Genomic DNA, 109,496 nt, shown 5'->3' on the forward strand with positions numbered 1-109,496 from the left:
ATGGTCAGTTATCAGTTGGCAGCTTGGACGCGATCCAGCACTTCGCCTTCGATCGTTTCCAGACCGGCAGGCACCGGCGGATACCATTTGATGTTGTCGATTGCTTCTTGTGGGAAGCTGGCCTGATACTTGGCTTTCAGGCTGTCTTCGGCAAACTCATCCGCGCCAGCAGAGGCAGTGAAGTTGCCCGCCGCTGCGGTGATCATCGCTGCGACTTCGGGCTGCATGACAAAGTTGATCCATTCATAGGCCACATCGTCGGCCTGGCCTTTTGCGGGCAGTACGAAGGTGTCGATCCAGCCCAACGCACCCGAGGTCGGGGCCACGAAGGTCAGATCAGCGTTGTCGTCGTTCAGCTTCCAACCGCCGGTGTCCCATGCCATCGACGCGGTCACCTCGCCCGAGCGCAGCAGGTTCATCAGCTCATCACCGCCGCCCCAGTAGGTTTTGACGTTCTCTTTGCATTCGATCAGCTTGGCTTCGACCTTGCCCATGATCTCGGCGTATTTGGCTTCGTCGCCATAGGCGGCAAAGGGGTCTTCGCCCATGGCGAAGGCGAAACCGATGAGCGTCGGACGCTTCAGGCGGTAGGAGACCTTACCCGCCACTTCCGGCGCGCAGAGGTCGGTGTAATCCTTGACCGTCTCGCCCGCTTCGGCGGTGTTTATCACCAGACCAGAGGTGCCCCAGACATGCGGCACGCCGTAGACGTCGCCGTTTACGGTGGTGTTCGCCATGGTCGAGTCGAGCATGGAGGTGATGAACAACTCTTTGTTCAGCTTGGAGACATCAATCGGTTTGTAGATGCCGAATTCCATCTGCGGGCCCATGATGCGGTCTTGCGACGGCTGAGCGAGGTCAAAACCACCGCCGCCCGTCGCGCGCAGCTTGGCGATCATTTCTTCGTTGTTGGATTTCGTGACTTCGACGGTATGGCCGGTCTCTTCTTCGAATTTCGCGACCACGTCCTCAGGTGCGTAGCCGCCCCATGTCAAAAGACGCAGCGTGTCGGCTTGAGCCACGGAGGCGAGACCCGCCAGCATGGTGCCGGCCAGCAGAATGGTTCGTGTCATGGGAAATCCTCTTTCTAGTGTACTAATTGTCGGCAGAATGCGCGCGTTAGACCATTTGGTCAATTTATACTTCGTCGCATTGCGGCCCCTTGTGGCCTGACAATGCAAAACATTTGTGACAGAGGCGGACAATGCTGTTTGTTTTGGCAGGGTTGCTGCGGGCCAAAGGGCGCCGTGGGCCCAAAGCTACGGGGGCGTTGCTCACACAAGCGCCACAGCGGTCGGATTGCAAAGCAGCCTTAATGAGGGTCGAAGCCAAGTGCTGCAACTGGGCAAAACCCTTTTCCATACGCGGGCAATCACCGCGGGGATAAGGGCCGCGCCGGGAGGCGAAACCGTCGTAGTCTCAGCAAAACGCATGCAGTCTCGGGCAGGATGACCCACCCGAGAATGCATTAATCTTGCTCAATCAAGGTAGTGCGTCAGCGCGAGGGAGACCTCGGGCACATAGGTCACCAAAAGCAGGACAAACGCTAACACGGCGATGAACGGCAAGTTGGTGCGAGACGTTTCCCAGATGCCCGCGCGGGCGATGGAGCAGGAGGTGATAAGCACCGATGCCACAGGCGGGGTCTGCTGACCGATCGCAAGGTTCAGCGTTACCATGATGCCGAAGTGGATCGGATCAATCCCCACCGCATTGACCAGGGGCATCACCACAGGCACGACCAAGATGATCGCGGCGGCCCCATGCAGGAACATCCCCAAGACCAGCAAGAGCAGGTTCAACAGTGCCAGAACGATCAGCGGGTTCGTGGTGACATCGGTGATCTGGGCCGCCAAAGTTTGCGGCACCTGCGCTTGGGTCAGGAACAACCCCAAGGCGGCGGAGGTGGACACCAGCAGCATCACCACGCCGGTCTGGCTGACGCCTTCGAGCATGGTCTTGCGGAGCCGCGAGACATCCAGATCACGGTAGATGAACAGCCCGATTACCAAGGCCGCCATAACCGCAAGCCCCGCGCCTTCGGTGGCGGTGACCAAACCAGAAAAGATACCGCCAAGGATGATGACCGGCATGGTCAAGGCCCAGAACGCCTCTTTGAAGGTCCGGCCCACATGGCCCAGATCAAAGCTCTCGGCACGCGGCAGGTCATAGCGGACGGCCAGCACATAGGTCACCGTCATCAACAGAAAGGCCCCCAAAAGGCCGGGCACGACCCCCGCGACAAAAAGCTTGATCACCGAGGTTTCGGCAATGGCCCCGTAGAGGATCATCGGGATCGAGGGCGGGATGATGATGGCAAGCGATGCCGAAGAGGATGTGATCGCCGCCGCCAATGTCCGTGAATAGCCGCGCCGCTTCATCTCGGGGATCAGGACGGTGCCGGTTGCGGCCACATCGGCCACAGCCGAGCCAGAGATCTCGGCAAAGACCATCGAGACGCCGATGTTTACCATACCAAGCCCGCCGCGGATAAAGCCGATCAGCGCGGTGACAAAATTGATCAGCCGCAGCGAGATGCCGGAGGTGTTCATCAGATTGCCCGCCAGAATGAACAACGGAATCGCAATCAGCGGAAAAGAGGTCGAGCCGGAATAGAGCTTGATCACCATGTCATAGAAGGCGTCTGGCCCGGAAGTCAGCAGAAAGCCCGCCATAGAGGTCACCCCGATCGCGACGGCGATGGGCACGTTGATCAAGATCAGAGTGATCAGGGCAATGGTGGTGTAAAGGAGGATCATTTGGCGGTGTCCTTTAGGTCGAGCGTGGCGGTTTCGGCCTCGGCCTCGGCGATGGCTTTGTCGATTTCTGCATGTTCGGGATCAATCCCTTGCGCGGCCAAGCGCAGGGCGCGCGGCAGGGTCAACAGGGTGCCGATGATCATCAGGACAGATGCGATCGGGATCACCGATTGCACGATGTCCAAAGTCATCCAGCGCAAGGAAAGCAGGGAATCCCACTTCGCCACCGCCAACACGGCATTGCCGTAATAGGCTGTGACGGAGAAATAGATGATGACGAGCAGCTCGGAAAATAATGTCAGCACGATGGCCGCAGATTTCGGCAAGGCGATGACAATGCCCGAAAATCCCATGTGTTGGCGCATGAACACCGCATAGGCAGCGCCGAAATAGGTGAGCCAAGCCAGCAGGACGCTGGCGATCTCATCGTACCATGCGGGGGATGCACCGAGGTAACGCATGGTGGTGGAATAAACGACCGCTCCCGCCAGTGTCACCAACAGCGCGAGGCAAACCGTTTCGATTGCCCAAAGAAGTAAACGCTCGATCTTAGCGACCATGCCTGTCTCCTGTTCTGAGTGGCCCCGGCCAGCCCATGCCAACCGGGGCGAAGCTGCGTTTACTTGGCCAGTTCTTGCGCGCGCGAGACGAGCGCGTCGCCCCCCGGCACTTGGCTGGAGAAGGCAGCGTAGATCGGCGCGGAGGCTTCGATAAAGGCGGCCTTGTCGGCCTCATTGACCTCTACCCCCGCTGCGCGGACCTTCTCGACCAGTTCACCGTCGGCGGTTTCGCCTTGGTCCAGCGACCAGTCCTGAACGGATGCGGCAACTTCGGTCGCGGCGGTTTTGACCTCATCGGGAAGTTCCGACCAAGTTTCGGCCCCGGTGGTCAGATAGGTAGGTGAATAGACGTGGCCAGTCAGGCTGAGGTAGCCCTGCACCTCTTGGAAATTCGCGCCGACGATATTGGTCAGCGGGTTTTCCTGCCCGTCCATTGTGCCTGTCTGAAGGGCCACGAACACTTCAGAGAAAGACATCGGCGTTGGGTTTGCGCCCCATTCTTTGAACATCGAAACCCGCCATTCAGAAGACGGCGTGCGGATCTTGAGCCCGTCCAAATCGCTGGGGGTGTTGATCGGGCGAGCGTTGTTGGTGATCTGGCGGAAACCGTTTTCCCAAGTGGAGAGCACTTCAAGCCCCGCTTTGCGCGCCAATGGGGCCAAGTCGGGCTGCACGATCTCGGCGTCGATTGCTTTTAGGTGCGCGCGATCCTGTACCAAGAACGGCATGTCAAATAGCGCAAATTCGGGCGCAACGTTGGTCATGATGGAAGAGATCAGCGTGAAATCCACGGTGCCCAGACGCAGCTTTTGCATCAGTTCCTTTTCGTTGCCGAGCTGCGCATCGGCATAGAATTCCACCGTGTGGGCGTCGCCCAGTTGCTCTTGCAGCTGTTCGGCAAAGCGTGCGGCGCTTTTGCCCTGCAGACTGTTCGACGCCGCACCCACGGCCACCACATAGGTGTCCGCGGCCACGGGTGTCACAAGCGCAAAGGTCGCCGCGGCCAGACTGGCGCTCAGGCTCTTTGTAAGGGTTTTCATCGTATCTCCTCCGTTGGTTAAGAAAGTTCTGCCGCATCCATTGCACCTTTGCCTATCGGGAAATGAGCCACGAACGCGCGGCAGCTTGTGCAGTCGTTCATTTTTCATTCCTTCCCCTCCGTAATTTGGCGCTTTAGCATTTTGGCATTCCAAAACTCCAATATGATGCTAAGAGTGATGTCAACATGATTCGTCTTCGGAAGTGTCCGGCAGAACGAGAAACAGCGAAAAATGAGAGGCCCTGATGACTAAGATCAAATCCGTCCGCACCCGTGTCTGGAACTGGAAAGGGCCGACCGTGCCCCCCTCGGGGAATTTCTGCACCAATGCGTCAGATGCCCTTTGGATTAAGGGCGATGCCATGGCGAGTTTTCGTTTTCACCAATGGCTGACCTGCGAGATCGAGACAGAAGACGGTACGATCGGCATCGGCAATGCGGCCTTGGCCCCGACGCTGGTGAAACAGGCGATCGACGAATGGTTCGCCCCGCTGGTCGTTGGCGAAGACCCCTTCGACTACGCCTATCTGTGGGAGAAGATGTACCGCCGCAGCCACGCTTGGGGCCGCAAGGGGGTCGGGATGACCGCGATCTCGGCCGTCGACATCGCGATCTGGGATCTGATGGGCAAACTGGTCGGTAAACCAGTGTTCAAACTCTTGGGCGGGCGCACCAAAGAGAAAATCCCGGTCTACTATTCCAAGCTTTACGCAGGGTCTGTCGAAAGCATGCAGGCCGAAGCGGAAGAGGCGATGCAGCACGGCTACACTGGCTTTAAAACGCGGTTTGGCTTTGGCCCGAAGGACGGCATGGCAGGCATGCGCGAGAACCTCAAACGGGTCGAAGCGCTGCGCGAGGTGATCGGCTACGACAAAGACCTGATGCTCGAATGCTACATGGGTTGGAACCTCGACTACGCCAAGCGGATGCTGCCCAAACTGGCGAAATACGAGCCGCGCTGGCTCGAAGAGCCGGTGATCGCCGACGATGTGGCAGGCTATGCCGAGTTGAACGCCATGGGGATTGTCCCAATCTCGGGCGGCGAACATGAATACAGCGTGATCGGTTGCGCCGAACTGATCAACCGCCGCGCGGTCAGCGTGCTGCAATATGACACCAACCGCGTTGGCGGCATCACGGCGGCGCAAAAGATCAACGCCATCGCCGAGGCGGCGCAGATCCCGGTCATCCCACATGCCGGGCAGATGCATAACTATCACCTGACCATGGCCAATATTAACTGTCCGATGTCCGAATACTTCCCGGTCTTCGATGTCGAGGTCGGCAATGAGCTGTTCTACTACATCTTCGAAGGCGACCCGGAAGCGCAGGACGGTTTCTTGCAGCTTGACGACGATAAACCCGGCCTTGGCATCACCATTTCCGACAAACATCTTTCCAATTTCGAGATCACAGAATGACCAAATACTCCGGCATCTGGCCCGTCGCCCCTACCCCGTTCAACGATGACGGCACGGTCGACTACGAGGGCATGAAACGTGTGATCGACTGTATGGTCGATCAGGGCAGCGATGGCATCTGCATCCTCGCCAATTTCTCTGAACAGTTCCTGATCACCGATGAGGAACGCCGCCTTTTGACCGAGGTCTCGCTCAAACATATGGCGGGGCGGCTGCCCGTCATCGTCACCATCAGCCACTACGCCACCCAAATCGCCGTGGCCCGCGCGCAGCACGCCAAAGACCACGGTGCCGCGATGGTCATGATGATGCCCCCTTACCATGGGGCGCTGCTGAAAGGCTCCGCAGAGCAAAGCTTTGAGCAGTTTGCCCAAGTGGGCGAAGTCGGCATCCCGATCATGGTGCAAGATGCGCCGCTTTCGGGGGTGGACCTACCAGTGCCCCTGCTGGTGCGCATGGCGCGCGAGATCGAAGAGGTGCGTCTGTTCAAGATCGAATGCCCGCAGGCCGCAACTAAGCTGCGTGACTTGATCGCGGCAGGTGGCGACGCCATCGAAGGCCCCTTTGACGGCGAAGAGGCGATCACGCTGCTCGCCGATCTCGAAGCCGGGGCCACTGGCGCCATGACCAGCGCCATGATCCCCGACCAGATCAAGCCGGTGATCGACCATTTCGCTGCTGGCGACCTTCGGGCCGCGACCGATGCCTATGCCCGCGTCTTGCCCGCAGTGAACCATGAAAACCGTCAATGCGGCTTCCGCTCGGCCAAAGCGGCGATGGTCGAAGGCGGCGTGATCCGGTCAGAATTCTGTCGTCACCCGATTGCCCCATTGCATCCTCAGACACGAGAGTCCCTACTCCGCTTGATCCGGCCGCTTGAGCCGGTGGTGCTGAGCTGGGGAAAATGACATGAGCAAGAAGACCGACATCACGGACCTCGACACGGGCGAGCTTGCCCTCGCGCGGCCCCGCGCCACATTGGTAGAGGTCGCCGCCGACAAGCTGCGCGAGTTGATCTTGCTAGAGAAACTGCCCGCCGGGGCGCATATCTCAGAGCGTGATCTGGCCGCTGCCTTGGGCATCAGCCGCACCCCCCTGACCCGTGCGCTGACCATTCTCGAACAGGACGGGTTGATCGAATATTCGGTCACCCGCCGCCCCCAAGTGGCCAACCCCCGGCTGGATGAGATCGAACAGAACCTGATCGTCATGGGGGCACTCGAAGCCTTGGCCGGGGAGTTGGCCTGCGCCTGCATCACAGATGCCGAGATCGCTCAAGTGGCCGAGTATCAGCGCCAGATTGAGGCCGGAGACAGTACCCTTTCCCCGCTGGAATCCTTTCGCCTCGATATGCAGATGCACGAAGCCATTGTGCAGGCAAGCCGCAACGCCCCGCTGATCGATACGCATCTCAAGTTCAATGCGCGGCTGTGGCGGGCGCGGTTTCAATCTTCGCAACGGCGCTCGGGCCGTGGCCAAACCTTGGCCGAGCACCGCGCCATCGTCGACGCCCTGTCGCGGCGCGACCCCAAAGCCACATCCGAGGCGCTGCGCCATCACCTCGCCTCGGCCGTCACCAATACCAAAAACGCTTTGCAAGAAGACGGCAAAGCCAAGGACCACAATACAGAAACGGAGTGAACATGACCCCAAGAATTGGTGTTATCCCCGGTGACCCCAGCGGCATCGGGCCGGAACTTGTCGCCCGGCTGCTGGCCGATGACTGCTGCGATCAGGCGCAGATCCTGCTGATCGGCGACCGTCATGTCTTTGAGATGGGGCAGCGCCAAGCTGGGTGCGACCACACACTGACGGCGGTGGATGCGGCGGCACAGGATTGGACGGCGCATGCGCCAATCGCCCTGCATGAGATGGAAACCATCGGGGCCGAGGATGTCGTCATTGGCCAAAGCACCGAAGCCTCGGGCCGGTCCACGCTACGAGTCCTCGACCAAGCGCTCGCCTTTGTGCAGGAGGGGGTGATCGACGCGATTGTCTTCGCCCCGTTCAACAAGGCTTCGATGCATATGGCTGGGATCGGGCATTCCGATGAGTTGCATTACATCGCCGAAAAACTCGGCGTGACCAACTATATTTCCGAACTCAACACGCTCGACGATATGTGGACCAGCCGGGTCACCAGCCATATCGCCCTGCGGGACGTGGCTGATGCCATCACCCCCGACCGCATCCAAGAAGCCACTCGCCTGATCGACCGCACCCTGCGGCAAGCCGGTCACGCGCGGCCCCGCATCGCCGTTGCAGCGCTCAACCCCCATGCCGGGGACGGCGGCAACTTTGGCCGTGAGGAGATCGACGTGATCGAACCGGCAGTGCGTCACATGGCAGGCGGTCAAATGGCTGTCACCGGCCCCCTGCCCTCAGACACCGTCTTTCTCAAAGTCACGAAAGGCGAGATCGACGCCGTGGTCACGATGTATCACGACCAAGGCCAGATCGCCCTTAAATTGCTGGGGTTTGACCGCGGCGTGACCGTTCAAGGCGGGCTGCCGGTGCCCGTCACCACCCCAGCGCATGGCACGGCATTTGACATCGCAGGCCAAGGCACAGCCGACCTCGGTGCCAGCCGCGCCGCTTTCGAGATTGCCTGCAAAATGGTCAGAAATTCTCAAAAGGAGACAGCAGCATGAGCTTTACCCCGCATGGTAAACATTTGATTGCCGGCACATGGGTCGGCGCTGAGCAGACCTTTGCTTCCGAACCCGCCAGCGGTCCGGCGCATGATTTTAGCGTCGGGACAACGGCGCTCGTCGATCAGGCCTGCGAAGCGGCAGAGGCCGCCTTCTGGTCCTACGGCTATAGCACCCGCGAGGCGCGGGCCGCATTCCTCAACACCATCGCCGACGAAATCGAAGCCCGCGCCGAGGCGATCACCGATATCGGCACGCGCGAAACCGGCCTGCCCGAAACGCGGCTGAACGGTGAACGCGGGCGCACCACAGGGCAGCTGAGGCTTTTCGCCGATCATATTCTCAAGGGCGACTACCTTGATACGCGGATTGATCCAGCCCTGCCCGACCGGCAGCCCCTGCCCCGCCCGGAGCTGCGCATGGTCCAGCGCCCGATTGGCCCTGTTGCCGTCTTCGGCGCGTCGAACTTCCCGCTGGCCTTTTCCACCGCCGGGGGCGACACCGCCGCGGCGCTGGCTGCAGGATGTCCGGTTGTCGTAAAAGGGCACTCCGCCCACCCCGGCACGGGCGAGATCGTGGCCGAGGCCGTGCATGCCGCGATTGAAAAATGCGACATGCCAAAAGGTGTCTTTTCCCTGATCCAAGGCGGCAATCGCACGGTCGGTCAGGCGCTGGTGCAGCATCCGCTTATCAAAGCCGTGGGCTTTACCGGCTCGCTTGGCGGGGGCCGCGCATTGTTCGACCTTTGCGCCGCCCGGCCCGAGCCAATCCCGTTTTTCGGCGAACTCGGCTCGGTCAATCCGATGTTCGTGCTGCCCGAGGCGTGTAAAGCGCGCGGCCAAGCCCTTGGCGAAGGCTGGGCCGGGTCGCTGACAATGGGCGCGGGCCAATTTTGCACCAACCCCGGCATCGCAGTTGTGCCGAAAGGCGCGGAAGGCGACAGTTTTGTCGAAGCCGCGACCGCAGCCCTGCAAGACGCACCTGCGCAGGTGATGCTGACTGACGGGATCGCGCAGGCGTACCGCGACGGCAAGGCCCAGTTTGATCGGCGCAATGCCGTGCAGCCGCGCCTGTCCACCGAAAGCGAAGGCCGCAACGCCCTGCCCAACCTGTATGAGACCGATAGCGCGGCCTATTTGCAGGATCACGAGCTTGGGGAAGAGGTCTTTGGCCCGCTTGGCCTCGTCGTTCGGACCGGGTCAATCGAAGAGATGGAGAGCCTCGCCAAGGGGCTGGAAGGCCAGCTTACGATCACGTTGCAAATGGACGACGCGGACACTGAAACTGCACGGCGTCTGATGCCAATCATCGAACGCAAAGCCGGGCGCCTACTGGTCAACGGCTTCCCCACCGGCGTCGAAGTGGCCGACAGCATGGTTCACGGCGGGCCCTACCCAGCCTCGACCAACTTCGGAGCAACCTCGGTCGGCACCCTGTCGATCCGGCGTTTCCTGCGCCCAGTGTGCTATCAGAACATCCCAGCGGACCTTTTGCCCGAAGGCTTCTAATCAAGAGGCTCGCCCAGATCGGGCGGGCCACATCGCTTATGAACTCTTGAGGCGTGCGGCATTGCCTGCTGGTTCGATGGCATTGGCGCTATCGGCGTTTTCTGAACCAAGCGAACCTCACACCGCTTGGTCGATCTGATCGCTGGGCTGACCGGCACCCCACTTTTTTTTACCTTACAGAAATCTGGGGGACAGCTTGCGGTCGGGCGACCCCACGCAGGGCGTTGTTGGAATGACCGACGCGCGGGAGCACTGCAAAAGGTCGATCGCAAGTAAATTCGGGTCGCCCCAAATGTCGCCCCAAGCCCAAACGACGAAAGCCCCCGGAAGGGGGCTTAGCTCGAAAATCTTTAATAAGTAGAAGATTTGGCTCCGGCGGTAGGGATCGAACCTACGACCAATTGATTAACAGTCAACTGCTCTACCGCTGAGCTACGCCGGAATGCCTATGTCTGTCTTTCGGGCAACGCCTTCGGACAGCGGCTCTTTAACGCGGGCAGTCCGGGGTGCGCAAGGGCAATTGATCCTTTGTGGCGATTTTTTTTCGATTATTTGCCTCTGCTTGAAATTAGCATCTGTCGCCCGCGGTTTCGGGCGCGCCTAAATCACAGGTACGTGACATATCCCCCTCCCCGGCGCTTGAGGCTGGACGGGTCGCGCGGACTGGGATTGATACTGGCCCGGTGAGCACAACCCATAGTCCTGAAAGGGAAAATCATGACCTTCCTCTCCCCATACCGGCCGCAGATACTATCGCTTTTTCGCATCATGTCGGGCCTGTTGATCCTGCAACATGGCACGAGCAAAATTCTCGGCTTCCCGACCAGCCAGATGAGCGGCGTGTCGATCGCCTCCTTAGGTGGCATCGCGGGCGTAATTGAACTGATCTTCGGCGTCTTGCTGGTGATCGGCCTGTTCTCGCGACTGTCGGCCTTTATCCTCAGCGGTCTGATGGCTGCGGCCTATTTCATCGCACATATGCCGCAGGGGTTTTTCCCGATGCTGAATGGCGGTGAACTGGCCGCGCTTTACAGCTTCGGCTTCCTCTACCTTGCGGCTGCCGGTCCGGGGCCATGGTCGGTTGATGCGAAACGCGCTCAGGGCTGAGCGTTCAAAATAAAATGGCATGGCCCGATACCGGGCCATGCCAATCCTACTGAGGGCAGATACCCTGCGGCTTAGAATCCCGCCGCCTGCCCGTCTTTGCGGGGATCGGACCCGGCGGAATAGCCGCCTTCGGGCAAGCGCTGCACCAATTGTGCCCCGCCAAAACCGAAAGCATTGTCAGGCGCTTCGACATGGACGACATGGCCCAGATCGCGCAGCCCTTGCAAAAGATCAGGCGCCATCGCCGGTTCGCAAGCCACCTCCAGCCCCGATAGGATCCGCCAGCGCGGCGCATCGGCGGCGACCTGAACGTCCTGCCCCCAAAGCTGCGTGCGCAGCAGCAGTTGCATATGGCCCTGCGCCTGAATCGGGCCGCCCATCATGCCATAGGCCATCAAGGGCTGGCCGTCCTTCATCGCGAAACCGGGGATGATCGTGTGGAAAGGCCGCTTGCCACCCGCCACGATATTCTGATGCCCCGCCTCGGTGGTGAACCCAAAGCCACGGTTCTGCATCGAGACCCCCGTCCCCGGCACCACCACGCCCGAGCCGAAGCCCGCGTAGTTCGACTGGATAAAGCTAACCATCATGCCCGAGGCATCCGCCGTGCTCATCAAAACCGTGCCGCCCTGTTTCGGCGCACCCGCGCCGAAATCTTGCGCCTTGTCGGCTGAGATCAGCGCGGCGCGAGATTTGAGGTACGCCGGATCAAGCAGCGCCTTTTCGTCGACCTCTGTCATGGCCGTCCGGTCCGCCACATAGGCATGCAGATCGCTATAGGCGAGCTTACAGGCTTCGATCTGCAAATGCACCGCCATCAGGTCGTCGGCCCCATGGGTGCGAATGTCGCTATGCTCCAGAATACCAAGCGCCATGAGCGCGGCGATCCCCTGCCCGTTTGGCGGAATTTCATGCAGGTCCACATCGTCGAAGCTTTGGCTGATCGTGCCGCACCATTCGGGCTTGTTGGCGGCCAGATCGTCCATGGTCATCGCGCCGCCATTGGCCTTGGCATGGGCCACGATCTCTTGCGCGATCTCGCCTTCGTAAAAGGCGCGGCCATTGGTTTCGGCGATCAGACGCAGGGTGCGTGCGGCGCCGGGGTTGCGGAACCGCTCGCCCGCGCGCGGGGGGCGGCCCTCGGGCAGAAATGTCTCGGCAAAGCCCGGCTGCTTGCCCAAAACCTCGGCCCCGCGCGCCCAGAGCGTCGCGATGGTGGGCGAAACGAGGAAGCCCTCTTCGGCATAGCGGATCGCCGGGGCCAGCACGGTCGCCAGATCAAGCGTGCCGAACTTCTCCATCAATTCAACCCAAGCACTGACCGCCCCCGGCACGGTCACACTGTCCCAACCATGTTCGACCATGCCATCCGGAAACCGCTCGGGCGACCATGCCGCTGGCGCCCGGCCCGAGGCGTTGAGCCCGTGCAGTTTCTCGCCGTCCCACAGGATACAGAAGGCGTCAGACCCCAGCCCATTGCCCGTCGGCTCCACCACCGTCAGCGCCGCGGCGGTGGCGATCGCCGCATCCACCGCATTGCCCCCCTGCTGCATCATCAAAAGCCCGGCCTGCGTGGCCAATGGCTGAGAGGTCGCGACGACATTGTCGGCAACCACGGGGGATCGGTGGGACGGGTAGATGGGATCGTGACGAAGCATAGCTGTCCTTTGCTTGGGTAAGGCCAGCGGCGCGGTCAAACCGGCCGCCTGTTGCGTTGCCGGCAAAGTGAACCTGAATGCATCTGCATGCAACTGCTCAGCAGAATAATTCCGAGGTCAGAGAGTGGGCCGATTGCTGTCGCGCCAACCCCGGTTGCCTTGCGACCTGCGCGCCTTGAGGCGCAGTATTTTGCGATGGTGACGGAAACTTCGTTCACAATGAGAAGGGGTGAAAACCACAACCCAAAGGGCCCAAAGACGGCTCGCCTCTCGATATTGCCATGCCCTTGCACAAAGCGACTGGTCGGCATCGGAAAAGATGCAATTGTGTAGGATACGAGACCAGTCTCTAACGTTAACCAACATCTGGAACCTCCCTTTCGCATGGCGACAGGGCATCGCGCCACTGCGACCGCCTAGGATTTGGTCCCCCCGGATGGTGAGAATGCTCGCCTAAAAATCTGCCGAGAATAAGGCGGAGGGCTGCCAAAACCGTGCCGCGCAAATGTAACGAATTCGCAAAGCGGGGGTACGTTGGGTGGAATTGGGGGGAGATAGCCCACGCAGGGCGCAGTGCCACAGGTTTGGTCTGGGTGGCGGAGACGAAGGGATTCGAACCCTCGAGACCCTTCCGGGCCTACTCCCTTAGCAGGGGAGCGCCTTCGACCACTCGGCCACGTCTCCGTCGACCCGTTTAGAGAGGTAGCGCCCGGGTGACAAGGCGAAATTCACGGGAATTTCTGCATTTTTCTAAGTTGGTTTTAGTTCGGCTGGCTGGCCCGCAGGCGACGAGCCGCCGTGAAGCGCGCTTGATCGTGCTGCTTTGCAGAAAGATGGCTGTTGCGCTGCTCTGTATGAGGCCGTTTCCCGAGCATGCGGGGCGGCTGTAGCAACTAACACAGGAGCGTGAATGACTTGTGAAACGCCGCAATGATTAAGATAACCATTTGATATACAACGCATATTACCGCGCAAACCAGCCCCTGCGCCGCTCAAACGCCCCGGATCGCACCCAATCTTGCTGCAGGGGCGAAACTTTCATGATCGGACACCCGTTACTTCACCACAAACGATGACATCGCAATGACGCGATTTAAGATAAACCTGAAGGAACACATTATGAAACTCATTCTGACCACCGCCGCCGCCGCTTTGATTTCCACCGCTGCCGCTGCCGATAACTCCACCCGCTACAACGACATTTTTCTCGACACCTCGGTGACCGCTGAGACAAGCGATGTCTATGGCAACAATGACCGCATGCGGAACCCGAACGCTTCGACCAAAGCGAACGACATCATGCTGAACACCGCCGACGTCGACAAGAACCGCGACACCGTGATGAGCACGCGCAACGCCCTGCGCAGCCCCGGTGAAGGCTATGTCTACGGTGGCTTTGGCCCGGGCAACGACAGCAAATAAGCTGTTATTTCCCACAAAAAAAGCCCGGCAGCGCAAGCTGTCGGGCTTTTTTGCTGGCGGGGTCAAAGACCCCTGCAAAATCGATCAGGTGTTAAACAGGAAGTGCAGCACGTCCCCGTCTTTGACGATATAGCTTTTGCCTTCGGCACGCATCTTGCCCGCCTCTTTCGCGGGGCCTTCCCCGCCGAGGCTCACGAAATCATCATAGGCGATGGTTTCGGCGCGAATGAAACCTTTCTCGAAATCGCCATGAATAACGCCCGCCGCTTTGGGCGCCGAGGTGCCGGTTTTGATTGTCCAAGCGCGCGCTTCCTTGGGTCCGACGGTGAAATAGGTCTCAAGATGCAAAAGCTCATAGCCCGCGCGGATCAGACGGTCGAGGCCAGCTTCTTTCAGGCCCATTTCTTCGAGGAACATCTCAGCCTCTTCGGCCTCAAGCTGGCTGATTTCTTCTTCAATCTGGGCAGAGATCACCACATGCGAATTGCCCTGCGCAGCAGCCATCTCGGCCACTTTGGCGGAATGGGCGTTGCCCTCGGCGGCCTCGGATTCGCCCACGTTACAGACGTAGAGCACCGGCTTTGTGGTCAGCAATTGCAGCATACGCCAGGCTTTGGCGTCATCTTCGTCGACCTCGACCACACGCGCGGGGTTGCCAGCTTCCAATGCCTCAAGCGCCATGCGCATCAGACGTTCCTGCTGCACCGCTTCCTTGTCCCCGCCGCGCACTTTGCGCACGATGTTTTGCAAGCGTTTCTCGATGCTTTCAATGTCGGCCAGCATCAGTTCGGTGTCGATGGTTTCGGCATCTGCCACCGGGTCCACGCGGCCTTCGACGTGGGTGACATCGCCGTCTTCAAAGCAGCGCAACACATGGGCAATGGCGTCGACTTCGCGGATGTTGGCGAGGAACTGGTTGCCCAAGCCTTCGCCTTTCGACGCGCCCTTCACCAGACCAGCAATATCGACAAAGGTCATGCGTGTTGGGATGATGCTTTTTGACTTGGCGATCTCGGCCAGCGTGTCGAGCCGCGCGTCGGGCACGGCCACTTCGCCGACGTTGGGCTCAATCGTGCAGAACGGAAAATTCGCCGCCTGTGCCGCTGCGGTGCGGGTCAGCGCGTTGAAAAGGGTCGATTTGCCGACGTTCGGCAGACCGACGATGCCCATTTTGAAACCCATGACGATACCCCTATAAAAGCTGCGCGTGTGTTAGGGGTAGCGGGCGCAAAGCGCAAGGCTCAGCGCGCGCGGCGGTCCTGATGCGCCTGATAGATCAAGATCCACGCCAGCAGGATGAACATCGGATGCGTCAGCCCGCCTGAAAAGATGATCGCGGGCAGCCAGATCAGGAACACCACGATAGACAGGATCGGCCGGCCGATTAACAGGATCGACAGCGGCGGCAGGAAAAGGGCGAGTACATAGTTCATGCGCCATGAGATAGGCGGCTTTGCGCAAAATGGAAGGGCGCGGCCTGCCGTGCGCCCCTGATAGGGGAATTTTGCCGCCCCCTGCCCTGCGGTGGATTGATTTTCGCCGCGACATTCGGCATTGCCGAGGAAAGCACCAAATGAGGCAAGCCACATGACCCGTATCGACGCCAAATTCGAAGACCTCCGCGCCCGCGGCAAAAAGGCGTTTGTGTCCTATGTGATGGCCGGCGACCCTGATTTCGACCGCTCCCTTGAGATCGTGCGCGGCCTGCCTGCCGCCGGGGTGGATATCATCGAACTTGGCCTGCCTTTCACCGATCCAATGGCCGACGGCCCCACGATCCAGCTTGCCGGTCAACGCGCCCTCGAAGCGGGGATGACGCTGAACCGCACGCTGGAAATGGTCCGCGCCTTCCGCGAGAATGACGACACGACCCCGATCGTGCTGATGGGCTATTACAACCCGATCTATTCCATGGGTGTTGAGAAATTCCTAACCGAAGCCAAAGACGCTGGGATCGACGGGTTGATCGTTGTTGATCTGCCGCCTGAAGAAGACATCGAACTGTGCTTGCCCGCGCAGGATGCCGGTCTGAACTTCATCCGCCTTGCCACGCCGACCACGGATGACAAACGCCTGCCGCGCGTGGTGCAAAACACCTCCGGCTTTGTCTACTACGTCTCAATCACCGGCATCACCGGCTCGGCCGAGGCGAATGCCACGGATGTTTCGCCCGAGGTGGCGCGCATTCAAAAGGCCAGCGGCCTGCCCGTGATCGTGGGCTTTGGCGTGAACACCCCTGAAAAAGCCCGCGCCATCGCCGAAGTGGCAGACGGCGTGGTGATCGGTTCGGCCATCGTGAACCGTATCGCCAATGGCGACAGCCCCGAGGATATTTTAGCCTTCGTCAAAACCCTCGCCGACGGGGCGCATTCGGCGTAAATCCCTCGCCTCAAGCAATGACCCAAAGCCCGCGCTGCCTCATTGGCCGCGCGGGCTTTTTCATTGCTGCGGCCTTCCCAATTGCCAAGCCCCGCGCCAGTTGCTACCAAAAGTTAACCCATTCAGCACAGGTGGCCCATGCCCATCATCACCAGCATCGACGATCTCAAACGCATCTACAAACGCCGGGTCCCGCAGATGTTTTACGACTATGCGGAATCGGGCAGCTGGACAGAACAGACATTTCGCGAAAATTGCAGCGACTTTGACCAAATTCGTCTGCGCCAACGGGTCGCGGTGGATATGTCAGGCCGCAGCACCGCAACCCAGATGATCGGCGAAGATGTGGCCATGCCGGTGGCACTTGCTCCGGTTGGGCTGACCGGCATGCAATGCGCAGACGGGGAGATCAAAGCCGCCCGCGCGGCAGAGGCTTTTGGCGTGCCCTTCACCCTGTCGACCATGTCGATTAACTCAATCGAAGATGTGGCCGAGGCGACGACGAAACCCTTTTGGTTTCAACTCTATACAATGCGCGATCAGGACTATGTCAGCCGCCTGATCCAGCGGGCTAAGGATGCGAAATGCTCGGCCTTGGTCATCACGCTTGATCTGCAAATCCTTGGACAGCGGCATAAAGACCTGAAAAACGGCCTCTCCGCTCCGCCCAAACTGACGGTGAAAACCCTTGCCAACCTTGCCACCAAATGGGGCTGGGGGCGTGAGATGCTGGGCGCCAAGCGGCGGCATTTCGGCAATATCGTCGGCCATGTGCATGGCGTGACCGACAATGCCGACCTTGGCGCATGGACGGCAGAACAGTTCGACCCCTCGCTTGATTGGGACAAGATCGCCAAGATCAAAGAGCAATGGGGCGGCAAGGTGATCCTCAAGGGCATCTTGGATGCCGAGGACGCGCGGATGGCGCTCAAGGTTGGGGCCGATGCGATCATCGTCTCCAACCACGGCGGGCGACAGTTGGATGGGGCGCTGAGTTCGATCCGCATGCTGCCCGAAATCCTCGACGCCGTGGGCGACCAGATCGAAGTCCACCTTGATGGCGGCATCCGGTCGGGTCAGGACGTGCTAAAAGCCATGGCGATGGGCGCCAAAGGCACCTACATCGGGCGCGCATTCATCTATGGCTTGGGCGCGATGGGCCAGCAAGGCGTGACCCGCGCGTTGGAGCTGATCCACCGCGAGCTAGACCTGACCATGGCCCTTTGCGGGGAAACCCAAATCGCCAACCTCGGGCGGCACAATCTGCTGATCCCGCGTAATTTCGGCGGCGACTGGCAGGAATGGCCGCGCGATCCGGCCAAATGCTGATCTTTCTCAACCGCAACCTCACCTTTCTCGCCACGCCGAAGACCGGGACCACCGCCGTAGAAATGGCGCTGAAACCCGAAGCCGAGATCGTCTTTTCGCGCAGTCGCAAGCATCTGACCGCGCTGCGCTATCGGCGCCGCGTGCTGCCCTTTTTGCAAGAGACCTTTTCAGCCTCGCCCGAACCCTTGGCCGTGATGCGCGATCCCATAGAGCAGATCCGAAGCTGGTACCGCTACCGCAGCCAGCCCCGGCTGGATGGCAAGAAGCTCAGCACCAAGGGGCTCACCTTCGAGGCATTCGCGTTGGAAGTGATCTCTGACGCGCCGCCGCCGCGCGCGCAAATCGGCAGCCAGTTTTCCTTTCTGACCTCGGGCCAAGATGACCTTTTGGTGCAACACCTCTTTGCCTATGAACGCCAACCGACCTTTCGCGATTTTCTGGCCGACAGGCTGGGGCGCGAGGTCAAGCTGAAGCCCAAGAACGTTTCGCCTGATCTGCCCGCGCCACTGTCAGGGGCCGTCGAATCCCAACTGCGCGCTGCACGAGCCAAGGAGTTCGCCCTCTATGACCGGCTGATGGCCGCGAATGGCTACCTGCAGACCCCGCAGGAATAGCGCCTTCGCTGCCCTTTTGCCCTTTCCAGCCGGGCAAAACCGGTCTATACGCGCGGCTTCACGCGGGAATACAGCCTTGGAGGATTCCCGCCCTAACAAATTTGGAGACTAAAATGGCCGGAGAGATTCCTGATCTTGAAGCCCAGGTACGCGCGGGGACAGGCAAGGGCGCCGCTCGCCAAGCACGTCGTGACGGCATGGTTCCTGGTATCGTATTTGGTGGCGACAAAGAGCCGCTGCCGATCAATATCCCGTTCAACAAGCTGCTGACCAAGCTGCGCGCAGGCCGCTTCAAAGCGACCCTGTTCAACCTCAAGGTTGAAGGCCACGATGACGTTCGTGTGATCTGCCGCGACGTGCAGCGCCATGTTGTCAAAGACCTGCCCACGCACATCGACCTGATGCGCCTCAAGCGGACCACCAAGATCAACCTGTTCATCAACGTCGAAGTCAAAGGCGAAGAAGAATGCCCCGGCCTGAAAAAGGGTGGCGTGCTCACTCTGGTGCGTCCGGAAGTTGAACTGGTTGTGACTGCTGCGGACATCCCTGAGTACGTGACCGTGGACATCACCGGCCTTGAGATCGGCGACAGCGCGACCATCAGCCGTGTCGACCTGCCCGAAGGTGCCAAGCCCACAATCGACCGCGACTTCGTTGTGGCCACGATTTCGGCTCCTGCTGGCCTTGCCGCGTCGGATGACGACGAAGACGAGACTGCAGCGGACGAAGTACCGACAACCGAAATGGGTCCGCCCGACGGTGAAGAATAAGCATCAGCCGCAAGGCAATGCTGGAACGGGGTCGCATCACGCGGCCCCGTTTTGCGTTTAGGGGGTGATTTCTTCAAAAGAAATCACCACGGAATTTTCAAAAAATCCCGACACACAGCAGCCCATTCCATCCCCCTGCCCCGCTTGTTAAACTGCCGCAAAACCACAGGAGACACCCCATGAAACTGATCGTCGGCCTCGGCAATCCGGGTGCGAAATACGCCCGCAACCGCCATAACATCGGCTTCATGGCGCTGGACCGCATCGCGGATGACCACGGCTTTGCCCCGTGGAAGGGCAAGTTTCAGGGCAGCGTCAGCGAGGGGCGCTTTGGCTCTGACCGGGCGGTGCTGCTTAAGCCTGAAACCTTCATGAACAACTCCGGCCAATCGGTGCAGGCGGCGATGAAGTTTTACAAGATCGACCCCGTGGATGTGATCGTCTTTCATGATGAACTCGACCTCGCCCCGGGCCGCGTGAAATGCAAGACTGGCGGTGGCCATGCGGGCCACAACGGCCTGCGCTCGATCCACGCGCATATCGGGGCGGAATATGACCGCGTGCGCATGGGCATAGGCCACCCCGGCCACAAGGACGCGGTCGCGGGCTATGTGCTGCGCGACTTCCCCAAGGCGGACGAAGGCTGGCTGGACGATGTGCTGCGCGGCGTCTCGGACGGGGCCGCCGATCTGGCGCGGGGCGACACCGGGCGCTTTATGAATGCCGTGGCGCTGCGCGTGGCCCCGCCCCGGTCGGGCACCGGCAGCAAGGGCCCAAAGAAACCCGCCGAAGCCCAGCCAAAGCCTGCCCCCAGCAAGCCCGAGCCGGAAGCAGAGGCCCAATCACCGCTGCAAAAGCTGATGGACCGCTTTCGCTGAGCGGCCCAGCCTGACGCCCAGCCTGACGCAATGTCGGGCTGGCCCCTGCCCCCGCGCCGTGGTTCACTGAAACTGAACAGGGGGGACATCATGCGTACATTCGGAAAATGGCTTGGCCGGGTCCTGCTCGCGCTTTTGGTGGCGGCAGTGGTCATCGGACTTTGGAAGCGCGAAGAGATTGAGCGGCTTCTGGCGGTGAACTCTCTCTTCTCCGAAGAGAAGATCGTACACAACTTCAGCCATATGGACGGCGCGTTTCTTTCTGCCCCGATTTCGCGCGGGGACGGGCTGACCAGCGAGTTTGCCTACGGCCCTGAGACCGAACTGCCCGATGCCGTCGACGACTGGATCGCGGCGCGCGACGTGACCGCGCTGGTGGTGCTGAAAGACGGTGCCATCGTCTATGAGAACTATTTTAAAGGCACCGGCCCCGAAGACCGCCGGATCAGCTGGTCGGTGGCGAAAAGCTATCTCTCGGCTCTGGTGGGCATCCTGCTGGAGGAGGGGCAGATCGCATCCCTTGACGATCCGGTCACAAAATACGCGCCCAATCTCAAAGGCAGCGCCTATGACGGGGCAAGCTTACGCAACGTGCTGCATATGGCCAGCGGCGTCACCTTCGACGAGGACTATCTCGACTACGATTCCGACATCAACCGCATGGGCCGGGTCGTCGCCCTGGGCGGCAGGCTGGATGACTTTACTGCCGAACTGACCGAGACTTTCGCCCAGCCGGGCAGCCAGTGGCAGTATGTCTCGATCGACACCCATGTGATCGGCATGGTGGTGCGCGGGGCCACCGGGCGCAGCGTGCCAGGGTTGCTGAGCGAAAAGGTCATCGCGCCCTTGGGTTTGGAACACGCGCCCTATTACATCGTTGATGGTTCAGGCACCGCCTTCGTGTTGGGGGGCCTGAACATGACCACCCGCGACTACGCCCGCTTCGGCCAAATGTATGCCCAGGGCGGTGAATGGAACGGCAAGCAGGTCGTGCCAGAAGATTGGGTAACGGAATCGACCAGCCCCACCGCCCCGACTGCGGCGGACCAGATCGGATATGGCTACCAATGGTGGATCCCCGTGGGCGCGGCAGAAGGGGAATATATGGCGCGCGGCATCTATGGGCAGTACATCTATGTAGACACGGCGCGTGATGTGGTCATCGCCACCAATGCCGCCGACCGTAAATTCCGCGAAGCCGGGGTTTCGGACCAAAACATCGAGATTTTCCGCCAGATCGCGGCATCGGTCTCAGGCGGGACCTGAGGCAGAAAGGCAAGTTATGACACCCGACAGCAGCATCAACGTCCTAAACCAGCCCCTCGTGATCTGCGGGACCGACCCGGTGACGGGGTTCTTTCGCGACGGGCATTGCAACACCTGCGCGCAGGATCAGGGCAGCCATACGGTCTGCGCGGTGATGACGGCCGAGTTTCTGGCTTATTCGAAATATGTCGGCAATGACCTCAGCACCCCGCGCCCCGAATTCGGCTTTGCCGGGCTCAAGCCGGGCGATCCTTGGTGCCTTTGTGCCGCGCGTTTCTTGCAAGCCGCGGATGAGGGCTGCGCGCCGCGGGTGCACTTGGCCGCCACGCATCTGCGCGCGCTCGATATTGTGCCGCTGGACGTGCTGCGCAACCATGCCATCGACGAAAACGAGGGATAATTATGCGCCTGCACCTCCTGCCCCTTTTGCTGCTGTTGCCTGTCTCAGCATGGGCGGAAACCACGCTCCGCTCCGCCGATAGAGCCCGGCTGGACAATTTCGACGCTGCCTTTGGCGATGCCGTGATGCAGGGCTTGGCGGGGGGCGAAGCGGGAGACGTGGCCGCCCTGACACGCGCACTCTCCGGGCAACCGCAGGTCGCCTTCTCCGCCGATTTGCAGGGGGACTGGTCCTGCCGTACGATCAAGCTTGGCGGGATCAGCCCGCTGGTGGCCTATTCCCCGTTCAAATGCCGTTTCACCGCCAGCGATCGCGGTTTCACCTTTGAAAAGCTTACCGGATCGCAACTGACGCGGGGGGAGATCACCCTGCGCGCGGGCCGTGCGATCTATGCTGGGGTGGGCTATGTCCGGGGCGAAACACCCCCCGATTATGCCGACCTGCCCGAAGATTTCACCTCTGGCGGCAAGGTGAAAAGCGACGTGGCGGTCTTTCAGCGGGTCGGCCCCACACGGGCGCGACTGTTGTTTCCGTCACCGGCCATTGAGAGCGATTTCGATATTCTGGAACTGACGCGCTAAGGCGCCACGCCGCCCTTAGGCCGCGTGGCAAAGCTGCAGTTTCGACTTCGGACGCGGCATCAGCGCATCGTCCATCAGGTCTTCGATAAAGGTACTCAGAAGCTGGGTCCGTCCGGTCACGCCCGCTTTGCGGTAAATCGCGTTAGTCTGCGCTTTCACGGTGCCTTCGGAAGTGCCGCGCATCTCAGAAATATCTCGTGTATTCAAGCCCTTAGTCAGGAAAATAGCCACGTCCCGCTCTGCCGGGGTGAGGTGCCATTCGCGAAAGTGTTCTTCGAGCACATCAGCGAATTCCACCGTACAATGACGCAGCGCCGTCTCTGCCCGTTCGGCGCGCTGGAGGCTCATTCGCAGGGCCATCCAGCCCAGAACGACCCCAAGGATCAGACCCAAAACCTGGATCCCTTTGTTCGGCCCGATGTCAGCCAGAGGGGTGCCAAAAAGCGTTACGCCCCGACCCTCAAGTGCAAAAACGAGCACGAAATAGACAGTGGCGTTAAACTGTAGAGCGGCGATAACCCACAGTGCGATCTTTTTCTTATTATTCATGGTGAAGCCTTGCCTTGGTATCCGCCGTATTTAACCGCGGCACACCGAAGTGCAAGGGATGGCGGCCATGCGCCGTGATCAACCCTTAGTGATTTGGCACCCGCCCCGAAGGGCGAGTGCATTGTCTTGAGGCCAGTTCAAGGGAGGCTTCGCTGGCCGGAAGATCGTTTTAGCGCAATGCCTTAACAGGCATCAGCCCGGATTTAGCGCGGGAAGCTGTTCACTTTCGCGGCGTCTTGCGCGGCGGGGAAAACGGTGACGGTGACGTCGGATGTGTCTTCGGCGCGGAAGGTGCCGCTGTTGAAGATGTCCAGTTTCACATTGTCGACCGCGTCGTTGCGGCTGGAGTAGGAAACGCCTGCATCCGCTTTGTCGTTATAGCCGATTTTCTGGCCTTCCATGCCTTGGGCGAAAGCGGCGGAACCTGCTGTTGCAAGGATCAGGGCGGCTGTTGTGAGTGTCTTTTTCATGTCGTGTCCTTTCGGGGGGAAGTTGGGGTCGCGCCGTGATCAGCGCGGGAAACGGTTGACCGAAGCGTCGCTCTGCGCGGTCGGGAAGACGGTGATGGTCACGTCGGACAGGTCTTCGGCGCGCAGGATACCGTCTTTGAAGTTTTCCAGTTTGGCCTCATCCACAGCTTCGCTGCGGCTGGAGTAGGAAACGCCATTGTCGGTCTTGTCATTGTAGCCGATGCGCTGGCCTTCCATGCCTTGAGCGAAAGCAGCGGTGCTTGCTGTGGCGAGGATCAGGGCGGTTGTTGCGAGTGTCTTTTTCATAGTCTTAGCCTTTCGGGGAGGAAAGTTGGGGGGAGGAGCCGTCGTTCGCGATTAGCGGACGAAGCGGCCGTCTTTTTGTGCGTCTTGGGTTGTGACGAATACGGTTGCGGTCGCTTCGGCAGGTGTCTCGGCGCGCAGATCGTCAAGGTTCAGCGCGTCGGATGTGACGTTACGTGTGGAATAGGCGGCGTCTGCGTTATCTGCGGTATAACCGACCTGCTGGCCTTCCATGCCCTGTGCGAAGGCGGCTGTGCCTGCTGTGGCAAGGATCAGTGCGGCGGTTGCGAATGCGTTTTTCATATCGTGTTCCTTTTCAGTCCCGGGGTGGGTTGCGAGCCGATCATCAGTGACGCGGCGTCGTTGGGATGACAGGGAAAAGGGCATTCGAGGGGGGATTGGCTATCTGCCTCGGGTTTAAATCATCCGATCTAAACCCCTGTAAGAGCACCATAAACTTTGGTTTACGAAGCCGTGACAGAGCGAAAAACGAGGAACAGATGCCTTAGCGTCAAGCCTGCATGGGCGAAACCAAGTTTCGCGAGCAGGCGCGCGGGCTGTAGGCGAAGGCTAGCGGGTCTTTCCTCAATGTGAAAGTTTTTTCGCTCTTTTTCGGCAAAGAACTTCGCCCCCTGCGCAAAGTTTATGCGAAAATTGGGCGATTGGCTTCGGCCCACAAAAAACGGGCCCGCGTTTTCACGCAGGCCCGTCAAATTCCACTCAGATTCGGAAGCGGATTTAGGCGAATTCACCCATGTCGAAGTCCAAGGCACGGGCGACGGTGAAGATGTCTTTGTCGCCACGGCCACACATGTTCATCACCAGCAGGTGGTCTTTCGGCAGTTCCGGCGCGATCTTCATCACATGCGCCAGCGCGTGGCTGGGCTCCAGCGCCGGGATGATGCCTTCGAGCGAACAGCACAGCTGGAACGCCTCCAGCGCCTCCCGGTCGGTGATCGAGACGTATTTGGCGCGGCCAATGTCGTGCAGCCACGAATGCTCTGGCCCGATGCCCGGATAGTCGAGCCCCGCTGAGATTGAGAAGCCTTCGAGAATCTGCCCATCGTCGTCTTGCAACAGATAGGTGCGGTTGCCATGCAGCACGCCGGGGCGGCCCCCGGTGAGGGAGGCGCAATGTTCCATCTTCTCGTTCACGCCTTTGCCGCCCGCCTCAACGCCGATGATGTTCACCGACTTGTCGTCAAGGAAGGGGTAGAAGAGGCCCATGGCGTTAGATCCGCCCCCGATGGCGGCGATCACCGTGTCGGGCAAACGGCCCTCTGCGGCGTCCATCTGCTCGCGGACTTCCTTGCCGATGATGCTTTGGAAATCACGAACCATCGCCGGATAGGGGTGCGGCCCGGCCACGGTGCCGATGCAATAGAAGGTGTCGCGCACATTGGTTACCCAATCGCGCAGCGCGTCGTTCATCGCGTCTTTCAGCGTGCCACGACCCGAAGTCACTGGCACGACCTCGGCCCCCAGCAGGCGCATGCGGAAAACGTTGGGCGCCTGACGCTCAACATCATGCGCGCCCATATAGACCACGCATTTCAGCCCGAACTTGGCACAGACCGTCGCGGTCGCCACGCCGTGCTGGCCCGCCCCGGTTTCCGCGATAATGCGTTTCTTGCCCATGCGCCGCGCCAGAATAATCTGGCCCAGCACGTTGTTAATCTTATGCGCGCCGGTGTGGTTCAGCTCGTCGCGCTTCATATAGACCTTGGCGCCGCCCAGATGCTCGGTCAGCCGTTCGGCGTGATAGAGCGGGCTGGGGCGACCAACGTAGTGGGTCCACAGATCATGCATCTCGGCCCAGAAACTGTCGTCGGTCTTGGCCTTCTCATACTGTTCTTCCAGTTCGAGAATGAGCGGCATCAGCGTTTCTGAGACAAAGCGCCCGCCGAAATCGCCGAAACGGCCCTGTTCGTCGGGGCCGGTCATGAAGCTGTTGAAAAGATCGTTGGCCATTGCGCCTCTCCTAGAATGTTGCGCCAGCCTTACCGCAGCCCGCCCGCCTGCGCCACCATGAGTTTCGCACAAAGGGCGGGCGGGCAAGGCTTCGCGCTAGTCGAAGAGTTTGAACAACTCGCGTTTCAAGGCATTCTCCAGCTCATCCTTCACGATATCCTCGGTTGAGCGGCTGTCATCCGGCGCGATGTTCAACTCTTCTTGGATTTTCTCGCGCACCACATCCTCGGCCCGCTGCTTTTCCTTGGCAAAGTTCAGATCAATCGCAGCGCGCAGATCGGCCTTGATCTCAGGGTCGGCCCAAGGCCCCCTGATCCGCACCGGCACCGCCAGCCCGCCGCGCGACGCATTGACGCGCAGCGCCTTTGGCGTGACGGTATAGTCGAGCGTCCGTGCGCCCAGATTGACCTGCCCTGCCCCGGTCGCGTTGAAGTTCGGCAGCAGCATCAGCAGATCGTCATTGCGCAGGATACCCTGAGCGATATCGAACGTCGCCTCCACGGAATCAAATACCGTACTGCCGCCCTTGGCATCGACCGACCCCAACAGCGCATCCAAATCGATCCCCGCAATCGTGCCGCGCCCCATGGTCAGCACCCCCGCCCCACTGAGCGAGCGCATGATCGCATCCACCGATTGCCCGGAGCCGAGGAACGACACTTCCGCAGTTCCGTCCCCGGTAAAGCGCGTCACCCCGGCGGTATCCTCCAACAGATCGCGCATCTGCACGCCCTGCGCCGTCAGCTTGCCCCCCACCGACAGACCGCTGCGGTTGTTCATCACGAATTCACCGGCAACCTTGCCGCCATAGGCGCTCATATCCTGTAGATCGACCACCATCCGCGCGCGGTCGTTGCGCAGCACGGCGCGTGTGGCCCCAAGCGCGAGTTGCCCCAGATCAATGCTCTCGGCGCTCAGCGCGATGTCCCCGTCAAAAGCCGCAAGCCAATCCGCGTTGATTTCCTGCCGAGACCATCCCTCAAGACCTGCCGCTGTCGGGCTGCCGCTGCTGCCCGTCTCTGTGGCTTCATCCGACAGGGCAGAGAGGTCCAGCGCCCCGGCACGCAGGTTCGCGGTGATCCTCGGCGTGCCGTTCAACGCCAGATCGGCTTGCCCGGTCAGGCTGTTGCCGCCCAAATCCACCGCGATATTGCGCAGCGCCAAACGCCGATCCGCCGTCAATGTCAGCCCACTGCGCAGATCGACCGACTGGCCCAACCCCCGTGGCAGGGTGACACCGCCCGCACCGAAAGACGCCAGAAACCGTGCCGTATCGGGGCTATCAACCCGCAGGTCCCCCGCCAGCGCACCGTTAAGCGATCCGCGCCCGTCAAAAGAGATTTCGCCGCCCCGCGTCGTGACATCGGCGCGCAAGGGCTGCACGCCCCCCTCCAGAAAATCCGCAAAGCCTTCGATCCGCGCGGCAAGCTCAACTGCCTCCCCCGCCGGGGCCAAGCTGGCGGTGATATCCGCAGCCCCGCCCCGCTCGGGCCAATCAAGCGCCAAATCGACACCTTCGTAGCGCAGCACATCTGCCCCTTCGGCGTCATAGATGAGCGTGGCATCGGTCACTGTCAGCTTCTGAATGCTCAGCGGTCGACGGCTGGCGGTCGGTTCACTCTGCGTCTCAATCCGCGCACCGCTGCTGCTGTCGGTGAACTGCCAACTCGCCCGCCCGTCGCGGCGTTGCTCTAACCGGATCACCGGGCTTTGCGCCGCGATATTGGTGATGCGTATCTCACCGCGCAGCAGCGCGCCCGCATCCAACCCAAACGCCGCATTTGCCGCCGTCAGCATCGCACCCTTATCGGTCCAATCGGCATTGCCGACCTCAAGCCCGCCTGCCGTCACCCCCAGCACCGGCCAGAGCGTCACGCCCACATCGCCGGTGATCGACACCTCGCGCCCGGTCATCCGGCTGAGTTGGTCACTGGCGATCCGGGCAATCCGCTCTCCGGGCAGCAAAAACAGCCCCCCCAGCACAATCACACCGATCAGCAACAGCGCGCCGATGCCGCGTATAATCCATCTCATGGCTCTCTCCTCCTGCCCGGCGGCTCTTTCCCCGCTCACTTGCATGCCTTATAGCGCAATGCATGAGCACAAACCCACCCAATCTGCGCCCCGACCTCGCCCCACAAGCGAAGATCAGCAATCCCGCCCGCCCCGGCCAGCCGACAATCGGCATGGTCAGCCTTGGCTGCCCCAAGGCGCTGGTGGATTCTGAACGCATCCTGACGCGGCTGCGCGCCGAGGGCTATGGCGTGTCGCCTGACTATGCCGGAGCCGATGCGGTGATCGTCAACACTTGCGGTTTTTTGGACAGCGCCAAGGCCGAAAGCCTCGACGCCATCGGCGAAGCGCTCAAGGAAAACGGCAAGGTCATCGTCACTGGCTGTCTGGGGGCGGAGCCCGACTACATCCGCGAACACCACCCCAAGATCCTCGCCGTGACTGGCCCGCATCAATATGAACAGGTGCTCGACGCGGTGCATGGCGCAGTGCCGCCCAGCCCGGATCCATTCATCGATTTGCTGCCCGCGCAACAGGTCTCGCTGACCCCGCGCCACTACAGCTATCTCAAGATTTCCGAAGGTTGTAACCACAAGTGCAAGTTCTGCATCATCCCCGACATGCGCGGCCGCCTGCAAAGCCGCCCCGCCCATGCAGTGATGCGCGAAGCCGAGCGGCTGGTCGACAATGGCGTGAAGGAGCTTCTGGTCATCAGCCAAGACACCTCCGCCTACGGGGTCGACATCAAACACGCCGAAGATCGTGGGCACCGTGCACATATCACCGATCTGGCGCGCGACCTCGGCAGCTTGGGCGCTTGGGTGCGGCTGCATTACGTCTACCCCTACCCCCATGTGCGCAAACTGATCCCGCTCATGGCCGAAGGGCTGGTGCTGCCCTACCTCGATATTCCCTTCCAGCACGCCCACCCGGATGTGCTGAAGCGCATGGCCCGGCCCGCGGCGGCCTCCAAGACGCTGGATGAGATCGCCGCATGGCGCGATACCTGCCCCGACATCACCCTGCGCTCGACATTCATCGTCGGCTATCCGGGTGAGACTGAGGCAGAGTTCCAAACCTTGCTCGATTGGCTGGACGAGGCGCAACTCGACCGGGTTGGTTGCTTTCAATATGAAAACGTCGAAGGCGCGCGGTCGAACACCCTGCCAGATCATGTCGCGCCAGAGGTCAAACAAGACCGCTGGGATCGCTTCATGGCAAAGGCGCAGGCCATTTCCGAAGCCAAGCTCGCCGCGAAGGTCGGCAAGCGCATCGACGTGATCGTCGACGAGATCGACGAAGACGCCGCCACCTGCCGCACCAAGGCCGACGCGCCTGAGATCGACGGCAACCTCTTCATCGACGAGGATTTCCAGAACCTCAAAATCGGCGATATCGTCGCTGTCGAAGTCGAAGAAGCCGGCGAATACGACCTTTGGGGACGTCAGATCACCTGACGCCCCCCCGGTGGCCGATCAGGCGTAGGCGCCTGCCGAATAGGTCAGCTCATAGCTGTGGCTGTAAAGCTCGAACACGATGCCAAAGGGGTCTTCGACATAGACCATGCGGTAGGGTTTTTCGCCCGGAAAATACTCCCGCACCGGCATCCGCTGCTTGCCGCCCGCCGCGACGATCCGCTCTAACAAGCCTTCGACATCCGGGTCTTGGATGGCAAAATGGAACGTGCCGTGGCGCTTGTGCTCTAGCTTTTCTTCGGGTGCGTAATTGCCGGGGAATTCAAAGATTTCGATGCCGATGCCATCCGCCGTGGCAAGATGGGCAATGCGCAGCGATCCCCAGCCGGGGCCGAAGACATCGGTGCACATGACGCCGATGGCGGTGTCTTCTTCTACCGCTTCGGTGGGCTGCATCACGACGTAAAAGCCCAACACTTCGGAATAGAATTTCACCGCAGCGTCGAGGTCCGGCACGGATAGGCCGATGTGGGAAAAGGTACGGGGGGTGGTCATGGGGTATCTCCTGTTTGCGTTGAGCTTAAGATAGACAGGCACGCCCCACATGTGAAATTATCAAAACTCATCGAAATCATAACGAAACATATCCCATGCTAAACGCCACGTGGCTTGAGACCTTCACAACCCTTTGCGAAACGGGCCATTTCACCCGCACGGCAGAGCGGCTCAACATGACTCAGCCCGGCGTGTCACAACATCTGCGCAAGCTTGAGGATCAACTGGGTCAGCCGCTGATCGCGCGCGACGGGAAAAGTTTCACCCTGACCCCGGCGGGCGAAGCGCTCTTCGAGACTGGCCTTGCCCGCCGCCGCGAAGAGCAGCGACTGCGCGAACGGATCGCCATCGACCTGCCCGACCGCGGCGTTGTGCATATCGCCTGCTCCGGCAGTTTCGCCATGCTGCTCCAGCCCCTGCTGCTGGAGTGGATGGCCCAAGCGCCGGACCTCACCCTGCATCTCGAAGCCGCCCCCCAAGCCACGATCCGCGCCGGGTTGCTGGATGGGCGGTTCGATCTGGGCGTGCTGGCCGATGATCCCGCCCATGCCAGACTGGAAGCTCAGCATCTGGGGCGCGAGGAACTTTGCCTTGTTCTGCCGGTTAATGCATTGGAACAGATAGAAAGTTTCGCCGATCTTGAAGCGCGCGGCTTCATCGCCCATCCCGATGGCTTCGCCTATGCCGACGATCTGTTGCAGTTAAATTTTCCGGGCAGCTATCCGGGGGCAGACCGGATCCGCCTGCGGGGCTATGTGAACCAAATCGGCCAGATTCCGGCGGCGGTGGCGCGGGGGGTGGGCTACACGCTTTTGCCACGCAGCGGGGTCGAGACTTTTGCCGCGAAGGACCAGCTTCGGCTGCTGCCTCTGCCCAAACAGCGCTGGCATGATCTTTGGCTCGCTTCGCGTCGCGGACGGCCCTTGCCTGCCCGAATGCGCAGAGCGGCAGAGCTTATCGCCGAGGCCGCAGCGACACTCCAATAGGCTTACATTTCGCCGATATTGTGGAACCAAACCACCCCGCTACTAGATATACCATTAAGGAAGGGCAAGAATACGGAGAGACTTGAACATGTTCCCTTTCTGTTCTATATGTAGAACGCAGTAGCAGAGGAATGACCACATGTCTTTTCAACCTCAGTTTCCCGGCATCTTCGACCCTGACCAACAGGGGCGCCCGCCGCGCGGCAGCGACAGTGCGCAGCCCAAACAGGCCGACCGCCGCATGCCCGCGACCGAAAAACAGATGCAATACGCCCGGACCCTTGCCAAGAGAACGGGCAGCACGTTGCCCGAAGGGATCGAGGGTGATCGCACGGCGGTGTCAGAATGGATCGACGCGCATAAACCACAAGCGGTAGAGGGGCCCTTCGCCGCCTACCCGTCAGCCAAACAGGTCGCCTTTGCGGAACGGATCGCGCGCCTGAAGCGCCGCGATGTGCCGCAGGAGTGTTTTCGCGACAAAACCCTGATGTCGCGCTGGATCGACGGCAACAAACCGCGCTGATCCGTCGGGCCACCCGATTGACGCGGCGTCATCTATGGCATGGCAGAACGACGCTGCTACCTTTTCGGCATGGCTTATCCGACCTCCACCTCTGAGACCTTGGCTGATGGCACAGTGCATCTGCTCAGCCTCGGATTCGCTATCCCGGCCAGCATCTTTCTGATGATGCATGCCGCAGGTCAGGAGGGCACGCTGACCGCCACCGTGATCTATGCGGCGTGTATCCTTGCCTCCTTCACCGCCTCCGCCGTCTACCACCTGCTGCCCTTTGACCGCAGCCGCGCTTTTCTGGGCCGCGTTGACCACGCTGCGATCTACTTCAAGATCGCGGGCACTTACACGCCGCTGGTCATGGTGATCGGCTCGGGGTTTGCCTACGGCATTTTGGGCGTGGTCTGGGCGCTCGCGGTGATCGGCGCAGTGGCGAAGCTCTGGTTCTGGCGGACCGATGCGCGGGGGTCACTGGCGCTCTACCTCGGAATGGGCTGGCTCTCGGTCCTGTTGATCTACCCGATGTGGCACAATTTGCCCGGTGCCGCCTTGGCGCTAGTAGCTGCGGGCGGGCTGACCTATTCGGCGGGCACATTGATCTACGCCCACCCCGGCATGCGCTATCAAAACGCCATTTGGCATATCTTTGTGTTGATCGCCACGGCCTGTTTCTTTGCCGCGATTGCGCTGAGCCTTTAGGCCGCCGCCGCGTCGAGATAGGTCCGCACGCAGGTTTGGACATGGCGAAAACGATCTCCGCCCAGATGTTTGCCGCCGTACCAACGGGTGACGACGATGAGGTGATCTTCCAGCCCTTCCCGCTCCAACATGCGCAGGATCACCATCCCGGCACCGGATTCGCCATCGTCCCCTTTCAGCGGGCCGCCGTCTGATAGCAGCACCGCCCATGTGTTATGCGTGGCCTTGGCGTAGGATTTCTCGCGCTTGAGGTCTTTCAGCGCGGCTTCGACCTCGGCACGGTTGCGCGCGGGGCAGCCCGACACCGCATATTTCGACCCGCGGTCGCTTAGTACCTGCCCCAACTTGCGCAAACCGTCACAGCCCCGCCATGGTGCGCCGCACGATATCAATGCGCGAACTGTTGGGCGGATGCGTGCCAAGGAAACGATCACCCGGATCGGGAATGCGGGTAAAGAATTCCGCCCCGCGCAACGGATTATAGCCCGCCCGCGCGGTGATAATCGTGCCAAGGGCGTCAGCCTCAAGCTCAAAGTCCTTGGAGTACCGCCGCGCGCCGACCTCAGCACCCAGTTCCTGCGCCGTGCGCACAGCGGTCGCGTCCCCCCCGCTGAGTGTGGCGATCCCGGCAAAGATCACCGCGCCCGCCATGGCGTTTTGCTGCTGGCGGGCGATATGGCCCGCGATGTGATGCGCGGCCTCATGGCCTAGCACAAAGGCAAGCTCGTCTTCGTTGCGGGCATCGGCGATCAACGCCAAGGTAAAGGCGACAATCGGGCGACCGTTTTTATCTAGCGTTTGAAAGGCGTTGGCAGGCTGGCCGGGACGGTCATCGACCACGATGTTGAAGTCGCAATTCATCCCTGTGGTGCGGTTGCGGCACTCACGCTCGGCCACGGGCTCGAGCGTGCGAACCACCTGCACAAAGCTCCGCGCGGCGGCGTTCGCGCTCAGCCGTGATCCAGATTGCCCCGTGGTCTGTGGCCGGTCGACCTGAATCGGCGCTGTCTGAACCGGTGCCACCTCGCAGGCCGAAAGCAGGGCGATGACGGCAAATGCGCCAAGGGCATTCAACAATTTCACGGCAAGTCCTCGCTCGGTTTTTCCTCGCCCACCTGTCTATCATGACGCCCCGGCGCTGCCACCCCCGTTCACAGAGCTTTGACGTCCCAACGGCGGTCTTGCGCTCGCGAGTACAAAGCCTAATGTGCCCTCATGTTTACCATCGAGCACGAATTCGACGCCACCGTCATCACCCTGATCGACGAATCCGACGCCCCCCTGCGCGAGGACGTGACTGTCTCTGCCTTTGCGGGGCAGATCACGATCGAGCAATGGGACGCGCGCACTGACCGCGTGGTCAAGATCACCCTGTCCCCCGCGCAGCTGAGCGATCTGACGGCGGCATTGAACCTGCCCGAGGGCATCTACCGAAGCAATTCCTAAGGATCGTCACATGGCCACCGGCACAGACATCAAGACCTATTTCAACGGCGCATGGCACGACGGCGATCTGCCCACCATCAAGGCTGCCGATCACGGCGCATGGCTCGGCACCACCGTTTTTGACGGGGCGCGGCTGTTTGACGGGCTGGCCCCCGATCTTGAGGCGCATTGCGCGCGGATCAACCGCTCTGCCCGTGCCCTGATGATCACCCCCACGGTCGAGACTGAGGATATGATCGAAATGTGTCGCGAGGGGCTGAAAAGCTATTCGCGCGATCAGGCGGTCTATATCCGTCCGATGTATTGGGCGCTGGCCGGGGATGAGCTGGGCATCGTGCCCCGCGAAGGCGCCACCGGATTCGCCATCAGCCTTGAAGCAATCCCCATGGCCCCGCCAGAGGCCGCCACGACCCTGACCCGCACCCGTTTCCGCCGCCCGGTTCTCGAAGACAACGTCGTCAACGCCAAAGCGGGCTGCCTCTACCCCAACAACGCCCGCATGATGGTCGAAGCACGCTCCAAAGGGTTCGGCAACGCACTCGTGGCCGATGCCATGGGCAATGTCGCCGAAAGCGCCAGTGCGAACGTGTTCATGGTCAAGGATGGCGAGGTCTTCACCCCCATTCCCAATGGCACGTTCCTTGCCGGGATCACCCGCGCGCGGCATATGTCGAACATGCGCGACGCGGGCATGAAGGTGCATGAGACCGTCCTCAGCTTTGACGATTTCCATGCCGCCGATGAGGTGTTCCTGTCGGGCAATATGATGAAGGTGACCTCCGTCCGCGCCTTTGACGACACGCAATATGGCACCGGGGACAACCAGAACCCGGTGACCCGCCGCGTGCGCGAAATGTATTGGGATTGGGCCGCAAGTCAGCGCGGCTGAAGGTCCGGGCGGCAGCGGCGCGCAAAAGCAATTGCCAGCGCCGCCCGCCCGCGCCATGATCACACCGCACCGGGAGGAGGTGCGGAGAGAGGGTTTGATGCGTAAATTCCTAGTGGTGCTGGACGATAGCACCGAATGTTTGAATGCCATGCGCTTTGCCGCTCTGCGCGCGGCGCGTACCGGGGGCGGCGTGGCCGTCCTGTCGGTGATCCCGCCCGAAGAGTTCAACCATTGGATCGGCGTCGGCGACCTGATGCGCGAAGAGGCCCGTGAGCGGATCGAGGTGCATTTCGAGGTTTTCGCCAAATGGATGCGCGACAAACAGGGCGTCGATCCTGAGTTGATCATCCGCGAGGGTGAGCCCACGGATGAGATCATTCAGCAACTTTCCGACGACCCGGACATCGGTGTTCTGGTGCTCGGCGCCAGCGGCGACCGCAAGAAAGGCCCCGGCCCGCTTGTTACGCAATTGTCGCGCTCTGCCGGGGCTCTGCCTGTGCCGATCACCATCGTGCCCGGCGATCTCAGCAAGGAACGGCTCGAAGCGATCACATGACCGCCGCCTGCGCCTGACCCAGCCTTGAATCCCGCCCCTCCGTGTGGGCCGCAAACAATTTAGAACGGTTCTAAACCTTGACTTGCCGCCCGCGCAGGCGCATATCAGAACCCACGCCGAAAGCGAGGTACACCCCATGTTCATCCAGACCGAATCCACTCCGAACCCCGCAACGCTCAAGTTCCTGCCGGGTCAGACCGTGCTGGAGATGGGCACCGCCGATTTCCCGACCCCCGACGCCGGTGCGACATCGCCGCTGGCCCAACGGCTCTTTGCTGTTGAGGGTGTGACGGGCGTGTTCTTCGGCACCGATTTCGTTACCGTGACCAAGCAAGACGCGGTGGAATGGGACCATGTGAAACCCGCCCTGCTCGGCGCGATCATGGAGCATTTCCAATCCGGTGAGCCGGTCATGGCCTCCGACCACCAGCCCACGTCGGGCCATGCCGCCCATGACGGCGAAGACGGTGAAATCGTCGGTCAGATCAAAGAGTTGCTTGACAGCCGCGTGCGCCCTGCCGTGGCCCAAGATGGCGGCGATATCACCTTCCACGGGTTTGAGCGTGGCGTTGTCTATCTGCACATGCAAGGCGCCTGCGCGGGCTGCCCTTCGTCCACCTTGACGCTGAAAATGGGCATCGAAAACCTGCTGCGCCACTACATCCCCGAGGTGACAGAGGTGCGCCCGGTTGCCTGAGCATCGCGCAAGCGGGCCGCTCATTCTGGCCTTCGACACATCGGCCGCGCATTGCGCGGCCGCTTTGCTGTCGGGCGACCGGGTGTTGGCGGCGCGCGTCGAGCCGATGGCCAAGGGCCAGGCCGAACGGCTGTTGGTCCTTTGCGAGGAACTGCTGAGTGACGCGAGCGTGGCCTACGCCGATCTCGACGCGCTTGGCGTTGGCATCGGTCCGGGCAATTTCACCGGCATCCGCATCGCCGTTTCCGCCGCGCGTGGGTTGGCACTTGGCCTTGGCATTCCGGCGGTCGGGGTCGATGCCTTTGACGCATTGCGCGAGGGTCACGATGGCCCCTGCGCCTGCGCCGTGGATGCACGCCGCGATCAGGTCTTTCTCCAAGGCTATGACAACGCGGGCATTTCCACCCCCGCCCTTTACGACGCAGCGGCTCTTCCGGCCTTCACCGGCCCCCTCATCGGCGCGGGCGGAGAGCCTCACGCCATGCCGGTGGCCGAAGCCATCGCCCGCATCACGGCCCGCCGTTTCGCCGATAGTCCGGCCCGCCCCGCGCCACTTTACCTGCGCCCCGCCGATGCCGCCCCGGCGCGCGACGCGGCCCCGGTGCTGCTGCCGTGACACCGACCGCGCTTGCGACCCTCCACGCCGCCGCCTTTACCCAAGACAGGCCGTGGCAGGAGGCAGAGTTTGCCAGCCTGCTGGACAGCCCTTTCGTGCAGCTTTTCACCCGCCCCGGTGGCTTTGCCCTGACCCGCACCATCGTGGGCGAATCTGAACTGCTCACCCTCGCCGTCGCCCCCGCCCGGCAGCGCCAAGGGCTGGGCCGCGCCCTGCTGCACGACTGGCTGGCGGCCCTGCCCGCCGACTGTGACCGTGCCTTTCTTGAGGTTGCCGCCGACAATCGGCCCGCCCGCGCGCTCTATGCGGATGAAGGCTTTGCCCAAATTGCCACCCGCCGTGCCTATTATGCGCGCAGGGGCGCAGCGGCGGTCGATGCCTGCATTCTGCGGCGCATGTTGACCCGTGGTCACTGTGGCGATCCCGCCGCCCTGCCCGCAAAAAGCGGTTGACCCTACCCCCCGCCTGCGCCCTAAATTACACCTGATCATATGATCCACAAACGCCGTGGCGGCAGCACCTGCCCGACCGCCCGGCACCACAAACCGGGAGACGATAAATGACCCTCATGACGAAATTCCTCGGCGCAGCCGCAGGCTTGGCCCTGACATCGGGCGCCGCGCTGGCCGAACCCGCGCTGATCTTTGACCTTGGCGGCAAGTTCGACAAAAGCTTCAACGAAGCGGCCTTTAACGGCGCGACCCGTTGGGCCGAAGAGACCGGTGGCAAATTCGCCGAGATCGAGATGCAGTCCGAAGCACAGCGTGAGCAGGCTCTGCGCCGCTTTGCCGAATCCGGTGCCAACCCGATCATCACCATGGGTTTCGCCATGGCCGATCCGCTCTCGACGGTGGCCCCTGACTATCCCGATACGAAATTCGCCGTGGTCGACGTGAACTGGCTCGACCTGCCCAACGTGCGTCAGGTCAGCTTTGCCGAGCATGAGGGGTCCTACCTCGTCGGCGTGATGGCCGCGATGGCATCTGAGTCGAACACCGTCGGCTTTGTCGGAGGCATGGACGTGCCGCTGATCCGCCACTTCGGCTGCGGCTATGCCCAAGGCGTCATGGCGACCAACCCCGATGCCAAAGTCATCGCCAACATGACGGGCACCACCCCCGCCGCTTGGAACGACCCGGTGAAGGGGTCTGAGATCACCAAGGCCCAGATCAACCAAGGCGCTGACGTGGTTTACGCCGCAGCAGGCGGCACCGGCGTGGGCGTGCTGCAAACCGCCGCCGACGAAGGCATCCTGTCGATCGGCGTGGACAGCAACCAAAACCACCTGCACCCGGGCAAAGTCCTGACCTCGATGCTGAAACGTGTCGATGTCGCGGTCTATGACGCGATGATGGCGGGCGAAGACCTCAAAGTTGGCGAAGTCGTGACCCTCGGCCTTGCCGAAGAAGGTGTTGGCGTCGCCATGGACGAGCATAACGCCGACCTCGTGACCGAAGAAATGAAGGCCGCCGTCGACGAAGCGCGCCAGAAGATCATCGATGGTGAGATCAAAGTGGTTTCCTACTACGAGAATGACAGCTGCCCGGCGCTGGACTTCTGAGCCTAGATTAATCAAAATGACCACAAGGGCCGCGCCGTTCCACCGGCGCGGCCCTTTCCGAACATGACAGCGTGACACGGACAAAGATGGCTCATTTCCAGATCAAGGGCCGCCACGCCCGCAGGACCTTTTGATATGACCGATACCGCCCCCGCTACCGGCACCGCGCCAGCTCCCGGCACTGCGCCAGCGATCGAACTCAAAGGCATCTCCAAAGCCTTCGGCCCAGTGCAGGCCAACAAAGATATCTCGATCCGCGTGATGCCCGGCACGATCCACGGGATTATCGGCGAAAACGGCGCGGGCAAATCGACGCTGATGTCGATCCTCTATGGGTTCTACAAAGCCGACGCGGGTGAGATTTTCATCAGTGGCAAAAAGACCGAGATTCCCGACAGCCAAGCCGCCATCGCGGCGGGCATCGGCATGGTGTTCCAGCATTTCAAGCTGGTCGAGAATTTCACCGTGCTGGAAAACATCATTCTGGGCGCCGAAGATGGCCGACTGTTGAAGCCCTCGCTCTCCAAAGCCCGCAAAACACTGATCAGCCTGTCTGAGGACTACGGCCTCAACGTCGATCCCGACGCGCTGGTGCAGGACATCGGCGTGGGCATGCAGCAGCGCGTGGAAATCCTCAAGGCGCTCTACCGGCAGGCCGACATTCTGATCTTGGACGAGCCCACTGGCGTGCTGACCCCTGCCGAGGCCGACCAGCTATTCCGCATCCTCGGGCGCCTGCGCTCTGAGGGCAAAACCATCATCCTGATCACCCACAAGCTGCGCGAGATCATGGAGATCACCGACACCGTGTCGGTCATGCGCCGGGGCAAGATGACCGCGACCGTGAAAACCGCCGAGACCTCGCCGCCGGAACTGGCCGAGCTGATGGTCGGGCGTAAGGTCTTGCTGCGTGTCAACAAAAAGCCCGCAACGCCGGGTGACGTGATCCTTGATGTCAAAGGTCTGCGCGTGGTTGACGACAAGGGCGTCGAGCGTCTGCGCGGCATCGACCTGCAGATCCGCGCGGGCGAAGTGCTGGGCCTTGCGGGTGTTGCGGGCAACGGCCAATCCGAACTTCTCGAAGTGCTGGGCGGCTATGCCGATGGCACCGGCAGCGTCACGCTAAACGGCACGCCGCTGGACCTTTCGGGCAAGAAGAGCGACGGCCAATCGCGCCGCGCCCGCGGCGTGGCCCATGTGCCCGAAGACCGCCAGCGCGAAGGTCTGATCATGGATTTTCAGGCGTGGGAAAACAACGTTTTCGGCTACCACCACGACGACCGCTTCAACAGCGGCATGTTGATGGACCACGCGGCCATCCGCGCCGACGCCGAAGACAAGATGGAACGCTTTGACGTGCGCCCGCCCGACCCGACGCTGGCGGCCAAGAATTTCTCGGGCGGGAACCAGCAAAAGATCGTCCTCGCCCGCGAGATCGAGCGCAACCCCGACTTGCTGCTGATCGGCCAGCCCACACGCGGCGTCGACATCGGCGCGATTGAGTTCATCCACGAGCAGATCATCGCCCTGCGCGATCAGGGCAAGGCGATCCTGCTGGTCTCGGTCGAACTCGAAGAAATCCTTGCCCTGTCGGACCGCATCGCGGTGATGTTCGACGGGCAGATCATGGGCGAACGCGCCGCCGACCAGACCGACGAGAAAGAACTGGGGCTTTTGATGGCTGGCATCACCGACACCGAAAACGAACATAGCGTGGCCGAAGTTGAAGCCAATCTCGCCCGCGTTGGCGGCGACGCCAGCAAGGAGGTCTGAGATGGACGTGATGCCAAAATGGGCCGAGGTCATCCTCGTGCCGCTGATCTCTTTGCTGCTGGCGGCCCTGCTCTCGGCACTGGTGATCCTCGCCATTGGGGAAGACCCGATTGCCGCCGTGACGCTAATGGTCAAAGGCGCGCTCGGCTCGACCTATGGCTGGGGCTATACGCTTTACTACGCGACCAATTTCATCTTTACCGGGCTTGCCGTTGCCGTGGCCTTTCACGCGCGGCTGTTCAACATCGGCGGCGAAGGTCAGGCGATGCTGGGCGGTTTGGGCGTCGCCATTGCCGCGCTCTATATCCCTTGGCCGCATTGGACGCTGGCGCTGATCGGCTGCGGTGTGATGGCCGGGCTTTTGGGCGCGGTCTGGGCCGCGATCCCCGGCTGGCTTCAAGCCAAACGCGGCTCACATGTCGTCATCACCACGATCATGTTCAACTTCATCGCCGCGGCCCTGCTGAACTATGTGCTGGTTAACGTCATGCGCCCGCCCGGCAGCATGGACCCGGCCAGCGCGCGCTTCCCCGAAGCGGTGCATCTGCCCACGTTGCATGAATTGCTCGCCCCTCTGGGCATCGCATTCTCAAAATCCGCGCCGGCGAACGTTTCGCTGCTGGTGGCCGTGGCGGCCTGTGTGGTGATCTGGCTGCTGATCTGGCGCACCCGTCTGGGCTATGAAATCCGCGCCTATGGCCACTCGCAACCTGCCGCCAAATACGCTGGCATCTCGCCTGTGCGCATCACCATGGTCACGATGATCATCTCGGGCGCGCTGGCGGGGCTGATGGCGATCAACAACGTCATGGGCGAAAGCGAACGGCTGGTGCTGAACGCCACCGAAGGCGCGGGCTTTATCGGTATTGCCGTGGCCCTGATGGGCCGCAGCCACCCGGTTGGTGTCTTCTTCGCCGCCCTTTTGTTCGGTTTCCTCTACCAAGGCGGTGCCGAACTAGCCCTTTGGACCTCGATCCCCCGCGAATTGATCGTCGTGATCCAAGCGCTGGTGATCCTCTTCACCGGTGCGCTCGACAACATGGTGCGGATGCCGCTGGAGCGTCTTTTCCTGATGTTCCGCCGCCCCGGCCCTCCTGCCAATTCCGCTGACGAAGAGCCCAAACCCGGCCCCCGCAGCGCCCAGTCGGAGAGCGCGGAATGAGCCCCTATACCCCCCTGAGAAAGCGGGTCTGACCTATGGACTATATCACGCTCATCCAATTGCTCGACAGCACCGTGCGGCTGGCCACGCCGCTGCTTCTGGCCTGTCTTGCCGGTCTTTTCTCCGAACGTGCGGGCGTCTTTGACATCGGGCTTGAGGGCAAGATGCTGGCGGCAGCGTTCTTTTCCGCCGCGGTTGCATCGCTCAGCGGGTCGGTCTGGCTTGGCCTTGGGGCGGGCATCGCCTCTTCGCTGGCACTCAGCGCTGTGCACGGGCTGGCCTCGATTACCTTCCGCGGCAACCAGCTGATCTCTGGCGTGGCGATAAACTTTCTCGCCGCGGGCATGACGGTGCTGATTGCTCAAGACTGGTTCGCCCAAGGCGGCCGCACGCCCTCGCTCTTTGGCGGCGCACGGTTCGAGCCGATCACCCTGCCCTTTGCCGAGGCCGTGGCCGACGTGCCTTTCATCGGCCCCTTCTACGAAGAGCTTATCTCGGGCCATTCCATCCTGGTTTATGCCGCCTTCCTCGCCGTGCCGCTGACATGGTGGATCCTGTTCCGCACCCGCTTTGGCCTGCGTCTGCGGGCGGTGGGCGAAAACCCTGCCGCCGTGGACACCGCGGGCGTTTCGGTCGTTGGTCTGCGCTATGCCGCCGTGGCCATTGCCGGGTTGCTCTGTGGCGTGGCTGGGGCCTACCTCAGCACCGCGCTGCAGGCGGGCTTTGTCAAAGACATGTCGGCGGGCCGCGGCTTCATCGCGCTGGCAGCATTGATCTTTGCGAAGTGGCGCCCTTGGTACGCGCTCTGGGCCACGCTGCTCTTTGGCCTTTTCGGCGCGCTAGAGACGCGGCCTGACGTGATCCAGTCGGTCATCGGCATCAAGGTGCAGGGCCAGCTTCTGGGCGCGCTGCCCTATCTGATGACGGTGGTGATCCTCGCGGGCTTCGTGGGCAAGGCGATCCCGCCCCGCGCGGGCGGCGAACCCTATGTAAAAGAACGCTGACATCCCCCTCCGGCCCTTGCACCCGAGGGCCGGATCGGCGCAACCTATCTCAGTGGTCGCTTTATCGCGGCAAGCTATGTTGAAAAGCGCGGCCGTTCGGGGCTAGGAAACGTCATGCAAATCTACCTGCCCATCGCCGAAGTTTCGGTTAACGCCTTTCTCCTTCTGGGATTGGGCGGCATTGTGGGCATCCTGTCGGGCATGTTCGGCGTCGGTGGCGGGTTTCTGATCACGCCGCTTTTGTTCTTTGTCGGCATCCCCCCTGCCGTGGCCGTTGCCACCTCGACCAACCAGATCGTCGCCTCGTCCTTCTCGGCCCTACTGGCGCACCTCAAACGGCGCACGGTGGATTTCCGAATGGGCTGGGTCCTGTTGGCCGGGGGTCTTGTCGGCTCGGGCATCGGCATGTTCATCTTTAACTACCTGAAATCGCTGGGTCAGGTCGATCTGCTGGTGACCCTTTGCTACGTGATTTTTCTGGGCATCATCGGCGGACTGATGTTCTTTGAATCGCTCCGCGCGATCCGCCGCACCCGCAAGGGCGGGCGCGTGCAGCGCAAGAAACACTACTGGGTCCACGGCCTGCCAATGAAAATGCGCTTTCGGGTATCGGGGCTTTATATCTCGGTGATCCCCCCGGTGCTTGTCGGCGCGGCGGTGGGGATGCTCTCGGCCATCATGGGCGTCGGTGGCGGCTTCATTATGGTGCCCGCGATGATCTACCTGCTTGGCATGCCCACCAAAGTGGTTATCGGCACCTCGCTGTTGCAGATCATTTTCGTGACCGGTTTCACCACCATGCTGCACGCCACCACCAACCAGACGGTCGACATCGTGCTGGCGGTGCTTTTGCTGGTCGGCGGGGTGCTGGGTGCACAGGTCGGCACGCGGATCGGCGTGCGGATGCAGGCCGAACAGTTGCGCATCTTGCTGGCAGTGCTGGTCCTCGCGGTCTGCGGCAAGCTGGCGCTCGATCTGCTGCTGGAACCGTCCGAGCTTTATTCCCTCAGCCCGGTGGCGGCAGAATGATCCGCGCAGTTCTCGCATTCGCTGGCCTGATGCTCACGGCCCTCACCGCCGCGGCGGAAGAGGAGATCGTGCTGGGCCTCAGCCAAGCCGAAGTCTCCATCACCACCAATTTCGACGGGTCCGAAATCCTTGTCTACGGCGCTGTCAAACGTGAAACCCCGATCCCCGAAGGTGCGCCGCTTGAGGTGGTCGTGACCGTCTCTGGCCCGTCGACCCCGATCATGGTGCGGCGCAAGGAGCGGCGCTTTGGCATCTGGGTCAACACTGACGCGGTTGAGGTCGACCGCGCGCCGAGTTTCTATGCCGTGGTCACCTCTGGCCCGCTGTCCGACGTGCTTAAACGCATCGAAGACCTGCGCCACCGCATTTCCATCCCCCGCGCCATCCGCTCGGTCGGGGCGCCGATGGAGATCGCAGACCCGACCCAGTTCACCGATGCGCTGATCCGCGTGCGCAAGGATGCCAACCTTTACCAAGTCATCGAAGATGGCGTGAAGGTCGATGAACAGACCCTCTTCCGCGCCGCCATTGCCCTGCCCGCCTCGCTCACCGAGGGCGCCTATGACACGCGGATTTTTTTGACCCGTGGCGGCGATGTGGTGGCGCAATATGAAACGGTGATCGACGTGCGCAAAGTCGGGATGGAGCGATGGCTATTCAACCTCGCCCATGAGCAGGCCTTTATCTACGGGCTGCTGTCGCTCTTTATCGCCATTACCGCGGGCTGGGGCGCCTCTGCCGTCTTTGGGCTGCTGCGCCGCTAAGCCGCGCCGTCCTCGGTCGCCTCAAGTGTCAGCGCGGCTGCCGGGGCGGCACGCAGGTCATCCACGCGCAGCGGGCCGGATGGTTTGCTAAGACGGTTGCGCACCACCCAGATCAACCGCTCCTGCGCGCGGGTGATGGCGACATAGGCCAGCCGTTTCCACAGCGGTTGCCCGGCCTCAGAGCGCCCCATCCGCGCGGCCGCATAAAGATCGGGCGCAAAGACCTGCACGTTCTCCCACTGGCTGCCCTGCGCCTTGTGGATCGTCACAGCAGCGCCGTGCAGAAACGTCGCCCCCATCCGCGCGGCGAAGGGGATAAAGGGCTCTTCCTCGTCCGGTTTTTCGATTTTGACAATCGACGCGGCACTTACCTGCGGGTCTTCGGCACCAATGACGTGCAATCGGCTGAATCCCGGCTTGCGCCCCTCGCCCAGATAGACCACCTGCGCGCCTTTGATCAGGCCGCGCGCTTCTAGGTCGAGGCGTTTCTTGCGGTGCTTCAACGGCAGTTCGATCCCGTCGCAGATCAGCGGCTCGCCGGCCAACAGTGCATCTTCAGGCGCACCATGCACCGCACGGAATGCATTGATCAGCCGAATACGCGTCGCGTTGCGCCAGACCAGCACCGGGCTGCGCGCCATCAGATCAACCTCAACCCGCTGGCCCCAAACCACGCGGTCGTCTTTGCGTGCCGCGTCTTCGATCATCCGCTCGAAGTCATGAAATTCTAGCTGCGGGTCGGCCAGCGCATGGGCGATATCGAGGATCGGGTTATCAGCCTCTTGCCTGTGGATCCGGTTGAGGTTCAACACCCGCTTTTCAGGCAGCTTTTCAAACACCATCGTGCCGGATTGCCCTACCGGGGCCAACTGCGCCGGATCGCCGAACAGCAGCAGCGTCGGGAAAATCTCTTTCAGGTCCTCGAACTGTTTGTCATCCAGCATCGAGCTTTCGTCGACAAAGCCGATATCCAGCGGGTCTTCGCGGCGCTTCCATCCGGTGATGAAATCACTGCCCCGCAGCCCCGCCGCCGCCAGCGCCCCGGGGACGGATTTGTTGTTCGCAAAAAACGCCGCTGCCCGGTCAAGCGCGACTTCGCTCAGCCCTTCGATGTCCGGCTTTTCGCCGTTCCCGGTCAGCCATTCTGCGATGCGCTCGTATTCGGGGTGGTAAACCGGCGTGTAAAGAATGCGGTGGATCGTCGTTGCGGGCACGCCGCGCAGACGCAAAACGCTCGCCGCCTTATTGGTCGGCGCAAGGATCGCCAGCGTGCGTTTCTCACGTTTCTTGCGCGATTCGTAATCGCCCGAAACGATGTCCACACCCGCCGCTTCCAAGGCACGATAAAGCTCGGCCAGCAGCAGCGTTTTGCCCGATCCGGCCTTGCCCGTCACCGCCATCACCTGATCCGGCCCGCCCGCAGGCGGCATCAGCAATGAATCGTCCAGATCAATGCCCGCAGAGCGCAGCATCTCGGCCACCTTGTCATGGGCGGCGGCTTGGTCTTCGGAGTAGGTGAGCGCGGTAGATGTCATTGGGCGACCCTAATTGAGCCCCGCGCCGGGGGCCAGATGGCTTTGCCCTGCCCGCCCGCGATTCACGTGAATTATCCGGCTCAAACGACGATCAGCCCCCGGCTGAGCGCGCGTGCGACGGCATGGGTCGTGTTCGATGCGCCCAGTTTGAACCGCGCGCTTTCCACATAGGCCCGCAGCGTGTGTTCCGAGATCGACAACCGGTCGGCCACCTGCGCGCGGCTATAGCCCACTGCCAACAGCGTCATCGCATCGACCTCACGCGGGGACAGCGCCTGCACTGCGCAGGGCGCACGGTCCGGAGCCAGTGCCAGCGCTTTTTCGTTGAAACAATGCGCCGCCCAGATCAGATCGCGCCGGTGCCGCGCGGTGAAGGCTGCCCAGACCCCATCCGTGCAACTATGGTTCGTGGTGAACAGCGCAAATTGCCCATGCGGCCCCCGGATCGGGACCGAGAAACCCTGATTGCCGACCCCGTGGTCCAAGGCATCCCGGTGGAACTGCCGCGCCGCGCGGGAGGACCAATCGAGGTCTTTCCAGTCCACCGGTTCAAACCGGCGATAGCAGCCAGCGACAACCGGATCGATGCGGAGGTAGTTGTGGGCCTGATAGCGTTCGGACCAGAGCGGCCCGTAGGTGCCGCAGCCATATTGCACGCCCGCCGTGTCGATCCAGTGATAGACCACATGCAAGATGCCGTAGTGATCGCGCAGGTCTTCGCAGGCTTGGCCAAGTTCGGGCTGGCCGTCAGCCTGTGCCAGCCTTTCCCAAATGCGTTCCAGATGCGGCTCTATCCTCATGCGTCCGGCCTATGGCCCTTCCGCGTTGCAAGGACATCTCGGCCAGAGCGATCAGCGCCGCGTCGTCCAACTGTTCCGCCGTGCGCGGCAGTTGGTTCGCCATGGCAAAAGCCCTGAGATCGGCCAATACGTCCAATATCCAATCATCTTGCATGAGGATCGCCCAGCTTTGGTTAATGGCAGATTAATACAACCATAGCATGTGCACGATTTCGCACCATCCGCGCTTTTCGTCCCCCCATAAATGGCGGGGTTGGCTGCGGTAAGGCCTTGTTCTGGTTGCGGGCAAACGCAAACCCCCGCGGCCGGGGCCACGGGGGGGGGGATCTTGTCTCAGTCTATCGGTCTCGCTCAGTCGCGCGCCATCACCGTGTCTTCGAGTGTGCGCAGCCCGGTCGTGGGGGCCTGCACCAGCACCGACATATTGCCCGGCTTATGCTCATTGCGCATCATCTTCATATGCGCCTCGGGCAGATCGGCCCAGCTAAAGACTTCGGACATGCAGGGATCAAGACGGCGTTCCATCATCAGCTTATTCGCCGCGCTCGCCTGTTTCAGATGGGCAAAGTGGCTGCCCTGCAAACGCTTCTGGTGCATCCACATATAGCGCACATCGAAGGTCAGGTTGAACCCGGAGGTGCCCGCGCAGATCACCACCATGCCGCCCTTTTTGACCACGAAGGTTGAAACTGGGAATGTCGCCTCACCCGGATGTTCGAACACCATGTCGACGTTCACACCCTTGCCAGTGATGTCCCAGATCGCCTTGCCGAACTTGCGGGCCTCTTTGAACCATTCGTTATATTCCGGCGTGTTCACCGTGGGCAGCTGGCCCCAGCAGTTGAAATCCTTGCGGTTCAGCACGCCCTTGGCGCCCAGATCCATCACGAACTGCCGCTTGCTCTCGTCCGAGATCACGCCAATTGCATTGGCGCCCGCGGTGTTGATGAGCTGGATCGCATAAGACCCCAGACCACCCGACGCGCCCCAGACCAACACGTTCTGGCCGGGCTTCAGGTCATGCGGCTCGTGACCGAAAAGCATCCGGTAGGCGGTGGCCAGCGTCAGCGTGTAACAGGCGCTTTCTTCCCATGTCAGGTGCTTGGGGCGCGGCATAAGCTGCTGGCTCTGCACGCGGGTGAACTGAGAGAACGACCCATCGGGCGTCTCATAGCCCCAGATGCGCTGGCTGGACGAATACATAGGGTCGCCGCCATTGCATTCCTCATCGTCGCCATCGTCTTGGTTGCAGTGGATCACCACCTCGTCGCCGACTTTCCAGCGGGTCACCTTGTCGCCCACCGCCCAGACGATGCCAGAGGCGTCGGAACCTGCGATGTGATAGGGCTCACCATGGCCATCAAAGGGGCTGATCGGCACCCCGCGCGCGGCCCAGACACCGTTGTAGTTGATGCCCGCCGCCATGACCAAGACCAGCACGTCCTGACTGTCGAGCTGGGGCACATCGACAACTTCCTGCAGCATTGCGCTATCCGGGTCGCCGTGCCGCTCGCGGCGGATGGCCCAAGCATACATCTGTTTCGGGACATGACCCATCGGGGGCATTTCGCCCACTTCATACAGGTCTTTTTGCGGGGCGTCATAGTCGGCGTGTTTCGTATCCAGTGCCATGTGGGCCTCCTGCCGGTGATCGGTGTCTACAAGGTCTGTGCCGCACTGCAGAATCGCGGCGGCTCCCCTTTGGGATATGATCCACCGCGCAACATTGCAACCCCCACAACTCTACTTTTGTAATTTTATGACCCAGCAGTTGCAGCAATTTCCGCCGCAGGTGCAGCATCCTCGCTGGGGAAATGGGCAATGGAATTCGCATAAAAGGCCAAAACAGGTTCCTGCCCCGTCGCGATTTGCAGCCCCTGCGCGTCTTCGGAAATGACGCCACGTTTCTTAAGGCGGGCCGTGGCGCGGGCGACGCGGTCCGGCAGTACGTCGGGCTTGGGCACGCGGTTGCGCAGCGGCATCTGTTCAAGCGTGGCGGCCACTTTCGCCAGCAATTCCGCCTCGCTCAGCGGTCCCTTCGCCTGCAGCATCACCCGCGCGATCAGCGGTACGGTCAACACGGGCATGGCCTGCGCGATCCGGTCCATCAGCATCTCCGACAGATCCGAGACCGGCACATCCGCCCCCGCGCGGCGCAGGGAAAGTGGATCACCAAAGGTCACTGCCGCCGTGCCAAAGCGCGTGTCCCGCCCACGCATCCGCCGCCAAATCTTGCGCAGCACAAAGCCCACCACCACCGTGATCCGCGCGCCAAAGCGCCGGTCGCCGCGCTCTCCGGCGGCGATCAACACGCGATCTTCTAGGATCCGGTCATAGTTAATCGCCACGGGCACAAAGATGATGTCACGCTCCCCTTCGGGGTCGAACCCCTCCACCACATAAGACAGCAAGCCCACCTTTGGCGGCTGCAAAGCCCCGGTGAGGCTTAGCCCCCCCTCGGGGTAGAACGCCTGCGTCACCCCGCCCGTCGTGGCCATCTGCACATAGCGCGCCAAGACCTTGCGATAGAGCGCCCCGCGCGATCGGCGCCGGATAAAGTAGGCGCCCATGGAGCGGATCAGCGTGCTCAGCGGCCAAACCCGCGCCCATTCGCCCACCGCATAGCTCAGCGCAGAAGACCGCGCGGCGAGGTAGGTCACCAGCATGTAATCCATGTTCGACCGGTGGTTCATGATGAAAACCACCGTGGCATCACGCGGCAGCGCGGCGAATGTCGACTCGTTGCTCATGGCCGTCTCGACCCGATAGACCGTATTGGTCAACAACCGCGCCAGCCGGATGCCAAAGCTGAAATAGGCAAAGGCGGAAAACCGCGGCACGATCTCGCGCGCATATTCGCGGGCCTTTTGAAAGGCGACATTCTCGGGCACGCCATTGCTGCGGGCGTAGTTCACGATCTCTTGGCTGACCTCCGGATCATAGATAAGGCGCTGGATCATGTCGTGCCGCCGGGCCAGCTTGAAGGGCTCGATGGGCCGGGTCAGCCGCTTGTTCAGCCGCTCCACTGCCCGCTCCAGCCGTCGGCGAAAGAACCAACGCACCGACGGCAGCAGAAAATGGCTCAGCGCCGTGACGGCCGCGAAAACCACGATGAGGATGAACAGCCAAAGGGGCAATTGCACAGTCTGCGTCATAGCTTAACCCTTACAGCGCGCAGGCGAGAGGACAATAATTATCTGTTTTCCGCCCACCGGCCGGGCACGCGTGATGCCGCAACGCAGCGAATTGACAGAGGCATATTATTTCCCCTATCAACGTCATGACGCAACTTTATTGCCATTCAGATTCAAGAGGCCAAGATGACCCAACCGCAGAAAGACCGCCCCTGGCTCATTCGCACCTATGCGGGCCATTCCACCGCCGCCGCGTCCAACGCGCTCTATCGGTCAAACTTGGAGCGCGGGCAAACCGGGCTTTCGGTGGCTTTCGACCTGCCCACCCAGACCGGCTATGACAGCGACCATTTGCTCAGCCGTGGCGAGGTTGGCAAGGTCGGCGTGCCGGTGAATCACCTCGGTGACATGCGCGCGCTTTTCGATGGCATCCCGCTTGAACAGATGAACACCTCCATGACGATCAACGCGACGGCCCCTTGGCTGCTGTCACTCTATATCGCCGTGGCCGAAGAACAGGGCGCGGATATTTCCGCCCTGCAAGGCACGGTGCAAAACGATTTGATCAAGGAATACCTCAGCCGCGGCACCTATATCTGTCCGCCCGCGCCCTCGCTCAAGATGATCGCAGATGTGGCTGAATACTGCTATACCAACGTGCCGAAATGGAACCCGATGAACGTCTGTTCCTACCACCTGCAAGAAGCAGGTGCGACGCCGGAACAGGAATTGGCCTTTGCACTTGCCACTGCCACGGCGGTGCTCGACGCGCTGAAACCGCGCGTCCCGGCAGAGGATTTCCCGAAATTGGTGGGCCGCATTTCCTTCTTCGTGAACGCGGGCATCCGTTTCGTCACCGAGATGTGCAAAATGCGCGCCTTTGTAGACCTTTGGGACGAGATTTGCCGCGACCGCTATGGGGTCGAAGACCCCAAATTCCGTCGTTTCCGTTATGGGGTTCAGGTCAATTCATTGGGTCTGACCGAACAACAGCCCGAGAATAACGTCTACCGTATCCTCATCGAAATGCTCGCTGTGACCCTGTCGAAAAAGGCCCGCGCCCGTGCTGTGCAATTGCCCGCGTGGAACGAAGCCCTCGGCCTGCCCCGCCCGTGGGACCAGCAATGGTCGATGCGGATGCAGCAGATCATGGCCCATGAAACCGACCTTCTGGAATTCGACGATCTTTTCGACGGCAATCCGGCGGTCGATGCCAAAGTCGAATTGCTCAAAGAAGGCGCGCGCGCTGAATTGGCAAATCTCGACGGTATGGGCGGCGCGATTTCCGCGATCGATTACATGAAGGGCCGCTTGGTAGAAAGCAACGCCGACCGGCTGCGCCGCATCGAAAGCGGCGAAACAGTCGTCGTCGGTGTGAACAAATGGCAACAAGGCGCGCCCTCGCCGTTGATGACCGGGGCGGGCGATATCATGCAATCAGACCCCGGTGCCGAAGCCGACCAACTCTCCCGGCTCGACGCATGGCGCAGCGCGCGCGACGAGGGCGCCGTTAAACAAGCATTGGCCGACCTACGTGCCGCCGCCAGCGCGGGCGACAACATCATGCCCGCTTCCATCGCCGCCGCCAAGGCGGGCGTCACCACCGGCGAATGGGCCGCGCAGATGCGTGCCGTTCACGGGGAATATCGCGGCCCAACAGGGGTTTCCGCGGGCCAGTCCAACAAGACCGAAGGCTTGGACGATCTGCGCGACGCGGTGGATGCGGTCAGCGACAAACTGGGCCGCAGGCTGAAATTCCTCGTCGGCAAACCGGGGCTCGACGGCCACTCGAACGGGGCAGAGCAGATCGCCGTCCGCGCCCGCGATTGCGGCATGGACATCAGCTATGAAGGCATCCGCCTGACACCCGCGGAAATCGTCGAAGCCGCGCAAACGGAAGCCGCCCATGTGGTCGGCTTGTCGATCCTCTCCGGCTCGCATGTGCCATTGGTCGAAGACCTGATGCAGCGCATGGCCGAGGCAGGGTTGAACCATATCCCGGTCATCGTCGGCGGCATCATTCCCGAGGCTGACGCGACCCGCTTGCGCGCTGCCGGAGTGGCCCAAGTCTATACCCCGAAAGATTTCAAATTGAACGTGATCATGGAAGATATCATTGCGCTTGCCGACCCCAAAGCGGTGGCCGCAGAATAGGCTGACACAAAATACAACGTGCAATTAACCAATTGGCTCTATAATTCCCCGTACCAGCACAATCTGGAAAGGAAATATCAGATATGGAAAAAGACCTGAAATCCATGAGCCGCAAGGAATTGGAGAAACTTCTGTCGGATGTCAAAAAGGCATTGCAGGCCGCGCAGGCCCGCGAACGCCGGGCGGCACGTAAGGCGGCCGAGAAGGCAGCGGCGGAATATGGCTTTTCCCTGAATGAGTTAGCTGATGAACAACCCGCGCCTAAGAAGGCCGAGAAACCGCGCAAAGCGGCTGCGGGCCCGAAATCGAAACCTCAGTTTTCCAACCCCGAAGACCCGTCCCAGACTTGGACCGGAAAAGGCCGCCAACCGAATTGGTTTCGCGCCCAAGTAGAGAATGGTGCCGATCCGGAAACGATGCGGATTTAACCGTTTCCCGAATTACGGGAATTTGGCGCCGCGTGTATGGAAATTCACCGGCGCTTTTTTTATTTTTGACGGGAATGTGAATTGGGCAACCGTCCCAATTGCCGCGCCCCTGTCCGCATTACGTCACACCCCCTCCCCCATCGCGGCCCTTGTGAAGCCCGCCTCGGGCAGGCAAAATGCGCCAAACATCAGGAGACAGAAATGACCGTCCATATTGGCGCGAAACCCGGCGATATCGCCGAAACCGTATTGATGCCCGGCGACCCCTACCGCGCGAAATGGGCGGCAGAGACCTTTTTGGAAGGGGCCGAGCTGGTCAACGAAGTGCGCGGCATGCTGGGCTTCACCGGCACATGGCGCGGCAATCGCGTGACGATCCAAGGCTCCGGCATGGGCATGCCCTCGCTGTCGATCTATGCCAATGAGCTGATGACGGAATATGGCGCGCAAACTCTGATCCGCATCGGCTCTTGTGGGGGGATGCAGAGCCATGTGGGCATTCGCGATGTTATCATTGCGATGACCGCCAGCACCATCACCTCGCCCTCCTCCGGTATTTTCCGCGAATTGAACTACGCCCCCTGCGCCGATTGGGGCCTGCTGCGTGCCGCCGTGGCAGCGGCCGAGAAGCTGGAGGCGAAAACCCATGTCGGCGGGATCTATTCTTCGGACGTCTTCTATGCCGAACGCCCCGATCTGGACGAGCAGATGGTGCGCCACGGTATTCTGGGTGTCGAGATGGAAGCGGCGGAGCTTTACACGCTTGCCGCGCGGCACAAGCGCCGGGCACTGGCGGTCTTGACCGTGAGCGACCATTTGCAGACCGGTGAGGCGCTGCCGTCGGAAGACCGGGAGAAGAGCTTTGGTGATATGGTTGAGATTGCGCTGGAAGCGGCTTTTGCCTGACTGTCGCGTCCGTTGAGAGTGCGGACGGTATTTGAAAAAGGATGAAGAGGCGCGGCGGGGGTCGCGCCTTTTGCTTTTGTGCGGGCTGGTATCAGGCGTTTTGACCGGCGAGGCGTCCGGAGTAGAGGCAGCCGCCCAGGAAGGTACCTTCGAGGGCGTTGTAGCCGTGGTAGCCGCCGCCGCCAAAGCCGCAGACCTCTCCGGCGGCGAAGAGGCCGGGCAGGACCGTGCCTTCGGGGGTGAGCACGCGGCCTTGGAGGTCACTGTGCAGCCCTCCGAGGGATTTCCGGGTGAGGATGTTGAGGCGCACGGCGATCAGCGGGCCGTTGGCAGGGTCGAGGATAGCGTGAGGTTTGGCGGTCCGGATCAGCCGGTCGCCGCGGTAGGCACGGGCCCCGCGGATTGCGGTGATCTGGGCATCTTTTGCAAAGGCGTTGTCCAGTTGGCCGTCGCGGGCTTCGATCTGGGCGCGGATGTGGTCAGGGCGGACGGGCGCGTCGGGGGTGAGCGCGTTCATTCGGGTGACAAGGGTGTCGAGGTCGTCGGCGACGATAAAGTCTGCGCCCTTGTCCTTGAACGCCTCAACTGCCGCAGTGGCGCCTTTACCGAGGCGCGCTATGAGCACCTCGCGCCAGCTGCCGGAGGTGAGGTCGGGGTTCTGTTCAGAGCCCGAGAGGGCGAATTCCTTTTCGATGATCTTTTGTGTGAGGATGAACCAGCTGTGCTCGCCCGCTTGCAGGATGCGGCGCAGGGTTGAGAGCGTGTCGAAACCGGGCAGGCAGGGGGCCTCCATCCGGTTGCCCGTGGCGTCGAACCACATCGACGATGGGCCCGGCAGGATGCGGATGCCGTGGTTGGGCCAGATCGGATCCCAGTTCTCGACGCCTTCGCAATAGTGCCACATGCGGTCTTCGTTGATCAGCCCTGCCCCGGCTTTTGCGGCGATGGCGTGCATCTTGCCGTCGACGTAGTCGGGCACGCCGCTGACCATCTGGCGCGGGGCGGGACCGAGACGGTCAGTTGGCCAGTGCTTTCGCACCAGATCATGGTTCGCGCCGATGCCGCCGGTGGTGAGGATCACCGCTTCGGCGCTGTGTTCGAAATCGGCCCTGATGGAGCGCGAGGTGCTGTGGCCGCGTGGGGCGCTGCTGTCGTCGAGGACATCCCCCGCGACGCCCGTCACGGCGCCGTCGGTGGTGATCAGACGGGTCACCCGGTGGCGGAAGCCGAGACGTAGTTGGCCTTTGGCCGCATGTTCCTGCATGAGCCGCGCAAAGGGGGCGACGACGCCGGTACCGGTGCCCCATGTGACGTGGAAGCGCGGGACGGAGTTGCCGTGGCCCTCTGCCCCTGCCCCGCCGCGTTCGGCCCAGCCGACGACCGGGAACCAGCGCATGCCGAAACCTTGGAGCCAGTCGCGCATGTCGCCCGCGGCCCAATCGAGGAAACCCGCTGCCAGCGCGCGGGGATTGGCGTCTTCGGGTCGGTCAAATTGCGCGGACCCCATCCAGTCGCGATAGGCCAGTTCCGGGCTGTCGCGGATGCCCATGCGGCGCTGCTCAGGCGTGTCGACCATGAAGAGCCCGCCAAGCGACCAGAACGCCTGTCCGCCAAGGCTTTGTGGCCCCTCCTGATCCAGCAGCAGAACCCGGCGCCCGCGCAGTACCGCTTCGTGAGCGGCCACCAAGCCAGCCAAGCCCGCGCCGACCACGATCACATCTGCTTTGAAAGTCTCACTGCCCATCGCGCCTCTCCCCTTTTGAAAAGAGTGTGCGGCGCGTTCACGGCAAAGGCAATATCACAGGCGCGGCGTGTCGAGCCCTTTGAGGCAGCGATCCGGCGGGCCTTCGCTGCGGTAGGCTTCGGCCCCGCAGGCGACGCAGTGGTATTTGCGCAAAGCGCCCTTGTCGCCCGTCCGGTCTTCGCGCCAGCGGCAATCGCGCGTCGGCGCGTTGCGGCGGGCAAAAATCAGCACGATCACAAAGACGATAACGATGATGAAGGGCAGGATCATAAGATAACCAAAGGCCCGGCGCTTGGCCGGGCCCTGTTGTCTTTAGACGGTCCGTTCGACCATCAGTTTCTTGATATTGGCAATCGCCGCGGCCGGGTTCAGCCCCTTGGGGCAGGTCTTGGCGCAGTTCATGATCGTGTGGCAACGGTAGAGCTTGAACGGGTCTTCGAGGTCATCCAGACGCTCGCCCGTGGCCTCATCCCGGCTGTCGATGATCCAGCGGTAGGCGTGCAACAGGGCGGCTGGCCCGAGGTAGCGGTCGCCGTTCCACCAGTAGCTGGGGCAGGATGTCGAGCAGCAGGCGCACATGATGCACTCGTACAAACCGTCGAGCTTGGCCCGGTCGTCGATCGACTGTTTCCACTCTTTGCGCGGCTCGGGTGTCTCGGTTTCGAGCCAAGGCTGGATCGAGGCGTGCTGGGCGTAGAAATGCGTGAGATCGGGGATCAGGTCTTTGACCACCGGCATGTGCGGCAGCGGGTAGATTTTGACCACGCCGTTGATCTCTTCCATGCCGTAGGTGCAGGCCAGCGTGTTGATGCCGTCGATGTTCATAGCACAAGAGCCGCAGATGCCTTCGCGGCAGGAGCGGCGGAAGGTCAGTGTCGGGTCAATCTCGTTTTTGATCTTGATCAGCGCATCAAGGATCATCGGCCCGCAATCGTCCATGTCGACGAAATAGGTGTCGAGCGCCGGGTTTTTGCCGTCATCGGGGTTCCAGCGGTAGATGTGGAACTCACGCAGGTTGGTAGCGCCTTGCGGCTTGGGCCATGTCTTGCCGCTGGTCATGCGGGAGTTTTTCGGAAGCGTCAGTTGAACCATTGTGCGTCTCCTAAAGCGTCAGACCGGCTGCGGGCGCGGCGGCCAGCAGGCAGGTACGGGTCTCGGGGCGCGACAGGATCGTGCGCACGGTGCCCGCTGTTGTGTCTTCCACGCCGACCACGGCGGCGCGGGCCAATTCGCGCAGTTCCAGCGCGTCGGCATTGTCGATGATGCAGTCGGTGAAGGGGGTGATGAGCCCTTTGGGCACCTGCGGGAAGCGGGTGGCCAAGATTTCGGTCACCACGCCTTTGGAGCCTTGGCGGGCAGTGTCATCCACGACCTGCTGAACTTCGACACAGGCCGTGAGCGCCGTGAGGCTGGCTGCAATGAGTACGGTGCGCAGCATCAATACACCCGTGCCTTGGGGGCGATCTTTTTCATGTCGATCCCGCCTTCGTCTTCTTTGGTCAGCGGATCGAGGTGCACGGCGCGGTAGGTGAGTTTCGCGTCATTGCCATCGAACCACGCCAGCGAGTGTTTGCGCCACTCGTCGTCGTTCCGATCCGGGTAGTCCTCATGCGCGTGGGCACCACGGCTCTCTTTCCGCGCAGCGGCGGCGGTGATCGTGGCGGTGGCGTTGGGCATGAGGTTGGTCAGCTCCAGCGTCTCCATCAGGTCCGAGTTCCACACGAGGCTGCGGTCGGTGACATGCAGATCGTTCAGCTTGTCGGCGACTTCGATCATCTTCTCGCGGCCCTCTTCCAGCGTCTTATCGGTGCGGAAGACGGCGGCATCGGCCTGCATGGTCTTTTGCATCTCAAGGCGCAGTTCCGAGGTCGGCGTGCCGCCTTTGGCATTGCGCAGACCGTCGAAGCGATCGAATGCCTTTTCAACCGACTTGAGGTTCGGCGCGGGCACCGGGCTGTCGGCGTCGACGATCTTGGCGGCGCGGATCGCGGCAGCGCGGCCAAAGACCACGAGGTCAATGAGCGAGTTGGAGCCCAGACGGTTCGCACCGTGGACCGAAGCACAGCCCGCCTCGCCCACAGCCATCAGGCCGGGTGCGATGGCGTCGGGGTTGTCGGCGGTCGGGTTCAGCACTTCGCCCCAATAGTTCGTGGGGATGCCGCCCATGTTGTAGTGCACCGTCGGCAGCACCGGGATCGGCTCTTTCGTCAGGTCCACACCGGCAAAGATACGCGCGGATTCCGAGATGCCCGGCAGGCGCAGGTCCAGCGTTTCTGGCGGCAGGTGGTTCAGGTGCAGGTGGATGTGGTCTTTGTTTTCGCCCACACCGCGGCCTTCGCGGATTTCCATCGTCATGCAGCGCGAGACCACGTCGCGCGACGCAAGGTCTTTATAGGTCGGCGCGTAGCGTTCCATGAAACGCTCGCCTTCGGAGTTGGTCAGATACCCGCCTTCGCCGCGCGCACCTTCGGTGATCAGGCAGCCCGCGCCGTAAATGCCGGTGGGGTGGAACTGAACGAATTCCATGTCTTGCAGCGGCAGACCCGCGCGGGCTGCCATGCCGCCACCGTCGCCGGTGCAGGTGTGGGCCGAGGTCGCCGAGAAATAGGCACGGCCATAGCCGCCGGTCGCCAGCACGACCATCTTGGCGCTGAACAGGTGCATAGTGCCGTCGTCGAGCTTCCAGCACAGCACGCCTTGGCAAACGCCGTCGTCCGACATGATCAGATCGATGGCGAAATATTCGATGAAGAATTCCGCGTTTTGCTTCAGCGACTGGCCGTAAAGCGTGTGCAGGATCGCGTGGCCGGTCCGGTCGGCGGCGGCACAGGTGCGCTGCACGGGCGGGCCTTCGCCGAATTCGGTGGTGTGGCCGCCGAAGGGACGCTGATAGATCTTGCCCTCTTCGGTGCGCGAAAACGGCACGCCGTAATGCTCAAGCTCATAAACCGCCTTGGGCGCTTCGCGGGCGAGGTATTCCATCGCATCAGTGTCGCCCAGCCAGTCAGAGCCTTTGACCGTGTCATACATATGCCACTGCCAGTTGTCCGGCCCCATGTTGCTCAGGGAGGCCGCAATGCCGCCCTGCGCCGCTACGGTGTGCGAGCGGGTTGGGAAAACCTTGGAGATACAAGCCGTGCGCAGCCCCTGCTCCGCCATGCCCAATGTCGCGCGCAGGCCAGCACCGCCTGCCCCCACCACGACAACGTCATATTCGTGGGTTTCATATTCATATGCTGCCATTTAATCGGTCTCCCGTTTGGGCGTATTTATTACAGGGCGAGCTTGGCAATGGCGAAGACGCCGACTGCTGCTGCGCCGTAGCTGATGATGGTCATCACGATGAGGGCGACTTTGTTGGCCAGCCCGTGGACATAGTCCTCGATCAAAACCTGCACGCCGTCATTGAAGTGTTTAAAGCCCACGATCAGCGTCAGGGCCGCCACGATGGCCGGGAAAGGCCGCGCGTAATAGGCGAGGATTTCTTCATAGCTGCCGCCAAGCGCGCTGCCGAAGGTAAAGACGAACAGCGGGATCAGCACCAAAAGTGCCAGCGAAGACACTTTCATCGCCCAGAAATGCGCGGTGCCGGTTTTCGCCGAGCCAAGGCCACGGGCGCGTTTGCGATCTGTCATGTATGCCATGGTGTCGCTCCTCAAACGATGATGATGGTCAGGATGGTCAGCACGACCGACCCGATCAGCGCGGTCCAGCCCAGCTTCTCAGCGGTCGGCACGTCGAGCATACGGCCCGTGTCCCAGATCAGGTGCCGGATACCGGCCAGCGTATGATACCACAGCCCCAAGAGCGACAGGGTGAACACCAGATCACCGAACCAGCTGGTCATGATCCCGTTCACGGTATCGAAATACTCAACCGAGGTCGCTGCGGCGAGGAACCACCACACGATCAACAGCGCGGTGATCAACATCGCGTTGCCGGTGATCCGGGTGAGAATCGACGTCATAGAGGTCAACTGGGGGCGGTAGATCGTCAAATGCGGGGAAAGCGGGCGGTTACCCCGGTTCACATCGGCCATGGCGCGGTCCTTTGTCCTGTGCTTTGTCCTGTGCTTTGCATCTTGATAGCGGATTTTACAGGACTGTCACGGGGAACTGCGGTGAATCTGCGGGGTTTGGCCAGTGTTTCGGTGGAAAAATGACAGACTGATGTGGTCATGCCCGCTTTTGTGATCACAGCAGATTATCGTGTGATCACAAATCTAGCACCCCTCCCCCGAACGAAAAAGCGCGCCCCGTGAGGGACGCGCTTTCCAAAAGGTATGCTCTGGCGCTTATGCGAGGCTCTCGTCGATGCCTTTGCAAGCTTCGACCAGACCTTTGACGGCGTTGACGGAGTTGTCGAACATCGCCTGCTCGTCTTTGTTCATCGAAATCTCGACGACGCGCTCGACACCGCCAGCACCGATCACGGTGGGCACGCCGACGTAAAAGCCGTTGAGGCCATAGGCACCATCGACATGCGCCGCTGCGGGCAGCACGCGCTTTTGGTCTTTCAGATAAGCTTCGGCCATCTCAATGGCGGAAGTGGCAGGCGCATAGAAGGCCGAACCGGTCTTCAGCAGGCCAACGATCTCGGCACCGCCATCGCGGGTACGCTGTACGATCGCGTCAAGTTTGTCCTGCGTGGTCCAGCCCATCTTCACCAGATCGGGCAGCGGGATGCCTGCAACGGTGGAGTAGCGCACCAGCGGCACCATTGTGTCGCCGTGGCCGCCCAAAACGAAGGCAGTGACGTCTTTCATCGACACGTTGAACTCGGTCGCGAGGAAGTGACGGAAACGCGCGCTATCAAGCACGCCCGCCATGCCGCAAACCTTGTTGTGCGGCAGACCGGAGAATTCACGCAGCGCCCAAACCATCGCGTCGAGCGGGTTGGTGATGCAGATCACGAAAGCGTCGGGGGCGTGTTTGGCAATGCCCTCGCCCACGGATTTCATAACCTTGAGGTTGATGCCCAGCAGGTCATCGCGGCTCATGCCCGGCTTGCGCGCAACACCAGCGGTGACGATGCAGACGTCCGCGCCTGCGATGTCGGCGTAATCTTGAGTGCCCGACATGGTGGCGTCGAACTTGCCCGAGGGGCCCGACGACGCGATATCGAGAGCCTTGCCCTCGGGTGTGCCCTCGGCAATGTCAAAAAGGACGACATCGCCCAATTCCTTCAACGCTGCGAGATGGGCGAGAGTGCCGCCGATTTGCCCCGCGCCAATAAGCGCGATCTTGGGTCTGGCCATGGTCATGTCTCCGACAGAGGTTTCATTTGCGCCGGAGATACCGAAATGCACGGTCCCGTGCAAGTTGCAGCATCGAACAGCGGCTAACCCCTGCCCCCGCCACGAAAAAGGCCGCCCCGGAGGGCGGCCAATTGCTAAAACTTAAGGCGAAAGTTTAGTCGCCTTGGTACTCAGGCTGCGATTCCAGACGCTCTTCGGTGCTGTCGATGTAGATACGTACATCATCACCTTCGACGTTTTTCAGAACCTGCAGTTCGTCAAATGTCACGGCCACTGGCTTTTCGCCCAGACCAAGGAAGCCGCCGACATTGATGACAACACGGTCGATCTGGCCGTTGTCGCCGATCAGCAGCGTGTCGATCTCACCCACGGTTTCGTCATTGGCGCCATAGACATAGGAGCCTTCGAGGTCGTCAGCGCTCATCTGTTGGATCATGTCCGCTTCGGCAGCGGCATAGCCTTCACGCTCAACTTCGGGGCGCGGCAGCAGTTCACGCTCAACAGTTTCGTCGCCGGTGATCACGGTGGTGTTGGCGTCCGCTTCGTTGACAGCTTCTTCTGTCTCAGCTTCGGCGTTCTCCATCATGGTTTCGGCTTCTTGCTCCATTTCCTCAGATTCGGCCTCTACTTCGTTGGCCATCTCTTCGGTTTCGGCTTCAAGGTTCTCGGCCGCGTTCTCGGTGTCTTGAACCATTTCCTCGGTCTCGGCCTCTACTTCGTTGGCCATTTCCTCGGTTTCGGCTTCAACGTTGTTGGCCATTTCTTCGGCTTCGGTTTCGCCGTTGGTGACGACGGTGACATTGTCGTCAGTCTCGGTCATCGCCTCGCCTTCCATCGCTTCGCCGTCCATCATGGGGCGCTCGAATTCAGGCGCTTGCTCCAGCATCTCTTTCGAGGTGTTCACAACGAGGAAACGGTCGCCGTCTTCGTCGTTCAGGATGCGAATCTTGTCCATGGAAATGGAAACGTCACGTTCACCCAGCCCAAGGAACCCGCCGATGCCGAGAATGACAGCCGTCACTTCGCCGTCTTTCGACACGATGATGTCGTTGATCTCGCCGATGTCATCCCATTCCTGCTCTGCGCCATTGGCAACAGGGGTGGCGGCGTCGACTTCGGCTTCGGAGTTATAAATGCGCATGCCGATCAGGTCGGATGCAAGGAAGTCTGTTTGTTCAACAGCAACGTTGCCAAAGCCTTCCGAATGCGCTTCCGCAAAAGCTGCGCCGGTCATGGTCAGTACGATGGCCGTTGTGCTCAGAAAACGTTTCATTGTGGTACTCCTTCCAAAATTGAGCGTTAATTGCTCTTCTGGAACCACAACCCGGATGGCCCTATCCAGTTCCACTGCCACGCAAATAAATAGATCGCGCCACCTTGGCCCAGACACAGGAAAGGCGGCCAATGGCCGCCCGCGCGTTCAGTCAATATCGCCCCTTTTCAGGCGTCTTCGCCCTTGGCTGGCAATGCTTCGGCCAAGGCCTCAAACCCCTGCCCCGAGGCGACCAGGCAGGTGATCCCATTGACCCCGGTCACCGTGATCGTCCAGCTGCCCGTTTGATCTGACGCGAAAACCTCCATCACCGCGTTATCGCCGCCCAGCCCCATCGACTGGCGCGTCTCCCCATAACCGTCAGCCAGCCGCAGCACCACATGATCGCGGGGTGCGCAATTGCGCGGGGTCTGCGCTTCTGTCGTTGTGGCCAGCACGATTGCAGAGGCGGCGGTGAGCGCCGCGAGATGGATAAATTTAACAAAACCTGACATAGCATCTGCCTTTGCATCAAACGGCGTGACCCTTGGGGATGGCAATGCGCGTCTTTCGCACCGGCCCTTAGGCAGCCTTGGTTGAAATAACTGCATCCGCTTTGCAAAAGGGTGCAGCAGATGCGATGCGCAAAAGACTGCGCCTCAAGCCTGAAGGACTGGTTAATCTGCCGCCCGCAAAACGGCGCAACGGGTTCGCTGCATTGCGGCATATTTTGCCTTGAAGTTTTCGCACAAAAATGCCCCTCTGTGCGCAACAATGTTAGGCGGCCAATGCGTCGCCCTGCCCGAGGAGCCTTACATGACCGCCACAACCCGCCCGCTGCGTTCCGTTCTCTACATCCCCGGCTCTAAGCCCCGCGCCCTCGACAAAGCGCGGGGGTTGGCCTGCGACGCGGTGATCTTCGACCTCGAAGATGCCGTCTCACCCGAGGAAAAGGTCGCCGCACGTGAAACATTGGCTGAGGCGCTGGCTTCAGGCGGCTATGGTGCACGGATGCGGGTAGTGCGGATCAACGGGCTGGACACCGAATGGGGCGTCGATGACGCCCGTGCCGCCGCCGCGATGAAGCCCGACGCGATTCTCTTGCCCAAGGTCGGATCCCCCGCCGATCTCGAAGCGCTGACCGAGATAATGGGCGACATCCCGCTCTGGGCGATGATGGAAACCCCCGGTGCCATGCTCAACGCCGCCGCCATCGCCGGACACCGCCAGTTGCAGGCCATGGTCATGGGCACCAATGATCTGGCGAAAGATCTGCAAACCCGCTTCCGCCCCGACCGCCTGCCGCTGATCACTGGGCTGGGCCTTTGCCTGCTGGCCGCCAAAGCCCATGGCGTGGCGATCATCGACGGAGTGTATAATGCGTTTAAAGATGAAGACGGGCTGCGCGCCGAATGCGATCAAGGCCGCGACATGGGGTTCGACGGCAAGACGCTGATCCACCCCGCGCAGCTCGACATCGCCAATGCCGCCTTCACCCCATCCGAAGACGAAGCCGCCCTCGCCCGCCGTCAGATCGACGCCTATGAAGAGGCACAGGCGGCGGGCCAAGGTGTGGCGGTCGTCGATGGCAAGATCGTGGAAAATCTGCATGTTGCCACCGCCCGCGAAACACTGGCAAAACTGGCGGCAATTGCAGCCATGAGCCCGGAGCCCTCGTCATGACCATCCTCATCCTCGGCCTGATCCTTTGGATCGGCGCCCATCTTTTCAAACGCCTGATGCCCGCCCAACGGGCGCAGATGGGCACCGCGGGCCGGGGCGCGGTGGCCGCCGCACTGGTCGTGGCGCTGGCCCTCATCATCTGGGGCTATCGCGCGGCGGAGTTCATGCCGGTCTGGAACCCGCCGAGTTTCCTGACGCACCTTAACAACCTTCTGATGCTGCTGGCCTTCTGGGTCTTCGGCTCAAGCGCCGCCAAGGGGGCCAAAGCGTGGCCCGCCTATAAAACCCGCCACCCGCAACTGCTGGCCGTGAAAATCTGGGCCACTGCACACCTACTGGTGAACGGTGATCTCGCCTCGATCCTGCTCTTCGGCACCATGCTTGGCTGGGCGGTGAGCGAAGTAATCCTCATCAACCGGGCCGAGCCGGGCTGGACGCCCCCGCCCCACGCAGGCCGCGCCACCTATATCCGTCTCATCGTGATCTCCACGATCCTCTTTGTCCTCGTCGCCGGCATTCACGCATGGCTCGGCGTTATTCCCTTCCCTCATTGACCCGGAGCCTTCCATGAAAGTTTACCGCTTCCTCTCCGAAGAAGACACATCCGCCTTTTGCCACAAGGTCACCGACGCGCTGAACAAAGGCTGGGAGCTTTACGGCACCCCGACCCAGACATGGGACCACAAGGCCGGTGTCATGCGCTGCGGCCAAGCGGTGGTGAAAGACGCCCCCGGCACCTATTCGCCCGACACCAAACTGGGCGAGCAGTGATGAGCAAAACCAACCGCGGCCGCTTTTTCGAAGACTACCAACTGGGCGAGGTGCTGCATCACGCGGTGCCCCGCACCGTCGGCGCGGGCGAACGCGCGCTCTATCACGCGCTCTACCCCGCGCGGCACGCGCTTTATTCCGCCGATAGTTTCGCACAGTCCTGCGGGCTGAAGGCCAGCCCGCTCGACGATATGATCGCCTTTCACATCGTCTTTGGGAAAACCGTGCCCGATGTCTCGCTCAATGCCGTGGCCAATCTGGGCTATGCCCAAGGCCGCTGGCTGCGGCCCGTCTGGCCCGGTGACACGCTGCGCGCGGAAAGTGAGGTCATCGGCCTCAAGCAAAACTCCAACGGCAAGACTGGCGTCGTCTGGGTCCGCACCACCGGGTTGAACCAGCATGACGAAAAGGTGCTCGACTATGTCCGCTGGGTGATGGTCCGCAAAGGCGATATCGACGCCCCCGCGCCCGAGACCACAGTGCCCGACCTGCCCGATGCGCTGAGCGTGGATCAATTGCACATCCCGCAGGGTCTCGACTTCTCCAACTACGACTTCGCCCAAGCCGGAGAGCCGCACCGCTGGGGCGACTACGCCGTGGGTGAAAAGATCGACCACGTTGACGGCGTCACGATCGAAGAGGCCGAGCACATGATGGCCACCCGCCTGTGGCAGAACACGGCCAAAGTGCATTTCGACACCTCCGCCCGCCCGGATGGGTCGCGGCTGATCTATGGCGGTCACGTGATCTCCATGGCGCGGGCGCTATCCTTCAACGGGCTGGCCAATGCGCAGATGGTCGTAGGCCTCAACGGCGGGGCCCATGCCAACCCCTGCCTTGCCGGTGATACCATTCGCGCCTGGTCCGAAGTGCTCGACAAAGCCGAGACCTCTGCCCCCGGTGTTGGCGCTGTGCGTTTGCGGCTGGTCGCGACCAAAGGCGGCGCGCCGTTTGAATTGCGTGACGCGGCGGGCAAATACCGCCCCGAGGTTCTGCTTGACCTAGATTACTGGGCGCTCATGCCCCGCTAAAACGCTGGTCCGCCCCTTCGGTCGGGCCAGCTATCCCCCGCAATACAAGCAAAAATCAGCCGATTCGGAGCCGTTGAGCGCATTTGTGATCACACGTATTTATCGTGTGATCACAAAACGCATTTTTAGCTGGTCAATCCCGGCTTTCTCCGAAAAAACCCTTACAGGAACGAAAGTCATCCCCATACTACGGGGCAACTGGAACAGAAACGGGACCGTTTTCATGAACATCCACGAATATCAGGCAAAAGCCCTCCTGCGCAGCTATGGCGCCCCTGTCTCCGACGGCCGCGTTGTGCTGAAGGCAGAAGATGCCAAGAACGCAGCCGGCGAAATGGACGGACCGCTTTGGGTTGTCAAAGCGCAGATCCACGCAGGCGGTCGCGGCAAAGGCAGCTTCAAAGAAGCCGCCGCTGGCGAAAAGGGCGGTGTGCGCCTTGCCAAATCCGTGGAAGAAGCCGCTGAAGAAGCCAAAAAGATGCTGGGCAAAACGCTGGTCACGCACCAGACCGGCCCCGCAGGTAAGCAGGTCAACCGCATCTACATCGAAGACGGTTCCGACATTGAGCGTGAATTGTACCTCGCCCTGCTGGTTGACCGCCAGACCAGCCGCATCTCCTTTGTCTGCTCCACCGAAGGCGGCATGGACATCGAAGAGGTCGCCGAAGCGACACCCGAAAAAATCCTCAGCTTCTCTGTCGATCCGGCCACCGGCTACCAGCCCTACCACGGCCGCCGCGTTGCCTTTTCGCTGGGTCTGGAAGGCACGGCAGTCAAGCAGTGCGTCAAACTGATGGGTCAGCTTTACCAAGCCTTCGTTGACAAAGACATGGAGATGCTTGAGATCAACCCGCTGATCGTCATGCCCGGCAACGACCTGAAAGTGCTCGACGCGAAAGTCGGCTTTGACGGCAACGCCATGTATCGCCAGCCCGACATCGCCAACCTGCGCGACGAGACCGAGGAAGACTCCAAGGAACTCGAAGCCTCCAAGTATGACCTGAACTACATCGCGCTCGACGGTGAGATCGGCTGCATGGTGAACGGTGCGGGTCTTGCGATGGCGACGATGGACATCATCAAACTCTACGGTGCCGAGCCTGCCAACTTCCTCGACGTGGGCGGCGGTGCGACCAAAGAGAAAGTCACCGAAGCTTTCAAGATCATCACCTCCGACGAGAACGTCAAAGGCATCCTCGTGAACATCTTCGGCGGCATCATGCGCTGTGACGTCATCGCCGAGGGCGTTGTCGCTGCGGTGAAAGAAGTCGGTCTGAAAGTGCCGCTGGTTGTTCGCCTTGAGGGCACCAACGTCGAAGAAGGCAAAGCGATCATCAACAACTCCGGTCTTGATGTCATCGCCGCCGACGACCTGAAAGATGGCGCACAGAAGATCGTGAAAGCGGTCAAAGGCTAAGCCCTTCCCCGGCCATCCCCGCACGGCTTTCGCGCCGGTCGGGGGTGGCCGATATCACCGTTCTTGCCGCCCCCGTGCGGCAGGGGCAAATGCGACGACGCAGCGCCGCGCCAACCCAATGATGCCCCGATGAGCAATGAGGTCAGTATGGATCAATCTCCCAAATCCTCCCCCGTCTTGACGGGCATTGCGCTATTGGGGGCCGGCATTCTGATCCGGCAATGGCAACCCAACGCCCTGCGTCTGCCTGAGCCTGCCAACCATCACCGCCGCGACCGCGGTCTGCGGCGCGCCGCGCGCAAGTCGCGCAACGGGCTGGCGATGATCCTGCCGTCGAACCTCACCGGCTCCATTGGCCGCAGCCTAATGATCATGGGCGCGGGCCTGCTGACCCTGCGACTGCTGGATCTGCTGGCTGATCAAGATGAGCAGCTTTACTGATGCCTGTCCTGTCGTCCGCTCCCCTTATGCCCCAAGCGGCCAAGCGCGACCGCGCTGCGCAAAAGGCGGGCCTATGACGCGGGCGCTCTCTTCTTCTCGCATCGGCTGGTGGCTGATCCTCGCCCTCATCGTGGCTTTTGCCGTGCAGATGGTGGTCGTGAACGCCCTCCCGGTCGCCACGCAAACCACCCTGCTGGCCGAAGGCGGTTTTTACGAAAACCTTTCGGTCGTGGGCTACCTCCTCTGCATTGTGGCGCTGGTCTGGACACTGCGCGGCGCGGTGCTGCGGGTCTGGTATCTGCCGCTGGTGCTGGCGGTCATGGCGGCGCGTGAGTTGGACCTCGACAAAAGCCTTTTCACCCGCGGCCTGTTCAAAGCGCGGCAATATACCGGTGAGGGCGTCCCGCTGGCCGAACGGCTGATCGCCGCCCTGATCCTTGCGTCGATCGTCACCGCGATTTTCCTCATGCTCTGGCGTCACGCCCGGCCCTATCTTTCGGGCCTCTGGCACGGTCGTGCATGGGCCGGGGCCGTCCTGCTGGGGATCGGTTTCACCGTCGCTTACAAACTGCTCGACGGCATCGCGCGCAAACTCGCCCCCTTGGGGATCGAGATTTCCGCCGATGCCGAACGCACCGCTTTCGTCGTCGAGGAGATCGGGGAGCTTGGCATCCCGGTCATGTTCCTCGCCGCCATCCTGCTGTGGCCCGGCCCCGCGCCGACCACGGCGCATCCCACCAACCGGGCGCATCGCGCCTGACGCCCCCGGGGCCCGCCCCCGGGATTAAACATCACCGACCAAGGAAGAAATCATGGCCGTACTAGTCAACGAAAACACCAAAGTCATCTGTCAGGGTCTGACCGGCTCGCAGGGGACGTTCCACACCGAACAGGCCATTGCCTATGGCACCAAGATGGTTGGCGGCGTCACGCCCGGCAAAGGCGGTCAGACGCACCTCGACCTGCCCGTGTTCAACTCCGTCCACGAAGCCAAGCACGTGACCGAGGCCAATGCCTCCGTGATCTACGTCCCGCCCCCCTTCGCAGCGGATTCGATCCTTGAAGCGATCGACGCCGAGATGGAACTGATCGTCTGCATCACCGAAGGCATCCCGGTTCTGGACATGGCCCGCGTTGCCCGCGCGCTCGAAGGCTCCAAATCCCGCCTGATCGGCCCGAACTGCCCCGGTGTCATCACGCCAGACGCCTGCAAAATCGGCATTATGCCCGGCCACATCCACCGGCGCGGTTCGGTTGGCGTTGTGTCGCGCTCCGGCACGCTGACTTATGAGGCGGTCAAGCAGACCACCGACATGGGCCTTGGCCAGTCCTCTGCCGTGGGCATCGGTGGCGACCCCATCAAAGGGACCGAGCATATCGACGTGCTGGAAATGTTCCTTGCCGACCCCGAGACCCAGTCGATCATCATGATCGGCGAAATCGGCGGCTCCGCCGAAGAGGAAGCGGCACAGTTCCTCGCCGATGAGAAGAAGAAGGGCCGTTGGAAGCCCACCGCTGGCTTCATCGCAGGCCGTACGGCCCCTCCCGGCCGCCGCATGGGCCACGCAGGCGCGATTGTCGCCGGTGGCAAAGGCGACGCGGAGAGCAAGATCGAAGCGATGAAAGAAGCCGGTATCGTTGTGGCCGACAGCCCCGCGACACTGGGCGAAGCGGTCAAAGAAGCGATCGAGAAGGGCTGATGCCCGCCGGGCGGGCCTTGGCCCGCCCATTGACCCACTCTGCAAAGCACTACGTTTTGCGGGGTCTTGAAAAGAACCACCCGGCGCCGCCCGCTTGCGAAGGAGGGTAAGATGCACATTCAGACCGCGCTCACTCCCTCCCGCCCCCGCGTGGCGCTGGCCCTTGGGCAAACGCCCGAACCGGCGGCCTTAGATGGCCCGCGCGACCCCGCCCTCAATACCTATGGCCCCCCGCCCCGGGCCTGACTATAGACCGACCCTGATTCTGACCCTGTCCCGTCTGCCCCGCCGAACAAAGGTGACCCAATGACCGACCAACCCGCCAACGAACAGTTCCACGCCTCTTCCTTCATGGAAGGCGAAAACGCGGAATATCTTGAGGCGATGTACGCCCGCTATGCCAACGACCCCAACACGGTCGACGAGGCATGGCAGACGTTTTTTGCGGCGATGGGCGATGACGCCGAAACCGCACAGGCCGAGGCCGCAGGCCCCTCTTGGGCGCGGCCCGATTGGCCCCCCGCCCCCCAAAGCGAGGTGATGGGCGCGCTGACCGGCGTCTGGCCCGAACCGACCGAGGCGAAAGCCGCTGGCGACAAGATCAAGAAGAAGGCCGAGGAAAAGGGCGTTGCCGTCTCGGATGACCAAATCCGCGCCGCCGTGCTCGACAGCATCCGCGCGCTTATGCTGATCCGCGCCTACCGCATCCGCGGGCACCTTGCCGCGCAACTCGACCCCTTGGGCATGCGCGACATGGGCAACCAGCCCGAGCTTGACCCGAAATCCTACGGTTTCACCGATGCCGACATGGACCGCCCGATATTTATCGACAACGTGCTGGGCCTCGAAGTCGCGACAATGAAGCAGATCGTCGGCATCGTCCGCTCGACCTACTGTGGCACCTTCGCGCTGCAATACATGCATATCTCCGACCCCGAGCAGGCCGGTTGGTTGAAAGAGCGGATCGAAGGCTACGGCAAGGAAATCGCCTTTACCAAGGAAGGCCGCAAGGCGATCCTGAGCAAACTGGTCGAGGCCGAGGGCTTTGAGAAGTTCCTGCATGTGAAATACATGGGCACCAAGCGTTTCGGCCTCGATGGCGGCGAAAGCCTTGTTCCCGCGATGGAGCAGATCATCAAGCGCGGCGGCCAGTTGGGCGTCAAAGACATCGTTATCGGCATGCCCCACCGGGGCCGCCTGTCGGTGCTCGCCAACGTGATGCAAAAACCCTACCGCGCGATCTTTAACGAATTCCAAGGCGGTAGCTTTAAACCTGACGATGTGGATGGGTCGGGCGATGTGAAATACCACCTCGGCGCGTCCTCGGACCGTGAGTTTGACGGCAATTCCGTTCACCTGTCGCTGACCGCCAACCCCTCGCACCTTGAGGCGGTGAACCCCGTCGTGCTGGGCAAGGTCCGCGCCAAGCAGGACCAGCTGAACGACAAAGACCGCACCGCCGTCATGCCAATTCTGCTGCACGGCGATGCGGCCTTTGCTGGCCAAGGCGTCGTGGCGGAATGTTTCGCGCTCTCGGGTCTCAAAGGCCACAAGACCGGCGGCACCATGCATATCGTGGTGAACAACCAGATTGGTTTCACCACCGCGCCGCATTTCTCGCGCTCTTCGCCCTATCCCACCGACAACGCACTGGTGGTCGAGGCGCCGATCTTCCACGTTAACGGCGATGACCCCGAAGCAGTCGTGCACGCCGCCCGCGTGGCGACAGAGTTCCGTCAGAAGTTCCACAAGGACGTGGTCATCGACATCTTCTGCTACCGCCGCTTTGGTCACAACGAAGGCGATGAGCCGATGTTCACCAACCCGGTGATGTACAAGAGCGTCAAAAAACAGAAGACCACGCTGAGCCTTTATACCCAACGTCTGGTGGCCGACGGTCTGATCCCCGAGGGTGAGATCGAAGACATGAAGACCGCCTTCCAGAACCATCTGGGAGATGAGTTCGAGGCCGGTAAGGACTACCGCCCGAACAAGGCCGACTGGCTGGACGGCAAGTGGTCCGGCATGGACAAAAAGAACAAGTCCTACCAGCGCGGTAAAACCGCCATCGCGCCTGAAACACTGCAAGACGTCGGCAAGGCGATCACCACCGCGCCGGACAAATTCCCGCTGCACAAGACCATCGGGCGTCTGCTCGAAGCGAAAAAGCAGATGTTCGAAAGCGGTGAGGGCTTTGACTGGGCCACGGCTGAGGCGATGGCCTTTGGCTCTCTGCTGACCGAGGGCTACAAAGTGCGCCTCTCGGGTCAGGACAGCACGCGCGGCACCTTCAGCCAGCGTCACTCGGCCTTCGTCAACCAAGACAACGAAGACCGTTACTACCCGCTGAACCACATCCGTGAGGGTCAGGCCGAGTATGAGGTCATCGACTCAATGCTCAGCGAATATGCGGTGCTGGGCTTTGAATATGGCTACAGCCTCGCCGAACCCAACGCGCTGACGCTCTGGGAGGCGCAATTCGGTGACTTCGCCAACGGCGCGCAGATCATGTTTGACCAGTTCATCTCGTCAGGTGAAAGCAAATGGCTGCGCATGTCCGGCCTCGTTTGCCTGATGCCGCATGGCTATGAAGGTCAGGGGCCAGAGCACTCCTCTGCCCGTCTGGAGCGTTTCCTGACCATGTGCGGCGGCGACAACTGGATCGTGGCGAACTGCACCACGCCCGCCAACTACTTCCACATCCTGCGCCGCCAGCTGCACCGCAGCTACCGCAAGCCGCTGATGTTGATGACCCCCAAGTCGCTCCTGCGCCACAAGCTCGCGGTCAGCAAGGCCGATGAATTCACCACCGGGTCGAGCTTCCACCGGGTGCTCTGGGATGACGCGCAGAAAGGCAACTCCGACACCAAATTGGTCGCGGATGACAAGATCAAGCGCGTGGTGATGTGCTCGGGCAAGGTTTATTACGACCTGCTGGAAGAGCGCGACGCCCGTGGCATCGACGATGTCTACATCCTGCGGTTCGAACAGTTCTACCCCTTCCCCGCGCAATCCGCGGTCAGAGAGTTGGAGCGTTTCAAAGGAGCCGAAATGATCTGGTGCCAAGAAGAGCCCAAGAACCAAGGTGCATGGTCCTTCATCGAGCCCAACATCGAATGGGTTCTGGGCCGCATCGACGCGAAACACGGCCGCGCCTCCTATGTGGGCCGCGCCACTTCGGCCTCGCCCGCAACGGGTCTGGCCAGCCAGCACAAAGCACAACAAGCCGCCCTCGTCGACGAGGCGCTGACCATCAAAGGAAACTAAGACCATGACAAGCGAAGTACGCGTACCCACGCTGGGCGAATCCGTCACCGAAGCCACCGTTGCCACATGGTTCAAAAAGCCCGGCGATACCGTCGCGGTGGATGAAATGCTCTGCGAGCTGGAAACCGACAAGGTCACCGTCGAAGTGCCCAGCCCCGTCGCAGGCACCCTGAGCGAGATCGTGGCCCAAGAAGGCGACACCGTTGGCGTCGACGCCCTGCTGGCCAACGTCAGCGAAGGCGACATTGGCTCTGCCGCAGCGCCCAAAGCCAAAGAAGCCGCCGAAGACCCCGGTGCCGCCTCCCAGTCCGACCGTGGCGGCGATGCGCCCAAAGCCATCGACGCAGGCGCCACCGAAGTCGCCGCCCGCGAAGGCGAAAGCATCGACGTGCAGGTGCCCACCTTGGGTGAGTCGGTGACCGAAGCGACCGTAAGCACTTGGTTCAAAAAGGTCGGCGACAAGGTCGAAGCCGATGAAATGCTCTGCGAGTTGGAGACCGACAAAGTCAGCGTCGAAGTCCCCGCCCCCGCTGCCGGTGTCTTGGCCGAAATCTTTGCCGAAGAAGGCAGCACGGTTGAAGCCTCAGCCACGCTGGCCGTTCTGACCACCGGCGCGGGCGCTGCCGCCCCCAAGGGCGAAGACGCGAATTCCGGTGCCGGTGCCGCGCCCGAGACCAAATCCGCCGATGGCAAAGACGTCGAAGACGCACCTTCGGCCAAGAAAGCCATGGCCGAAGCTGGCATCAGCCGCGATCAGGTCACAGGCTCTGGCCGCGATGGCCGGGTGATGAAAGAAGACGTGGCCAAGGCGATCGCCGCTGGCACCTCCGCCGCGCCCAAGGCCGATGCCAAGCCCGCAGCACCGCGCGCCGCTTCCTCCCCCGATGACGCGTCGCGCGAAGAGCGGGTCAAAATGACCCGCCTCAAGCAGACCATGGCGCGTCGTCTCAAGGAAGCCCAAAACACCGCCGCGATCCTGACTACCTTCAACGAGGTCGACATGACCGAGGTGATGGAGCTGCGGAACACCTACAAGGCTGATTTTGAAAAGAAACACGGCGTCCGCATGGGCTTCATGTCCTTCTTCACCAAGGCCTGCTGCCACGCCCTGAAGGAAATCCCAGAGGTCAACGCCGAGATTGACGGCACCGACATCATCTACAAGAACTACGTCCACATGGGTGTCGCCGCGGGCACGCCCACGGGCCTTGTGGTGCCGGTGATCAAAGACGCCGACGCGATGTCATTCGCCGAGATCGAAAAGGCCGTGAACGCCATGGGCAAAAAGGCCCGTGACGGCAAGCTGACCATGGCCGACATGACCGGCGGGACCTTCACCATCTCCAACGGTGGCGTCTACGGCTCGCTGATGACCGCGCCGATCCTGAACCCGCCACAGTCCGGTATCCTCGGCATGGCGAAAATTCAGGACCGTCCGATGGCGATCAACGGCGAAGTCGTGATCCGTCCAATGATGTATATCTCGCTCAGCTACGACCACCGGATCATCGACGGCAAGGGCGCTGTGACCTTCCTCGTCCGCGTCAAAGAGATGCTCGAAGATCCGCGCCGTCTGTTGATGGATCTGTGATATCATGGGCGGGGGGAGACCCCCGCCCTATATACCCGCAGACCGGGTAGGGCATCCTACCAACTGAAAGGGCCAGACCATGACCGAAACAACCCTCCTTGCCGCCTATGGCCTTCTGGTCATGCTGACAATCCTGCTGCAAGTGCTGGGCGCGACCCGGCAGTTGTCGATGGGCTACCTGATGTCCTCGCGGGACGAGACGCGGACCACCACCGGCATGACCGCCCGTCTGGGCCGCGCGGTTGATAACTCCGTCGTGGCCATGGCGCTTTTCGCGCCTGCCGTGTTGCTAGTTGAGATGCTTGGCCGCAATAACAGCGCCACGCTGCTGGCCGCGCAGGTCTTCTTGCTCGCACGCATCATCTACGTCATCGTCTACGCCCTTGGCGTGCCGACGATCCGCACGCTGGCATGGCTCGCGGGCTATGCCGCCACCGCCGTTCTCTATTTCCACGCGCTCTGAAAGGCACTCCCATGCAGATGATCTGCCACTTCGACGTTACCGATTACACCGCTTGGAAAGACGCCTTTGACGCCGATGCCGAGGCGCGGCGGAACGCAGGGCTTTCGGTGCTGCAAATCTGGAAACACGCCGACAGCAGCACCAAGGCTTCCGTCCTGCTTGATGTGAACGACCGCAAGAAGGCCGACGACTGGCTCAAGCGCTCCAACGCCCTCAGCAGCGATGACAAGGGCACCGTGACCGGCTCCACCGCCTATTTCGTGAAATCCGCATGAGCGTCGAACTCACCGTCCTGACTCTTGCGGCCCTGCTGCAAGGGATGCAATTCGTGCTCTACGCCGTGCCTGCAAACCGCGAGATTGGCCCCGGCTACACCATGTCGGCGCGGGACCGTGAGCCCAGCCGCGCGCTGTCGGACCGCACCGCCCGTCTGGGCCGCGCGTTGGACAACCATTTCGAGGGGCTGATCCTTTTCGGCATTGCCGTGGGCGTGGTGCAGATGTCGGCGCAGAACACCGCTTTCACTGCCGCCTGCGCTTGGGTCTATCTCATTGCCCGCGTGCTCTATGTTCCCGCCTATGCGCTCGGCCTGCGCCCGCATCGGTCGCTCATCTGGATCATCGGTTTTGCCGCAACCATGTTGATGCTGCTGGCGGCCCTTATTTAACCCTTTCCCCAACACCCGCAGGCAGCGGCGCTTGCACCTGAAAACCGCGCCTCCTACCTTGCCTGTAACACCCGACTGCTAAGGAGACCCCCCATGTCGAGCTATGATGTCATCGTGATCGGCTCCGGCCCCGGCGGCTATGTTGCCGCCATCCGTTGCGCGCAACTGGGCCTGAAAACCGCCTGTGTGGAGGGCCGTGAGACCCTTGGCGGCACCTGCCTCAACGTGGGCTGCATCCCCTCCAAGGCGCTGCTGCACGCCACGCATATGTTGCACGAGGCCGAGCATAACTTCGAAGAGATGGGTCTGAAGGCCAAAGCGCCGACCGTCGATTGGAAGCAGATGCTGACCTACAAAGACAAGACGATCGAGACCAACACAAAGGGCATCGAATTCCTGTTCAAAAAGAACAAGATCGACTGGCTCAAGGGTTGGGGATCGGTGCCGGAAGCGGGCAAGGTCAAGGTCGGTGATGAGGTCCATGAGGCCAAGAACATCATCATCGCCAGCGGTTCCGAGCCTGCGGGCCTGCCCGGCGTCGAAGTCGACGAGAAAACCGTCGTCACCTCCACCGGGGCGTTGGAACTGGGCAAAATCCCCAAGAAGATGGTCGTGATCGGTGCGGGCGTCATCGGGCTGGAACTGGGCAGCGTTTACGCGCGTCTGGGGACCGAGATCACCGTCGTTGAATACCTCGACGCGATCACGCCGGGCATGGACCCTGAGGTGCAAAAAACCTTCCAGCGGATGCTGAAAAAGCAAGGCATCAACTTCGTCATGGGCGCCGCCGTGCAAAAGACCGAAGTCGCCAAGGGCAAGGCCACGGTCAGCTATAAGCTTCGCAAAGACGATAGCGAGCATGAGATCGAGGCCGACACCGTGCTCGTCGCCACTGGCCGCAAGCCCGTTATCAAAGGCATGGGTCTAGATGATTTGGGCGTCAAAATGACCGAGCGCGGTCAGATCGCCGTGAATGAGCATTGGGAAACCTCCGTCAAAGGCGTCTATGCCATCGGCGACGTTATCGAAGGCCCCATGTTGGCGCACAAAGCCGAGGACGAGGGCATGGCCGCCGCAGAGGTGATCGCGGGTAAACATGGCCACGTGAACTACGGCGTGATCCCCGGCGTGATCTACACCCATCCCGAGGTCGCCAGCGTCGGCGAGACCGAGGCGACGCTTAAGGACGCGGGCCGGGCTTATAAGGTCGGCAAGTTCTCCTTCATGGGCAACGCCCGGGCTAAGGCGGTCTTTGCCGGCGACGGTTTTGTGAAGCTGATCGCCGACAAGGAAACCGACCGCATCTTGGGCTGCCACATCATCGGCCCCGGCGCGGGCGACCTGATCCATGAGGTCTGCGTGGCGATGGAATTCGGCGCCTCGGCGCAGGATTTGGCGATGACCTGCCACGCGCACCCGACCTACTCCGAAGCGGTGCGCGAAGCTGCGTTGGCCTGCGGCGATGGGGCGATCCACATGTAAGCGATGCGGGGCGGGCCATGGGTCCGCCCCTTTTCGTTGCGCAGGGCGCGCACGGTGGGACAACTGGCTGTTTATGTCCCTGCCCTACAACTTTTCCCCGTCGCGACAGTTACGGAAGATAAGGCCCCTCGGGGTCATGTTCCTACGTAGAGACATGCAGGGTGACGCCTGTCTTTTCCACCTCCCCACGGCGGCGCCGCCACTTTAACGGCTTCCAGAGACCGAAGATCGAACCCCGTGAAGCCGTCGCTTCAGCGGGCGCTTCGGCGTAGCTTAAAAACACGAAGGGCAGCGCCGACCCGCGGGGTGGCACATTTTGATAGGATTTCGTTTAAAAGCGACCGCCGGCTGATCAGAACTACCCGGCCTCCACAGGCCGCCACCCAGCTTCATGCAGCAAGGCGTTCGAACGGCTCTCGACCTCTTCCTCCAACCGCGCCATAAAGCTTCGCTTTTCCAGCCCCGGCTCAATCGGCTCTAGAAACTCCACGACAGCCAAACCCGGCTTGCGGTAGAGCCCCCGGCGCGGCCAGAAGTGGCCCGCGTTGGTCGCTACCGGCACACAAACCTGCCCCATCTGGTCGTAAAGCACCGCCGTGCCGACCTTGTAGGGCGCGCTGAGGCCCGGTGCGACGCGGGTGCCTTGGGAATAGATCACCAACTGCCCCGGCTCGACCCGACCGGCGTTCACGTCGGCCATCATCTTGGTAATCGCCTGCCCGCGCTTGCCACGGTTGACGGCAATCATGCCCATCCGTTTGGCGTATTGGCCAATCACCGGGGTCCAAAGCACCTCGCGTTTCATAATGAATTTTGCACGCGGCAAGGCGTGAAAGATCATCAAGATATCCAAAAACGATTGGTGTTTTGCGGCCACCAAAACTTCACCATCCGGTACCGTGCCACGCACCTCGCAGCGCAGCCCGATCAGCCAGCGGGCCGACCACATGGCCCAAGCGGCATAGGTCTTGCAGGCCCGATAGGCCCCGCGTTTCGAAAACATCGCCCAAGGCGCAAAGGCCAACCCGAGCACCGGCATCGCCACGGTCACCTGCACGATATAGAGGATCGACCGGACCCATTGCAGCAGCTTCATGTCAGTTCCCTCAACGTACGCCGGGCCGCAGCCCCGGTGGCGGCAAAGGCAACCGCCCCGACCAAGATCGGCACCATAAGCGGCACCACCCAGTGCCAGCCGCGAAAGCCCAAGCCGGTCAGGAAACCGCCCGCCTCGCCGGCATCGGGCAACAGAACGACCGCCACCATGCCAAGCACCGTGCCCGCCGCCGCACCCAAAAGCGCGCGCAGGGTAAAGCGCCGAATGAAAGCTCGGGCGATATAGCCATCGGTCGCCCCCACCAGCCGCAGCACCGCGATCACCTGCGCATTGGCGGCCAATGCCGCCTGCGCGGCCAATGTCACCATGGCCGCCACCGCAGCCCCGATCAGCAGGGTCGAAATCCAGCCCAGCAGCCGCAACCGGCTTGCCGCCGCAACCAGCGGCGCGCGCCAGCGGCTGTGGTCATCCAGCACCGCGCCCGGCACTTCGGCAGAGAGACGCAGGCGCAGGCCCACCGGGTCAAGCCCCTCGCCTTCCTCAACCACTTCGATCAAACGCGGCACCGGCAAGCTCTCCATCGCCAGTTCCGGGCCAAACCATGGGGCAAGCAGTTCTTCCTGTTCGGCATCCGTCAGCGCGCGGGCCGAGGCCACGCCCTTGGTCGTCTGCAACACCTTCAGCGCCGCCTCGGTCTGGGCCGCGCGTTGGTCGAGCGGAGCCACGATGCGCACCGTCGCCGACTGCGCCAATTCCTGCCCCCAGACCTGCGCCAACCGGCCCGAGGCGAGCGACAGCGCCAGCGCAAAGACTGCCAAAAACGCCATGGCGCCTGCAGCAAACAAGGTGAGCTGCGCCGTGAACCCCGAGGGCGGCACCACGCGGTCCGCTTGCCTGTCGCCTTTGAAAATCGCGCGCAGGGCGCCCATGTCGAACCGCCTCACAAATCCGCCCCCGCCAATTGAATGCGCCGATTGGCGATGCGCAGCACGCGGGCCTGCACATGCGCCTTGGTGGCGCGGATCAGGCCCAGATCATGGGTGGCGATCAACACGGTCTTGCCCATGCGGTTCAACTCGATCAACAGACGCAGCAGACGTTGCGACATCTCCCAGTCGATGTTCCCCGTCGGCTCATCGGCGAGGATCACATCGGGGGACATGATCACCGCGCGGGCAAGGGCGGCCCGCTGCCGCTCCCCGCCCGACAGCTCAGGCGGCAGAGCCTCGGCGCGGTTGGTGAGCCCGACCCATGACATCAGTTCTTCTAGATCGGTGCCCCCCGCCTCGGCCTGACGGCCCGAGACGTTCAGCGGCAGGGCGATATTCTCGGTCAACGGCAGGTGGTCGAGGAATTTCACGTCTTGATGCACCACGCCAACTCGGCGGCGCATCAGTGCGATGTCATCTCGGCCCAGCCCGCGCACATCGGTGCCAAAAATCCGCAGATGCCCCGCCGTGGGCAGCAAGGCCCCGTAGCAGAGCTTCATCAAGGTGGTCTTGCCCGCGCCCGAGGGGCCGGTGAGGAAATGAAACGATCCGGGGGCGAGTTTCAGCGTGATGTCGGACAGCAATTCGCCCCCGCCATAGCTGTAGGCCACATTTTCGAGCTCTATCACGCAACCACCTTAAAACACTTCGACCTGTTGTGCCTCAGCACCGGAAAGGATTCAATCACTCAGAACCCCCGCACCCTGCCCAGATATCACTTTTCCTACGTTATTCTAGGACATATGCTGTCCGTTACGATCCGAGAGCACCGAACGAACCCAGGAATGACCATGCGGCTGATCTGCCCCAACTGCGACGCGCAATACGAAGTCCCCGATGAGGTGATGCCGTTGGCAGGGCGGGACGTGCAATGTTCCAACTGCGGGCAGACTTGGTTTCAGTATCATCCCGACAATGCGCCCGAACAGGACGACAGTGAATTCGACGACCCGGATTTCGATGACGACGTGATGCATATGAAGCAACGCGCGTCGGATGACACCGGCGAAGAGCAGTCTGCGGCCAATAGCCTGCCTGATCTCCAGCCCTTCGGGGATGAGGATTATGAGGACGAGGGCTTCGAAGACGACAGATTTGAAAAGGGCGCATTTGAGGAGGACGACTTCGAAGACGGCGCTTCTGAAAAAGACGCCTTGGAAAACGCTACCTTCGCGCCGGAGGAGGAAAACGCGCGCCCGGCCCTCGCCGCCGCGCCCGTCAGACGCTCGCTCGACCCTGCCATCGCGGAAATCCTGCGTCAGGAGGCCGCGGCAGAGCAGGAAGCCCGGCGTCGCCGTCCGTCAGAGCCGTTGGAAAGCCAGCCGGACCTCGGTCTTGACGACGCGCCCCGTCCCGCGCCCAAACAAGCCCCCCGTCCCGACATCGCCGAAGATGACCAAGTGCCCGAGGACGAAGACGCCCGCCGCGCCCATGAAGCCCGTCTGCGCATGGCCAAAATGCGCGGAGAGCCGGTTCCCGAAAGCGAGACTGACGCCTACGGCAGCGCGTCGCGCCGGGATCTGCTGCCCGATATCGAAGAGATCAACTCCACCCTGCGCCACGACCGCACGCAGGGCCAGCAGGCGGGGCCGACGCCCACCGCCGCGCTCGACCGCCCTGAAAAAACGCGCAAATCGGGCGGGTTCATGCGCGGCTTCACCATGATGATTGCCTTGGCGGCCATCTTGGCGGCGGTCTATGTCTATGCGCCGCAGATTGCGCAATCCTTACCTCAGGCCGATCCTTACCTGTCATCCTATGTGGCATGGATGGACGACGCGCGGATTTGGTTGGACGGGCAGTTGCAAGACCTGCTGGTCTGGCTCGACACCGTGGCGACCCAGTCGCAGAGCTGACTCCGGTTAAAACCGATCCAACAGTCTGTTGAGGTAATCGCGTTCAACTTCGGGCCGCTCCGCCTCGCCCGAGCGGCGGCGGATTTCGTCCAGCAGACGCCGCGCGCGGCCCTGATCGTCTGGCCCCTGTGCCAGCGGCGCGTCTGAGCTATTGGCCCCATTGCCCCCCTGCTCGCGTCCCAGCGGATCGCGCGCCTCGGCCCGGCGGCCGCCTTCGGCGGTGCCTTGACCGGGCCGGCCCTCGCCCTGTTCTTGCTCCATCGCATCACCAAGCGACCGCATCCCTTCGCGCAGCGCCTCCATGGCTTGCGCCTGATTGTCGATCGCCTCGGCCAACTCATCGCGGCGCAGGGCGTCGCCGGCGCGGTCCATCGCCTCTCCGGCGCGGTCCAGCGCCTCGCGCGCGGCATCCCCCTCGGGCGTGCCTTGCCCCGGCAGACGGCCTTCCTGACGGCGCAACTCATCGCGCAACGCTTGCTGACGCCCGGCCAGCCCTTCTTCGGCACCCTCTTCGCCGGATTGGCCGCCCTGCCCCTGCTGGCCCTCATGGCTCTGACCGCGCCCCTGACCACCATTACGGCCTTCGTTGCCTTCATTCTCGCCCGCCCCGGTGCCGGGGTTGAACTGCTCTTGCAAGTCGCGGAAGGCCTGATCGCTCAGCCCCTGCTGCTCGCGCAGCGTTTCCGAAAGCCCCTCCATCGCCTGCTCACCCGGTGAATTGCCGCCCTCGCCGGGCTGACCTTGGGTGACGCGCATGTTCTCCATCATTTCCTGCAGCTGACGCAGCGCCTCTGCAGCCTCGGCCATGCGGCCTTGCTCCATCAACTCCTGAATGCGGTCCATCATGCGTTGCAGATCGTCTTGGGTCATCTGCATGGACTCGCCTTCAGGCTGCTGGCCTTCGCCTTCGCCTTCCTGCGCCTGTTGGCGCTGGAGTTGCTCCAGATACTCTTCGGTAGCGCGGCGCAGCTCCTCCATCAGCTCGGCAATTTCAGCCGAGGAGGCACCGTTCTTCATCGCCTCATTCAGCCGATCCTGCGCCCGGCGCATCCGCGCCAGCGCATCGGCCAACACGCCCTCCTCCAACTCAATCGCCAGCGCCCAAAGGTCTTCGGCCATCTCGGTCCGGACCTCTTCGTCCAGCCCATAGCGCGCGCGGATTTCCAGACGACGGATCAGTTGCTTGAGCCGCAGAACCGTCACATCCGAACGCAGGTCCTCCCCCGGCGCGTAGGTCACGGCGCGAAGCACCTGCGCGATGCGCGGCGCATTCGCGCGGGACCACAAAAGATCGCGGCGCATCTCAATGACTGCTGCCGCCGCGGGATCGAAAAAGCGCCGCCCCGGCAGGGTCAACTGGCTCACCTCGGTCGCGGCTTGCTGTTCGGCGGCGTCGAGCACGGAAAGCTCTAGAGATACCGGCAGATTGGCCCAAGGGTGCTTCGAGAAATTCTCGATCAAGCTCTCTTCAAAATCGCGCCGGTCACCGGTGATCGGCATGGGCAGCGGCACGACGATCTCGGGCCGTGTGTCAGGGCCGGTCGCCAACCCATAGCGCCGGTCGACGGAGGCCAGATCAAGGCTGATCCGCGCCTCCCCCGCTTCGACGCCGTAATCATCCCGCGCGATAAAAGGCAGGCTCATCTCGCCCAGGGCTGTAACCTCGGGCGCGCCTTGCCGCTCAATTTGCGGGGCGGCGTCGGGCAGCATTGTGATCTGCCATGCCCGCGCGCCCGGCCCTTCGATGGCGATCTCTCCGCTTTGGCGCAGGGTGAAATCCTGCGCCGTTTCCGCGCCCGGCTCGGCATCACGGCCCGAAACACTTTCCTCTACGGTCAACTCGCCAACCTCGCCGTAAAGCTGTAGGGTGATTAGCGTCCCCGCCGGGAGCGAGAGCGGTCCGGCCTCGAGATCATTCAAATAAAGTGTCGGCTTGCCCGTATGGCGCGGCGGTTCGGCCCAGCCTTCCCAAACCGGACCAGAGGCCAGCGCGCCGTCCGCGCCGCCGGGGGTCAGTTGCGTCACCTCACCCAGCCGCCAGACCGAACCAAAGACCAGCGCCACAGTGAACGCCAGCAGCGCCACGTAGCGCAGCGCATAGGGGTCGGCCAGCGAGACACGCAGATCGCCCTTCACCGGCTTGGCTGCCGCCGCCCGTGCCGCCATCCGTTTCTGATGGGCCTTCCAGACCGCCGCCGACGCCGCATCACCCGCGCCGATTGCCTGATCGTCCAACAGCGCCCGAATGGGCCGTCCCGGCAGGCTAGCATCCAGCCGCGCCAACGCATCGGCGCGTGAAGGCACCCGAAAACGCCGCAGCGCAAACACCAATGTGCCGAGAAACCCAAGGCCCACAGCGGCAAGCCCACCCCAAAGCAGATCACCGACTAGACCGTCCTGCACCCCCATCATCAGCGCCGCGAACACTGCCAGCGCCAACGCCAGCATCGGCCAGAGCGCCTGCACCAGCGCCTCGGCCAGCATCCCCGCCCAAGTCAGCCGCAATGGCCCGCGCAATACGCGCAGCCCGTCTGTCTTGTCAGTGGATGTTTCCATGCGTCACGCTCCGGTGGCCCGGCGGCGGGATGCCGTCAAAGCCATTCAGGGATGGTATCGCGGTTTATCATTTCGTCAAAGCTTGGCCGTGGGCGGATAACCGCGAATTGATCGCCATTAACCAAAACCTCGGGGATCAGGGGGCGCGAATTATACTCGCTGCTCATCACCGCGCCGTAGGCTCCGGCAGAGCGGAAGGCCACCAGATCACCGGACCCCAGCACTGGCATCATCCGCTGCTTAGCAAAGGTATCGCCGGATTCGCAAACCGGGCCGACGATATCGACCGGGCGCGGCTCGGCCCCCGGCGCGGGTTCATTCAGCGGCACGATGTCATGCCATGCGTCATACATCGCCGGGCGGATCAGGTCGTTCATCGCGGCATCAAGGATCAGGAAATCACGGCCCTCGCCGGATTTCAGGTAGATCACTTCGCTGACCAAAACGCCCGCGTTGCCCGCGATCAAACGGCCCGGCTCGATCTCGACCTCGCAGCCCAGATGCCCTAGCGTGCGCTGTACCATCGCGCCGTAATCCGTCGGCAATGGCGGGGCGGAATTGGAACGCTCGTAAGGAATGCCCAAACCGCCGCCAAGGTCCAGCCGTCGGATGTTATGACCATCGGCACGCAGCACTTCAGTCAGTTCCGCGACCTTGCCATAGGCCTGCTCAAAGGGGGCAAGGTCGGTGAGTTGGCTGCCGATATGCACGTCGATGCCGACGATCTCCAAGCCCGGCAGATTGGCCGCCATGGCATAGACCTCGCGGGCGCGGGCGATGGGGATGCCGAACTTGTTTTCGCTTTTGCCGGTGGCAATCTTGGCGTGGGTTTTCGCATCGACATCGGGGTTCACGCGGATGGTGATCGGCGCGACCTTGCCCAATTCACGCGCCACGATATCAAGCAGGATCATCTCCGGCTCGCTCTCGACGTTGAACTGGCGAATGCCGCCCGTCAGCGCCAATTCAATCTCTTCGCGGGTTTTGCCGACGCCGGAAAAGACGATCTTGTCGCCCGGCACGCCAGCCGCCTTGGCGCGGCGGTATTCCCCGCCCGAGACCACATCCATCCCCGCGCCCGCCTGCGCCAGCGTGCGCAACACGGCTTGGTTCGAATTGGCTTTCATCGCGTAGCAGACCAGATGATCCATGCCCGAAAGCGCTTCGTCGAACAGGTGGAAATGGCGCAGCAGCGTCGCGGTGGAATAGACGTAGACCGGCGTGCCGACAGCGGCAGCGATCTCGGCCAAGCTTACGTCTTCGGCGTGCAACACACCGTCTTTGTAGAGAAAATGATCCATTTGCGCGTCGCCTTATGTCGTCTCGGCCCTATTTGATCGGCGCTGTCCGCAGAAACAGATAGAGCGGCAGGCCACAGCTCACCCCAATACAGAACGTGGCGGGAATGGCAATCAGCGCGCTGAAATTCCGGCGCACCGCGACTTCGGCGATGATCCAGATGGTTAATGTGACGGCAGCGATGGTCAAATCCCAGACCAGCCCGCTGGCGGCGGCATTGGCGTGCCAGGCGTTGACCATGGCGCTGAGGCTCCAGCCTTCGGCGTTGAACCAAGTGATGAAGTAATACATCGGATGCAGAGTGCCCCAGACCGCAAGGGCGAGGTAGAGCATGCGCAGGGGCGACATCAGAATGTCTTCGCCACGCCGACGGTGGCATAGCCCGACAGGCTGATCCCCGGCTCGGCTGGCGGCGACGCGTCCCGCCGCGCGGATGGCTGCGGCGGGGTGCAGGCGGCCAAGCTAAGTGTCCCAGCCACCAGCGTGATCTGCAAAAGCGGCCTCACGACCCGACCCCAAGCGCCAGCGAAAACGGCCCGCGGCGCAGCCCGACAGCGGTGCCGACCGACACGCCCGAAGACGACATGGTGATCGTGCTGCTGGCTGTCGGTTTCACAGGTTCGCCATCCGCGCCACAGGCGGCAAGGCTGAGCAAAGCAAGGGTCGCGAGGGCGCGTTTCACTTCAGGATTTCCTTCCAGCGCTCGACTTGGGTACGCACCTGCGCAGGGGCGGTGCCGCCATAGGACATGCGCGAGTTTACCGAGTTATCGACGCCGAGCACATCGAAAACGTCCTTAGTGATCTCGGCATGGACCGATTGCATCTGCTCAAGCGTGAGGTCAGGCAGATCGCAGCCCTGCGCCTCGGCCATGGCGACCAGCGTGCCGGTCACGTGATGCGCATCGCGGAACGGCAGGTTCGGCACCCGCACCAGCCAATCGGCCAGATCGGTGGCGGTGGAGAAGCCCGAGCCCGCGGCGGCGGCGAGGTTCTCACGCTCAGCGGTCATGTCGCCCACCATGCCGGTCATCGCGGCGAGCGCCAGCATCAGGTTGTCGGCGGCGTCAAAGACCTGTTCTTTGTCTTCCTGCATGTCCTTGGAATAGGCCAGCGGCAGCCCCTTCATCACCATCATCAGCGCGGTGTTCGCCCCGAAGATGCGGCCCACCTTTGCGCGGATCAGCTCGGCGGCGTCGGGGTTTTTCTTTTGCGGCATGATCGAGGAGCCGGTCGAGAAGCGGTCCGACAGCGCCACGAAACGGAACTGTGCCGAGGACCAGATCACCAGTTCTTCGGCAAAGCGCGACAGGTGCATCGCGCAGATGCTGGCCGCGCCCATGAATTCCAGCGCGAAGTCGCGGTCGCTGACGGCATCAAGGCTGTTGGCGGCGGGGCGGTCAAAGCCGAGTGCTTCGGCTGTCATCTCGCGGTCGATTGGGAAAGAGGTGCCAGCGAGGGCTGCGGCTCCCAGTGGGCATTCGTTCATCCGTTTGCGCGCATCGCGGAAGCGCGAGAGATCACGGCCAAACATCTCAACATAGGCCATCATGTGATGGCCCCAAGTCACAGGCTGCGCGGTTTGCAGGTGGGTGAAACCGGGCATGACCCAATCGGCCCCGGCCTCTGCCTGAGACAAAAGCGCGCGGATCAGCGCTTGCAGCCCCTCGTCGGCGGCGTCCAACTGGTCGCGCACCCAAAGTTTGAAATCGGTGGCGACTTGGTCGTTCCGGCTGCGGCCCGTGTGCAAGCGGCCTGCGGGCTCACCGATAAGGACTTTCAACCGCGCCTCGACGTTCATGTGGATGTCTTCAAGGGCTGCTGAGAACTCGAACCGGCCCTCTTCGATCTCTGACAAGATCGTGAGAAGCCCTTCCCGTATCGCGTCAGCATCGCTATCAGTCAGGATGCCCTTGGCTGCCAGCATGGCGGCATGGGCACGCGACCCACTGATGTCTTGTGCGGCCATCCGTTTGTCGAACCCGATCGAGGCGTTGATCGCCTCCATGATCGCGTCCGGTCCGGCGGCGAAACGGCCACCCCACATTTTGTTCGAGGTCGTGTCGGTCATGTTGAATACCCTTGGAGGGACGTATGAAAAATCTCGTGCTTGGCTTCGTTTATACGCTGCTTGTCGCAGGTGCAAACCCCGCCCTTGCCGGAACGGCTGACATCGCGGGGCTGCGCGAAGGGGACATGAAGAAACTCGTGATCCACGATGCGCCGCAGGCGGCTTCTGACGTGACCTTTGAGCGTGAGGACGATGGCGAAGCGATGTCGCTGGCGGATTACGAAGGCAAGATCGTGTTGGTGAATTTCTGGGCCACATGGTGCGCGCCCTGTCGCAAGGAAATGCCGCAGCTGAACGCGCTGCAAAAGGAATTCGGCGGCGATGATTTTCAGGTGCTGACCATCGCCACGGGGCGCAATTCAGAGGAAGGGATCAAGCGTTTCTTTGAGGAAGCTGGCGTCGACAGCCTGCCCCGCCACCAAGACCCGAAACAAAAGCTCGCCAGCCAAATGGGCGTTTTCGGCCTGCCGATCAGCGTGATTTTGGACCGCGAAGGGCGCGAGATCGCCCGGTTGCAGGGCGATGCGGAATGGGACTCTGAGAGCGCGCGGGCGATTATCGCAGCGCTGATTAAAGAAGACGCCGAAAGCTAAAGCTCTCACGTAGGTTGGGCGTCCGCGCCCGGCCCTTATGCGACATGCCGCAAGATCGCCGCCTCTGACGTGCTAAGATTGCGCCGCGCGAACCCGCCGTAGCTGTGCGGGTCAGCCTCCAACAGCGGCTGCGCCGCCAGCAGGCGCGCCCGATCCTGCGCGCCAAGACTGGTAAGCGGAGCGGCGGCGGGATGAAAGCTCTCGGTTTCGACCCCATTGGCCCACATCACCTGATGCTCGGCCAGCAGCACATGGATATAGGTCACCTCGCGCAGGGACATATCGCTGGCCACGCTGCGCCCGTTAATCAGGTCTTTGGCCGCGACCAGCACCTCGTCACAATTGAACAGATCACGGGCCTGCGGGCCTTGCAGCACGATCCGGTGGTCGGGCGAGACCAGCAGCGGGGCGTCGGGCTGCGCGATCCCCAAAGCGCCGGAGCGGAACCGCACGGGGCGCAGATGCGGCATGGCGTGCAGACGCGCGCCGCTCATCCGGCGGCTGCCGATCCACTCCAACCGTTGCGGGCCGTTGTCCTTGGTCTGGATCAGATCACCCTCGCGCAGATCTTCGATCAAGGCGCTGCCCATGGGGGTGCGGATGCGGGTGCCGGGGGTAAAGCAGATGACACCGCCGTTGTCGGTTTCTGGGTGCCTATCGCGCTGCGGCTTGAGCGTGCTGTGCATCACCCAAAGTTCACAGTCACGCGGCGGCAATTCATCGACAAACATCAACAACGGCGTGCGACCTTGGCCAGCGTCGATCAACGTAACCGTGTAGGTCCGCGCGCCGTTGGTGACCATAAAACTATTGTCGAGCAGTGGCGCGGTATGGTCTCTACGCAAAGCTTTGAGCGGCATCACGCCCCCCTCTTCCAGCGCCGCGCCGATCAGGCGCTGCACCTTGCGGGCCGCGCGCTTGCGCAGCTGCTCTGCCCCGTCCGCCATATCCAGCCGCAACACATCGTTCGGCCCATCCACACGGAGAGTGTCCCCGCGCCACGCCCAGGCAGAGCCCAGTTCGAGCGACTGCACCGGCGCGGCCTCCAGACCGTCGATTTCTGTTTGCGACCAGCTGATGACAAACGTGCCTCGAAAGCCCGTTTTCATTACTGCTCTGCCTGCCTCGCTTTTATTATTAACGCCAGCCTAGCAAAGCCTCTGCTCTCGCGGAAGATGGCATGAATGTGGCATTTCAATCTGTTGCAAATTGATCTTCATGCGCCCAGACGAACAGAGACACCCCGAACGCTTGTAAATCGCCAGCGTCTTGGTAACGTTATGCAGGTCAAATAGCCGGAGGCAGCCCATGTCGGAAGAAATACCCCCCACCCCGTCCCGCCGCATCGTCTCTTCGCGGCATTTGGCCGAGGGCGACGGCTGGGAAGCCTCCGAACTCGAATACGGGATGATCATCGCCTATAACGCCTTCACCCGTTGGATGTCGCGCTGCATGGCGGCGGCGGGGAACGGCGATCTGACGCCGCTGGAAATTCTCGTGCTGCACAACGCCAATCACCGGGGCCGGGAGAAGCGGCTGACGGATATCTGTTTTCTGCTCAACATCGAAGACACCCATACGGTGAACTACGCCCTGCGCAAGCTGGTGAAAGCGGAACTGCTGAGTGCCGAGAAACGCGGTAAGGAGGTGTTCTATCGCACCTCCCCTGCCGGGGCCGAGCTGTGTGAGGCCTATCGCGCGATCCGTCAGGCGTGTTTTCTGGATGGCTTGCCGCGCACCGATATCTCGGGCGAGGAACTGCGAAAGATTGCGGCTCAGCTTCGGGCGATGTCGGGGCAATATGACCAAGCGAGCCGCGCGGCGGCGTCGCTGTAGAGCATGGGCGCGAGGGCTGCCCCCCGCGCCAGCTATAGCTTAGATCAACGCGGCAATGGCACGCGCGGTGTCGTTCATGCGGTTCGAGAAACCCCATTCATTGTCATACCAGCTGACCACACGGATCATGCCGCCATCGGTCACCCGCGTCTGCTCGGGCGCAAGGGAAGAAGAATGCGGATCGTGGTTGAAATCAGCCGACACCAGCGGCGCGGGCTCATAGGCCAAGACGCCCTTCAGCGCGCCATTGGCCGCCTCTTGCATCGCCGCGTTCACCGCCTCCGCCGTGGCGGGTTTCTTAGGCATGATGCACAGGTCCACGAGCGAGACATTGGCCGTCGGCACCCGCACGGCAGAGCCTTCAAGAACCCCTTTGAGATGCGGAATCACTTCGGAAATTGCAGCTGCAGCACCGGTTGATGTGGGCACCATCGACAGGGCAGCGGCGCGGCCACGATACGGGTCGCGGTGCGGGCTGTCATGGGTCGGCTGGTCGCCGGTATAGGCGTGGATCGTGGTCATATAGCCAGTCTCGATCCCAAATGTGTCGTCGAGCACCTTGGCGACCGGGGCGAGGCAATTGGTGGTGCAGGAGGCGTTGGAGACGATCACGTCTTCGGCAGTCAGCTCCTGATGGTTCACACCGTAGACCACGGTGCGGTCCACACCCTTGCCGGGGGCCGAGATCAGTACCCGCTTACTGCCATTCTCCAGATGCTTCGCCGCCACATCGCGCGTGGTGAAGAACCCGGTGCACTCATAGGCGACATCGACATCGCCCCAAGGCAGTTTCGCCGGGTCACGTTCCGCCGTCATGCGGATGGTCTGGCCTGCAACATGCAGGCTGCCGTCTTTCAATTCCGCGCCCGCGGTCAGGCGGCCATGGACGGAGTCGTATTTCAGCAGGTGCAGCAGGTTTTCGGCATCGGTCAGATCGTTGATGGCAACGACTTCGATCCCGTCAAAGCCGTTCTCGATCAGCGCGCGCAGCACGCAACGTCCGATGCGGCCAAAGCCGTTGATCGCGATTTTTGTGGTCATGGTGAGTCCTCCGGTGGCCCGGTTTCGGGCGGATTGGCGCGGTTAGCGCTAACATAGCATTGGGTGCAGCGGAGTTCAATCGGCCTTAGATGTGAAATCGGCCCCCGGTGAGAGGGGCCGATCAAAAGGCAGCTAGAGCGGGGTGTTAAGAATGTGCGCTGTGGCGGCGGCGCACGCTCTCTGGCCGCCCCGGCAGGCTGAGCCGGGCGTCATTGCGCGACTGGCGTGAGATCACCCGCCCCTTGGCCACCACGCACAGACGGTCAGGCCGCAGGCGCAGCGCCTCAATCGGGTTGCCCGCATCAAGCACCACCAAGGAGGCGGTCGCGCCGACCTGGAGGCCATAATCCTGCAAGCCCATAATCCGCGCGTTCACATTCGTCACCATGTCGAAGCAGCGGTGCATTTCTTCCGGCGAAGTCATCTGCGCCACATGGAGCCCCATGAAGGCCACGTCGAGCATGTCGCCCGTGCCCATGGAATACCACGGGTCCATGACGCAGTCCTGTCCCCAGCCAACGTTGATGCCCATCGCCTGCATCTCTTTCACTCGGGTCAGGCCGCGCCGTTTCGGGTAGGTGTCGTGACGGCCTTGCAGGGTGATGTTGATCAGCGGGTTGGGGATCGCGGCGACCTCAGCTTCGGCCATCAGGGGCAGCAGTTTCGAGACATAGTAGTTGTCCATCGAATGCATCGAGGTGAGGTGCGACCCGGCCACCCTGCCCTGCAGACCGAGGCGCTGCGTTTCATAGGCGAAGGTTTCGATGTGACGCGAATGGGGGTCGTCAGTCTCATCACAATGCAGGTCGACCATGAGGCCGCGTTCGGCGGCGAGTTCGCAGAGTGCTGTGACGGAACGTGCGCCATCGGCCATGGTGCGCTCGAAATGCGGGATGCCGCCGACCACGTCGACGCCCATGTCGAGCGCGCGGATCGTGTTCTCATGCGCCGTGGGGTCGCGGTAGAGACCGTCTTGGGGGAAGGCGACGAGTTGCAGGTCGATGTAGTCTTTCACGGCCTCGCGGACGTCGAGCAGGGCTTCGACGCCCAAGAGGCGGTCGTCGCAGGTGTCGACGTGGCTGCGGATGGCTAGCAGGCCGAGCGAGGCGGCCCAGTCGCAGTATTCCAGCGCGCGGGCTTTGACCTCGTCTTGGGTCATGACCTCTTTGAGTTCGCCCCAGAGGCCGATGCCCTCCAGAAGCGTGCCCGAAGCGTTGATGCGCGGGGTGCCGTAGCTGAGCGTGGCGTCCATGTGGAAATGCGGGTCGACGAAGGGCGGGCTGACGAGGTCGCCGCTGGCATCGATTGTCTCGCGCGCTTCAGCGGTAGAGAGGTCTTCGATGGCGGTGATTTTGTCGGCCTTGATGCCGATGTCGGTGGCGCAGCCATCGGGGAGTGTGCCGCCTTTGATGATGAGGTCGAACATGGGGTTACTCGTGTGATTGATTTGGCCCGGCGAAGGGCGTGATGGGAAGCGCCAACTCAGCGCTCCCCCTTGTTGAACGGCACCATCAGCGCCGCTGGCACCTGCGCCCGGCGTGACATGACGACAAGCGCGAGGATCGACAGGATATAAGGTGCCATGAGGAATATCTGATAGGGAATATCCGCGCCAAGTGGTGTCTGTTGCACCCGGATTTGCAGTGCGTCGAAAGCCGCAAACAGCACCGCGCCCAAGAGCGTCTTGCCCGGTTTCCACGAGCCAAAGACCACCAGCGCGATGCAGATCCAGCCGCGCCCGTTGACCATCTCGAAGAAGAAGGAGTTGAACGCCGACATGGTCAGAAACGCCCCGCCCACGGCCATAAACCCGCTGCCGACCATCACTGCGCCGATGCGGATGGCGGAAACGCTGAGCCCCTGTGCCTCGACCGCTGCCGGATTCTCGCCCGCTGCGCGCAGGGCAAGGCCCATGGGCGTGCGGTAAAGGACCAACGTGACGGCGACGACCAGCACAAACGCGAGATAGGTCAGCGGCGTTTGGTTACACAGCGCGGGGCCGATCACGGGGATGTCGGAGAGGATCGGGATTTCAAGTGGTTGGAAGGCTTCGATCTTCGGCGGCGAGGTGACCTCGGGCAGCGCCAGACGGTAGCAGTAGTAGGTGAGCGAGGTCGCCAGCAGCGTGATGCCAAGGCCGACGACATGCTGGCTGAGGCCGAAGGGCACCGTGAGCACGCCGTGCACCAAGCCAAAGGCCATGCCCGAGAGCATCGCCACCGCGACGCCAAACCACAGGCCGCCGCCGAGATAGACGGTGAGCCAACCGGCGAAAGCGCCGACGACCATGATGCCTTCGATGCCGAGGTTCAGCACCCCTGCCCGCTCGCAGATCAGCTCGCCCAAAGCGGCGAAGATCAACGGCGAGGCGATGCGGATCGCGGCGGTCCAAAAGCTCGCCTGAAGGAGAATGTCGAGAATATCCATCAGTCGCGCCTCACCCGGAATTTGGTCAGCATGATCGCCAGCACCATTGCCAGAAGCGCCAGCGCCAGCATGATATCGGCAAGGTAGGTCGGCACGCCCGCCGCGCGGCTCATGCTGTCGGCGCCGACGAAAATACCCGCGACGAAGAGCGCGGCGACCACCACGCCAAGCGGGTTCAGCAGCGCCAGCATGGCGACGATAATGCCGGTGTAGCCAAAGCCGGGCGAGATATCCAAGGTGAGGTTGCCCTTCAGCCCCGCCACCTCGGAAAAGCCCGCCAACGCAGCAAGGCCGCCCGAGAGCAGCGCCGTCTTGATCAGCGTGGCATTGACCGGAATGCCCGCGAACCGCGCCGCCGCAGGGTTCAGCCCCACAGCGCGCATCTCGTAGCCCAGCGTGCTGCGGCGCTGGATCACCCAGACGACGAAGGCCGAGATCAGCGCGAGGCCGAAGCCCCAGTGCAGCCGCAGCCCCTCGGCGATGCGCGGCAGTCGCGCCTCTCCAATCAGCCGCGCGGATTTGGGCCAGCCGAGGCCCATCGGGTCTTTCAATGACCCTTCGAGCAGCATGGACACCCAGAGCAGGACGACGAAATTTAGAAGCAGCGTGGTGACAACTTCATCGACGCCAAAGCGGGTCTTGAGGAATGTCGGCACCAGCAGCACCACGGCGCCCGCCAACATGGCGGCGAGCGCGATGGTCGGCAGCAAAGCAAAGCTGGGCCAGGCCAGCGCACCGGTGCCCAGCACCACGGTAACCACCGCGCCCATGTAAAGCTGCGCTTCGGCCCCGATGTTCCACAGTTTCGCGCGGAAGGCGACGGCGACAGCCAGACCGGTAAAGATCAGCGGCGTGGCGCGGTTGAGAGTTTCTAGCGTGGCGAATTTAGAGCCAAAGGCACCTTTGACGATCAGGCCCAACACCGAAAAGGGCTGCGCGCCAGCGACCATTGCGAGCAGAGAGGCAACGACCACCGTAGCGACAAGCGCCAGCGCGGGCAGGCCGAGCGAGCGGGTCCATGTGGGGTTGGCTATGGGTTCAAGCCGCATGAGGGGCCTCCTCAAATCCGTCGCCGGCCATCCAGACGCCAAGCTCGGCAGGCGTCAGTGCGCCGCGGGCGAAGGGGGGCGAGAGGCGGCCTTCGGAGATCACGTGGATCACGTCCGACAGTGCTGTCACCTCGTCGAGGTCTTCGGAGATCAGCAGCACCGCCGCCCCCCGGTCGCGGGCGGCGAGCAGTTGTTCATGCACGTAGGTCAGCGCCCCGATGTCGAGGCCGCGCACGGGCTGGTTGGCCAGCACCACCGAAGGTGCGGTCTCCAGCACGCGGCCCAAAATCAGCTTTTGCATATTCCCGCCCGAGAGCAGCCGGATGGGGGTTTCCGGACCGGGGCAGCGCACGTCGTAGCCTTGGATGATCTTAGTGGCGAAATCACGGGCAGCGCGCCAGTTCATCCAGCCGTGGCGGGAGAAACCGGGGCGCGAGTAAAGCTCAAGCACCGCGTTTTCGGTGAGGTCGAAATCGGCGATAGTGCCGGTCTTGTGGCGGTCTTCGGGGATGCGGGCGATGCCTGCGCTGATGGCGGCATGGGGCGACCAACCGCGCGGCGCGTCGCCTTTCACGTGAAACGCACCGGAGGTGGGGCAGATCAGCCCGCCGATTAGGTCGGCCAGCGCGGTTTGGCCGTTGCCGGAGACCCCGGCCAGCCCAGTGATTTGCCCCGCACGCAGATCAAGATCGACGTTTTTCAGCCCCGGAGCAGAGCCGATGTCAGGCGAAGAGACGCCTGCCAGCGTGACCAGCGCGGCTCCCGGATCGGCACGCCGCACGACCGGAGCGGCGACCTCGGAGCCCACCATCATTTGCGCCATCCGCGCGCGGTCAGTCTCGGCTGTTTTGGCCTCGGCCACCAGCTTGCCATGGCGCAGCACCACGACACGGGACGAGATCGCCATGACCTCATGCAGTTTATGCGAGATGAAGATCACCGAGAGGCCAAGCGCCACGGCTTTGCGCATGGTGGCAAAAAGATCGTCGGTCTCTTGCGGGGTGAGAACGGCGGTGGGCTCGTCCAAAATCAGAATGCGCGCTTCGCGGTAAAGGGCTTTGAGGATCTCGACCCGCTGCCGCTCGCCCACGCTCAGGCTGCCGACCTGAGCATCGGGGTCCACCCGCAGCCCGTAGTCCTCCATCAGCGTGACAATCCGCTGCCGCGCCTGCGCACGGCCAAAACCGGGGCGCCAGATCGAGCGGGTGCCGAGCACGATATTTTCCAGCACGCTCATGTTGTCCGCGAGCGTGAAATGCTGGTGCACCATGCCGACGCCGGCGGCCAGCGCTGCGCGGGGGTTACCGGCGGGGAGGCGCTCGCCAAAGACTTCTACAAAGCCCTCATCGGGGGTGTAATGGCCGAACAGGATGTTCATCAGCGTGGTCTTGCCCGCGCCGTTTTCGCCTAGCAGGGCAATGACTTCGCCCTGCCGCAGATCAAAGCTGATCGCGTCATTGGCGGTGAGCTTGCCAAATCGCTTGGTAATGCCTTCGAGGCGCAGGACCACCTGCGCCTCGGGATGTTGATCGGTCATTTAGTTGGACTTCGGCTCTTCGTCGTTGATCTCGACGGTGAAGGACCCGTCGCGGATCGCCTTCTCGCGCTCTTTCACCATGTCCATCGCCTCTTGCGGGACCTTGCCCTCGAAGGTGCCCAGAGGGGCGAGCGAAGAGCCGCCCTCGGACATGAAGGAATAGCGACCGTAGTCGTCGGCTTTGAAGTCGCCCGCTTTGACGGCAGCGATGGCGGCATCCAGTGTCGGCTCGAAATGCCATAGGGCGGAGGCGACGACCGTCTCGGGGTATTCGGCTTGCGTGTCGATCACGTTGCCGATGGCCAGAACGCCCTTCTCCTGCGCCGCGTCCGACACGCCGAACCGCTCGGCATAAAGCACGTCGGCCCCCTGCTCCACCATGGCGAATGCGGTCTCCTTGGCTTTGGGCGGATCGAACCAAGAGCCGATGAAGCTCACTTGGAACTTGATGTCGGGGTTCATTTCCGCGGCACCCGCCATGAAGGCGTGCATCAGGCGGTTGACCTCAGGGATGGGGAAGCCGCCGACCATACCGATGTTGCCACTCTCGGTCATGGCACCGGCGATGATGCCCGACAGATACGCCGCATCTTGGATGTAGTTGTCGAAGACCGCGAAATTGGGCAGCGCCTCGTCTTGCTTGAAGCTGGAGCCCATGAGGAAGGCCACATCGGGGTAATCGGCAGCAACCTCGCGGGCCTCGGCTTCGGCACCAAAGACTTCGCCGACGATCAACTGGTTCCCGGCCTCGGCATATTCGCGCAGCACGCGGGCGTAGTCGGTGTTGGAGACGTTTTCGGTGAAGGTATATTCGATATCGCCGCGCGACTGTGCGGCTTCGGCAGCTTTGTGGATGCGGCTGACCCATTGCTGTTCGACCGGCACGGTATAGACGCCAGCCACTTTAAGCGGCTCGGCAGCCAGCGCGCCCTGTGGCACAAGGCTGGCCCCGGCCAGCATGGCCGCCGTGCTCAATAGGAAGCGGCGTGTGAGATTGCGTTGTGTCATATTGTATCCCCCGTTGGTTAGGTATTTTACCGTTTGATAAAATATTTTACCTGTCAAGCTTCTCCTGACCCTAGGTCAGCCCAAGCTTTTCCGAATACGCGCGGTGTGCTGATTAATGTGGCAGTCAGCAAGCGAAGCGGTAAATTGGGTCGACCCCAAGGATCGGATTCTACGATGAGCCATGTATTGCACCGTAACCTGCGCGCCACGCAACCTGTGATCGTGCGCGGAGAGGGAAATTTTCTTATTGATGACAAGGGGAAGCGCTATCTCGACGCCTGCGGCGGCGCTGCGGTGTCGAGCCTTGGACATGACAACGCGGCTGTGCGCGCCGCTGTCGCCGCGCAGATGGACCAGCTCGCCTTTGCGCATACCGGCCTCTTCACCAACCCGCCCGCCGAGGCGCTGGCCGACCATTTGATCGCCCGCGCGCCTGAGGGCACTGGCGAAGGGCGGGTGATGTATCTGGGCAGCGGGTCCGAGGCGATGGAAGCGGCGCTGAAGCTCGCGCGGCAGTATCATCTGGAGCGGGGCGACAAAGCGCGCGCGAAGATCATCGCACGCAAGCCCAGCTATCACGGCAACACGCTTGGCGCGCTGGCGGTGGGCGGCCATGCCGGACGCCGCGCGCCCTTTGCGCCGATGCTGATGGATGTCGAACATATCGACGCGGCCTATGCCTACCGCCTGCAACGCGAGGGCGAAAGCGAGGCGGATTTCGCGCAGCGTTTGGCAGATCAGTTCGAGACGCGGATCGTTGAACTGGGGCCGGAGACAGTCGCGGCCTTCGTGGCCGAGCCTGTGGTCGGCGCATCGCTCGGCTCCCAACCCGCGCCTGTGGGGTACTTCAAGCGGGTGCGTGAGATTTGTGACCGCCACGGCGTGCTGCTCATCGCCGACGAAGTGATGTGCGGTATGGGCCGGACCGGGAGCCTTTTTGCGTTGGAGCAGGAAGGCATCTGTGCCGATATCACCACCATGGCCAAGGGGCTTGGCGCGGGCTACCAGCCCATCGCGGCGGTGATGGCCCGCCAAAGCGTGATCGACGCGATCATGGCGGGCAGCGGCAATCTGTGGAACGGGCATACCTATATGTCGCACGCGGTGGCCACGGCGGGCGCGCTGGCGGTGCTGCAAGAGGTCGAGAGCCGCGATTTGCTGAGCGCGGTGCGCGCGCGGGGGCAGCAGTTGGAAGCCGCGTTGCGCGAGCGGTTCGGCCAGCATGCGCATGTCGGTGACATCCGCGGGCGCGGGTTGTTTTGGTCCATCGAACTGGTGGCCGAGCGCGACAGCAAGACGCCCTTCGATGTGAGCCGCAACCTTGCGGGCAAGATTCAGCGGGCGGCGATGGAGGCCGGGATGATCTGCTACCCCGCGCAGGGCTGTGCGGATGGCACGGCGGGGGATCACGTTCTGCTGGCCCCGGCCTTTACCTCTCCGCCCGAAGAAATCGAGATGACGGTCGAGATGCTGAGCAAGGCCATCGATGGGGTGATTGCGGAGGGCTGAGCCCTCGGCCCGTTCATCGGCCTTTGATCTGGATCGAAAAATTGCGCTGCGCCCCGGCGGGCGGGCGCGGGAAGGGTGCGGCCTGTCGGATGATGCCAAGCGCCGCTTGGTCCAGCGCCGCCGACCCGGAACTGCGCGCCACCCGGACGCCAGCCAACTGCCCGCCCCCGCCAATGGAAAAGGCGATCACGGCGGTCCCGCGTGAGCGGACACGCGGTTTGCCGACGCGGGCGATGCGGCTCATCACTTGGCCGGGGTAGTTGCTGGCCGCCGCGTTGCCCGCAGGCGCGGCAGCCCGCTGGCGGGTGCCCGATTGCGCGGCGTTGCCCGCCCGGCTGGCGGTCTGCGCGCCCTTGGTGTTGTCGCGCTTCGCATTGCCGCGCGCGGTTTGCTTTGGCTTGGGTTTCGGCTGCGGCTTGGGCTTGGCCTTCTTGGCGGCCTCGGCGGCGCGTTCGGGGTCGCGGCGCTGCGGGCGCTGCGACAGGCGTGGTGCGTCATCCTCGGCCTCGGCGGTGAGGGTTTCGACCGGGGGCACCGGGGCCACGGCTGTGATGGTCGGCGTAGCGCTGGCGGTCTCGGGCGGGGTTTCGACTGGGGTCAGGGCGGGCAAGACGGGTGCCTGCGCCGCAGTGGCGGGAGGTGGGGCCACGGGCATGGGCTCTGCCTTCACCGCTTGCACTGGCTCGGCGGCTGGCGTGGGCGTAACCGTTGGCATGGGGGTCGGCGGCGGCGCCTCTGCGGTCTCCAAGGGTTCGGGCTCGGGGGTCGGCATGATCTCTTCCACCGGTTCGGCATCCAAGGTGCCGACGGCCATATCCTCAAACCGGGTGCCAAGCTGAGCCGCGGCGGGCGCACCGCCGCCCGCGATCTTGGCGCTGTCGTCAATTTGCGCCAGCTGCGACACGCCCACCACAAGGCTGGCTGCGACACCGATAGAGAGTGTTTTGACAAGACTAGACCGGGGGATCATTGCAGCGCCCTTTCGGTGACAAGCATGACGCGCGCGGCCCCGGCCCCGCGCAGCTCGCGGGTCAGTTCGACAAGGCGGCGGGCGGGCAGCGCGCGGTCAGGCAGCAGCCGCACGGTATCGCGTTCTTCTTCGGGCAGCGCGTCGATGAATTCAGCCACGCTGGCGCGGTCTTGGCCTGCGAATGTCATGCGGCCATCGGCATGGACCACCAGCGCATTGGGCGGCGCGCGGCCCTCAAGCTCGCGGGTTTCCACGAGGTTCAGATCGGAATCCAGCGGCTGCGACAGGGTGCCCGCGACCATAAAGAAGACCAGCATCAGAAAGACGATGTTGATCAGCGCGATGGTCGGTTCGCGTTGCGGTTTGGCCTTGGCGATAGGACGCATGGTCAGCCCTCCAGAACCGAGACGCTGAGCCCCGGCAGGGCGCGCAGCGCGATGAGCAGATCGGCCAGCGCCTGCGCCTCGACCTCGGCCCCGAGCGAGACCAGAAGCGGCGTGCCCTTCTTGGCCTCGGCCAAGGGGCTGGCGGTCAGCCCCTCAAGCGCCAGCGCATCGCCATTGAGGCGCAGCCCCTCGTTGGTCAGTTGCAAAAAGAACGGTTTCGCCCCCGTCTCGGCCCCTGCCCCGGATGTCGCTGCGGCCAATTCGATCTCGGCAAACTTGGAGAAGGTCGAGGTCAGCATGAAAAACAACAACAGCAGAAAGATCACATCGATCAGAGAGGTCATGGAGAGGCGGTTGCGCCGCCGACGTGGCCTAGCCATGGGCTGGCCGGGGCGCGGCGGCGGCAAATTGGGTCGCGGCAGGTGTGGCGGCGGGGGCCGCGTTCTGGCCGGGGTGCAGCACGGTAAGGATCGCCTTGTCGGCGATGACGCGCTCGGTCTCCATCCGCTGTTCCAGCCAGCTGAGCACCAGCGCGGTCGGCATGGCAACGACGAGGCCCACGGCGGTGGTCAGAAGCGCCACCCAGATGCCACCCGCGAGGATCGAAGGATCAACCTGCGACCCTGCGTCTTGCAAGGCGCGGAAGGCTTCGATCATGCCCAGAACCGTGCCGAAGAGGCCCAAGAGCGGGGCAAGCTGCGCCACGGAATCGAGCAGACGAAAGCCGCGCTCCAGCTTGGCAAAGCGCAATTCGGCCTCAGCCTGCAACCGCGATGCACCTGCGTCGGGGGCAGACATGGCCAGTTCGATCACCGGGGCGAGGTAGCTTTTTGACCGGCCCAGCGCAGAGCGCGCAGCGGCGGCATCGCCCCGTTCCCATGCATTGACCGCTTCGGACAGCGCCCGGTGGCGGCCCACGGCGGCGGCGCGGAACTGCCATGTTTTATAAAGTGCGACGGCGAGGGTCAGCACCGCCACGGCCAACAGGATTACCACCACCGGGCCACCGGTTTCGGCGAAGCCCCGCAGGGGGGTCAGCAGCGCGTCAAGTTGCTCCATCAGCCCAGCACCTCGATCTCGGTCCGGGTTGCCGGGGCCAGCGCGTTTTCACAGGTGCCCGCCGCGATCCCCGCGCCTTCGCAGCTTTGCGCACCGTTAAACAGGATACGGCCAAGGTTTTCGCAGGTGGTCTGCGGCACCACGAATTGGCGCACGCGCGGGCGGCCTATGGGCAGTTGACCAAAGTCGAAAAGGGTCAGCCGGTTCACGGTGCCTTCGCGGTCGAACAGCACGGTTTCATAGACGGCCTTGTCCAAGGGCGCAGAGAGGTCGTTCGTGATGAGAAAGGTCAGCTTGCAATTGGCCTCAGTCGTGTCGGCGGCGTTCAACTCGATCTTGAGCGAGGGGGCCGCAGTCGCCGCTGCGGCGGCAGGCGTCTCGGCGGCGGCGCCTTGGCCAAAGGTCAGGGACAGGGCCGCGAGGAACGCGGAACGAAAATGCGGCATGGGGTGGCTCCCGATGGGTTTATCTTTGATCACGGCGCGCTGCTGGGGCGCCTGCCACGGGGGGCAGAATCGTCAAAGCAGCTGTCACGCCAAGCGGAATTTCTTTGTGCTGCCTAGCAAAATCGGTCAGCGGTGACAATCCTGACTTTAATACTCGGATAAGGCAATCCCTCGCTGCCCGCCTTCTGCGCAGGGAACAGTTGCGTCGATCTGGTGTTGGGCTGCTGAAACCATCGCGCGCGGCAATATCGCACGCGCAGAGAAGGAGATTAGAATGACCGACAACAGCCAGAAGATCGCGACCATCGATCCCACGCATAACGTGGCCTTGTTCACGCCGGACGCCAAAGCGCTGGAACAGGCGGCCTCGGCCGGAATGAAAACGGTGGTGAACTTCCGTGCTTCGGATGAGAAAGGCGGCCTTTACCCCGATGAAGAGCGGCTGGTGGCCGAGAAGCTGGGGCTGAACTACCTGCACCATCCGGTCACGCCCGATACGCTTGGCCCCGATACGGTGGACGAATTCCGCAAGTCATTGGATGACCTGCCGCAGCCGGTGTTCCTGCACTGCGCCTCGGGCAAACGGGCCGGGGCGATGACGCTGATGGCACTTGCCGCAGACAAGGGATGGGACGGTGACACGGCTCTGCAAGAAGGCAAATCACGCGGCATTGACCTGACCGAAGAGAAGATCGGCCAGTTGGTCAAATCCTACGCGGATAGCAAAGCATGAAAGAGGCGTCCGGTTTTGCCGGGCGTTTATTTTTGCGCGCAGTAGAGGCCGTGCAGCGTTTCCAGAACGGCCACGGCCTCCTGCCCTTTCACCCGGTAAAAGATCGTCTGCCCCGCGCGGCGACTGTCTACAAGCCCCGCTTCTTTCAGCTTTTTGAGCTGCTGTGACATGGTGGATTGCGACAACCCGCAGGCCCGCGCCAAATCCCCAACCGAACGCTCTCCGCCCAGCAGACGGCACAGGATCTGCAGCCGCGCCTCTGATGCAAGCATCGTCATCAGGGCAGCCGCTCCGGCAATGTCACCGTCCAAGAAATCGTCCGAGTTTTTCATATTAGCATCATTGAATATTAGGAGTGAGTAATATATACTGAATAACAGTCTAAGACAAGCCAGCCGCCAAGGCGGGCGCGTAAGGAGTTGAGAGATGGAAACCGAATTCACACCTTGGCTGTCGCTGGGCGGCGGCGCGTTGATCGGGTCCTCGGCGGTGCTGCTGATGGCGACGAACGGGCGCATCGCGGGCATCAGCGGGCTGACCTCACGGCTATTTGCGCGCGGTAGTGACGGCGAAGCGCGCGGCGTTTCGTTCTTCTTCGTGCTGGGGCTTTTGTTGGCAGCACCGCTTTGGCTGATCGTCTCGGGCGGCTGGCCGCAACAATGGGTGCCCTCGAACCCGCTTTTGATGGCTCTGGCCGGGCTACTCGTCGGCTTTGGCGCGACCTATGGCAATGGCTGCACCTCGGGCCATGGGGTCTGCGGGATCAGCCGTGGTTCGGCGCGGTCGATTGTGGCCACTGTGACCTTCATGGCAACGGCATTCGTGACCGTGTTCGTCATGCGGCATGTGTTGGGAGCGTAATATGAAACAGCTTTTCGCCCTACTCTCCGGCCTTGTCTTTGGCATCGGCCTTATCGTCTCTGGCATGGCGGACCCCGCCAAGGTGCTCAACTTTCTTGACGTCTTTGGCACTTGGGATCCCAGCCTCGCCTTTGTCATGGGCGGTGCCATCGCCGTGACCGCACCGGGCTTTGCATTGCTGTTCCGCAGCCGGCAGACCCCCTATTTCGACAGCACATTCCGCGTCCCCACCCGCAATGATCTTGAGCCGAAGCTGCTGACCGGTGCTGCGATCTTTGGCATCGGCTGGGGCTTGGGCGGCTTTTGCCCCGGCCCTGCGTTGACCGCCCTGCCCCTGGCGGCCAGTGGCACGTTGATCTTTGTCCCCTTCATGCTGGGCGGCATGTGGATCGCCCGCCACACCCCTGATTTGACTCCGAAAACTAAGGAAGGAACTGCCTGATGAGCGACCCTCTTAACTCCCCCATTGTGCGTCATTCCCCCTCAACCGGTGCGGGCAGCCCCGATGTCTGGGGCATTTATGAGCCCGACACAGGCTCGATCCAATACATCTGCGCCGATCCGGCGACCAAGAAGGCCGCGCTGATCGACGTGGTCTGGAACTTTGACCCGAAGAACTACAAGTTCACGACCGAGAGCATGGATCAGGTCTTGGGCCTTGTGAAAGAGCACGGTCTGAGTGTGGAATGGGTGCTTGATACGCATCCCCATGCCGACCACGTCATGGCCTCCGCCCATCTGAAAGAACGGACCGGCGCGCCCAATGCCATCGGTGCACTGGTGCCTGAGATCGCCAAGATTTGGGCCGATCTTTATAATCTGCCAGAGGCTTTTGACCCCGACCGCGATTTTGATCATCTGTTTGAAGAAGGCGAGACGTTTAAGATCGGTGAATTGGACGCCAAAGTGATGCTGTCGCCCGGTCACACGCTGGGGTCGATCACTTACGTCTGCGGCGATGCAGCTTTCGTGCATGACACATTGATGCAGCCCGATGCAGGCACCTCGCGGTCGGATTTTCCGGGGGGCAAAACGGCAGAGCTTTGGGACTCGATCCAAGACATCCTCGCCCTGCCCGGCGACACACGGCTTTACATCGGCCATGACTACGGCACCGATGACCGCAAGGAGCCGACGTGGGAAGCCACGGTGGATGAGCACAAGGCCAAGAACATCCACGTCAAGGACGGCACGAAGCGCGAGGACTACATCGAGCGCCGCCAGAAGCGAGATGCAACCCTGTCGCTGCCGAACCGCATCCTTGCCGCCTTGCAGATCAACCTGCGTGGCGGGCGGCTGCCCCCGGCAGAGGATGACGGCAATCACTACCTCAAACTGCCGGCGAACCGCTTCGACTAAACCAGACCGGGCGGCCCTTCGGGGCGGCCCCCCTCCCCCTTGACGGATAGCCCAACATGACCCTGCCGCCGCTTGCGCAATATCTGCCGATCCTCGACTGGGGGCGGCGCTATGACCATGGCCAGTTCACCGGGGATATGGTGGCGGCGGTGATCGTCACCATCATGTTGATCCCGCAATCGCTGGCCTATGCCCTACTTGCGGGCATGCCGCCTGAGGCGGGTATCTACGCCTCCATCGCGCCGATTGTGCTTTATGCGATTTTCGGAACCAGCCGGGCGCTGGCGGTGGGGCCGGTGGCCGTGGTGTCGCTGATGACGGCGGCGGCGGTGGGCAATATCGCCGAGGCGGGCACGGCGGGCTATGTCACAGCGGCGCTGACGCTGGCGTTTCTGTCGGGCGCGATGCTGCTGGCGCTTGGGCTGTTCCGGCTGGGGTTTTTGGCGAATTTCCTGTCTCACCCTGTGATCGCGGGGTTCATCACCGCCTCGGGCATTCTGATCGCCGCCAGCCAGTTGCGCCATATTCTGGGGGTCGAAGGCGAAGGCCATACGCTGGTCGAAATCCTCGCCAGCCTTTGGGCGCATCTGGGGGAGGTGAACCCGATCACCCTTCTGCTGGGCGTGACCGCGACGGCGTTTCTGTTCTGGGTCCGGGGCGGGTTGAAGCCCTTGCTTTTGCGTATCGGGCTGGGGCCGCGCATGGCCGATATCGGAGCGAAGACAGGGCCAGTGTTGGCGATTGTTGGCACCACGCTGGCGGTTTGGGCCTTTGATCTGGGCAGCCGGGGCGTGGCCATCGTGGGCGAGGTGCCGCAAAGTCTGCCGCCGCTCACTCTGCCTTCCTTCTCGCCTGACCTACTGTCCCAGCTTTTCATCCCCGCGCTGCTGATTTCGATCATCGGCTTTGTAGAGAGCATCAGCGTGGCGCAGACCTTGGCCGCCAAGAAACGCCAGCGCATCGATCCGGATCAAGAACTCATCGGTCTGGGCAGTGCGAACCTCGGGGCGGCCTTCACCGGGGGCTTTCCGGTGACGGGGGGCTTCTCTCGCTCTGTCGTGAACTTTGACGCAGGGGCCGAGACGCCCGCCGCGGGCGCCTTCACCGCCGTCGGGCTGGCGCTCGCCGCGCTGTTTCTCACGCCGCTGATTTTCTTCCTGCCCAAGGCGACGCTCGCCGCCACGATCATCGTCGCGGTGCTGAGCCTCGTCGATTTCTCGATCCTCAAACGCGCTTGGGCCTTTAGCCACGCCGATTTTGCGGCCGTGAGCGTGACGATCCTGCTGACGTTGATCTTCGGTGTCGAAGCGGGGGTGAGCGCCGGGGTCATCACCTCGATCCTCGTGCATCTTTATAAGACCTCGCGCCCGCATATGGCCGTGGTGGGCCGCGTGCCGGGCACTGAACATTTCCGCAATGTGCTGCGCCATGAGGTTGAGACCCAACCGCATGTGCTGTCGCTGCGGGTGGATGAGAGCCTCTACTTCCCCAACGCGCGCTACCTAGAGGACCAACTTGCGCGCTATGCTGCCGAGAAGCCCGAACTGACGGATGTGGTCCTGATGTTCCCGGCGGTGAATGAGATCGACCTCTCGGCACTTGAGTCGCTTGAGGCGATCAACACACGGCTACGAGATGCCGATATCCGGCTGCATCTGAGCGAGGTGAAAGGCCCGGTGATGGACCGGCTGAAGCGCAGTCATTTTCTGGATGACCTCACCGGCGAGGTGTTTCTCAGCCAGCATGAAGCCGTTTGCGCCTTGGCAGAGCGGCACTAAAGACAATCGACAATTCGAAGCCCCCAAGGGAACCGCCCGGCCCGTCGCGCGTTTGCCTGCCATGAACAAGATTTTCGCGCGCGCCGCCGCCCTCTCCGCCTGCCTTTTCGCCACTGCTGCCTCTGCCGAACAGGTGGGGAATGTTGATGTGGACTGGCTGGGCAACGACATCATCGTCGAAGCCGTGGCCGACCCCAAGGTCAAGGGCGTAACCTGCCATCTGGCCTATTTCGAGCGCGGTTTGATTGACCGCCTGCAAAAGGGCAACTGGTTCGAAGACCCGTCGAACTCCTCCATCTCTTGCCGTCAGACCGGCCCGATTGAAGTGGGTGATATCGAGATGGATGATGAAGGCGAGAATGTCTTCAGCGAACGCCGCTCGATCATCTTCAAAACTCTGCGGGTGAAGCGTATTTTCGACAAAGAGAACAACACACTGATCTACATCAGCCACAGCCAGCAGGTGCAGGACGGCTCGGCCAAGATGTCGATGTCGACCGTGCCGTTGTTCCAGCCCGGGTAATAAGCCCAAGGGGCCAAGTTTTCCTCGGCGAAGGCTTGCCATCGTGGCGATCCTGCCTTGTCGGGCGACCTGCCTGCGATATGCTGCGCAAAACGCAACAATGCAGCGACAGGCAGGTTTCATGAGACATTCACGCAGAACATTCGCATTCGGCCTCGCCGCACTGGGGCTGACATCGGCCTGCTCGAACGGCGGCGGCGCGCTCGGCCCCGCAGCGGCGGCAGGGGTGCCGGACGATCTGCGGCCCGTGGCCAACGCGGGATATGATGCTTGGGTCGCGGCGTTTAAGGGCCGTGCCTCGGCGCAAGGGATTTCCGCCAACACCTTGGCTCAAGGGTTTCGCGGCGCGGGCTACCTGCCCGGCGTCGTGAAACGGGACCGTAACCAAACGGAATTCAGCCGCAGCTTGGAAGATTACCTCGCCATTGCGGCCTCGGACGAGCGTGTATCAAAAGGGCGCGCGGCTTTTGCACGGCACCGCAGCACGCTGAGCGCGATTGAGAACCGTTACGGCGTGGCGGCCGAGATCGTCGCGGCGGTCTGGGGGCTTGAGAGTTTCTTTGGCGAGCGGCGCGGCAATGTGCCTGTGGTCTCAGCTACTTCCACATTGGCCTATGACGGGCGGCGCGGCGCATTCTTTGAAAAGCAGCTGATCGCGGCGCTGAAAATCTTGCAAAACGGCGACATCAGCGCGGACCGCCTTACCGGGTCTTGGGCAGGGGCGATGGGGCATACACAGTTCATTCCCACGTCCTATCAAGCCTTTGCCGTGGATTTCACCGGCGACGGGCGACGCGACATCTGGTCGGAAGACCCCAGCGATGCGCTGGCGTCGACCGCCGCCTATCTGTCGCGTAATGGCTGGACGCGCGGTGTCAAATGGGGCGGCGAATTGGGAAGTATCCCCGCCAGTGCCGGATCGGTGATCCAGCCGCAGGCAGGTGGGCCGCAGTTTGTGGTAACCAGCAACTTCCGGGCGCTGAAACGCTACAACAACTCCGACAGCTACGCGATTGGCGTGGGCCATCTGGCCGACCGCATCGCCGGGGGCGGGCCGCTGCGCGGCAGCTTCCCCCCCGATGCCAATGGGCTGACCAAAGACGACCGTATGGCGCTGCAACAGCGGCTGACCGCGCGGGGGTTTGATACCGATGGCACCGACGGGGTGATCGGGCCAAACAGCCGCAAAGCGATCAGCGCCTATCAGGCCAGCGTGGGCCTGCCTGCGACGGGCGAGCCTTCGGTCGAGCTGCTGCGCCGCCTGCAATAGGCGGGCCTAACCGGGGCTGATCCCGGCCCGGTCGAGCATCCCTGCCACCTCAGCAAATGAGGATTGCGGCGGGGTGTGCTCGGCCTTGCGCTGGCTAAGGAATGTCTCGCACGGCCCAGCGAACGCAATCGCGCGGTCCAGTTCGGGATTGCTGCCGCTGCGGTAGGCGCCGATGCGGATCAATTCTTCCATATCGGCATGGGCCGCCAGCGCCTTATGGGCTGCGGTGAGCAGCGTATACTCCACATCACTGTGGCAATCCGGCAACGTCCGCGAGACCGATGCGAGCAGGTCAATCGCCGGATAGCGCCCCTTTTCGGCAATTTTGCGATCCAACACGATATGCCCGTCGGTGATGCCGCGCACGGCGTCGGCGATGGGGTCATTCATATCATCACCATCCACCAAAACGGTGAAGATCGCGGTGATATCGCCCTTGCCCACCGGCCCCGGCCCGGCACGCTCCAACATCTGCGGAAGCTCCGAGAAAACCGTCGGCGGATAGCCCTTGGCGGTGGGTGGTTCGCGCGAGGCGAGGCCGATTTCGCGCTGCGCCATGGCAAAACGGGTGACGCTGTCCATCAGCAGCAACACATGCTGGCCTTGGTCGCGGAAATGTTCGGCCACGGCCATGGCGGTCCAAGCGGCTTGGCGGCGGGTGAGCGGCGGCTCATCCCCGGTGGCGACAACCAGAACGGCCTTCTCCATCCCCTCTGGGCCGAGGTCGGTTGAGATAAAATCCTGCACCTCACGGCCCCGTTCACCAACCAGCGCCATAACCACCACGTCACACTCCGTATAGCGTGCCAGCATGGCCATCAGCGTCGATTTACCCACACCAGAGCCCGCAAAAATGCCCAAGCGCTGGCCTTGGCAAAGCGGGGTAAAGACATCGAGCGCGCGCACATGGGTCGCCAGTTTCGGGCCGATGCGTTTGCGGTCGAACGCACCCGGCGGGGCGGCGCGCAGCGGGCGCGGTTGGTTGCCCTCGGGCAGATGCCCTTTTCCGTCGAGCGGTGCGGCAGAGGCACTGATCACCCGCCCCTTCCAGCTTTCATCCGGGCGGATCACATCGCGGCCAACGGCGACCTCGACCCGGTCACCCGCCGCGACCCCGCGCCACGACCCAAAAGGGAGCAACTCGGTGCCATGGGTGCCCAGCCCCACGACCTCTGCATGGACCGGCCCGTCAGAGCCATGCACGATACAGCGCTCGCCGATGCCCAGCACCCGCTCCAGCCCCACGGCGGTCAGCGTAATGCCGGTGATCGCGCGCACTTCGCCGGTGATCTCGGCCTCGCCCGCCTCGCGGGCAAAGCTGGTCAGCTCGGAAAAGAGTGTCTGCATGGATAAATTTCCTCTAGGAGAGCAAGCTAATATTTACTATACAAGGATTAAACAGGCTATAGGCAAAAAAATGAACTTGTCTAATCTTTCTATTCTTGGACTTGCTTCGGACCGGATGCAGTGGCTTTCGGCCCGGCAAAAGGTCGTGTCTGAAAACGTGGCCAATGCGGCGACGCCGAACTTCAAGGCGCGCGATGTGTCGTCCTTCGCCTCAATGCTCAGCGGAGAGCTGTCGCGCGATAATGGGCTGGTGACCACCCATGACAAACACTTCACCGGCGTCGCCCATGGCACGCCCGGCGTGCGTGAGGTCACCGACCGCAGCGCTGCTGGCACCACGCTGGACGGCAATACCGTGAACCTCGAAGAACAGGCCGTGAAGGCCGCCGAGATCGGCGATCATTACCGGTTGGCCGCACAGCTTTATCGCAAGAGCTATGACATGCTCACCATGGCCGTCACCGGAAACAGGTAAGGAAAACGCATGGATCCGCTTCAGTCTATCGCCAAAATCGCCGCCAGCGGGATGACCGCGCAGACCGCGCGTTTGCGGGTGATCTCGGAAAACGTGGCCAACGCAGATTCCACGGGCACCACGCCGGGCGCCGACCCCTTCCGCCGCAAGACCATCAGCTTTTCCGAATTGATTGATCGCAACGGAGGCGGCTCTTTGGTTGAGGTCGACCGCATCGGGCGGGATCAGTCGCCGTTTCGCCGCGATTATGACCCGTCGCATCCAGCCGCGGATGACACCGGCTATGTCAACCGGCCCAATGTCGATCCGATCATTGAGATGGCCAACATGCGCGAGGCATCGCGCAACTACGAGGCCAACATGAACATGTTCGAATCCGGTCGCCGGATGCGCGGCCAGATGCTCGACCTGTTGAAGTGAGGTAACCTGAGATGAGCGATCCCGCCTCCCTGATCTCGACCGCCGCGGTTCGCGGTGCCTATCGCACCTCGCAATCGCTAACGGCGCAAAAAGGCGAAGCCATCGCCGAAGAGGCGGGCGCCAGCGCCAATAGCTTCACCAATATGGTGCAGCAAGTCTCGGAAAACGCGCTGGAAACGGTGCGCGAGGGCGAGGCCGTGGCCCAAGCCGGGCTGCGTGGTGAGGCGGATACCCAGCAGGTTGTCGAAGCGATGCTGGCGATGGAAAGCACAGTGAAAGTGGCCGTGTCGGTGCGCGACCGCTTTGTCGAAGCCTATCAGGAAATTCTGCGGATGCCGATCTAGGCCATGACCGAAACCCAGACCTATGACATCATCTCTGCTACCGTCTGGGCCGTGCTTCTGGCCTCGGGTCCGGTGCTGGGGGTGGCGTTGGCGATTGGTCTGGTGATCGCGTTTTTCCAAGCCCTGACGCAAATTCAGGAAATGACGCTGACCTTCGTGCCCAAGATCGTGATGATCTTTGTCACCCTGCTGGCCGCGACGCCGTTCATGTATGCCACGCTGAAGAACCTGTCGGACACGATCTTTGACCTCGTGCAGAACGGTGGGCTGTGAGAGCGCTTTGGCATATGGCCCGCGCGGCGCTGCTGGGGGCGGTGCTTGCCCCCCCTGCCCTCGCGCAGGGCTGGGGGTCGTTCTATGAGCCGACGCGCAAGGACAAAGTGACCGCGACCGCACAGACACTGGCGGCCAAGGGCGGGCCGGAAGGCGTCTGCATCCGCGAAATTCTGGCAGCACAAACGCGGCATGGCATCCCAGATAACCTACTGCTGGCCATCGGCCTGCAAGAGGCGGGCACCCGGCGGAACGGGCATTTCACCGTTTGGCCCTACGCGGTCAACGCGGCGGGCGAAGGGCGGCTGTTCGACAGCCGCGATGCCGCGCTTGATTGGATCGCAGAGCGGCAAGCGCGCGGTATCCGCTCCATCGACGTGGGCTGCATGCAGATCAACATGCGCTGGCATCCGGATGCTTTCGACAACCCCGCCCAGGGGTTCGATCCGCGCGTGAACGTCGATTACGCCGCGCGGTTCCTCAAGCGGTTGCACCGCCGCACGGGCAGTTGGATGCAGGCCGCGGGGTCGTACCATTCGTTCGAGCCTGAGTACCGCGACACCTACCTTGACCGGCTGCAAAAGAACATCTCTGCCGCCAATGCGCGGCTGCCGGAGTTTCAGGCGCTGGCCAGCGCCAGCCCCGTTCCCGCGCGTCCGCGCAAGACCCCCCGGAGTACGTCGGGCAGTTATGACAGGCTGGCGGCCAAGGCCACATGGGGCGCGCAGATCGGCGGGGCGGCGAATGCGCGCCGTTCGCTTTATTCGGCACATGAGATGCAGCCGGTTCTGCCGCAGTTCACCACCGTCCGCGCGGAGGATGCGGGATGAGTACGAAACCCAACACCATCCTGCCGCAGCTGAGCATGTTCGGCGCAAATAAAGACGTCAGCTTTGCCGTTGGCATGGCGCTGGTGCTGGCGGTTCTGTTCCTGCCGCTTCCGCCGATCTTGCTTGATTTCGGGCTTGCGCTGTCGCTGTCGCTCAGCGTGTTGATCTTCATGGTGGCACTTTGGATCCCCTCTCCGCTGCAGTTCAACTCTTTCCCGACGCTGCTGCTGGTCACGACCATGTTGCGCCTGTCGCTCAACGTGGCCTCAACCCGGCTGATCCTCAGCGAAGGCCATGCCGGTCTGCATGCGGCGGGGGATGTGATCCAAGGGTTCTCCAAGTTCATCGTGGCGGGTAATTTCGTCATCGGTGTGGTGATCTTTGCCATTCTCGTCATCATCAACTTCGTCGTGATTACAAAGGGTTCGACCCGTATCGCCGAGGTTGCCGCGCGGTTCTCGCTGGATGCGATGCCGGGCAAGCAGATGGCGATCGACGCCGATATGGGTGCGGGGCTGATCGACGAGGATGAGGCCCGTCGCCGCCGTAAAGAACTGG

120 protein-coding genes and 2 tRNA genes (1 of these 122 only partly in view) are annotated in these 109,496 nt (G+C 62.1%); 66 read left to right on the forward strand and 56 right to left on the reverse strand.

The genetic code is table 11. From position 1 onward, the window contains the following. Positions 1–11: 11 nt before the first annotated feature. The 4 genes from J3456_RS05325 to J3456_RS05340 form a co-directional block, all read right to left on the reverse strand. Positions 12–1,073 (reverse strand): extracellular solute-binding protein, encoded by a 1,062-nt coding sequence (locus tag J3456_RS05325; protein ID WP_349579234.1) that lies wholly within the window; start codon positions 1,071–1,073, stop codon positions 12–14. Positions 1,074–1,478: 405 nt separating this feature from the next. Next, positions 1,479–2,759, reverse strand: coding sequence for a TRAP transporter large permease (locus J3456_RS05330; RefSeq protein WP_349579235.1), 1,281 nt, complete (start codon positions 2,757–2,759; stop codon positions 1,479–1,481). Then, positions 2,756–3,319 (reverse strand): TRAP transporter small permease, encoded by a 564-nt coding sequence (locus tag J3456_RS05335; RefSeq protein ID WP_120350529.1) that lies wholly within the window; start codon positions 3,317–3,319, stop codon positions 2,756–2,758. Before J3456_RS05335 ends, J3456_RS05330 begins: the two co-directional genes overlap by 4 nt. Before the next feature lie 59 nt (positions 3,320–3,378). Further along, the gene (locus J3456_RS05340; protein WP_349579236.1) at positions 3,379–4,359 is read right to left on the reverse strand and encodes a TRAP transporter substrate-binding protein; all 981 of its coding nucleotides are present in this window, start codon (positions 4,357–4,359) and stop codon (positions 3,379–3,381) included. Positions 4,360–4,603: 244 nt separating this feature from the next. Between J3456_RS05340 and J3456_RS05345 the strand changes: the two genes are divergently transcribed. Genes J3456_RS05345 through J3456_RS05365 form a run of 5 tightly spaced genes read left to right on the forward strand, consistent with a single transcriptional unit; the run spans position 4,604 to position 9,938 of the window. Then, a complete protein-coding gene (locus J3456_RS05345) occupies positions 4,604–5,779 on the forward strand; it encodes an L-rhamnonate dehydratase (protein ID WP_349579237.1) in 1,176 nt (391 codons plus the stop codon). Further along, positions 5,776–6,687 carry a dihydrodipicolinate synthase family protein gene (locus tag J3456_RS05350; RefSeq protein ID WP_349579238.1) on the forward strand — a complete coding sequence of 304 codons (912 nt, stop codon included), beginning with the start codon at positions 5,776–5,778 and terminating at the stop codon, positions 6,685–6,687. Before J3456_RS05345 ends, J3456_RS05350 begins: the two co-directional genes overlap by 4 nt. Position 6,688: 1 nt before the next feature. Continuing rightward, positions 6,689–7,420 carry a GntR family transcriptional regulator gene (locus J3456_RS05355; protein ID WP_349579239.1) on the forward strand — a complete coding sequence of 244 codons (732 nt, stop codon included), beginning with the start codon at positions 6,689–6,691 and terminating at the stop codon, positions 7,418–7,420. 2 nt (positions 7,421–7,422) lie between these two features. Next, positions 7,423–8,430, forward strand: a complete 1,008-nt coding sequence (locus tag J3456_RS05360) for a 4-hydroxythreonine-4-phosphate dehydrogenase PdxA (RefSeq protein ID WP_349579240.1) — start codon at positions 7,423–7,425, stop codon at positions 8,428–8,430. Further along, positions 8,427–9,938: an aldehyde dehydrogenase (NADP(+)) gene (locus tag J3456_RS05365; RefSeq protein WP_349579242.1), complete on the forward strand. Its 1,512-nt coding sequence runs from the start codon at positions 8,427–8,429 to the stop codon at positions 9,936–9,938. The genes J3456_RS05360 and J3456_RS05365 overlap by 4 nt, the downstream gene beginning before the upstream one ends. 367 nt (positions 9,939–10,305) lie before the next feature. On the opposite strand, the gene J3456_RS05370 is transcribed toward J3456_RS05365, so the two are convergent. Next, positions 10,306–10,380: transfer RNA gene (locus J3456_RS05370), tRNA-Asn, on the reverse strand. 275 nt (positions 10,381–10,655) lie between these two features. Between J3456_RS05370 and J3456_RS05375 the strand changes: the two genes are divergently transcribed. Continuing rightward, a complete protein-coding gene (locus J3456_RS05375) occupies positions 10,656–11,045 on the forward strand; it encodes a DoxX family protein (RefSeq protein WP_259948397.1) in 390 nt (129 codons plus the stop codon). A gap of 71 nt (positions 11,046–11,116) precedes the next feature. On the opposite strand, the gene J3456_RS05380 is transcribed toward J3456_RS05375, so the two are convergent. Both J3456_RS05380 and J3456_RS05385 read right to left on the reverse strand, forming a co-directional pair. Continuing rightward, positions 11,117–12,703 (reverse strand): gamma-glutamyltransferase family protein, encoded by a 1,587-nt coding sequence (locus J3456_RS05380; protein ID WP_349579243.1) that lies wholly within the window; start codon positions 12,701–12,703, stop codon positions 11,117–11,119. A gap of 594 nt (positions 12,704–13,297) precedes the next feature. Next, positions 13,298–13,387 (reverse strand) — tRNA-Ser (locus J3456_RS05385). 435 nt (positions 13,388–13,822) lie between these two features. Between J3456_RS05385 and J3456_RS05390 the strand changes: the two genes are divergently transcribed. Further along, on the forward strand, positions 13,823–14,125 hold the full coding sequence (locus tag J3456_RS05390; RefSeq protein WP_349579244.1) for a hypothetical protein: 303 nt from the start codon (positions 13,823–13,825) through the stop codon (positions 14,123–14,125). Positions 14,126–14,209: 84 nt separating this feature from the next. Here J3456_RS05390 and ychF read toward each other — a convergent pair whose 3' ends face one another. Together ychF and J3456_RS05400 are read right to left on the reverse strand one after the other, a co-directional pair. Beyond that, on the reverse strand, positions 14,210–15,307 hold the full coding sequence (gene ychF / locus J3456_RS05395) for a redox-regulated ATPase YchF (RefSeq protein WP_349579245.1): 1,098 nt from the start codon (positions 15,305–15,307) through the stop codon (positions 14,210–14,212). 59 nt (positions 15,308–15,366) lie between these two features. Next, positions 15,367–15,558, reverse strand: coding sequence for a hypothetical protein (locus tag J3456_RS05400; RefSeq protein ID WP_067261693.1), 192 nt, complete (start codon positions 15,556–15,558; stop codon positions 15,367–15,369). Between the two features lie 154 nt (positions 15,559–15,712). Here J3456_RS05400 and trpA point away from each other — a divergent pair, with 154 nt between their 5' ends. The 8 genes from trpA (at position 15,713) to J3456_RS05440 (ending at position 22,342) form a co-directional block, all read left to right on the forward strand. After that, on the forward strand, positions 15,713–16,504 hold the full coding sequence (gene trpA / locus J3456_RS05405; protein WP_349579246.1) for a tryptophan synthase subunit alpha: 792 nt from the start codon (positions 15,713–15,715) through the stop codon (positions 16,502–16,504). 138 nt (positions 16,505–16,642) lie between these two features. Further along, the gene (locus J3456_RS05410; protein ID WP_349579247.1) at positions 16,643–17,833 is read left to right on the forward strand and encodes an alpha-hydroxy acid oxidase; all 1,191 of its coding nucleotides are present in this window, start codon (positions 16,643–16,645) and stop codon (positions 17,831–17,833) included. Further along, entirely contained in the window at positions 17,806–18,447 is a 642-nt protein-coding gene (locus J3456_RS05415) for a hypothetical protein (protein ID WP_349579248.1), read from the forward strand. Before J3456_RS05410 ends, J3456_RS05415 begins: the two co-directional genes overlap by 28 nt. Positions 18,448–18,560: 113 nt before the next feature. Then, positions 18,561–19,217: a 50S ribosomal protein L25/general stress protein Ctc gene (locus J3456_RS05420; protein WP_349579249.1), complete on the forward strand. Its 657-nt coding sequence runs from the start codon at positions 18,561–18,563 to the stop codon at positions 19,215–19,217. Positions 19,218–19,396: 179 nt separating this feature from the next. Continuing rightward, on the forward strand, positions 19,397–20,095 hold the full coding sequence (pth, locus tag J3456_RS05425) for an aminoacyl-tRNA hydrolase (protein ID WP_349579250.1): 699 nt from the start codon (positions 19,397–19,399) through the stop codon (positions 20,093–20,095). A 90-nt stretch (positions 20,096–20,185) separates the two neighbouring features. Then, on the forward strand, positions 20,186–21,361 hold the full coding sequence (locus J3456_RS05430; RefSeq protein WP_349579251.1) for a serine hydrolase domain-containing protein: 1,176 nt from the start codon (positions 20,186–20,188) through the stop codon (positions 21,359–21,361). Positions 21,362–21,377: 16 nt separating this feature from the next. Then, the gene (locus tag J3456_RS05435; RefSeq protein ID WP_349579252.1) at positions 21,378–21,761 is read left to right on the forward strand and encodes a DUF2237 family protein; all 384 of its coding nucleotides are present in this window, start codon (positions 21,378–21,380) and stop codon (positions 21,759–21,761) included. A gap of 2 nt (positions 21,762–21,763) precedes the next feature. Beyond that, positions 21,764–22,342, forward strand: coding sequence for a DUF4893 domain-containing protein (locus J3456_RS05440; protein WP_349579253.1), 579 nt, complete (start codon positions 21,764–21,766; stop codon positions 22,340–22,342). A gap of 15 nt (positions 22,343–22,357) precedes the next feature. On the opposite strand, the gene J3456_RS05445 is transcribed toward J3456_RS05440, so the two are convergent. From J3456_RS05445 to J3456_RS05470, 6 genes are all read right to left on the reverse strand, one after another. After that, positions 22,358–22,891 (reverse strand): helix-turn-helix transcriptional regulator, encoded by a 534-nt coding sequence (locus tag J3456_RS05445; RefSeq protein ID WP_349579254.1) that lies wholly within the window; start codon positions 22,889–22,891, stop codon positions 22,358–22,360. 203 nt (positions 22,892–23,094) lie between these two features. Next, positions 23,095–23,361, reverse strand: a complete 267-nt coding sequence (locus J3456_RS05450) for a tryptophan synthase subunit beta (RefSeq protein ID WP_349579255.1) — start codon at positions 23,359–23,361, stop codon at positions 23,095–23,097. A gap of 39 nt (positions 23,362–23,400) precedes the next feature. Beyond that, the gene (locus J3456_RS05455; RefSeq protein WP_259948136.1) at positions 23,401–23,667 is read right to left on the reverse strand and encodes a tryptophan synthase subunit beta; all 267 of its coding nucleotides are present in this window, start codon (positions 23,665–23,667) and stop codon (positions 23,401–23,403) included. Positions 23,668–23,718: 51 nt separating this feature from the next. Then, positions 23,719–23,967, reverse strand: coding sequence for a tryptophan synthase subunit beta (locus J3456_RS05460; protein ID WP_259948133.1), 249 nt, complete (start codon positions 23,965–23,967; stop codon positions 23,719–23,721). 435 nt (positions 23,968–24,402) lie between these two features. Next, positions 24,403–25,635: a tryptophan synthase subunit beta gene (gene trpB, locus J3456_RS05465; protein ID WP_259948132.1), complete on the reverse strand. Its 1,233-nt coding sequence runs from the start codon at positions 25,633–25,635 to the stop codon at positions 24,403–24,405. Between the two features lie 96 nt (positions 25,636–25,731). Further along, positions 25,732–27,669 carry an AsmA family protein gene (locus tag J3456_RS05470; protein ID WP_349579256.1) on the reverse strand — a complete coding sequence of 646 codons (1,938 nt, stop codon included), beginning with the start codon at positions 27,667–27,669 and terminating at the stop codon, positions 25,732–25,734. Between the two features lie 62 nt (positions 27,670–27,731). Between J3456_RS05470 and rimO the strand changes: the two genes are divergently transcribed. After that, positions 27,732–29,105: a 30S ribosomal protein S12 methylthiotransferase RimO gene (gene rimO / locus J3456_RS05475; RefSeq protein ID WP_349579257.1), complete on the forward strand. Its 1,374-nt coding sequence runs from the start codon at positions 27,732–27,734 to the stop codon at positions 29,103–29,105. 18 nt (positions 29,106–29,123) lie between these two features. Here the strand turns inward: rimO and J3456_RS05480 are convergent, their stop codons facing one another. Further along, positions 29,124–29,618 (reverse strand): lactoylglutathione lyase family protein, encoded by a 495-nt coding sequence (locus J3456_RS05480; RefSeq protein ID WP_067625967.1) that lies wholly within the window; start codon positions 29,616–29,618, stop codon positions 29,124–29,126. A gap of 95 nt (positions 29,619–29,713) precedes the next feature. Here J3456_RS05480 and J3456_RS05485 point away from each other — a divergent pair, with 95 nt between their 5' ends. The 3 genes from J3456_RS05485 to trhA all read left to right on the forward strand — a co-directional run bounded on the left by J3456_RS05485 (position 29,714) and on the right by trhA (position 31,817). Continuing rightward, positions 29,714–30,604, forward strand: coding sequence for a LysR family transcriptional regulator (locus J3456_RS05485; RefSeq protein WP_349579258.1), 891 nt, complete (start codon positions 29,714–29,716; stop codon positions 30,602–30,604). A gap of 139 nt (positions 30,605–30,743) precedes the next feature. Beyond that, positions 30,744–31,127, forward strand: coding sequence for a hypothetical protein (locus J3456_RS05490; RefSeq protein ID WP_349579259.1), 384 nt, complete (start codon positions 30,744–30,746; stop codon positions 31,125–31,127). Between the two features lie 69 nt (positions 31,128–31,196). Then, positions 31,197–31,817 (forward strand): PAQR family membrane homeostasis protein TrhA, encoded by a 621-nt coding sequence (trhA, locus tag J3456_RS05495; RefSeq protein WP_349579438.1) that lies wholly within the window; start codon positions 31,197–31,199, stop codon positions 31,815–31,817. Here the strand turns inward: trhA and J3456_RS05500 are convergent. Together J3456_RS05500 and J3456_RS05505 are read right to left on the reverse strand one after the other, a co-directional pair. Further along, on the reverse strand, positions 31,814–32,170 hold the full coding sequence (locus J3456_RS05500; RefSeq protein WP_349579260.1) for a YigZ family protein: 357 nt from the start codon (positions 32,168–32,170) through the stop codon (positions 31,814–31,816). The genes trhA and J3456_RS05500 overlap by 4 nt on opposite strands. A 4-nt stretch (positions 32,171–32,174) precedes the next feature. Further along, a complete protein-coding gene (locus J3456_RS05505; protein ID WP_349579261.1) occupies positions 32,175–32,900 on the reverse strand; it encodes a M48 family metallopeptidase in 726 nt (241 codons plus the stop codon). Between the two features lie 132 nt (positions 32,901–33,032). Here J3456_RS05505 and J3456_RS05510 point away from each other — a divergent pair, with 132 nt between their 5' ends. The 12 genes from J3456_RS05510 to J3456_RS05565 all read left to right on the forward strand — a co-directional run bounded on the left by J3456_RS05510 (position 33,033) and on the right by J3456_RS05565 (position 43,314). Further along, complete coding sequence (locus J3456_RS05510) at positions 33,033–33,263, forward strand: DUF8831 family protein (protein ID WP_067625976.1); 231 nt, start codon at positions 33,033–33,035, stop codon at positions 33,261–33,263. Positions 33,264–33,273: 10 nt separating this feature from the next. After that, on the forward strand, positions 33,274–34,152 hold the full coding sequence (locus J3456_RS05515) for a branched-chain amino acid aminotransferase (RefSeq protein WP_349579263.1): 879 nt from the start codon (positions 33,274–33,276) through the stop codon (positions 34,150–34,152). A 97-nt stretch (positions 34,153–34,249) separates the two neighbouring features. Continuing rightward, positions 34,250–34,708: a universal stress protein gene (locus J3456_RS05520; RefSeq protein ID WP_040700546.1), complete on the forward strand. Its 459-nt coding sequence runs from the start codon at positions 34,250–34,252 to the stop codon at positions 34,706–34,708. Between the two features lie 136 nt (positions 34,709–34,844). Beyond that, on the forward strand, positions 34,845–35,405 hold the full coding sequence (locus J3456_RS05525; RefSeq protein WP_093928438.1) for a NifU family protein: 561 nt from the start codon (positions 34,845–34,847) through the stop codon (positions 35,403–35,405). Beyond that, entirely contained in the window at positions 35,398–36,021 is a 624-nt protein-coding gene (gene tsaB / locus J3456_RS05530) for a tRNA (adenosine(37)-N6)-threonylcarbamoyltransferase complex dimerization subunit type 1 TsaB (protein ID WP_349579264.1), read from the forward strand. The genes J3456_RS05525 and tsaB overlap by 8 nt, the downstream gene beginning before the upstream one ends. Continuing rightward, positions 36,018–36,473: a GNAT family N-acetyltransferase gene (locus tag J3456_RS05535; RefSeq protein WP_349579265.1), complete on the forward strand. Its 456-nt coding sequence runs from the start codon at positions 36,018–36,020 to the stop codon at positions 36,471–36,473. The genes tsaB and J3456_RS05535 overlap by 4 nt, the downstream gene beginning before the upstream one ends. Positions 36,474–36,580: 107 nt before the next feature. Next, the gene (locus tag J3456_RS05540; RefSeq protein WP_349579266.1) at positions 36,581–37,582 is read left to right on the forward strand and encodes a BMP family lipoprotein; all 1,002 of its coding nucleotides are present in this window, start codon (positions 36,581–36,583) and stop codon (positions 37,580–37,582) included. A 135-nt stretch (positions 37,583–37,717) separates the two neighbouring features. Continuing rightward, positions 37,718–39,355: an ABC transporter ATP-binding protein gene (locus J3456_RS05545; RefSeq protein ID WP_349579268.1), complete on the forward strand. Its 1,638-nt coding sequence runs from the start codon at positions 37,718–37,720 to the stop codon at positions 39,353–39,355. Position 39,356: 1 nt separating this feature from the next. Then, entirely contained in the window at positions 39,357–40,517 is a 1,161-nt protein-coding gene (locus J3456_RS05550) for an ABC transporter permease (RefSeq protein ID WP_349579269.1), read from the forward strand. A gap of 35 nt (positions 40,518–40,552) precedes the next feature. Beyond that, positions 40,553–41,521, forward strand: coding sequence for an ABC transporter permease (locus J3456_RS05555; protein WP_349579270.1), 969 nt, complete (start codon positions 40,553–40,555; stop codon positions 41,519–41,521). A 114-nt stretch (positions 41,522–41,635) separates the two neighbouring features. Next, entirely contained in the window at positions 41,636–42,550 is a 915-nt protein-coding gene (locus tag J3456_RS05560) for a sulfite exporter TauE/SafE family protein (RefSeq protein ID WP_067628108.1), read from the forward strand. Next, complete coding sequence (locus tag J3456_RS05565; RefSeq protein WP_349579271.1) at positions 42,547–43,314, forward strand: TIGR02186 family protein; 768 nt, start codon at positions 42,547–42,549, stop codon at positions 43,312–43,314. Before J3456_RS05560 ends, J3456_RS05565 begins: the two co-directional genes overlap by 4 nt. Here J3456_RS05565 and J3456_RS05570 read toward each other — a convergent pair. The 5 genes from J3456_RS05570 to J3456_RS05590 form a co-directional block, all read right to left on the reverse strand. After that, the gene (locus J3456_RS05570) at positions 43,311–44,849 is read right to left on the reverse strand and encodes an ATP-dependent DNA helicase (RefSeq protein ID WP_349579272.1); all 1,539 of its coding nucleotides are present in this window, start codon (positions 44,847–44,849) and stop codon (positions 43,311–43,313) included. The two genes, J3456_RS05565 and J3456_RS05570, sit on opposite strands and share 4 nt — an antisense overlap. A gap of 80 nt (positions 44,850–44,929) precedes the next feature. After that, positions 44,930–45,649 (reverse strand): helix-turn-helix transcriptional regulator, encoded by a 720-nt coding sequence (locus J3456_RS05575; protein ID WP_349579273.1) that lies wholly within the window; start codon positions 45,647–45,649, stop codon positions 44,930–44,932. Further along, positions 45,597–45,803 (reverse strand): hypothetical protein, encoded by a 207-nt coding sequence (locus J3456_RS05580; RefSeq protein WP_349579274.1) that lies wholly within the window; start codon positions 45,801–45,803, stop codon positions 45,597–45,599. The genes J3456_RS05575 and J3456_RS05580 overlap by 53 nt, the downstream gene beginning before the upstream one ends. A gap of 197 nt (positions 45,804–46,000) precedes the next feature. Continuing rightward, positions 46,001–47,281, reverse strand: a complete 1,281-nt coding sequence (ccrA, locus tag J3456_RS05585) for a crotonyl-CoA carboxylase/reductase (protein WP_067630432.1) — start codon at positions 47,279–47,281, stop codon at positions 46,001–46,003. 125 nt (positions 47,282–47,406) lie between these two features. Beyond that, positions 47,407–48,804 (reverse strand): 1-acyl-sn-glycerol-3-phosphate acyltransferase, encoded by a 1,398-nt coding sequence (locus tag J3456_RS05590; RefSeq protein ID WP_349579275.1) that lies wholly within the window; start codon positions 48,802–48,804, stop codon positions 47,407–47,409. Positions 48,805–48,969: 165 nt separating this feature from the next. Between J3456_RS05590 and J3456_RS05595 the strand changes: the two genes are divergently transcribed. The 3 genes from J3456_RS05595 (at position 48,970) to deoD (ending at position 52,271) form a co-directional block, all read left to right on the forward strand. After that, the gene (locus J3456_RS05595) at positions 48,970–50,937 is read left to right on the forward strand and encodes a methylmalonyl-CoA mutase family protein (protein ID WP_349579276.1); all 1,968 of its coding nucleotides are present in this window, start codon (positions 48,970–48,972) and stop codon (positions 50,935–50,937) included. Between the two features lie 83 nt (positions 50,938–51,020). Next, positions 51,021–51,365, forward strand: a complete 345-nt coding sequence (locus J3456_RS05600) for an H-NS histone family protein (protein WP_349579277.1) — start codon at positions 51,021–51,023, stop codon at positions 51,363–51,365. A gap of 201 nt (positions 51,366–51,566) precedes the next feature. Next, the gene (deoD, locus tag J3456_RS05605; RefSeq protein ID WP_349579278.1) at positions 51,567–52,271 is read left to right on the forward strand and encodes a purine-nucleoside phosphorylase; all 705 of its coding nucleotides are present in this window, start codon (positions 51,567–51,569) and stop codon (positions 52,269–52,271) included. A 91-nt stretch (positions 52,272–52,362) separates the two neighbouring features. Here the strand turns inward: deoD and J3456_RS05610 are convergent, their stop codons facing one another. The 10 genes from J3456_RS05610 to J3456_RS05655 all read right to left on the reverse strand — a co-directional run bounded on the left by J3456_RS05610 (position 52,363) and on the right by J3456_RS05655 (position 61,039). Continuing rightward, positions 52,363–54,015: an FAD-binding dehydrogenase gene (locus J3456_RS05610; protein ID WP_349579279.1), complete on the reverse strand. Its 1,653-nt coding sequence runs from the start codon at positions 54,013–54,015 to the stop codon at positions 52,363–52,365. A gap of 54 nt (positions 54,016–54,069) precedes the next feature. Then, positions 54,070–54,285, reverse strand: a complete 216-nt coding sequence (locus tag J3456_RS05615; protein ID WP_067630449.1) for a hypothetical protein — start codon at positions 54,283–54,285, stop codon at positions 54,070–54,072. Positions 54,286–54,327: 42 nt separating this feature from the next. Then, on the reverse strand, positions 54,328–55,107 hold the full coding sequence (locus J3456_RS05620; RefSeq protein ID WP_132446576.1) for a succinate dehydrogenase iron-sulfur subunit: 780 nt from the start codon (positions 55,105–55,107) through the stop codon (positions 54,328–54,330). Between the two features lie 10 nt (positions 55,108–55,117). After that, complete coding sequence (locus J3456_RS05625; protein WP_349579280.1) at positions 55,118–55,453, reverse strand: hypothetical protein; 336 nt, start codon at positions 55,451–55,453, stop codon at positions 55,118–55,120. Further along, a complete protein-coding gene (gene sdhA / locus J3456_RS05630; RefSeq protein ID WP_349579281.1) occupies positions 55,453–57,258 on the reverse strand; it encodes a succinate dehydrogenase flavoprotein subunit in 1,806 nt (601 codons plus the stop codon). The genes J3456_RS05625 and sdhA overlap by 1 nt, the downstream gene beginning before the upstream one ends. Positions 57,259–57,287: 29 nt before the next feature. Next, positions 57,288–57,659, reverse strand: coding sequence for a succinate dehydrogenase, hydrophobic membrane anchor protein (gene sdhD, locus J3456_RS05635; protein WP_067261896.1), 372 nt, complete (start codon positions 57,657–57,659; stop codon positions 57,288–57,290). An 11-nt stretch (positions 57,660–57,670) separates the two neighbouring features. Then, positions 57,671–58,054 carry a succinate dehydrogenase, cytochrome b556 subunit gene (sdhC, locus tag J3456_RS05640; protein ID WP_243261179.1) on the reverse strand — a complete coding sequence of 128 codons (384 nt, stop codon included), beginning with the start codon at positions 58,052–58,054 and terminating at the stop codon, positions 57,671–57,673. A gap of 255 nt (positions 58,055–58,309) precedes the next feature. Then, complete coding sequence (mdh, locus tag J3456_RS05645) at positions 58,310–59,272, reverse strand: malate dehydrogenase (RefSeq protein WP_067261933.1); 963 nt, start codon at positions 59,270–59,272, stop codon at positions 58,310–58,312. A 154-nt stretch (positions 59,273–59,426) separates the two neighbouring features. Further along, entirely contained in the window at positions 59,427–60,545 is a 1,119-nt protein-coding gene (locus J3456_RS05650; protein WP_349579282.1) for a PRC-barrel domain-containing protein, read from the reverse strand. 167 nt (positions 60,546–60,712) lie between these two features. After that, positions 60,713–61,039, reverse strand: a complete 327-nt coding sequence (locus J3456_RS05655) for a hypothetical protein (RefSeq protein WP_067630467.1) — start codon at positions 61,037–61,039, stop codon at positions 60,713–60,715. 301 nt (positions 61,040–61,340) lie between these two features. On the opposite strand from J3456_RS05655, the gene J3456_RS05660 reads away from it, so the two are divergent. From J3456_RS05660 to lpdA, 15 genes are all read left to right on the forward strand, one after another. Continuing rightward, positions 61,341–62,207 carry an HpcH/HpaI aldolase/citrate lyase family protein gene (locus J3456_RS05660; protein WP_349579283.1) on the forward strand — a complete coding sequence of 289 codons (867 nt, stop codon included), beginning with the start codon at positions 61,341–61,343 and terminating at the stop codon, positions 62,205–62,207. Further along, complete coding sequence (locus J3456_RS05665; protein ID WP_349579284.1) at positions 62,204–62,761, forward strand: NnrU family protein; 558 nt, start codon at positions 62,204–62,206, stop codon at positions 62,759–62,761. Before J3456_RS05660 ends, J3456_RS05665 begins: the two co-directional genes overlap by 4 nt. Before the next feature lie 13 nt (positions 62,762–62,774). After that, entirely contained in the window at positions 62,775–62,978 is a 204-nt protein-coding gene (locus J3456_RS05670; protein WP_067630476.1) for a DUF1737 domain-containing protein, read from the forward strand. After that, positions 62,978–64,009 carry a MaoC family dehydratase gene (locus J3456_RS05675; RefSeq protein WP_349579285.1) on the forward strand — a complete coding sequence of 344 codons (1,032 nt, stop codon included), beginning with the start codon at positions 62,978–62,980 and terminating at the stop codon, positions 64,007–64,009. Before J3456_RS05670 ends, J3456_RS05675 begins: the two co-directional genes overlap by 1 nt. 223 nt (positions 64,010–64,232) lie before the next feature. Further along, the gene (sucC, locus tag J3456_RS05680; RefSeq protein WP_067630482.1) at positions 64,233–65,426 is read left to right on the forward strand and encodes an ADP-forming succinate--CoA ligase subunit beta; all 1,194 of its coding nucleotides are present in this window, start codon (positions 64,233–64,235) and stop codon (positions 65,424–65,426) included. A gap of 147 nt (positions 65,427–65,573) precedes the next feature. Then, the gene (locus J3456_RS05685) at positions 65,574–65,867 is read left to right on the forward strand and encodes a hypothetical protein (protein WP_269343722.1); all 294 of its coding nucleotides are present in this window, start codon (positions 65,574–65,576) and stop codon (positions 65,865–65,867) included. A gap of 73 nt (positions 65,868–65,940) precedes the next feature. Next, positions 65,941–66,627, forward strand: coding sequence for a hypothetical protein (locus J3456_RS05690; protein ID WP_349579286.1), 687 nt, complete (start codon positions 65,941–65,943; stop codon positions 66,625–66,627). 52 nt (positions 66,628–66,679) lie between these two features. Then, entirely contained in the window at positions 66,680–67,567 is an 888-nt protein-coding gene (gene sucD, locus J3456_RS05695) for a succinate--CoA ligase subunit alpha (protein WP_349579287.1), read from the forward strand. 111 nt (positions 67,568–67,678) lie between these two features. Further along, complete coding sequence (locus J3456_RS05700; RefSeq protein WP_317389810.1) at positions 67,679–67,813, forward strand: hypothetical protein; 135 nt, start codon at positions 67,679–67,681, stop codon at positions 67,811–67,813. A gap of 60 nt (positions 67,814–67,873) precedes the next feature. Continuing rightward, positions 67,874–70,834, forward strand: a complete 2,961-nt coding sequence (locus tag J3456_RS05705; RefSeq protein WP_349579288.1) for a 2-oxoglutarate dehydrogenase E1 component — start codon at positions 67,874–67,876, stop codon at positions 70,832–70,834. A 4-nt stretch (positions 70,835–70,838) separates the two neighbouring features. Beyond that, positions 70,839–72,425 carry a 2-oxoglutarate dehydrogenase complex dihydrolipoyllysine-residue succinyltransferase gene (odhB, locus tag J3456_RS05710; RefSeq protein ID WP_349579289.1) on the forward strand — a complete coding sequence of 529 codons (1,587 nt, stop codon included), beginning with the start codon at positions 70,839–70,841 and terminating at the stop codon, positions 72,423–72,425. 79 nt (positions 72,426–72,504) lie between these two features. Further along, positions 72,505–72,888 (forward strand): MAPEG family protein, encoded by a 384-nt coding sequence (locus J3456_RS05715; RefSeq protein WP_243265310.1) that lies wholly within the window; start codon positions 72,505–72,507, stop codon positions 72,886–72,888. Positions 72,889–72,899: 11 nt separating this feature from the next. Beyond that, positions 72,900–73,163, forward strand: coding sequence for a hypothetical protein (locus J3456_RS05720; protein WP_349579290.1), 264 nt, complete (start codon positions 72,900–72,902; stop codon positions 73,161–73,163). Further along, positions 73,160–73,555 (forward strand): MAPEG family protein, encoded by a 396-nt coding sequence (locus J3456_RS05725; RefSeq protein ID WP_349579291.1) that lies wholly within the window; start codon positions 73,160–73,162, stop codon positions 73,553–73,555. Before J3456_RS05720 ends, J3456_RS05725 begins: the two co-directional genes overlap by 4 nt. Before the next feature lie 93 nt (positions 73,556–73,648). Further along, the gene (gene lpdA, locus J3456_RS05730) at positions 73,649–75,037 is read left to right on the forward strand and encodes a dihydrolipoyl dehydrogenase (RefSeq protein WP_349579293.1); all 1,389 of its coding nucleotides are present in this window, start codon (positions 73,649–73,651) and stop codon (positions 75,035–75,037) included. Positions 75,038–75,395: 358 nt separating this feature from the next. Here lpdA and J3456_RS05735 read toward each other — a convergent pair whose 3' ends face one another. From J3456_RS05735 to J3456_RS05745, 3 genes are read right to left on the reverse strand one after another with little or no spacing between them, the layout of a single operon-like run. Then, the gene (locus J3456_RS05735) at positions 75,396–76,133 is read right to left on the reverse strand and encodes a lysophospholipid acyltransferase family protein (RefSeq protein WP_259948017.1); all 738 of its coding nucleotides are present in this window, start codon (positions 76,131–76,133) and stop codon (positions 75,396–75,398) included. After that, the gene (locus J3456_RS05740) at positions 76,130–77,023 is read right to left on the reverse strand and encodes a cell division protein FtsX (RefSeq protein WP_349579294.1); all 894 of its coding nucleotides are present in this window, start codon (positions 77,021–77,023) and stop codon (positions 76,130–76,132) included. Before J3456_RS05740 ends, J3456_RS05735 begins: the two co-directional genes overlap by 4 nt. A gap of 11 nt (positions 77,024–77,034) precedes the next feature. Beyond that, positions 77,035–77,712, reverse strand: a complete 678-nt coding sequence (locus J3456_RS05745; RefSeq protein WP_349579295.1) for a cell division ATP-binding protein FtsE — start codon at positions 77,710–77,712, stop codon at positions 77,035–77,037. Positions 77,713–77,874: 162 nt separating this feature from the next. On the opposite strand from J3456_RS05745, the gene J3456_RS05750 reads away from it, so the two are divergent. Further along, positions 77,875–78,939 carry a zinc-ribbon domain-containing protein gene (locus tag J3456_RS05750; protein WP_349579296.1) on the forward strand — a complete coding sequence of 355 codons (1,065 nt, stop codon included), beginning with the start codon at positions 77,875–77,877 and terminating at the stop codon, positions 78,937–78,939. A gap of 6 nt (positions 78,940–78,945) precedes the next feature. On the opposite strand, the gene J3456_RS05755 is transcribed toward J3456_RS05750, so the two are convergent. Genes J3456_RS05755 through argH form a run of 6 tightly spaced genes read right to left on the reverse strand, consistent with a single transcriptional unit; the run spans position 78,946 to position 84,864 of the window. Next, entirely contained in the window at positions 78,946–81,495 is a 2,550-nt protein-coding gene (locus J3456_RS05755) for a DUF4175 domain-containing protein (protein ID WP_349579297.1), read from the reverse strand. 35 nt (positions 81,496–81,530) lie between these two features. Then, the gene (lysA, locus tag J3456_RS05760) at positions 81,531–82,796 is read right to left on the reverse strand and encodes a diaminopimelate decarboxylase (protein ID WP_349579298.1); all 1,266 of its coding nucleotides are present in this window, start codon (positions 82,794–82,796) and stop codon (positions 81,531–81,533) included. 28 nt (positions 82,797–82,824) lie between these two features. Then, positions 82,825–83,142 (reverse strand): DUF2834 domain-containing protein, encoded by a 318-nt coding sequence (locus J3456_RS05765; protein WP_349579299.1) that lies wholly within the window; start codon positions 83,140–83,142, stop codon positions 82,825–82,827. Further along, entirely contained in the window at positions 83,142–83,300 is a 159-nt protein-coding gene (locus J3456_RS05770; protein WP_349579300.1) for a hypothetical protein, read from the reverse strand. The genes J3456_RS05765 and J3456_RS05770 overlap by 1 nt, the downstream gene beginning before the upstream one ends. After that, on the reverse strand, positions 83,297–83,476 hold the full coding sequence (locus tag J3456_RS05775; RefSeq protein ID WP_067628460.1) for a hypothetical protein: 180 nt from the start codon (positions 83,474–83,476) through the stop codon (positions 83,297–83,299). The genes J3456_RS05770 and J3456_RS05775 overlap by 4 nt, the downstream gene beginning before the upstream one ends. Beyond that, entirely contained in the window at positions 83,473–84,864 is a 1,392-nt protein-coding gene (gene argH / locus J3456_RS05780) for an argininosuccinate lyase (protein ID WP_349579301.1), read from the reverse strand. The genes J3456_RS05775 and argH overlap by 4 nt, the downstream gene beginning before the upstream one ends. A gap of 23 nt (positions 84,865–84,887) precedes the next feature. On the opposite strand from argH, the gene J3456_RS05785 reads away from it, so the two are divergent. After that, positions 84,888–85,457, forward strand: a complete 570-nt coding sequence (locus tag J3456_RS05785; protein WP_349579302.1) for a TlpA family protein disulfide reductase — start codon at positions 84,888–84,890, stop codon at positions 85,455–85,457. A 35-nt stretch (positions 85,458–85,492) separates the two neighbouring features. Here J3456_RS05785 and J3456_RS05790 read toward each other — a convergent pair whose 3' ends face one another. Then, positions 85,493–86,566, reverse strand: coding sequence for a Hint domain-containing protein (locus J3456_RS05790; protein ID WP_349579303.1), 1,074 nt, complete (start codon positions 86,564–86,566; stop codon positions 85,493–85,495). A gap of 199 nt (positions 86,567–86,765) precedes the next feature. On the opposite strand from J3456_RS05790, the gene J3456_RS05795 reads away from it, so the two are divergent. After that, a complete protein-coding gene (locus tag J3456_RS05795) occupies positions 86,766–87,293 on the forward strand; it encodes a winged helix DNA-binding protein (RefSeq protein WP_322344143.1) in 528 nt (175 codons plus the stop codon). A gap of 39 nt (positions 87,294–87,332) precedes the next feature. On the opposite strand, the gene gap is transcribed toward J3456_RS05795, so the two are convergent. The 6 genes from gap to J3456_RS05825 all read right to left on the reverse strand — a co-directional run bounded on the left by gap (position 87,333) and on the right by J3456_RS05825 (position 94,355). Beyond that, a complete protein-coding gene (gene gap / locus J3456_RS05800) occupies positions 87,333–88,334 on the reverse strand; it encodes a type I glyceraldehyde-3-phosphate dehydrogenase (protein WP_349579304.1) in 1,002 nt (333 codons plus the stop codon). Positions 88,335–88,479: 145 nt separating this feature from the next. Then, a complete protein-coding gene (locus tag J3456_RS05805; protein WP_349579305.1) occupies positions 88,480–89,760 on the reverse strand; it encodes an amidohydrolase family protein in 1,281 nt (426 codons plus the stop codon). Between the two features lie 56 nt (positions 89,761–89,816). Then, the gene (locus J3456_RS05810) at positions 89,817–90,761 is read right to left on the reverse strand and encodes an ABC transporter permease (RefSeq protein ID WP_349579306.1); all 945 of its coding nucleotides are present in this window, start codon (positions 90,759–90,761) and stop codon (positions 89,817–89,819) included. Continuing rightward, complete coding sequence (locus J3456_RS05815) at positions 90,761–91,810, reverse strand: ABC transporter permease (RefSeq protein WP_349579307.1); 1,050 nt, start codon at positions 91,808–91,810, stop codon at positions 90,761–90,763. Before J3456_RS05815 ends, J3456_RS05810 begins: the two co-directional genes overlap by 1 nt. Then, entirely contained in the window at positions 91,800–93,347 is a 1,548-nt protein-coding gene (locus J3456_RS05820; RefSeq protein ID WP_349579308.1) for an ABC transporter ATP-binding protein, read from the reverse strand. Before J3456_RS05820 ends, J3456_RS05815 begins: the two co-directional genes overlap by 11 nt. Beyond that, positions 93,348–94,355, reverse strand: coding sequence for a BMP family protein (locus J3456_RS05825; protein WP_349579309.1), 1,008 nt, complete (start codon positions 94,353–94,355; stop codon positions 93,348–93,350). 174 nt (positions 94,356–94,529) lie between these two features. On the opposite strand from J3456_RS05825, the gene J3456_RS05830 reads away from it, so the two are divergent. Beyond that, positions 94,530–95,864, forward strand: a complete 1,335-nt coding sequence (locus J3456_RS05830; RefSeq protein WP_349579310.1) for an aspartate aminotransferase family protein — start codon at positions 94,530–94,532, stop codon at positions 95,862–95,864. Between the two features lie 13 nt (positions 95,865–95,877). Here the strand turns inward: J3456_RS05830 and tolA are convergent, their stop codons facing one another. From tolA to J3456_RS05855, 5 genes are read right to left on the reverse strand one after another with little or no spacing between them, the layout of a single operon-like run. After that, on the reverse strand, positions 95,878–96,834 hold the full coding sequence (tolA, locus tag J3456_RS05835) for a cell envelope integrity protein TolA (RefSeq protein WP_349579311.1): 957 nt from the start codon (positions 96,832–96,834) through the stop codon (positions 95,878–95,880). Next, complete coding sequence (locus tag J3456_RS05840; RefSeq protein ID WP_067939000.1) at positions 96,831–97,220, reverse strand: ExbD/TolR family protein; 390 nt, start codon at positions 97,218–97,220, stop codon at positions 96,831–96,833. The genes tolA and J3456_RS05840 overlap by 4 nt, the downstream gene beginning before the upstream one ends. A 2-nt stretch (positions 97,221–97,222) precedes the next feature. After that, positions 97,223–97,600 carry a biopolymer transporter ExbD gene (locus tag J3456_RS05845; protein ID WP_349579312.1) on the reverse strand — a complete coding sequence of 126 codons (378 nt, stop codon included), beginning with the start codon at positions 97,598–97,600 and terminating at the stop codon, positions 97,223–97,225. Next, entirely contained in the window at positions 97,593–98,279 is a 687-nt protein-coding gene (locus J3456_RS05850; RefSeq protein ID WP_349579313.1) for a MotA/TolQ/ExbB proton channel family protein, read from the reverse strand. The genes J3456_RS05845 and J3456_RS05850 overlap by 8 nt, the downstream gene beginning before the upstream one ends. Then, complete coding sequence (locus J3456_RS05855) at positions 98,279–98,725, reverse strand: hypothetical protein (protein ID WP_349579314.1); 447 nt, start codon at positions 98,723–98,725, stop codon at positions 98,279–98,281. Before J3456_RS05855 ends, J3456_RS05850 begins: the two co-directional genes overlap by 1 nt. 274 nt (positions 98,726–98,999) lie before the next feature. Between J3456_RS05855 and J3456_RS05860 the strand changes: the two genes are divergently transcribed. After that, positions 99,000–99,458, forward strand: a complete 459-nt coding sequence (locus J3456_RS05860; protein WP_349579315.1) for a protein tyrosine phosphatase family protein — start codon at positions 99,000–99,002, stop codon at positions 99,456–99,458. Positions 99,459–99,484: 26 nt separating this feature from the next. Here the strand turns inward: J3456_RS05860 and J3456_RS05865 are convergent, their stop codons facing one another. Further along, on the reverse strand, positions 99,485–99,790 hold the full coding sequence (locus tag J3456_RS05865; RefSeq protein WP_349579316.1) for an ArsR/SmtB family transcription factor: 306 nt from the start codon (positions 99,788–99,790) through the stop codon (positions 99,485–99,487). A 94-nt stretch (positions 99,791–99,884) separates the two neighbouring features. Here J3456_RS05865 and J3456_RS05870 point away from each other — a divergent pair, with 94 nt between their 5' ends. From J3456_RS05870 to J3456_RS05895, 6 genes are all read left to right on the forward strand, one after another. Continuing rightward, positions 99,885–100,319, forward strand: a complete 435-nt coding sequence (locus tag J3456_RS05870) for a YeeE/YedE family protein (protein WP_259947992.1) — start codon at positions 99,885–99,887, stop codon at positions 100,317–100,319. A gap of 1 nt (position 100,320) precedes the next feature. Further along, a complete protein-coding gene (locus J3456_RS05875) occupies positions 100,321–100,761 on the forward strand; it encodes a DUF6691 family protein (RefSeq protein WP_349579317.1) in 441 nt (146 codons plus the stop codon). After that, positions 100,761–101,678 (forward strand): MBL fold metallo-hydrolase, encoded by a 918-nt coding sequence (locus tag J3456_RS05880; protein WP_349579318.1) that lies wholly within the window; start codon positions 100,761–100,763, stop codon positions 101,676–101,678. The genes J3456_RS05875 and J3456_RS05880 overlap by 1 nt, the downstream gene beginning before the upstream one ends. Before the next feature lie 56 nt (positions 101,679–101,734). Beyond that, positions 101,735–103,456, forward strand: a complete 1,722-nt coding sequence (locus tag J3456_RS05885; protein ID WP_349579319.1) for a SulP family inorganic anion transporter — start codon at positions 101,735–101,737, stop codon at positions 103,454–103,456. A 61-nt stretch (positions 103,457–103,517) separates the two neighbouring features. Then, a complete protein-coding gene (locus J3456_RS05890; RefSeq protein WP_349579320.1) occupies positions 103,518–103,979 on the forward strand; it encodes a CreA family protein in 462 nt (153 codons plus the stop codon). A 121-nt stretch (positions 103,980–104,100) separates the two neighbouring features. Continuing rightward, positions 104,101–105,249, forward strand: coding sequence for a lytic murein transglycosylase (locus J3456_RS05895; protein WP_349579321.1), 1,149 nt, complete (start codon positions 104,101–104,103; stop codon positions 105,247–105,249). Between the two features lie 6 nt (positions 105,250–105,255). Here J3456_RS05895 and J3456_RS05900 read toward each other — a convergent pair whose 3' ends face one another. Then, positions 105,256–106,596, reverse strand: a complete 1,341-nt coding sequence (locus J3456_RS05900) for a FliI/YscN family ATPase (protein ID WP_259982288.1) — start codon at positions 106,594–106,596, stop codon at positions 105,256–105,258. 70 nt (positions 106,597–106,666) lie between these two features. On the opposite strand from J3456_RS05900, the gene flgB reads away from it, so the two are divergent. The 6 genes in view from flgB to flhA are tightly spaced (at most 11 nt apart) and all read left to right on the forward strand, a layout consistent with a single transcriptional unit that may run on beyond the window. Further along, positions 106,667–107,071 (forward strand): flagellar basal body rod protein FlgB, encoded by a 405-nt coding sequence (flgB, locus tag J3456_RS05905; RefSeq protein ID WP_349579322.1) that lies wholly within the window; start codon positions 106,667–106,669, stop codon positions 107,069–107,071. Positions 107,072–107,080: 9 nt separating this feature from the next. Further along, entirely contained in the window at positions 107,081–107,491 is a 411-nt protein-coding gene (gene flgC / locus J3456_RS05910) for a flagellar basal body rod protein FlgC (protein WP_067630405.1), read from the forward strand. A gap of 11 nt (positions 107,492–107,502) precedes the next feature. Beyond that, the gene (gene fliE / locus J3456_RS05915) at positions 107,503–107,835 is read left to right on the forward strand and encodes a flagellar hook-basal body complex protein FliE (RefSeq protein ID WP_349579323.1); all 333 of its coding nucleotides are present in this window, start codon (positions 107,503–107,505) and stop codon (positions 107,833–107,835) included. Between the two features lie 3 nt (positions 107,836–107,838). Further along, the gene (gene fliQ, locus J3456_RS05920) at positions 107,839–108,108 is read left to right on the forward strand and encodes a flagellar biosynthesis protein FliQ (RefSeq protein ID WP_067261035.1); all 270 of its coding nucleotides are present in this window, start codon (positions 107,839–107,841) and stop codon (positions 108,106–108,108) included. Beyond that, a complete protein-coding gene (locus tag J3456_RS05925; protein ID WP_349579324.1) occupies positions 108,105–108,938 on the forward strand; it encodes a lytic transglycosylase domain-containing protein in 834 nt (277 codons plus the stop codon). Before fliQ ends, J3456_RS05925 begins: the two co-directional genes overlap by 4 nt. Then, positions 108,935–109,496 carry the start of a flagellar biosynthesis protein FlhA gene (gene flhA / locus J3456_RS05930; RefSeq protein WP_349579325.1) on the forward strand. Its footprint extends 1,523 nt past the window's final position, so the window shows 562 of its 2,085 coding nt (coding positions 1–562); its start codon is at positions 108,935–108,937; the stop codon falls past the right edge of the window. Before J3456_RS05925 ends, flhA begins: the two co-directional genes overlap by 4 nt.

The organism is Sulfitobacter sp. NFXS29, from assembly GCF_040148765.1.
Taxonomy (GTDB): domain Bacteria; phylum Pseudomonadota; class Alphaproteobacteria; order Rhodobacterales; family Rhodobacteraceae; genus Sulfitobacter.

What these genes read in the sequence shown, in the direction of transcription:
- J3456_RS05875 (WP_349579317.1), top strand. Translation starts at nt 100,321, where the DNA reads ATGAAACAGCTTTTCGCCCTACTCTCCGGCCTTGTCTTTGGCATCGGC.
- deoD (WP_349579278.1), top strand. Translation starts at nt 51,567, where the DNA reads ATGACCGTCCATATTGGCGCGAAACCCGGCGATATCGCCGAAACCGTA.
- sdhD (WP_067261896.1), bottom strand. Translation starts at nt 57,659, where the DNA reads ATGGCATACATGACAGATCGCAAACGCGCCCGTGGCCTTGGCTCGGCG.
- J3456_RS05600 (WP_349579277.1), top strand. Translation starts at nt 51,021, where the DNA reads ATGGAAAAAGACCTGAAATCCATGAGCCGCAAGGAATTGGAGAAACTT.
- J3456_RS05785 (WP_349579302.1), top strand. Translation starts at nt 84,888, where the DNA reads ATGAAAAATCTCGTGCTTGGCTTCGTTTATACGCTGCTTGTCGCAGGT.
- J3456_RS05520 (WP_040700546.1), top strand. Translation starts at nt 34,250, where the DNA reads ATGCGTAAATTCCTAGTGGTGCTGGACGATAGCACCGAATGTTTGAAT.
- J3456_RS05750 (WP_349579296.1), top strand. Translation starts at nt 77,875, where the DNA reads ATGCGGCTGATCTGCCCCAACTGCGACGCGCAATACGAAGTCCCCGAT.
- J3456_RS05540 (WP_349579266.1), top strand. Translation starts at nt 36,581, where the DNA reads ATGACCCTCATGACGAAATTCCTCGGCGCAGCCGCAGGCTTGGCCCTG.
- J3456_RS05470 (WP_349579256.1), bottom strand. Translation starts at nt 27,669, where the DNA reads ATGAGATGGATTATACGCGGCATCGGCGCGCTGTTGCTGATCGGTGTG.
- J3456_RS05705 (WP_349579288.1), top strand. Translation starts at nt 67,874, where the DNA reads ATGACCGACCAACCCGCCAACGAACAGTTCCACGCCTCTTCCTTCATG.
- J3456_RS05855 (WP_349579314.1), bottom strand. Translation starts at nt 98,725, where the DNA reads ATGCCGCATTTTCGTTCCGCGTTCCTCGCGGCCCTGTCCCTGACCTTT.
- flgB (WP_349579322.1), top strand. Translation starts at nt 106,667, where the DNA reads ATGAACTTGTCTAATCTTTCTATTCTTGGACTTGCTTCGGACCGGATG.
- pth (WP_349579250.1), top strand. Translation starts at nt 19,397, where the DNA reads ATGAAACTGATCGTCGGCCTCGGCAATCCGGGTGCGAAATACGCCCGC.
- J3456_RS05725 (WP_349579291.1), top strand. Translation starts at nt 73,160, where the DNA reads ATGAGCGTCGAACTCACCGTCCTGACTCTTGCGGCCCTGCTGCAAGGG.
- J3456_RS05850 (WP_349579313.1), bottom strand. Translation starts at nt 98,279, where the DNA reads ATGGAGCAACTTGACGCGCTGCTGACCCCCCTGCGGGGCTTCGCCGAA.
- J3456_RS05460 (WP_259948133.1), bottom strand. Translation starts at nt 23,967, where the DNA reads ATGAAAAACGCATTCGCAACCGCCGCACTGATCCTTGCCACAGCAGGC.
- J3456_RS05755 (WP_349579297.1), bottom strand. Translation starts at nt 81,495, where the DNA reads ATGGAAACATCCACTGACAAGACAGACGGGCTGCGCGTATTGCGCGGG.
- J3456_RS05685 (WP_269343722.1), top strand. Translation starts at nt 65,574, where the DNA reads ATGGATCAATCTCCCAAATCCTCCCCCGTCTTGACGGGCATTGCGCTA.
- sucD (WP_349579287.1), top strand. Translation starts at nt 66,680, where the DNA reads ATGGCCGTACTAGTCAACGAAAACACCAAAGTCATCTGTCAGGGTCTG.
- J3456_RS05525 (WP_093928438.1), top strand. Translation starts at nt 34,845, where the DNA reads ATGTTCATCCAGACCGAATCCACTCCGAACCCCGCAACGCTCAAGTTC.
- J3456_RS05545 (WP_349579268.1), top strand. Translation starts at nt 37,718, where the DNA reads ATGACCGATACCGCCCCCGCTACCGGCACCGCGCCAGCTCCCGGCACT.
- J3456_RS05450 (WP_349579255.1), bottom strand. Translation starts at nt 23,361, where the DNA reads ATGAAAAAGACACTCACAACAGCCGCCCTGATCCTTGCAACAGCAGGT.
- J3456_RS05365 (WP_349579242.1), top strand. Translation starts at nt 8,427, where the DNA reads ATGAGCTTTACCCCGCATGGTAAACATTTGATTGCCGGCACATGGGTC.
- J3456_RS05790 (WP_349579303.1), bottom strand. Translation starts at nt 86,566, where the DNA reads ATGAAAACGGGCTTTCGAGGCACGTTTGTCATCAGCTGGTCGCAAACA.
- J3456_RS05455 (WP_259948136.1), bottom strand. Translation starts at nt 23,667, where the DNA reads ATGAAAAAGACACTCGCAACAACCGCCCTGATCCTCGCCACAGCAAGC.
- J3456_RS05650 (WP_349579282.1), bottom strand. Translation starts at nt 60,545, where the DNA reads ATGAAACGTTTTCTGAGCACAACGGCCATCGTACTGACCATGACCGGC.
- J3456_RS05830 (WP_349579310.1), top strand. Translation starts at nt 94,530, where the DNA reads ATGAGCCATGTATTGCACCGTAACCTGCGCGCCACGCAACCTGTGATC.
- lpdA (WP_349579293.1), top strand. Translation starts at nt 73,649, where the DNA reads ATGTCGAGCTATGATGTCATCGTGATCGGCTCCGGCCCCGGCGGCTAT.
- J3456_RS05845 (WP_349579312.1), bottom strand. Translation starts at nt 97,600, where the DNA reads ATGGCTAGGCCACGTCGGCGGCGCAACCGCCTCTCCATGACCTCTCTG.
- J3456_RS05810 (WP_349579306.1), bottom strand. Translation starts at nt 90,761, where the DNA reads ATGGATATTCTCGACATTCTCCTTCAGGCGAGCTTTTGGACCGCCGCG.
- J3456_RS05550 (WP_349579269.1), top strand. Translation starts at nt 39,357, where the DNA reads ATGGACGTGATGCCAAAATGGGCCGAGGTCATCCTCGTGCCGCTGATC.
- J3456_RS05580 (WP_349579274.1), bottom strand. Translation starts at nt 45,803, where the DNA reads ATGCAAGATGATTGGATATTGGACGTATTGGCCGATCTCAGGGCTTTT.
- J3456_RS05570 (WP_349579272.1), bottom strand. Translation starts at nt 44,849, where the DNA reads ATGACATCTACCGCGCTCACCTACTCCGAAGACCAAGCCGCCGCCCAT.
- J3456_RS05670 (WP_067630476.1), top strand. Translation starts at nt 62,775, where the DNA reads ATGAAAGTTTACCGCTTCCTCTCCGAAGAAGACACATCCGCCTTTTGC.
- J3456_RS05480 (WP_067625967.1), bottom strand. Translation starts at nt 29,618, where the DNA reads ATGACCACCCCCCGTACCTTTTCCCACATCGGCCTATCCGTGCCGGAC.
- J3456_RS05400 (WP_067261693.1), bottom strand. Translation starts at nt 15,558, where the DNA reads ATGAACTATGTACTCGCCCTTTTCCTGCCGCCGCTGTCGATCCTGTTA.
- J3456_RS05350 (WP_349579238.1), top strand. Translation starts at nt 5,776, where the DNA reads ATGACCAAATACTCCGGCATCTGGCCCGTCGCCCCTACCCCGTTCAAC.
- J3456_RS05575 (WP_349579273.1), bottom strand. Translation starts at nt 45,649, where the DNA reads ATGAGGATAGAGCCGCATCTGGAACGCATTTGGGAAAGGCTGGCACAG.
- J3456_RS05820 (WP_349579308.1), bottom strand. Translation starts at nt 93,347, where the DNA reads ATGACCGATCAACATCCCGAGGCGCAGGTGGTCCTGCGCCTCGAAGGC.
- J3456_RS05485 (WP_349579258.1), top strand. Translation starts at nt 29,714, where the DNA reads ATGCTAAACGCCACGTGGCTTGAGACCTTCACAACCCTTTGCGAAACG.
- J3456_RS05885 (WP_349579319.1), top strand. Translation starts at nt 101,735, where the DNA reads ATGACCCTGCCGCCGCTTGCGCAATATCTGCCGATCCTCGACTGGGGG.
- J3456_RS05690 (WP_349579286.1), top strand. Translation starts at nt 65,941, where the DNA reads ATGACGCGGGCGCTCTCTTCTTCTCGCATCGGCTGGTGGCTGATCCTC.
- sucC (WP_067630482.1), top strand. Translation starts at nt 64,233, where the DNA reads ATGAACATCCACGAATATCAGGCAAAAGCCCTCCTGCGCAGCTATGGC.
- ccrA (WP_067630432.1), bottom strand. Translation starts at nt 47,281, where the DNA reads ATGGCACTGGATACGAAACACGCCGACTATGACGCCCCGCAAAAAGAC.
- J3456_RS05325 (WP_349579234.1), bottom strand. Translation starts at nt 1,073, where the DNA reads ATGACACGAACCATTCTGCTGGCCGGCACCATGCTGGCGGGTCTCGCC.
- J3456_RS05415 (WP_349579248.1), top strand. Translation starts at nt 17,806, where the DNA reads ATGGCCGCGCGATCCGGCCAAATGCTGATCTTTCTCAACCGCAACCTC.
- gap (WP_349579304.1), bottom strand. Translation starts at nt 88,334, where the DNA reads ATGACCACAAAAATCGCGATCAACGGCTTTGGCCGCATCGGACGTTGC.
- J3456_RS05560 (WP_067628108.1), top strand. Translation starts at nt 41,636, where the DNA reads ATGCAAATCTACCTGCCCATCGCCGAAGTTTCGGTTAACGCCTTTCTC.
- J3456_RS05410 (WP_349579247.1), top strand. Translation starts at nt 16,643, where the DNA reads ATGCCCATCATCACCAGCATCGACGATCTCAAACGCATCTACAAACGC.
- J3456_RS05335 (WP_120350529.1), bottom strand. Translation starts at nt 3,319, where the DNA reads ATGGTCGCTAAGATCGAGCGTTTACTTCTTTGGGCAATCGAAACGGTT.
- J3456_RS05870 (WP_259947992.1), top strand. Translation starts at nt 99,885, where the DNA reads ATGGAAACCGAATTCACACCTTGGCTGTCGCTGGGCGGCGGCGCGTTG.
- fliE (WP_349579323.1), top strand. Translation starts at nt 107,503, where the DNA reads ATGAGCGATCCCGCCTCCCTGATCTCGACCGCCGCGGTTCGCGGTGCC.
- J3456_RS05720 (WP_349579290.1), top strand. Translation starts at nt 72,900, where the DNA reads ATGCAGATGATCTGCCACTTCGACGTTACCGATTACACCGCTTGGAAA.
- J3456_RS05390 (WP_349579244.1), top strand. Translation starts at nt 13,823, where the DNA reads ATGAAACTCATTCTGACCACCGCCGCCGCCGCTTTGATTTCCACCGCT.
- trpA (WP_349579246.1), top strand. Translation starts at nt 15,713, where the DNA reads ATGACCCGTATCGACGCCAAATTCGAAGACCTCCGCGCCCGCGGCAAA.
- odhB (WP_349579289.1), top strand. Translation starts at nt 70,839, where the DNA reads ATGACAAGCGAAGTACGCGTACCCACGCTGGGCGAATCCGTCACCGAA.
- J3456_RS05765 (WP_349579299.1), bottom strand. Translation starts at nt 83,142, where the DNA reads ATGTCGCCCCTGCGCATGCTCTACCTCGCCCTTGCGGTCTGGGGCACT.
- J3456_RS05355 (WP_349579239.1), top strand. Translation starts at nt 6,689, where the DNA reads ATGAGCAAGAAGACCGACATCACGGACCTCGACACGGGCGAGCTTGCC.
- argH (WP_349579301.1), bottom strand. Translation starts at nt 84,864, where the DNA reads ATGACCGACACGACCTCGAACAAAATGTGGGGTGGCCGTTTCGCCGCC.
- fliQ (WP_067261035.1), top strand. Translation starts at nt 107,839, where the DNA reads ATGACCGAAACCCAGACCTATGACATCATCTCTGCTACCGTCTGGGCC.
- J3456_RS05590 (WP_349579275.1), bottom strand. Translation starts at nt 48,804, where the DNA reads ATGACGCAGACTGTGCAATTGCCCCTTTGGCTGTTCATCCTCATCGTG.
- J3456_RS05715 (WP_243265310.1), top strand. Translation starts at nt 72,505, where the DNA reads ATGACCGAAACAACCCTCCTTGCCGCCTATGGCCTTCTGGTCATGCTG.
- J3456_RS05330 (WP_349579235.1), bottom strand. Translation starts at nt 2,759, where the DNA reads ATGATCCTCCTTTACACCACCATTGCCCTGATCACTCTGATCTTGATC.
- sdhA (WP_349579281.1), bottom strand. Translation starts at nt 57,258, where the DNA reads ATGGCAGCATATGAATATGAAACCCACGAATATGACGTTGTCGTGGTG.
- J3456_RS05700 (WP_317389810.1), top strand. Translation starts at nt 67,679, where the DNA reads ATGCACATTCAGACCGCGCTCACTCCCTCCCGCCCCCGCGTGGCGCTG.
- J3456_RS05735 (WP_259948017.1), bottom strand. Translation starts at nt 76,133, where the DNA reads ATGAAGCTGCTGCAATGGGTCCGGTCGATCCTCTATATCGTGCAGGTG.
- J3456_RS05375 (WP_259948397.1), top strand. Translation starts at nt 10,656, where the DNA reads ATGACCTTCCTCTCCCCATACCGGCCGCAGATACTATCGCTTTTTCGC.
- J3456_RS05340 (WP_349579236.1), bottom strand. Translation starts at nt 4,359, where the DNA reads ATGAAAACCCTTACAAAGAGCCTGAGCGCCAGTCTGGCCGCGGCGACC.
- J3456_RS05815 (WP_349579307.1), bottom strand. Translation starts at nt 91,810, where the DNA reads ATGCGGCTTGAACCCATAGCCAACCCCACATGGACCCGCTCGCTCGGC.
- J3456_RS05430 (WP_349579251.1), top strand. Translation starts at nt 20,186, where the DNA reads ATGCGTACATTCGGAAAATGGCTTGGCCGGGTCCTGCTCGCGCTTTTG.
- J3456_RS05860 (WP_349579315.1), top strand. Translation starts at nt 99,000, where the DNA reads ATGACCGACAACAGCCAGAAGATCGCGACCATCGATCCCACGCATAAC.
- J3456_RS05865 (WP_349579316.1), bottom strand. Translation starts at nt 99,790, where the DNA reads ATGAAAAACTCGGACGATTTCTTGGACGGTGACATTGCCGGAGCGGCT.
- J3456_RS05895 (WP_349579321.1), top strand. Translation starts at nt 104,101, where the DNA reads ATGAGACATTCACGCAGAACATTCGCATTCGGCCTCGCCGCACTGGGG.
- rimO (WP_349579257.1), top strand. Translation starts at nt 27,732, where the DNA reads ATGAGCACAAACCCACCCAATCTGCGCCCCGACCTCGCCCCACAAGCG.
- J3456_RS05655 (WP_067630467.1), bottom strand. Translation starts at nt 61,039, where the DNA reads ATGTCAGGTTTTGTTAAATTTATCCATCTCGCGGCGCTCACCGCCGCC.
- J3456_RS05675 (WP_349579285.1), top strand. Translation starts at nt 62,978, where the DNA reads ATGAGCAAAACCAACCGCGGCCGCTTTTTCGAAGACTACCAACTGGGC.
- J3456_RS05825 (WP_349579309.1), bottom strand. Translation starts at nt 94,355, where the DNA reads ATGACACAACGCAATCTCACACGCCGCTTCCTATTGAGCACGGCGGCC.
- J3456_RS05595 (WP_349579276.1), top strand. Translation starts at nt 48,970, where the DNA reads ATGACCCAACCGCAGAAAGACCGCCCCTGGCTCATTCGCACCTATGCG.
- J3456_RS05900 (WP_259982288.1), bottom strand. Translation starts at nt 106,596, where the DNA reads ATGCAGACACTCTTTTCCGAGCTGACCAGCTTTGCCCGCGAGGCGGGC.
- J3456_RS05740 (WP_349579294.1), bottom strand. Translation starts at nt 77,023, where the DNA reads ATGGGCGCCCTGCGCGCGATTTTCAAAGGCGACAGGCAAGCGGACCGC.
- J3456_RS05435 (WP_349579252.1), top strand. Translation starts at nt 21,378, where the DNA reads ATGACACCCGACAGCAGCATCAACGTCCTAAACCAGCCCCTCGTGATC.
- J3456_RS05420 (WP_349579249.1), top strand. Translation starts at nt 18,561, where the DNA reads ATGGCCGGAGAGATTCCTGATCTTGAAGCCCAGGTACGCGCGGGGACA.
- J3456_RS05880 (WP_349579318.1), top strand. Translation starts at nt 100,761, where the DNA reads ATGAGCGACCCTCTTAACTCCCCCATTGTGCGTCATTCCCCCTCAACC.
- J3456_RS05795 (WP_322344143.1), top strand. Translation starts at nt 86,766, where the DNA reads ATGTCGGAAGAAATACCCCCCACCCCGTCCCGCCGCATCGTCTCTTCG.
- J3456_RS05490 (WP_349579259.1), top strand. Translation starts at nt 30,744, where the DNA reads ATGTCTTTTCAACCTCAGTTTCCCGGCATCTTCGACCCTGACCAACAG.
- J3456_RS05360 (WP_349579240.1), top strand. Translation starts at nt 7,423, where the DNA reads ATGACCCCAAGAATTGGTGTTATCCCCGGTGACCCCAGCGGCATCGGG.
- tolA (WP_349579311.1), bottom strand. Translation starts at nt 96,834, where the DNA reads ATGATCCCCCGGTCTAGTCTTGTCAAAACACTCTCTATCGGTGTCGCA.
- J3456_RS05510 (WP_067625976.1), top strand. Translation starts at nt 33,033, where the DNA reads ATGTTTACCATCGAGCACGAATTCGACGCCACCGTCATCACCCTGATC.
- J3456_RS05625 (WP_349579280.1), bottom strand. Translation starts at nt 55,453, where the DNA reads ATGCTGCGCACCGTACTCATTGCAGCCAGCCTCACGGCGCTCACGGCC.
- trhA (WP_349579438.1), top strand. Translation starts at nt 31,197, where the DNA reads ATGGCTTATCCGACCTCCACCTCTGAGACCTTGGCTGATGGCACAGTG.
- J3456_RS05515 (WP_349579263.1), top strand. Translation starts at nt 33,274, where the DNA reads ATGGCCACCGGCACAGACATCAAGACCTATTTCAACGGCGCATGGCAC.
- mdh (WP_067261933.1), bottom strand. Translation starts at nt 59,272, where the DNA reads ATGGCCAGACCCAAGATCGCGCTTATTGGCGCGGGGCAAATCGGCGGC.
- J3456_RS05805 (WP_349579305.1), bottom strand. Translation starts at nt 89,760, where the DNA reads ATGTTCGACCTCATCATCAAAGGCGGCACACTCCCCGATGGCTGCGCC.
- J3456_RS05555 (WP_349579270.1), top strand. Translation starts at nt 40,553, where the DNA reads ATGGACTATATCACGCTCATCCAATTGCTCGACAGCACCGTGCGGCTG.
- J3456_RS05665 (WP_349579284.1), top strand. Translation starts at nt 62,204, where the DNA reads ATGACCATCCTCATCCTCGGCCTGATCCTTTGGATCGGCGCCCATCTT.
- J3456_RS05840 (WP_067939000.1), bottom strand. Translation starts at nt 97,220, where the DNA reads ATGCGTCCTATCGCCAAGGCCAAACCGCAACGCGAACCGACCATCGCG.
- J3456_RS05565 (WP_349579271.1), top strand. Translation starts at nt 42,547, where the DNA reads ATGATCCGCGCAGTTCTCGCATTCGCTGGCCTGATGCTCACGGCCCTC.
- J3456_RS05610 (WP_349579279.1), bottom strand. Translation starts at nt 54,015, where the DNA reads ATGGGCAGTGAGACTTTCAAAGCAGATGTGATCGTGGTCGGCGCGGGC.
- ychF (WP_349579245.1), bottom strand. Translation starts at nt 15,307, where the DNA reads ATGGGTTTCAAAATGGGCATCGTCGGTCTGCCGAACGTCGGCAAATCG.
- J3456_RS05445 (WP_349579254.1), bottom strand. Translation starts at nt 22,891, where the DNA reads ATGAATAATAAGAAAAAGATCGCACTGTGGGTTATCGCCGCTCTACAG.
- J3456_RS05615 (WP_067630449.1), bottom strand. Translation starts at nt 54,285, where the DNA reads ATGATCCTGCCCTTCATCATCGTTATCGTCTTTGTGATCGTGCTGATT.
- J3456_RS05440 (WP_349579253.1), top strand. Translation starts at nt 21,764, where the DNA reads ATGCGCCTGCACCTCCTGCCCCTTTTGCTGCTGTTGCCTGTCTCAGCA.
- flgC (WP_067630405.1), top strand. Translation starts at nt 107,081, where the DNA reads ATGGATCCGCTTCAGTCTATCGCCAAAATCGCCGCCAGCGGGATGACC.
- J3456_RS05660 (WP_349579283.1), top strand. Translation starts at nt 61,341, where the DNA reads ATGACCGCCACAACCCGCCCGCTGCGTTCCGTTCTCTACATCCCCGGC.
- J3456_RS05890 (WP_349579320.1), top strand. Translation starts at nt 103,518, where the DNA reads ATGAACAAGATTTTCGCGCGCGCCGCCGCCCTCTCCGCCTGCCTTTTC.
- J3456_RS05380 (WP_349579243.1), bottom strand. Translation starts at nt 12,703, where the DNA reads ATGCTTCGTCACGATCCCATCTACCCGTCCCACCGATCCCCCGTGGTT.
- sdhC (WP_243261179.1), bottom strand. Translation starts at nt 58,054, where the DNA reads ATGGCCGATGTGAACCGGGGTAACCGCCCGCTTTCCCCGCATTTGACG.
- J3456_RS05345 (WP_349579237.1), top strand. Translation starts at nt 4,604, where the DNA reads ATGACTAAGATCAAATCCGTCCGCACCCGTGTCTGGAACTGGAAAGGG.
- lysA (WP_349579298.1), bottom strand. Translation starts at nt 82,796, where the DNA reads ATGGATCATTTTCTCTACAAAGACGGTGTGTTGCACGCCGAAGACGTA.
- J3456_RS05620 (WP_132446576.1), bottom strand. Translation starts at nt 55,107, where the DNA reads ATGGTTCAACTGACGCTTCCGAAAAACTCCCGCATGACCAGCGGCAAG.
- trpB (WP_259948132.1), bottom strand. Translation starts at nt 25,635, where the DNA reads ATGGCCAACGATCTTTTCAACAGCTTCATGACCGGCCCCGACGAACAG.